Here is a 115,343-nt window from a genome sequence, read left to right as displayed (position 1 = left end):
TCACCCGCAATTTTACATGGTATGTTTAATGTATTTTATTTAACAGATGTAGCGCAAAACAAATGGGATGCCAGCCTAATAGAATTAATTAAATTTACCTTACTAGCAATTGTGCTGGGCACGATGTATCTTATACTTCACAAAGTTAAAAAATAGTTAAACAGCTAAGAAAAAAGATGTTTCTTCTTTTAGTTGAAAGCAGCTTTAATAGATTAAAAAGTACTTCAACACCTTGCAATTATTTAATAATCGTATAGGTGTTGAAGTTTTATAGTCTTAGTTACAAAACTTTGTAATCACGACACTTTATTCTATCATGGAGAACAAAACAAGTTTAACTAAACCTTTCATTCTTATTTTGATAAAAATAACCATATTAATCTTTTAAATAAGGAAGTATGCACCCTTTAATTAGCTCCCATCTATCCCGTGCATTCGGTATAACCTCTGAAGCAATCACCACTAACAATTCTCTCTCTGGAATACAACAAATCATATTCCCACCATCACCCATTGCACAATACGAATAGACACCCTCTTCTTCTCGTAACCACCATAAATAACCATATTGATTTTGGTTCATTTCTGTCGATTCTTTTATCCATGATTTTGATAGTATTTGTTTTCCATTATGAATACCTTCATTCAAATACATCTGTGCAAACTTCGCCATATCTCTAACCGTTAACGTTAGTCCCCAGCCGCCCGTCGAAATACCATTTGGATCGTGAACCCATCCTTTCACATCTTTTCCGAATAAGTCATCAAATCCAAATGCTTTCATATTATAGTTTGGAATTTCTCTCATGCCGAGTGGCTGAAATAAGTATTCATTCGCAAATTCACGCGCATTTTTTCCTGTTGCGTTCGTTATGATCGCTGATAGTATATGAGCTCCTGCAGATGAATATTTAAAAGATCCAATTTCTCCGCCGTTTCCTATCCTATTTAACGTATATTGTATCCAATCTTGTTGTGTACATAGTTCTTCTAACGGTTCCTGCCAGTCTACGAATGGATGTGGAGCTGTCATCGTTAGAAGATGGCTTACTGTTACTTCAGATGAATTAACGTTATATTCCGGGAAAAATTCTATTACTCTTTGATCAACGCTTTTTATATAGCCCTTATCTATACATATCCCAATTAGCGCAGAGATTATCGTTTTTGTGACTGACGCTATGTGAAATGCATCATCTGGACCGTAACCGTTATAATATTTTTCAAAAATAACATTACCTTTCTGCACTACTAACATACCATTCATATTTTCATATTCTTCTTTTATAATCTGATCTAACTTTTCAGCAGTTTTCATTATTCCTTCCCCTTTAACCTATAATTAAAAAGGTTCGATAGGTACATATATATCAACTATATGTTTATGCTTTGGATGCTGCTTTGGATCATTTTTATATACTTCAAAAGGATACGAATCTCTCGGTTTATATCCGCTATTTGGAAGCCACTCACCGTATATAAAGTCCCATGCTCCTTTATATTCATTTTGAAATATTTCAAAATGTCCTACTACATACTTGCCTGAAGGTATTACCATTATTCCTATGTCGTTCGTTTCTATTGCGGACGCCTCCGGAATTGTTATACATAAACTTGTTCTTAAATGATAGTCCTCAGTAAATTCATGATGATCGTGGTAAATGGTTAATACTTTCGTATCATCAAATACATGATAGTTTTGCTTAGTTGCGTAATGAAATAGTTTCTCTATCATTTCTGGAAAAGCTATAGTTAACTCTTCATATGTACCTATATGTCTTATGTATGCGACGTTTATATCATCCACTGTTACAATTTCAACATTACCTCGAACCTTCTTACATTCATTGTATTGAGGAATTCCCCTTACGTCTTTGCAATTCTTGCTATTGTGATTTCGATATTGAGACGGACTTACTCCGTAATAATTTTTAAATGTACGGGAGAAAACTGCTGAATCTGTGAAACCAAAATGGTAAGCGATATCCGTAATCGTCATATCCAATCGATATGTAAGAAGGTTTGTTGCCCTTTCTAACTTCAATCGATTTACATATCGTGATAACGGCTCGTCTACTATTCCTTTAAAAATTCGATGAAAATGAAACTTTGAAAATCCTGCTATATCCGCTAGCTCTTCAATGGATAGTAAACTGTCTATGTTTGATTCTATATAATCTTGAACTGTATGTATGCGTCTTACATACTCATTTCTACTTTGTTTATTCTCCATACTTTTATCTCCTCATCACAAAAAGACTAACAACACGTTAGCCTCTCTTTACACATTTTTCAAAAATAACACTCTACTCCCGCCGTTCCCATCATAATTTGTATGTACCGATACACCCTCTATCTCATCATCCCCAGCCTCAATTTGAAAGCCAATCTCCCTATGAAACTGTATCGATTTTTTATTAACTGGTGACGTGATTGCTTTTACAACTTTACGGTTATTTGCACGTGCGACATCAAAGAAATACGAATACAATGTCGATGCAATTCCTCTTCTTCTATACTTCGGATTGACACCGATAAAATGAACGTACGCTTCCTCTTTATGCGTTTGTGAGAAGAATCCGCATAAGAAACCTAACGTTTCTCCCTCTTCTTCAATAATAAAACTCGTTTCTTGAAAGTGAATGAAGAACAATTTTGGCAACATGGCAGCCATGTCTCTCCCGCCCCACCAATCATTTAAAACAGAATGAATCTTTACATAATCTTCCCCTTGGATGTTTCTTACTCGCATATGTTTCTCCCTCTCACTCACTTCATTTTTTCATAAATTTTAATGACTGTTTCTACTAATAGGATGAATACCCATATCCCGCAAAATACGAGAACTGACTGAAATATAGAACCTAGCATAACAATACTTATTAAACCTAATTCTGATCCTGAAATGGACATTTCATCAAACCCCAGGTTATGTATAAATGGACCAGTTGAAAAAGCCATTAAAATAGATCCTATTAAATAAATCACACTCATTATTTTTAATATTTTTATAGAAAGATACGAAGTTTGTTTTTCTTCCACTTGTGATAATTCGATTTCTCCACTCGCAATTCCTTTTTGTAAACAGTCCTCACATAGAAATTCTTCCTTAATTTTTTTACCACCGTGCAATGTACCTGTAATTTCTTTACAGCGCGAACACTTTCGATTTATCATTTTGTTATCACTCCAATCTCGTAAGATTATACTTATACAACTCTATTTTTACCTTATTATTCCTTTTGTGTATTTTATAGAGAGGTGACGTGTTTTATGATATCTAAACTTATTTTTGGTTATAAAAAGCCTACTGAGCAATATGTATTACGGCCTAGTTGTTATGCAATTATTTTTAACTCAACTTCTTCAAACATTGCTATTATCCAAAAAGGAGACCGTTATTTTTTACCTGGTGGCGGTATGGAAGGTACCGAAACAAAAGATGAATGCTTACATCGTGAACTACTAGAGGAATTAGGATGGGCAATTGAAATTAATCAATATATCGGTAATGCAATGCGATATTTTTATGCGGAAAAAGAAGATACTTATTATTTAAACGATGGGTTCTTTTATATTGCGAACATGGTGCAGACACAAACTGAAAACTGTGAGGAAGATCATGTTTTGCGGTGGATGTCTCCTTTACTTGCTGTAGAGCTTCTCATTCATGATCATCAAAAATGGGCTGTTGAACAAGCGCTTTTATTACAAAAACCAAAAGGATCTCCTTCTATATGAAAGAGATCCTTTTTATTGTTAACTTACTTTTTTCAAATTGAGAGCTGGCTTTTGAATTCCACCCTTTTTTACAACATATAAGCCGATAAAGATTATAAGTCCGCCAACGAGTTGCATCATGTTGATTTGCTCTCCGATAGTTACTGCCGCGAAGATAACTGCGAACAATGGTACAAGATACATATAAACCATTACTTTCGTTGAGCCTATTTTACTAATACCGACATACCACATTGCAAGTCCGAAGATTGTCGCGAAGACGATTGAATATGCTAGAGACCCCCAGCTTGGCATGTCTACTGGCCACGTTAATGTATTTACGTTGAATAAACAATATACAACGAGAGGTACAATTCCAATTAAAGTTGACCAAGATGTGACTCTCATTGCGGAATATTTTGTTATAAGAGGTTGCGCTAATATTGGATACCATCCCCACGCAATCGCTGCGACTAATCCAATTATGTTTCCAAGCCACGCATATTCGTAAGTAGTTCCTTCTGTATGTCCTGTTAATAAAACGAATGCTGCACCAATAAACGCTACTATTGAACCAATTTGTACCTTCATCGAAAAACGTTCTTGTTTGTGCAATACTGCTAATATCCCTGTAAAAATAGGTGACATCGCAATTAATAATGAGGCGTTCGTTGCTGAAGTATATTTCACAGATAGCATAAACATCGTTTGATACATTGTCGTACCAACGATACCGACTGCTACTAATCGTAACCAATCTTTTCTTTCAATACGTAATGAGCGTTCCATTATAAAAGTAATAAGTAATAATACCGGTGATGCTACTAAAAATCGTAAACTATTAAATTGAATGGATGACATATATGCCACGCCATACTTTCCTATTGTATAATTTGCTCCCCATACTAATGCAACTGATACTAGGAGCCATTCCATTTGCCATCGTTTCATCCGAATCTCCCCTTCCCTATTTAGCATAGTAAAATTGGCTGGATATAACACCGTCCAATTGGCTGTTTTTTTACCCAGCCAATTTGCTATACTGGATGTATATAAGAGATACGGAGGCGTTTTTTATGGAATGGAAGCTAGATAGTGACAGTAAAATCCCTATTTATCAGCAAGTTGTTGACTTTATTGAAAAACGTATTACATATGGAGAACTTCCTCCAGGAAGCTTCCTCCCTTCAGAACGGAAATTAGCTACGCAGTTAAATGTAAACAGAAGTACAGTAACGACTGCTTATAATGAACTACGTGCTATGGGAATTGTAGAAAGTACGACTGGTAAAGGTACACGTGTGAGTACACATATGTGGGGCGTTTCTCCAACATTAACGCCGAACTGGAGAAATTTCGTAGAAGGTGGTACTTTTTTACCAAACTTACCACTACTTCGCCATATTCGGGCAGAAGTACAACAAAATGAAAATATTATAGATTTCGCTAATGGAGAACTCGGTTGTAATCTTTATCCTCATGATCAACTACAAGCGATTTTACGTGAACAACCGTTAACGCATTCATTAAGTTACGATCATCCGCAAGGCTATCTTCCGCTAAGACAAGCGGTCGTAAAATATATGAAGGAATATTTAAAAGTTGAGGCGACTGAACAATCCATTATGATTACATCTGGCGCACAGCAAGCACTTCACCTTATCGTGCAATGTTTATTAAATCCAGGTGATGCTGTTGCTTTCGAAAGTCCTTCACACTGTTATTCCTTGCCGTTATTCCAATCAGCAGGTATTCGTATTTTCCCGTTACCTGTCGATGAACATGGTATTAATCCAGACGATGTACAAGAGCTATACAGAAAGCACCGCATTAAAATGATTTTTTTAAATCCAAATTTCCAAAACCCGACGGGGACGATGCTTCATCCAAACCGTAGAAAAAAACTATTATCACTTTGCGCAGATTTACGAATTGCAATCGTTGAAGATGATCCATCTAGTTTGCTGACGCTAGAAAAGAAACAACCTTGTCCTACTTTGAAATCAATAGATGAAAACGGAACTGTCATTTATGTACATTCTTTATCAAAAATGATTGCGCCAGGATTACGAGTCGGTTGGCTTGTCGCCCCGCAGTCTGTCGTAGAGCGATTGTCAGACGCACGGCACCAAATGGAATTAGGAATGAGTATTTTCCCGCAGTGGCTTATGCAGCAATTTTTCGAAACCGTACCATTTCAGTCTCATATCGTACCGTTACGAAAACAATTAGCAGAAAAAAGAGACGTTATCGTTCGTGCCCTAAACGAGCAACTTCATGATAAAATCTCTTTTTCAAACCCTACTGGTGGTATATACATTTGGGGGAAATTAAAAGAACCTATAAACGAAAAACAACTCATTATGCAAAGTTTAAAACAAAAAATTGCTTTTATGCCAGGTAGTATTTTCGGTGCGAAAGATGGTTATATACGTTTATCTTATGGAAAAGTGGATATTGATCAAATTGCGGAAGGTATTTCTCGTTTACGCGAGGCTATTTTGGTATGTGAAAATAACTTTAAATAAAGCTTTCTCGTTTGACAAAACCTAAATCTACCATTATTATCAACTCGAACCTATTTATAGGAGTGATAAAATGAAGATTTACGTTGATGCAGATGCTTGTCCTGTAAAAGATGTGATTATTTTTGAGGCTACGAATGTGGAAATTCCTGTTACCCTCGTTACTAGTTTTTCACATTATTCTAATGCAGAACAGCCAAAAGGTGTCGAAACAATTTATGTTGATTCTGGAGCAGATGCTGCAGATTACCGAATTATGCAGTTAGCAAAAAAAGAAGATTTAATCGTAACACAAGATTACGGTCTTGCTTCGCTCGCTTTAGCAAAAGGCTGTATCGTTCTTCATCATAAAGGGTACAAGTATACGAATGATAACATTGAACAATTGTTACAAACACGATATTTAAGTGCAATGGTTCGAAAAAGTGGTAAACGTACAAAGGGACCGAAACCATTTACAGCAGAAGATAAAGAGAAATTTAGAGCACTCTTTAAAAGTATGATCTCACTTTAAAAATGAATCGTCTATTTGCTAGGAAAACTTCGCAAAACAAAGAAGAGAATATCGTAATGAACATTCTCTTCTTGAGGTTTACCCGTTTAAAATGAAGGTAAATTATCTAAGTTATTTTCCTTTATACCATCCGGTTCACTACGTATAATATCTCTGCCATACTTATGAAATACGTCCACATGAGCTAACTTCCCTGATTTTGCTTCATTAAGAGCAGTCATATAATCTAACTCTCTCCCGCTACTTGTTTTAAACGCTATTAAATCTCCATCATCATTTTTACGAACGGCAACAATTTGTTCTGCTCCTGAAGTAACTTCCTGAGCTATTTCAAATTGAGCTTGCTCTTCTCCTTGATGTAAATAATCATTATACACTTTTTCAAAGTCTTTTTTGTCCATTAAACTCACCTCCAACACATTTTATTAGTATGGTTGGGATGTAGTGGTTTTATGTACTTTTCTCTTAGAAAAACTTATTTTTAATACCTACGCAACCCCTTCAAAGTCTCCAATATATCATCTGTAAATGCTGTACTACCCTCTGTCTCTAAAACTCTAAAATATAAACTTCTTAAGAAAGCTCTAATATTTTGTACTAAAATAGCATGCTGCGGATGTCGGATGTCTTCAACAGTTGCTATACTATGTAACCAGTTGCTCCACTCTTCTTCAGTTAAAAGATTTTGGTTACGTAACGACATAATTGGCGCTACTAATCTCTCATCCTCAAAGTGAATGTATACGTAGTCATGTAAGCGTACCTTCTGACGAACGGCAGCTAGTATTGCATATGAGAACTCACGATTTTGGATTGTACGCGCTAAAGCATCAAGCGCATCTGCTGCATGTGCAGTAGAGTGTGCCCAGCCTTTTCCTTCTACGTAGCCTCTTACATCTTCTTCTAAATATACATATTCCAGCACTTGTTCTGCCACACTGTACAGTTGTTCTTCAGATAACAGTGGTTCTCTTTCATGAACAGATAATATAAGTGGCGGAATTAATACGGAGAACGCACGTTTAAATACAGAGTCTGTTCCCTTTTCACCAATTTTATAAAATAAATAATCAGGACTAATCGCTTGTAACATTAATCCTCGTAACTCTTTTTGTCTAAATACATCATTTGTAATCCATGTGTGAAGCGTACTATAAATTAAATCATCACGTAATTCAGCATCAGGTGATCCGATATAATCTAACATCCACTGCGCATATGGATATGCATCCACATCTTCTGGTACAGCATAATTATTATTTTTAATTTGTAGTAGTTCTTCTTTTAATTCTAGTACTTCATTCATTAAATTTCCTGTCCCCTTTTTGCGTTTTTTATTGTCTTATCCCCTTTTATTTGCTTCATAAAATTAATTTAATTATAACAATAAATAAAAGGCTATACATATATTTCTGATTATGTATTACGCTCTTTCATGAAATATAACTTCTGGATTTTCTAAATCACTATTCTGAAATACAACATCCGCACACTCTATCGGATTATGCTCATCTATATACATCTTACAGGCCGCATGATATCTGGTTAAAAACATTTTCTCTGCTTCTTCATAACTTCCAAAAGCCTCCGTCTCACGCTTTGCGCCACGTTTTCTCGCAATCTCAAAATCTGTATCTACAAAGATTTTGTAATCAAATAAATGCTCAACTTCTTTTTTCAATAGAAACGTTCCATCTACTATTAATATCATATTTTGCGTGGCCACTAGTGGCTCATTATGTACAGGCATATCCGTTTTTAAATTATGAGAACTCGTTTCATATTGTAAATTCCCGTTTGGTCCTAAAGGCTTTAATAACCTTTCTTTGAAAGCTGTATAATCGTGTGCATCTTCGTAATACCCTCTTGCAGATTCTTTACCTTGTGCATAGCGAATCACTCTTGAATTATGAAAATCGTCGATGCTAGCGCATGTTACTGGTAACCCTCGTTTTTTTATTTCTTCCGCTAGTTCATTTGCAATTGTTGTTTTTCCTGAAGCTGTAATACCACTTACTCCAACTCTTGTTGGATGAGTTAAGTTTAATTTTAAAATATGATCTACAATTTCTTTCATGCGTTGTATTCGGTTCATGATATTTCCTCCTACAATCAGTTTACATAACATAATTACAGGTAACATTTCATATCATTATTTGTCGGTAAGTCGATATCCTATTTCGAATCGTTGATATATCGAAAAAATCGTTGATATATTTTAAGTTACGATAGATATATTTGAAAAATCATTGATATATTATGATTGGCTTACTTCCCCTTAAACCCTCGATACAATGCAGTCCGTAACTCTTGTTTGTATTCCTCGATTTCGGGCATTTCTAGTTCTTCAGCTAACCGAATTGCCAATTCAATATCATACGGTACACGTACGAGTTGAATAGAAAAGCTCGCTGCTTCTTTTTCATTGTAAGTTCCTTCAAATATTAAATAGGACGCTTGTGTAATTTCAAGAGGATTACCTACACTACCAGCATTACATAACGTTTTCCCTCTGAAATTTTGAACGAACGCTTGGTGAACGTCACCGTAGCAAACGACATCGGGTTTTCTTTCCCCTTCTATATTCTCTGTGAGCTCACTATTTTCGAACATACTAATACGTTCTTCTCTTGAAGCGTGTGGTTGAATTCTTTCATATAAACTTCTCGGTGAGGCGTGGAACATACGAATGAGTTTGCCGCTCATAAAAAATTCGATTGAAAATGGTAAACTTCTTAAATAGTTGTTTTGTTCTTCTGATAATTGTTTTTGATGCCATTTTAACGCTTCAAATTCAGTCGGTTTTGTAATGAAATCATCCCAGTTCCCCATTACAACTCCTTCACATTCTTTACGAATGATTTCAATTGCTTCACTGGAATGAGGTCCTTTTCCTACTAAATCTCCAAGACAAATAATGCGCTCGATTCCTCTTAATTTAATATCATTCAACACGGATTCTAATGCTTGAATATTACCGTGAATATCTGAAATTACTGCTATTTTATCCATATAAATTACTCCTTTATTTATTAAATTCGCTTGATTGATACCATTTTGGAATATAGGATGAAAAATCATTATGATCTTCTAAAATTCCATTTAACCTTTCCTTCATATCATCTAATAAATATGGTGTGCTTCGGTTTGTCCATACGATATCAGCCGGGAATATCATTGCTGCATATAATGAGTACAGTTTCCAAAAATGTAGATCAGGTTCTCCTCCGCAATAGCCGTGAACTTGTCCAACCGCAAATGGTTTGCTTATATTCGTTGTAAATAGTGCTACTTTATAAAAATCATGAATAGGATCACCAATATCGAATCTAGCAAAATCAATGACAGCCCGAAACTCATTTTGGTCAATCATTATATTAGCCGGATGAAAATCGTCATGTAAAAATACGATGGGACGATTTTTTAATAAATCTTTATGATTTCCTACAAAATCTATCACTGTATTTAAACGAAAAAAGTCTACTTCATATTCTTTCAACGCTTCTAAGTATCTCTCATATTTACTCCATATAGACATTTCCCATGAATTACTTTTATCTTCTTTTTCAATTAAATGAATCTTTTTTAGTACTTCTCCAGCCTTTTTTCCAGCCCTATACTGCTCTTCTGTAGACAACGTTCTTAATATATCTTCACCATCTAATCCATCAATCCATTCAAAAACTTGTACACATTTATTGAATTTAGTAAGACTAATAAAATGAATTAATTTTGGCATAGGAATATGTAAAGAATCTAGCTGCTGCATATATTCATATTCTTCCTGCTTCCGTTCAAAATATGATGAATCGCATACTTTAATAAAATACGAGGCCCCACTCTCTAATTCAATTTTATATTTCTCATCGAATGAAAAGCCTTTTGAAATAACAGTCGCTTTTAACATACGAGGCCATTCTAGTTTTCTCTCTATCTCTCTAAGGATTTCTTCCACAACATTCACCTCTATTAATATATGTACAAACTACCTAGCACTTCATGCTCTCGTTTATTTCCACCTGTAAACTCTACTGCAAATGGATTTTCGCCATTCTTATTCAAATGTTCTAGCACTAGCCCTTCTTCAATCGGTTCACAAAACTGTACATGAATATCTCCAAACACTACACTTTGACACTCAGCATTCCATTTTTCATTTTTCACAACTGAGCTTGTAGATAGTCCCATTACTTTTTTCCATTTCCGCACCGTTTCTCGAACGTTTTTCACTGCGTAATGGATCGTTTCAATTTGTTGTACTTTGTTTTTATGTTCCGTAATCGTTCCAATGTTACGTAAATCGTTTCTTCTTTCTTCGTCCGTTTCATTCCACTGTATAAAGAAAGGTAATTTCGGTCCGTTCTCTTCTTGCTTAACAAATAACATTTTCCATTCTAAAAGCCGGCCATCTTTTCTCATGCGTTTCCCTTCAAATGGCCCTATCGTATGTAAGCCGTGCTTCTTAAAGTTAACTGCTAGCTCCTCAATTGCATCTGTTAGGATCGCGATTTGTAGCATTCCTTCTCCATTTTGTAGTTTCACCACTGTTTCTTGTACTAATGGATTTTCTGCTTCTTTCGCTTTTTCTTCATGTTGAACTGCTAAAAATTCTATATATGATAAATCAAAATAACTTAAACTATTCCAAGTACCCCAATTCGTATGCTCTCCGCCTAATACAGTATGAAATCCAAGTTCCTGCATTTGTTTTGCCGCTTCCTCCGGTGTACCATGAACTGTGTGAACGAGATGATCAAATCGTAACATGTCTTTCTCCCCTTTCTCTCCATCCTTTTATTGTATATTTTATTTTTCTTTCATTCAATTCAAAAACTTTAAAACCTAGTTGATTTATACGATTAATATGTATTATAATGAAACAAATTTAATTATTGCTGATTGGAAAAACCAAAGGCACTTTTCTCATACGGGAAAAGTGTCTTTTTCATTTATTATTACAGGGGGATTATTTATGCAGAAATTAATTGTCTTTGCTATTATTGGATTTTTCGCTCAATTGATCGATGGAGCACTTGGAATGGCGTATGGGGTAACGTCTACTTCACTATTATTAATGTTTGGTATTGCACCGGCTGTAGCTTCCGCATCGGTTCATTTAGCTGAAGTGGTTACAACTGCAGCTTCTGGCGCATCTCATATCAAATTTGGAAACGTTGATAAATATACAGTTTCCAGGCTTACATTACCTGGGGCAATCGGCGCATTTGTTGGGGCATGTTTTTTAAGTAATTTGCCTGGCGATGTGATCAAACCGTACATTTCCATATTTTTATTCACTTTAGGGGTTTATATTTTATTACGATTCATCATTCAAAAACAAATTGTCACTTCAAATAAGCGTATGTCTGCAAAACAACTTGTGCCGCTTGGTTTATTCGCTGGATTCGTTGATTCAACTGGTGGCGGTGGTTGGGGGCCGATTACGACACCCGTTCTTCTAGCAAGAGGAAATGAAGCTAGAAAAGTTATTGGATCTGTAGATACGAGTGAATTTCCTGTTTCACTCGCTGCAACAATTGGCTTCTTCATCTCACTTGGCTGGGAACAAGTAAGCTGGGTTTGGGTATTTGCGTTAATGCTTGGCGGTATTGTCGCAGCTCCAATTGCTGCATGGTTAGTTCGTATCGTTCCAGCACATTTACTTGGGGTATTAGTTGGCGGTCTTATTATCTTTACGAATATACGTACACTGCTTACTACATTTAAAGTGGATCCAACTATTATTTCACTTTCTTATGTTACAGTTGGTCTTGTCGTTATTATTTCTATTTTCATTGCTGTTCGAAATCATTCCAATCGTCCTAACGCATCAACGGCTGAGTATCCAAATGATCAGAAGCAAATGCTACCATAACTATAAGAAATACCGCCCAATTTAGAGCGGTATTTTTTATTTTTCTATTTTCCAATTAATCATCGTTTCTGTAGCATTTACTCTCTTCATATGTAACTTTTCTAAAACACGAATCGAACTATAATTATCTAGAAGTGTCTCTGCAATTATTGTTTCTACCTCTCCTGTTTTGAAAGCCCAATCGATTAGTTCTTTTACAGCTTCTGTTGCATAGCCCTGATTCCAATATTTCTCAATGAATCCATAGCCAATTTCTACTGTTTGATCCTCGTTTGGTTTCCCTTTAAACCCAATATCACCTAAAACGGTATCATCTTCTTTCCGAAGAACATACCACGCCCCCCATGGTAATAAAGCCGCATCTTGTTTTACATTCTCTACATGCCCTACAATATGCGGACCGCTATTATATCCTTGCTCGTTAGCGACTTGAATACTCTCTTCTGTACACGGCACTATATAGAGCCTTTCTGTTTCTAATTTCATTTTGATTTCCCCTTTTTGCTTAAACGTTACTCTAATTATAACAAATAATAAAACTTTATCATAAATGTCGAATTATATTTTTCTGAATTTTCTTTTAATTTAGAGGGTTTTTCAATATTTTTTGCGAAACATTTGTATAACAATTTTTTCTTTGCTTATTGCTACATAATAGTAGGTTCGGGTGGAGTTTTGCAAGCGTTTCCTATACAATAACCGATATTTTTTGACTTTTCCTAACAAAATATCTTGCAATATATTCAGAAAGTCATTACAATTGCCATATATTAAAAATCTTAGCAATATATAAATCCTCATCAATCCGATGAGGTAGAGGTTGCGACTTTTAATAGTAAAACGGACGAGACACAGAGAATGTCAGCTGACTCCGTTTGAAAGGAAAAGTTGCCGAAGTTTATATTTCTTCTCTGGAAATATGAGCTGGGGCTGTCTCCGAAAGGAACAGAACTGTCACGTTTACAAAATTACCGTGTAAACGTGGGGTGCTATCTTAACGGAAGGGTATGATGGGGTGGTTATTTGTGAAACGTTCCGCCAAATTCCTTTGGCGGTTTTTTGTATTTTTCTCCCCCGCTCCTTCCTAACCTACAAGAAAAGGAGTGTTGAACATGAATAGCGCAACAAATCAATCTACCTCTAAAACGCAAACTACACAAGGACAAGGTGAATTAAAACGCGGATTAAAATCTCGTCACCTTACGATGATTTCTCTCGGTGGTACAATTGGTACCGGACTATTTCTTGCCAGCGGTGGTGTCATCCATACAGCTGGACCTGGTGGCGCATTAATTGCATACGCCGCAATTGGAATTATGGTTTATTTTTTAATGACAAGTTTAGCTGAACTTGCAGCTTACATGCCTGTTACTGGATCTTTTAGCACGTATGCAACAAAATTTGTTGATCCATCACTTGGCTTTGCACTTGGATGGAACTATTGGTATAACTGGGCAATTACGATTGCTGCTGAACTTGCAGCCGTAACATTAATTATGAAATTTTGGTTCCCAGATACCCCTTCTCTTATTTGGAGCGGATTATGTTTAGCTATTATTTTCCTTTTAAACTATTTATCTGTTAAAGGGTTTGGTGAATCTGAATATTGGTTCGCACTTATTAAAGTAGTTACGATTATTATCTTTTTAATTGTTGGTTTCATGATGATTTTCGGCATTATGGGCGGTGAAACGGTTGGATTTAAAAACTTCACTGTTGCAGATGCACCATTTAACGGCGGTATCATGGCAATTATCGGTGTGTTTATGGCAGCTGGTTTCTCATTCCAAGGTACTGAACTATTAGGAGTAGCTGCTGGTGAAACGTCTGATCCAGAACGTAATATCCCAAAAGCAATTCGTTCAATCTTTTGGCGTATTCTTTTATTCTATATCCTTGCGATTCTCGTTATCGGTTTATTAATTCCTTATACAACTGAAAGCCTTGCTGCAAGTGATGTTACAGTAAGTCCGTTTACACTTATTTTTGAAAAAGCGGGCGTTGCCTTTGCTGCTTCTGTTATGAACGCTGTTATTTTAACTGCTGTACTATCTGCTGGTAACTCTGGTATGTATGCATCAACTCGTATGCTTTGGGATTTAGCACGCCAAGGAAAAGCACCAAAGTTTCTTGGTAAATTAGATAGCCGCGGTGTACCTGTTAACGCGTTAATCGTAACGTCAATTGTTGGTAGTATTGCTTTCATTGCTTCTTTATTCGGTGACGGTGTTGTATACATTTGGTTATTAAACGCATCTGGAATGTCTGGTTTTATCGCATGGGTTGGAATTGCAATTAGTCATTACCGTTTCCGTAAAGCATATATCGCACAAGGAAAAGATTTAAATGACTTACCATATAGAGCAAAATGGTTCCCATTCGGTCCAATCTTCGCATTTACACTTTGTATCATCGTAATTTTAGGACAAAACTACGGCGCATTTATGGGTGAAGCAATTGATTGGAACGGTGTACTCGTTTCTTACATCGGTTTACCACTCTTCTTAGTACTATGGTTAGGTTATAAATTTACGAAAAAAACAAAAGTGATTCCACTTGATAAATGTGAACTAAAATAAAGTGAAACGAGCAAACAAATTTGTTTGCTCGTTTTTTGTTGCAAACCTCTTTACTTCCCTATTGCTCCTGTTTTTGCAATAATAAAGGAAATATAAATAAAGGTTGGGATACAATGAACATTCGCATTACTGATGAAGCGAAAGCAGCTATACATAGATTAGAACTTGAAGATAAAAAGATCGTTCGCATTAGAGGAACAATGACGAACTCTTGTAGTATTTTCGTTGATGTCGATTTAATTTGGGATACATATAACGCAGATGATGTTGTATATGAAGATGCAGAGCTTATCGTACAAATGGATTCATTCACGAAAGACTACACTGGTGATACGGTGAAACTTGATTATAAGACGACAGGTTTTAGTATTACGACTCCGAGTGAGACTTTGGTTTATGGATTGTCGATTAAAAAATAAAAATTGTTTTCATTTGACCACCGAGGTGAAAAAATGGGTAAATATGTTCCGTTAAAATTTTTATTTAATGAAGAATTAGCAGAAAAAATAGCTGATTCTATTTGTAAACACGATCCTTGTTTCTCTAAAAGCATCTTTGTAGATTCTGTAGCTTGTAAAGTTGAAAATTTAGAGTTAAAACAGCGTATTGAAGTAATTGCAGATGAATTACACAATGCTTTACAAAAAGATTTTAATGCCGCAATACATATATTACTGAAAACATTAGGACCAGAAAATACAACAGAAGTAGGCACATTTACAAATGGATATATGTACATGCCTGTTGCAAAATACGTTGAAAAATATGGGCTTAACGATTTTAAAATCTCGTTTAATGCAATGTATGAAATAACGAAAAGGAATACTGCTGAATATGCCATTCGGCCCTTTCTTGAAACATACCATGAAGATACACTAAACATATTACAACAGTGGATTCATGACGAAAACAGCCACATTAGGAGATTAGTTTCTGAAGGTACAAGACCAAGGCTTCCTTGGGCTAAAAAAATAGGAGCTCTAAAAGGTGATTTTAAGTACAATTTACAACTTCTTGAACCATTAATGAATGACCCTTCTAAATATGTTCAAAAATCTGTAGCCAATCATATTAACGATATTACGAAAAAAGATAAAGAACTCGTTTTCCAATGGTTACAACTATTACGCGATAAACAGCATCCTGTTAACCTTTGGATTATAAAACATGGGTTAAGAACGATGATTAAAAATGGTACTTTACCAAAAGATTTTTGTTTTTAGTAATTTAAATAAAAACCCTTCTACTTCAAAAATGAAGCAAAAGGGCTTTTTTTCTTTCAAACATTATCCTTGCCTTAAAATATTTTGAAACATTTCCGGCTTATTTCGTTCAAAACTTTCTATTAGTCCTTTTCCAAATATCGTTATACTCTTCTCCCAAGGATGACCTAAATAACCCCACTTAAAGTCCTTCTGAATAAAAAAGTAGTAATCTCCATTCGGAAATATTGGTATAATCCACTCATCAAATTCATTTCTTTCAAACTCTAAGTGAGGATTCACCCAATAACACTCATGTTGCCAATCTAGTGCCATTATATATTCATTCGATGCTGTATTTTCCTTAAACACTTGTAACGCTTTATCTTCCAAATCGTCATACACATCTAAATCTACCGATTCTCCAAAGTAATGAGAAATATTATATGTAATAAAAGGACTTGGCACCTTAAATGATGGAAATGTAGAAACACTTGGCGAAAACTCAAGTTCACTATATAACTTGTTCCAAATTCGATCATCCTCTTTGTCTGTAAACTCCATCCAGTTCTTCATTAAACAACACCTTCCCATGTAAGTTCAAAGGATTTTCACTCTATAATGCCGAATATATAAATAACCATTCTCACAAGGAGCGAATCTATATGAATCTATTCGAACACGAAACGTAAAACTGCCTCTCTTTCATAAGAGGTCCTCCCTTTTTCTTTTCTCATCATATCATTCATTTACGAAATAGGAGGACATAATTATGAAACGTGATCCATTATTTTTAACTTTATTAGAACGTGCAAATACACATTTTAGCGGCTGGGATTTTTCTTTCATTTCAGAAACGGGTCGAATGAAGAGTGAGCCTTTATCGTGGTCGTACGGCAGTACTGCTTTTCAGCTTATGCAACATGCAGAATCAATGCTCGATATGGGTACTGGCGGCGGAGAGTTTTTATCTATGTTACAACCGTTCCCGTCAACTATTTATGCTACTGAGGGCTACGCTCCAAACGTGCCAATTGCTCGAAAGAAATTAGAGCCTTTAGGGGTTACTGTTGTAGAGGTGAACGATGATACTGCATTGCCATTTCAAGATGGTCAGTTTAATCTAATCCTAAACCAACATGAATCATATGCTGCTTCTGAAGTAAAAAGAATCCTTTCTCCAAATGGAACATTTCTTACACAACAAGTTGGCGGTCTTGATTGCGCGGAACTTAATGACCAATTTAACACACCACTAAATAGTGAATTTGCAAGTTGGTCGCTTGAAGCGGCATGTAATGAACTACAGGAAAACGGATTTACTATCTTAGAAACAAAAGAAGAATTCCCTTTCCAACGCTTTTATGATATTGGCGCTATCGTCTATTATTTAAAAGCAATTCCGTGGCAAATTCCTGATTTCACTGTCGAAAGGTATTATGAGGAGTTATATCGTATACATGAGATTATCTTGCAAAAAGGATATTTTGATGTGAAGCAACATCGATTTATGATTAAGGCGATTCGTGACTAACGGAAAAGAGGTGGCAAAGCCACCTCCTTTTTTGTTCCGTTTACGTATGTTCTCTACTCTTTCACCATAAGAAAAGTTATATCATACATATTACAATTATGACCAATGAATTGTATTTCTGAAACTTATAATCACCTCGCATATATAACGAGAGCAAAAACGTGATTTTTCACTTTCCTCTTCTATTGAGAAACAAGTTGTTTTTCATATCGCTTGTTCGCATCATCTTCTTTCAAACATGCAGTTGTGTAATTAATAATATTCCGGTTATCGTACGTGAATATATGTTTTAACTTATTTTCTTCTGTTAATACTGTCGGTAAGTATTTTGGTAAATTGCTAACTACTCCTCTATTATCACCATCTAATATCCAATCAATTTCTTTCCATTCTAATAAGCCTTCAGCCGTACGTAATGGTGTATTCATTTGCATTCCATCTGGCAAATCAGCAACGAACACATACATTCCTTCACTAGCCTGGGGCTCATCTTTACCTTTAAAACCAACAGTCCCTTTATACGTTACACTTGAAAGTTCTATGCCCGTTTCCTCAAACGTTTCTCTAATTATTCCTTCGTATGGCGTTTCATTCTCTTCTATTTTTCCTCCAACACCATTCCACATCCCCATATTCGGCTTTTTATTTCTATTTAATAGCAGTATTTTATCGCTTTTTCTAATAAAGCAAATTGTGTATTTGTACATACGATCATTTCCTTTCATTTTCCACATGAGTTATTTGGCTTATTTTTAAGTAAAAACACTCGCCTTACAATTCCTTACTACATAATATATAGTACAACTTTCATGCGTAAACACTTTACGTCAAACGAGAGAAGCCTTTTTAGAAAGGAGAATTTAAAATCGATACTATAAGCAATGAATTTCTAAAACAATATTACGACAGCCTTGTGTGGTTAAAAGATACACATTGGTTTGGAGTTCCAATCTGTAAACTTCCCTCTGATCTCTTTTTGTATCAAGAAATCATTTATGAATTAAAGCCCGATTTAATTATTGAATGCGGGACTTTTCACGGTGGTAGTGCACTGTATTTAGCTTCTATGTTAGATTTAATTGGAAAAGGTCACGTACTTACTATCGATATAACTCCGCAGCCAAATCGGCCATCACATAATCGGATTACGTATTTAACAGCATCTTCTGTTTCTGTGCAGGCCATCCAAACAATAGTAAGTATGCGCAAACCTGATGATGTGATTTTAGTTATTTTAGATTCTGATCATAGTAAAGAGCATGTTTCCAAAGAACTCTTGCTATATAAATCTATCGTCACTACTGGCAGTTATATAATTGTAGAAGATACCTCCATTAACGGAAATCCGCTTCTTCCCGATTGGGGTCCTGGCCCAATGGAAGCTGTGGAAGAGTTTTTAACTAAAAACAATAACTTCATAATCGACGAGTCTAAACATAAATTTTTCATATCATTTAATCCAAAAGGTTTTTTAAAGAAAATAAAGTGAAACTTTAATAAGTGGGGTTTTGCTCATCCCCCACTTATTCTATCATTTTCATTTTTGAAAAAGGATAATATACAAATTCCACCTTGCCAATTATGTTATCTTCTTTAATATATCCTAAGCCATTGCGACTATCTCTACTTACTTCGCGGTTATCTCCCATTACAAATAACTTATTTGGCGGAATTTTTGTCTTTTGAAAGTTATAAAACACTTGTGTGTTGTTAAATAAATCTTTGTTCGTATATGGTTCTTCTTGCTTTTTATCGTTCACATATACCTTTCCGTTCGTTATGTTAATTACATCACCAGGAAGCCCTATTACACGTTTCACATAATATTTCGATTCATCCTCTTCTTTTATAATGACAATTTCTCCGTGTTGTAAATTAGAAAGACGTACTACCGCTTTATTTACAAATACGTAGTCTTCTTCATATAAAGTCGGCTGCATCGATTCCCCTTCCACCTTACATAAAGTAAAAGAATGGTAGCCTATGACTATCACCACTATAAATAGTATGTACTTTCCCCAGCCTCTCTTAATCTCCTTTTTCATATCCATTCCCACCTTATAAAGCGCTTTTTAACTCAAAAAATATATCACTGCACAATATGTTTCCATGCAGTGATACTATTTTTACTGTGCCTTGTTCGGTTGTTCTACTGGAATTGAATTTGTATTTGATCTATTTGTTTTTAATTCAAAATACGCATCCAAAATCTCTTTACCAATCGCAGAATTAATTCCTGATTTATCATCATTCACCCATGGTACAACAACTGAAAAAGCTACTTCCGGATCCGCATCATATGGTGCATAACCGGCAAGAGTTAAATTATAACATTTTTTTCGGTTGTTGTTCTCATCTCTTCCAATATCACTTTCTCCACCATATACTGTCTCAGCTGTTCCTGTTTTTCCCGCTGGTTTATATGGTAGACCTTTAAATGTTCCGGTTCCGGTTCCGTCAGCTTCTTGAAAAACTCTTCTAAATCCTTCTTTTACATGATTAATGTACGAAGTTTCCATATCCACTCTATTTAATACAACTGGTTCAATCGACCGAACGACTTTTCCTGCATCCTCTGGTCTATTCGGTTGCTCTCTAACTTCTTGTACAATTTGTGGTTTCATTCGGTAACCGCCATTTGCAATGGTTGAAATATATTGCGCAAGCTGAAGCGGCGTATATGTATCATACTGTCCAATCGCGTAATCAAGTAAAAATCCGGGTATGTTATCAGTTCTACCTATTTGACCGATCGATTCATTTGGCAGGTCAATACCAGTCGAAACACCTAGGCCAAATTGTCTAAAATAGTAGCGCATTTTATTAAATGTTTCTTGTTTAATATCTAATGGATTGTTTGGAACATAATTAATGCCTGCCATTTTTAAAGCTGTATTAAACATATAAACGTTCGATGACACTTGCAAAGCTCTTAAATCATCAATATCCCCAAATTCTTTCCACGATTTCTTCGGCTTAGAACTTCCTTTAAAATACATTGGCGCATCAAAGAAGTGTGTATACGGCTTAATCGCTTCTGTTTGATATCCAGTTAATAAAGTAGCCCCTTTTACAGTTGACCCTAACTCATAAGAACTTGTCATCGTTCCTAATGCATAATCTTCTATTTGCATACCGCCATCTTTATTTACAATTTTCTTTCCTGCCATTGATAAAATTTGACCGTTTTTCGGATTCATCATTACTACGAACGCACGATCCATCATCGGCTCTGCAGCATGAAAGGCTCGTAAATTCTTTTCAAGGCTTCCCTCTACTCTTTTCTGTAAATCCATATCGACTGTTAACATCAAGTTATTTCCACTTTTTCCTTCAGTCACTTTTTCTGTTCGAACAATCTTCCCTGCTTTATCCATAATATTTTTAGACTGTTCTTTCGTTCCATGTAGTGCATCTTCGTATTGTTTTTCGATGTAACTTTTACCAATACGGTCGTTTCGATTATAATCACGAACTAAATAATAATCTAATTGTTCTCTTGGCAACCCTTCATTTTCATTAGAAACGCTACCTAGTATAGAGCGCAGTATTTTATCATTTGGGTATTCACGTTCCCAATCTACTGTTGTATCCACTCCCGGTAAACTTGCCAACCTTTCACTAACGACAGCATATTCATTTTCACTTACGTCTTTTTTAACGATTTGCGGAGTCATTTTATATCCCGCATTCATTTTGCTTTTAATTACTAATACTTCTATATCTTCCTTTGAAAGCTCATTTAATTCTTCTTGTGTAATTCTTTCCCGGCGCAGTTCTTCTACTTTTTTATCTAACTCTTTTCCTTCTATTTCTTGCTTTCTAAATTTACTCTCATCTTCTTTCGTTACTTTCGCTGCTGCCCGCTTTTCATTTAACTGCATCCAAAAATCTTTTTTATCTGTCTCTGTTAACTTATCCATGTCCTCTTGCGACATTTCAATTAGCTTAGCTAAATCTCTTGCTACTTGTAAAACTTCTTTCGAGTCCACTCCTCTCATTTTCGTATATGTAACGGTTCGTAATGGTTTATTATTTACAATAACGTGACCTTGTCGATCAAACATTTTCCCTCTAGGAACGGGAGTACTTACCGTTACATCTTCCTTTTTATTTACTTCATTTCTATACGTTTCTCCATCAATGATTTGTACTTTACCTAATTGAATTATAATAGCTGAAAATAAAAGAAAGACAATAAAAAATAGTACATTTAACCGAAATGGAATATGAGTCTTTTTCTTTTTCGATTGTTTTTTCTGCTCCTTTTTCTGTCTCATTTCGCTCCCTCGCTTCATTCTATTAACATTTCTACGCAAAATCATTATGTATCAAATTTATTTATATGATATATATAGAATTTTATATTAATTACTAAAGAAATAAAAGATTTAATTTTCAGTTTTTTAATTTTATAACCTATTTATTACCATTCCCCTTCATACGTCATAACATGAATTTTATTCAAACAAAAAACTGAGGTGTTCTCTATACACCTCAGTTTTTCATAAAAATAATAACTTATTTAACCGACGATAACCCTTCAACAAACTCACCAATCTTATTTTGAAAAACAAAATCAAAGTTATATTCCTGTCCTGTTAACTCTTCATTTACTAAAATAGTTGTTGCTCCTACTTCCCTCTTTGCAATTTGCGGGAATGAAGCGACAGGCTGTACTTTTAGTGACGTTCCCATAACGATAAGGACATCTGTTTCATATAAACGTTTGATTGCATTTTGATATTGCGGCAATGTATCTCCGTATAAAACAACGTCTGGATTTAAAATGAAATTACACTTCTGACAGCGCGGCACTTCATGATTAATCATATACTGTAAATCATAGCCTGATTTACATTTTGGACAATGTGCTGTTTGAAGTGTTCCATGTAAATCGATGACATGCTTACTGCCACCTAATTGATGTAAACCGTCAATATTTTGCGTTAAAATCGTAATATCTTTCCCTTGTTCTTCTAGCTCAGCTAAAAAGCGATGGCCACGATTTGGTTTATATTGATGGAACGTATTAATTTGAAAGATTTCTTTATAATGCTTCCAAAACTCTTTCGGACTCCGGTTATAGTACCCTCTTGATAAGTACATCTCCACATTCGCATCAGCATACAACCCATTTGCTGAACGAAAATCTGGAATACCACTTTCCGTACTTGCACCAGCGCCTGTTAATACTGTAATTTTCTTCGCTTTTTCTAAAATTGAACGTACTTCTTCAAATTGTTGCACAAAAATCACCTCTATGTATTTTCCTATTCTTATTATACCAGTTGTTTACAGGAGGTGTTGTACAATTCATTTTACTTAATGCGTTGCGCCCCCAACCTCTACAATATCTACTTCAACTGTCGTCGTTACTTCGATTGCCAATTCTATCCCCTTACGAATAGTAGAAAGTGACATACTCGGTTGCCCTGGATAATTACTCGCTTGTTCCGGTAAGAACGGAATGTGAATGAATCCACCTTTTATTTTCTTATCATGTTTCTCTAGTTCATGCATAAGTCCATAGAATAAGTGATTACAAACGAATGTGCCTGCCGTCTGTGAAACAGATGACGGTATGCCCTCTTCGCGAAGTTTTTTTACGATTGCTTTCATCGGAAGTGTAGACCAATATGCAATCACTCCTTCTTCTACAACTGGTACATCTACCGGCTGATTCCCTTCATTATCAGCAATTCTTGCATCATCAATATTAATTGCGACACGTTCTATCGTAATATCTGGTCTGCCCCCAGCTTGTCCGATACATATAATAATTTCCGGCGCTAGTTCTTCTATATACTCTTTTAATATGCTTATTGATTTATGAAATACAGTTGGTACTTGTTTGCTTATTATCTTGTATTCTCCAATTGTTTTTTCATGCAAACCTTTTGCTACTTCCCAAGCTGGATTGATATTTTCTCCGCCAAACGGATCAAACCCTGTTAATAATACTGTTTTCATAGTTTTATCCTCCTAATTAGAAACGATATACAAGGCCGTACATAATAAACATATTTATGATAAAAATTGAAAGAGCAATTGGTACTTGTGCTTTAATAACCGCATTTTTATCCTTTAGCTCTAAAAGCATCGCAGGTACGATATTAAAGTTTGCTGCCATTGGAGTAAGCAGCGTTCCGCAATATCCAGCAAACATACCGAGTGCTGCCATAATTGCTGGGTTTCCGCCGTGCATTTGAACTATTAAAGGTAAGCCAATTCCGCCAGTAATAACAGCAAACGCTGCGAATGCATTTCCCATTACGACTGTAAATAGCATCATGCCTAAACAGTACGCCATAACAGCAACGAACGGATACTCTGTCGGTAGCACTTGTCCAACTAAGTCTGAAACAACTTGTCCAACGCCAGACTTCGCGAATATACCGCCAAGTGCTGCTAACATTTGTGGCAAAATAACAGCCCAGCCGACAGCTTGTAATAGTCTGCTTCCTTCTTGTACAGGCGTTGTTATTTTTGATTTTGTAATACGCATCGCCGCAACGAATGCGAGTAATGCACCAAGCGCTAATGCAACTAATGTTACTTTATCTGGATCAACAAGAGAGACATTTCCCCATTTAATTTTCCCTAACGTCAACGTACCGATAATTGTAAAAATAGGAATTAATAGTGCAGGCATAAAAATTTTATTTTTTAATTTCTCAGCATGTTTCACACGTTCTTGTACTGGAACTTCTTTTTCCTCTGATTTTGTTACTTTATTTAGTGAAGCTAAAACGACCATAGCGAGCACTATACAGCCAACGTAAAACGAAGGAATTACATTTCCGAATAAAAATGTAACTGCAAACAATGCCCAAAATAAACTAGAACCGAATCTGTTTGGATGTTCACGATCGAATGCGATACGAACAGCGATAAAAGCAACGATTATCCCTAATACATAATAGATTGTATCCATTGTGATGATGTTCATATTAAATTGCCTCCTTCTCTTCTTTTCCTTCTGCCTTCATTGTTTTCTCTATATATTTATCAAACCTTCTAAATCTAATCCAGCTTACAATAAGTGCAGATATTGCTGTCGGAATGCCCCAAAGTGCCATATCCCATACTCCGACATGCATACCTACTGAATCGAAGAATCCTTTCATTAATAAAATAGCTCCAGTTGCGATGAAAATATCTTCTCCGAAAAACCAAGCTGTATTTTCAGCAGCTGCTGCGTTTGCTTTAATCTTTTCTCTTAATTTTTCAGGAAGTTTACCGTATTTACCTTGCGCGGCCCCTTCTGCCATCGGTGCAACGAGCGGCCTTACTGTTTGCGCATGCCCACCAATATTAAGCCCTAGTGCTGCTGATGATTCTCTTATCGTAAAATATGACATTAATACTCTTCCAGTTGTTGCTCCTTTTGATTTCGTTATAAGTGCTTCTGCTCTTTCTTTTAAACCGTAACGCTCTAAAATTCCGATTACCGGTAAAGTTAATATAATTGGCATAGACATATATCTATTTTCTATGAAAAATTTACCGAACATGCTGATCACATCATAAAAACTTAATCCTGAAACCATACCAGTAACAATACCTGCAACCATAACTACTAAAAGTGTATTTAGTCTAAATAAAAAGCCCACTGCAACAAGTAGTATTCCGATTAATTTAATCATCCCAGCACTTCCCCCTATTTTTTATTTCGGTGCACAAATAGAAATATCATTAAGTTTGAATGTTCTGTATATTCTTTCTGCAAATTGCACTGCTTTTTCCCCATCACCGTGTAAACAAATTGTTTGCGCCTGAACTGCTACTTTCTCTCCATTGACCGCATTTACATGGCCTTCTTTCACCATTTGAAGTACTTGCTTTATCGCTTCGTCTTCATCTTTTATAAGCGCATTTTCTTCTGTACGGCTCGTTAATGTACCATCTTGCTTATATGTACGATCCGCAAAAGCCTCTTGTACAAGAGTTACTTTGTATTTTTCTGCAGCCTGTATAAACGCCTCGCTATTTGCTAATCCATAAAGTAATAGACTTGGATTTATATGATAAATTGCCTTTGCAATTGCATCTGCAATTTCCGGATTAGACGCCGCCATATTATATAAGGCACCGTGCGGCTTTACATGCTGCATTTTCCCGCCTGCCGCTTTCACAAATGCGTCTAATGCGCCTGTTTGATATAAAACATAATCGTATACTTCACTTGCTGAAACATTCATGTTTCTTCTACCAAATCCAATTAAATCAGGAAATCCAGGATGCGCCCCTACTGCTACGTTATGCTCCAAAGCTTTTTCAACAGTTTGACGCATAATAGACGGATCACCCGCATGAAAACCGCAAGCAACGTTTATAGAGGAAACGAACGGAAGAATTTCATCATCATTCCCCATTTTATAAGCGCCAAAACTTTCTCCTAAATCACAGTTTAAATCGATTGTAGTCATAATGTATTCCTCCTAATTTCAGCTTCGTAAAGCGATGAATTTCTTTAATAGATTCATATTTACTTCTTGTTCTATGTACAATTGTTCCGCTTCTTCAAGCGTAATTTTCTCAAAAGAAACATAGTCCCCCGGCTTTAGCTGGGCAAGAAGAGGTAAATCTACTGAAATGATATTTCCCATTCTCGGATAGCCACCTGTCGTTTGCCTATCTGCCATTAATATAATCGGCTGTCCACCATTAGGAACTTGAATGGTTCCAAATGTAACAGGACTCGATAAAATCTCTTTTTCTTCAATCCTATTTAAAACTTCTCCCTCAACCCTATAGCCCATACGGTCAGCATAATTAGATACCTTATACTCTTTCGTAAAAAATGCCTTTCTACTTTCTTCTGTAAATTGATTATATTCAAAGTCAGCTATGACACGAAGCTTAGGATGTTTCTTATACTTTGGTAGTACGCTGTTGCTAATTGCCCACTTCGTTTTTATACACTCATCTTTTTGTAAGTCTTGAATGAAACGATTCGCCATTTCTGGTTGTGCACCAATTTGGAAGTAGTCACCCTTTTTCAGCATTCTTCCTTCTATACCACCAATCGCAGCAAGTATGTACGTACTTTTGCTTCCCATTGTACGCTCAATATGTATACCACCCGCAAAAGTTACATACGCTCTGCAACCACTTTTCACTTTTCCAAAACAAAGCATACTACCTTCTTCCGCTAAAATGGGACGCCATAACGGGATACGTTCTCCATTCAATAACGGTTCCATATCTGCTCCGCCAATCGCAAGTAAAGTCGTTTTCTTTATTAACAATTTAGGTCCCATAATCGTCATTTCGAGTCCCGCTTCATTCTCCTCATTACCAACTAACATATTGATCATCCGAAGTGCACTTTGATCCATAGTCCCGCCAACTGGTACACCGTATTGTTGATAATGAGATCGCCCTAAATCTTGGACTGTTGTAAACATTCCTGCATGCAAAACCTCTACATCCATTCTTTAGCCCCCTCAAGTGATACGTACTCTTCCTTCGTTATTGGGATAAATCGTAAATACATACCGCTTTGAATAAAGGTTGGTGTTTCTTCTTCCGGATTAAATAAGGAGATTGGTGTTCGACCAATAATATTCCATCCGCCCGGTGTTTCAAGTGGATAAATACCTGTTTGATTTCCGCCGATTCCTACCGAACCAGGTGAGATTTGTAACCGCGGTATTTCTTTTCTAGGTGTTTCTAATTCTTTTGATAGTCCTCCTAAATACGGGAACCCTGGTGTAAAACCTAACATATATACAAAATATGTAGTTTCACTATGTATTCGAATCACATCTTCTACTTGTAAACCTTTATAATGTGCAACCTCTTCTAAATCAGGTCCATATTCTCCCCCGTAGCACACTGGTATAGAAATATGTTTCACATCCTGTTTTACTTCTTCTTTATAAGAATCACACAGCTCCTTTATATACTGGCGAACGTAATCATATGACCTTTCACTTCTCTCATTTCTCTTCCATACTTCGTATACATTGTAGTAAACAGCTAATGAAGTAAACGACGGAACGCACTCAATCATTCCTGCAAACGGATGTTGCTGCAGTGCTTGAAATAACCGCTGTACTTTCTCATATATATCCATCTTAATTTCTTCACCAAATGTAACAATAATTGCTTGATCCCCTAACGCAGAAAATTTCATCCTACTCCCTCTTTCTATGCCAAAAAGCCGAGTTCTTTCGAAATGCGATGTGCTGTTTCTTTCACCTTAGCGATAAAATATGAAATGTTACTTTCGCTGTACTCAATTGCTAATCCCGAAATACTCATACCTGCTACAACCGTTCCATCACTTGCGTAAATAGGCGCTGCTATTGCGGCTGTATGATTTTCTAACTCAGAATAACTAATTGTGTAGCCTTCCTTTTTTGCCATTTGCAACACTTCTAGCAATTGTTCCTTATCCACAATTGTTCCATCTGCAAACTGTTTTAAATCCACTTCCTCTATGTATCTCCGTTTCTCGTCCTCAGAAAAATACGATAGTAAAATTCTCGGACATGCACCAGCATAAAGCGGTGCTCTTCTTCCAACCGCCGTATACACGCGTACTGGCTGAACACCTTCCATCTTTTCAACATAAATTGCGTCATTACCATCTTGAATTATTAAATTAACTGCCTGTCCTAAACTATCTCTAAGTTCTTTCATATAAGGAATTGCTATATTCCTTACTGATAATCGTTGTGAAACAAGTTGACCGAACCGTAAAAATACGACCCCTAAACGATATTTCCCCTTTTCGTTTTTTTGTAAAAACTCCATCTCTTCTAACGAGCCAATTAAACGATAAACAGATGTTTTCGGCATATTTGTAAGCTGAACCATCTCAGTTAAACTTAACTCTTCATGCGCATAAAACAACTCTAAAATATCCATTGTCTTAACTGCCGTTTTATTTATACTCATTCTATCTCCCTTTCGTTCCGAATTACGGAACTTAAATTCCGTTTTTCGAAACAAACATATAATTTAAAATTATAAAATATTCTTTCAATTCAATCAATAGATTTTAAGCAAATAAAAAAGTATGGAAGAATATCTCTCCCATACTTCACCACACTTTATAACGCTCTTACTTGTTCCAACGGCCAGAAAACAGCTTGTCCTTTTCCGACAATTTCATCTTCTGAAATAAAGCCAAACATGCGACCATCCTTAGAAACTTCACGATTATCCCCTAAAACAAATACTTGGCCTTCTGGCACTTTCGTTTTCCCAGTGATTTGTTCTAACGTAAAGTCTGGAGTTAATACACGGCCTACTGCTTTTTCTTTAAACTTTTTTAAATATGGTTCTTCCATCGCTTTTCCGTTTACATATAAAACATCATTTTTATACTCAACTGTATCGCCTGGCAAACCAATTACTCGTTTTACTAAATCGTATCCTTCTTTTCCGTGGAAGACGATAATATCAAAGCGATCTAATCCACTTATACTATAACCAATCTTATTCACTAGAACTCGTTCGTTATTTTTTAAAGTGGGCATCATTGATTCACCTTGCACTAAAGAAGGTGTAAATAAAACACCGCGAATAATAGCAATTAATACAAGGGTAAAACCTATCGTTTTAGCCCAAGAGAATAATTCTTTCTTCGTATTTTCCTTCATCGTTTCTCCTCTTTCTTAAGCACTTATTTTATTATTTCAACTAATTCTTGTACTAAATTAGGATCTATTTCAGAAAAACATGATTTTCCTTCTCTTACCGCTGTACCGACATGAGCTTGCGAAATTCCAGTTTTATCTAGCAATCGCTTTATATTTTCTTTCGTCACGCCAGCTCCAGCTACAAGCTGAATTTGACCATCGCTTACCTTTTGCATTTCTGTAAGCACCGGAATATTCTCTACTATATTTCCTTGTCCACCTGAAGTTAGAACGTGAGTCACTTTATGAAACTTCTTTAAAGTGTTCATTGCTTCTACTGGATTTTCTATATCATCTATCGCACGGTGGTACGTTACATTTATTCCATCTACAGCAGATAGTAAGTCCGCTAATTTCTCTTCATCCACTTCATTTCGTTCGTTTAATACGCCTAATACTACACCAGCTGCTCCTAACTTCTGCGCAACTATAATATCTTCTTTCATCATTTCAATTTCTTCTTCCGTATATGTAAAAGACTTCGCATGCGGACGAATCATAACATGAATTGGTATACTTACCGCTTCTACCGCTTTTTTTATAAAAGCATAACTCGGTGTTAAACCACCTTCTGTATAAGATGAAATTAATTCAATCCGCTTCCCGCCAGCGCTTTCAATTCGTTTTACATCTTCTAAACATGTTGCAATAACCTCTAGCATGAGATGACCTCTTTTCGTGCTTTTTTCTTATTATAACATTAGTAAAAATAAGAAGCCTAGCTTTCTCCTTTAAAACTTAAAAAAGAAGAATAAAAAGAAAGATTTTTTATTGGCAACGATTATTGGTAACATCCTATTATTCATGTACACTCCTACCATAATGAAAAAAGCCCTTCATTTTGACGGACTTTTCTAATTTCAAGCTTTTCTTTCCTCAGTTTTCATATCAATGCCTAATTGATCTTCCAATAAATTTACACCTTTCTTTGTAAGATGGACAGCTCGGTTCTTATCCGTTTTCGTAATCCATCCCTGTTCAAAGAGCAGTTTTGCAATTGCAGACCCTAACCAACCAGAAATATGGTAACGCCGTTCACTCCAATCAAGGCAAGGTTTTGCAAATACCCTCCTTTTTGTATCTGCCTCATCAACATTTATTCCAAAATTCAGAAACCATTCCTTACCTTGTTCCGTTACAATGTATTCTCCATCCTCTAAAATTATAAATTTCCTATCTAGTAATTTTTCAGTTATCTCTACACCGAGTTTGCCTGCAAGATGATCATAACAAGTTCGAGCATAACGAATTTGTTTTAGTTGGCTTGATTGTTTTAAAGAGCGAACTTGAACTGTTGGTGCAATTGTCCCTAACTTTTCAAGCACTTCTGCAACTTCTTGATTAGCAAGTCGATAGTAACGATGTCTACCATGTTGTTCAACTGTAAGTAAATTCCCTTCTACTAATTTAGAAAGATGCGAACTAATTGTTGGATGTGACACTTTTGCCATATAAGCCAATTCACTAGCAGGTAGTGCCTGATTATTCATTAGACAATCTAAGATGATTGCTCTTGTAGGTTCAGCAATTAGTTTAGCTATATATGAGATATTCGGATATACATTCATATTTCGATGATACCCTAACTATTAAATTGATACAATTATTTTAAGTTTAATAGTAAAGGAGAATGTATTATGAATGCAATTGATCTTAGTATATTAAATTTAAAAGAAACGAGAAGGCGCTCAGAAAAATTATGGAATTCTCTTCCCGATAATTTTCTTAATTGGAAGCCTGATCCTGAGGCTATGTCCTTTGGTGAAATGATTCGTCACGTATGGAGCTCAACTTTTTACTATCATATGATTATAAAAAACAACGGTTCAATAAACGACATACGTACCCCGTATGATGACGAGCCAATTACTTGTGTAAAAAAAGAAATTGAATTGGCACAATCACACTTTACTGACTTCATAGAATATGTTCAATCAATAAGCATAGCCGAGCTAGATTCAAGACTTATTGATAGAAGTGATGTTGGCTATCAACGATATTTAGGTGATATGCTATTACGAATTGCCTATCATGATGCGGTCCATGCGGGTCAATTTTTACAATATTTGCGAATGGTTAACTTGGAAAGACCTTTAATTTGGGATTAAATACAAAAAATGTTTATACAGCCTCCAAACTGGCATTACAATAAGAATTTTTCAACAAGAAACAATCACAACACCATGATAATCATTTATATTAAAAACTTACATCTCAACCAAGTACTTTATACATATAAAAAGCACGGGTTTGATTACTAATCAAACCCGTGCTTTCAAAACAACTATATTATCCATAAACAATAAAATGTAAGCTTTAAAAACTACGACCGAAACGCCGCATCTGCCAGCATAGACAATGTTGCATCATCCATCGGCGGATTATGCAGTCCTGCTCTGACGTTTAAATAGTAACGATGGAGCGGATTTTTTTCTGATAAACTTTTTGCTCCTACGATGCGCATCGATTTATCCACTATGGATATCGCCGCATTTGTTACAGCATATTTCACGGCTGCTAATTCTTCTTGCAGTGATAGTTTATCTTCTGCCTCATCGTACTTTTTCGCAATTTGATATAAAAAGACACGAGCTTGCATAAGCTCAAGTTCTAATTCTCCAACTAATCTTCTAACATTCGGCAATAAACTAATAGAATGATTTAAACTATTTGGCTTGTATGATCCCGCAAATTGAACTGCATAATTTCTTGCTGATTGTGCAATTCCTAAATAACATGCTGGTATATGTAGCAACCAGCCAATACCCTTTTGTTTTACTTTTCCGCCCTTCACATCCGTAAAAAAGCGGCTTTCTATCTCTACATTTTGTAAGACAAGGTCGTGGCTAGCAGTCCCTCTCATTGCAACGCTATCCCACGTTTCTTCAATAGATACACCGAGTGTATTTCTTGGAATGACAAACTCACCAACATCTTCTTGGCCTTCAATACTCGCTGAAATAATAAAATAATCAAGTACTGGCGCCATCGTTGTAAAAGTTTTTCTTCCATTTATAACCCACTTCTCGCCTTGTTGAACCGCTATTGTTTCTGGTTTGCCGCCACGCGTCGGACTCCCTGTTTTCGGTTCTGTTGCTGCCCTGTTAAAGAGCGCACCATTGCTTACTTCTTCGCAAAACCATTTGAACATCTCATCATTCCAAGAGCGATTTTCCACTAGCTCTTTCACAATGCCAAGATGCCAGCCAATCGATAATGCAGTAGCTCCGCAGCCTTCCGCGATTTTTTCTTGAAATAAAACGAAGTCATATAAAGAAATCGCACTACCACCAAATTCCTTCGGTAACGTTAATTTCGTATATCCGATATCTTTCAAATCATTTATATTTTCATACGGAAATGATCCTAATTCACTTAGTTGATGCTCCCTTTCCATGAACTTGGGAATCAATTTATTTATTTTCTCAATAATTAAAGACTGTTCTTCTGTTTCAACAAATGAGAGTGCCATACTATAATCTCCTTTATGCTCGATTCATAAACCGTTCATTTTGTCATTATGATTATATGAAGCTACCTCTCTATTGTTTCACTATTCCGATAAAAATACAATGTTTTTGACTAATAAGAAAAGTTCCTATTTAAGGATAGATCCTTTTCTTATATTAGTCCCCCTTCAATGCTTTTAACGGCAAAGAGGTTACATATCCAATATACGAGAATAATTCTTTAAAGAAGAATGGTATTTCTGTATCTAACGTTTTATATGCTGATGTCGGCGTTGGTGAAGCATACGCTTCAATATTAATATGTTTTGCGATTCTCATTGCGCGTTTCATATGAAGTGGATCACTTACAATCGTGTATGTTTGTATGCCGTTCTCTATTCCAACTTGCTTCGCATTTTTTAAATTTTCTTCAGTGAAAAGGGATTTAGTTTCAATTAAAATATCTTCCTCTTTTACACCTTGTTTCATTGCATATACTCTTGCAGTACGTGCTTCCTCAAGTTCTGCCTCGAACTTTGTACCACCTGTAAAAATAATCTTTTTAATATTTCCGTTCTTATATAAAGAAATCGCATGATTAATTCTTTCTTTAAATACAGGAGATGGTTTTCCGTTCCATGAAGCTGCTCCTAGTACGATACCAGCATCCGTTTTCACGTCATCATTTGCTTTAAAACGATAACTCCAAATATCGTAAGCTGCATAACTTACATATAAAATAGCAGAACAAATCATTAGTAAAAATACTTGAAAGATTCGTCTTTTCTTACTCTTCTTATTTTCTTTCATTTGTAATTGCCTCCGTACATCATCCATACTTCTATAAAAAACATTTATATCAAATCGTTTTGTTTGAGTTTATTTAAAAGAAGGAACTTTACTTGTTATTTATGTATAAAAGGGTTTTCATTTAAAATTGAGGATTATCAATTCATTTTCATTTGCGGTTTTCATTACATTTTTTAAATTCATAAGTTTATTACCATACAACTACATTGTAACGAATTTTTTCTCAGAAGGGAACGATGAAACAAAAGGAATTAAAATAAAGTAGCATTTTGTAAGAAAAAAGGTATATTTTTCATGTCTCACGAACAATATACCTTTCAAAACACGAATTATAACTTTTCTTTATACAACTCTAATTTTTCTAACAATTGTTCTTTTACGCCTGGCCATTCACTCGAGATAATACTGTACACCACCGCATCTCTCACATAACCATTCGGTAATTTTCTTTCATTTCGAAGCACACCCTCTTTTACTGCGCCTAACCTTTCAATTGCTCGTTGTGCTTTTTCATTTCTTGCATCCGTCTTAATTTGCACTCTCAGCATATGCAATTTTTCAAAAGCATACTGAAGAAGCATATACTTACACTCTGTATTTATACTCGTACGTTGCACACTCGGATGATACCACGTTTGCCCTAATTCAACCGTCTTATCTTCTACTGAAATATTATATAAACGTGTACTTCCTACAATCTTATTCGTCTGTTGATCTACGACTATGAAAGGTATTTGAGTACCTCTTCCGTAACCCTTTATCGCTTTTTGAACGTATTGTTGCATATCTTGCACACTATCCATTTTAGAGATTAAATACGCCCAAATATCCCGATTTCCTTCTACAATCGAAAACAAAGTTTCGACATCAGTATTATCCATTAACCGCAACTTTGCTCTTTCGTGAATAATTTCCATTTTTAAGCCCCCTTTGTTGTTACTATAACATATCATTAAAATCATTTTATTAATATATACATAAAAATAAATTCATACCATAAACATATAGTACATCTAAAAATAAAAAATGCGATGCCTTTATTCAAGCATCGCACTTATAATTTTGCGCTACCTACGATTTTACGATAAATATTCATTTACACAATTTAGTAAACGCCATATATTTAGAACTTACATTATAGTTCAAAGCAACAAATAAGCAATCGGCGTAATGATAAGCAACGTTAAAATCGTTCTCTGCACATACAGAATAATAAGTTCAGATACTTTTAACGGAATATCTGTTGATAATATACAAGGAATGGAAGCGGAGAAAAACAGTATAGATGATACGGAAACAACTGCAATGACAAACTTTGTCACAAGTGGTGCACTTACTACTAATAATGACGGTAAAAACATTTCTGCAATACCAACTGATGCAGCTTTAGCAGCTAAGTCTGCTTCCGGTAATTGTAATAGCCATGTAAACGGATAGAAAATATAACTGATCCAATCAAATATTGGCGTGAACTTCGCTAAGACGATACCAATTAATCCTACTGACATAATAGATGGTAAAATTCCCATCGTCATAATAAATCCGTCTTTTAAATTCACTGCAATATTTTTCATAATGCTCGGTGCAGATTTTGATACTTCTAACGCATCTTCCCAAGCACGTTCCAACATTTTCTCTTTATAAACAGGCTCTGGGAACCCTTCTTCTGTTACATATGTATCTGGTTTTCTACTAAGGGGCGGGATTCTTACGGTGATAGCAGTCACGATGAATGTTACAACAAGTGTAGTCCAAAAATAAACATTCCATAAATACATAATATCTAATGTTTTTGCGATGATGATCATAAATGTAGCGGATACTGTAGAAAATCCTGTAGCGATAATCGCCGCTTCTTTTGTCGTATACTTTCCTTCTTTATACACGCGGTTCGTAATAAGAAGGGCAAGAGAATAACTTCCAACGAAGGACGCAACTGCATCAATCGCCGATCTCCCCGGCGTATTCCATAATGGCCTCATAATCGGACGACAAAATGTACCGATAAATTCAAGCAATCCATATCCGACTAATAACGCTAAAAACGCCGAGCCAATTGGAACGAGCAAACTTACTGATATGACTAGCTTCTCATACAAAAACGGTCCAACATCTGGCGCAAAGAACCAAGCTGGTCCTACTTTTAAACAATATAATATGCCAAAAACAACGCCAACTACTTTTAAAATAGAAAAACAAATGTCTACGATAGATGCATTCCATTTCTTCGTATAAAATGGATAAATCGCACCAATCGCCATAACAAATAATGCATAATAAGGTACTACGCCAGGAACCGAAGCCCTAATCCACGATACGATATGATCAATCATAATAGACGATGCACCGTTTATCGTAACAGGAACGAAAAACATAAACACTCCAACGAGACTAGCAAGTATAAACCGAAGAATAATCCCCTTCTCTCGCCCTGTCTTAATTACATTACTCTTTAATTCAATTTCACTCAAAATTCGACACCTCCTATTATCTAAATTTTCTGTATAATCATGTTATATTCCTTCTTTCTATTTCTACTATTTAATTATATGAAAAAGCCTATTTTAAAATAGGCTTTTCTATTACCTCTCATAATCATCCACAATCACTTGCATGATACGATACGATTCTTCTGCCACTTTTTCATTACTATCCCTATTCGCATCATATGTAATTAACGCCTTCCAAAGTGCCCATCCTCTCGCTCTATTCCACGTTTCTTCATCCATGCGTAATACTTCTTTAAATATATTTCTACTATTTTCATCAAAAAACGTCCAAGCCATCGCTGCATCACAAGCAGGATCTCCTACGCCTAAAATACCAAAATCAATTACAGCACAAAGTTTTCCATCTTTAACGAGTAAATTCCCTGGTGCTACATCTCCATGAATCCAAACTGGCTTACGATCCCATGTTGAACTAAGTGCTAAATTCCAAAGGTGCTTTAATAATGCCTCGTCAAAAACATCCTTATTATTTTCAATAGCAACTCTCGCCTCTTCATCATATACAGATATAAGTCCGCCTCGGTAAAAATTATGTGTTCCAGCTAAAGGTCCGTTACTCGCATTTATAGATTGCAATTCTACTAAAAAAGACCCTAAGTCCGCTGCAAATTCATTTAAATCACGAACGTTTTGTTTCGTAACTGTTTCTCCCTCTATCCACTTATTAATAGACCAAGGCAATGGATACGCTTCAGACGGATTTCCTTTCGCAAGTGGGGTAGAAATCAGTAAAGAAAGCCCCTTACTTAATAGTGGTAACCACTTATTTTCTTTCTCTACTTGCGGTGCATATGCCGCGTCACTTGGCAATCTTACACTCATCTCATCCCCTAGATGAAATGTTCTATTATCATGACCACTAAACTTTACAGGTTTCACTTCTAAATGGGCCCATTTAGGAAACTGTTGTCGTATTAACTTTTCAACTAAACTTACGTTAATTGGATGCATTCACATTCTCCTTTTCTTTTGAAACTTACTAAGTCCATCCGTACTCCCAACATATTCAAAACTATTTTTCTTATAAAAATCATTCAACGTACAATTATGCCCCACGCAATCTAACTTCAAATACTCTTTGTCATGTTGTACATTCTCTTCTACCCACCGTAAAATCCATTCTCCTATTCCATTTCCCTTATACTTCCGTTTCACCGCAAATCGATGAATGTATAAAGAATTAGAAACTTCCTCCTTACCAAAAATACGCTCATCCCATTCATTTTGTTTAGGAGAAACTGTAACCGTACCAACTATTTCATCTTCTTTCAGAACAACATATGTATATTTTTCTCTTATACATTCTAGTATTCCAGCCGTAGCTTCCTCTCCTAAAAGATACTGCCACTGATCCACTTCTTTATATTGTAGCCATTGTGCTACTTCTTTTAATAAAATGATAATACTATCACTTTCATTTTCAGTAGCAATTCGAATTGCATATTCTTTACTTATATTTCTCTCCATATTGCCGTTCCCCTTTCAAATTGCTACCATACTGACAAACGAGTCCTTCCATCATTTTCATCTGTAATATATTCTACATAAAATCCTTGATTCACTGCGTTTTCATACATCATTTCAATCTCTTCTTGGTTTTTCGCATAAATTTGTATATACTCGCCATCCGCTACTAATACGACTACTTCACACTTACTCTCCTTAAATTCTTCAAATGTTGCAATTTCTCCTATTACCTCTCCTTTTGGACATGCTTTTAGATCTAAAAATAAAAGATAATATATGTTATCTTTTATTAGCTTTTTTAATTCTGATCCTTCCATGATCTCGTTATCTTCTGAAAATAATTCTGGACCTAATTCATTCCCTATTATTATATAAGCTTCCTCCCTTCCCATGACTTGCCAATCAAATACAGTAATATCAATTGGCTTTAATACTTTCCAAAGTAAATTATCATATCCATCTAGAATATCTACTGTAATCCCTCTTTTCATATGCTTGCTCCTAACTTATTCATTTTCGTTTCATACATTATATATGAAATGTAATTACTATATTTTGTCGATACATATGTACATCAAAAAAAACCGCTCCACTACTAGCGAAACGGTTTCCTTCTGCTTACATTTAAATATTTCATTCAATTGTTGCACTACGTTTTAAAATATTTTTTAATATATGCACCACATCATTCATTCTTAATGCTCACTTCGACTTCACGAAGTAATATAAAAACCATACTGCATGATTTTGTTCATCCGCAGCTATTCTCCGTAACAACTCTTTCAAATATACATCCGATGTCTCATCTGAAATTTCCAAATAAAAATCTACTGTTTTTTGTTCATCTTGTATAGCGAACTCTAATCCTTGTAAATACGTATTTGGGCAGTCTTCAGTAATTTGTGGTTTTGGCTGCCTACCAGTTAAGTTCGTATAAATTTGTACAAAGTTGTGGAAATGCTTTATTTCATCATTACGAATTTCAAGAATTTGTTTTTGTTCTACTTGATTTGGAGCCATATTCGCTAATTTTGCATAGCAGCTTATAGCGCTATACTCTCCGTTTATAGCTTTTTCAATATCACTAATCAACTTATCATTTTGTCTATACCAATCATAATAATTCGAATTATACATCGTATCCCTCCATACTTTCGCTTAACATTTTATGCATTTAGAAATAGTAGGAGCCTGTGTATATAACGGGACGACTTTAGATTGAAAGTAAAGTTTGAGAAAAGGGTCTATTTTACAAAGGAATTGCTTATTCATAAAGTGAAACTATATTCAGTGGAGAATTTACTACACGACAAATAGCGGATAAAATATCACTATTTTTTTGTACGCTGTGGCTTAAAATTCGCGAATGAATCAGGTTTCCAACCAGATGTGGTGTTGAGATGCGAAGCTATTATGAATCCAATCATATAACTAGGAGGTACCACTATGCCATCTTTATTTAAACCTATGGCCTTCCAGCTGAAAACCGAAAGACTTGAGCTTAGTATGTGGGAGGAATCCGATTCCGTTTGGCTGAGCAAATTAATTAGCGAACGTGGTGTGGACATTCCAGCCGTTGATTCCGTTCGTAACCGGCTCATTGAGATGCGCAAGAAGACAAAGGAAAATGGCATTTCCCTTCTCACTATTCGAAGGCGCAATGAAGGTGATTTCATCGGATACTGTGGCTTAATTATTGGACGTTCCACACTTGAAGAGCCAGAGATTGCATACGAGTTGTTCCGCAGCGCTCATGGTAAAGGTTATGCGACTGAGGCGGCATCTGTTGTGCTGGACGCGGCGATTGCTACTGGACGCCAAAGACTTTGGTCGACTGTAGGCGCTTGGAATATCGCTTCCCTCCGGGTACTAGAAAAGATAGGATTTAAGCGGCATCACAGTACGTGGGATGACGAACGTGGTGAAATTGTTTGGAACGTACGCGACCTCTAAAAATCTCGACTTAATTCTAAACACTACACTTTTCAACAATCAGGCATTTACATTGAGAAAAAATCAAAAACAAGCCGTTTCACTAATTAGTGAAACGGCTTGTTTTTAAGCGTTCAATTCTGTTTTATACCCTTTTACTGCACTACGTTTGAATGCAGTTGCTAATATAGTAACCATACCTACTATACCAATCCAAACGAGTACAGTAACAGGGATATTCCAGCTTAACCCTTTTCCGAAGAAGAAGATTTCTCTTAGGCCTTCAATCATAAATTTCATTGGTAACCATGGGTAAACCCAGTCTTGATAAAACGGAGACAACATCTCAGGTGCTAATGATAATAACGGCGCCCCGAAGAATAGTAATAAAGCGAATAAACCGATTCCTTTTAGCCCAACTAATGAAAATACCGCGGATATCATTAAGAAGAAACTAAAAGAAGTAATGGATAAGAATAGAGCTGTATCCGTGAAGTTCGAAATATTTAACCCTACCATCCCATCTGCAATCCATGTAAGACCAAACCCAATTACAAGTGTCGCAATAGCTCCTGTTACGATTTGTTTTACTTTCAATATAAAGTTTTCTTTTCTTGAACTTACCGGTATTTTACTAATCGCAATAAAAATAATCGCTGCGCTCGCTAAACTTGCAATCCATAACGGCTGGAACAATGATATTGGTGAATTACCGTTCGCACTATTTTTGCCGACCTCATTCACATTTTTCACGTTCTTTACAATAGGTGTTACTAATTTCTCAGCTTGATCTGTTGTTACAGTAGCTCCTTTTGCTTTCAACCCTTCTAATATTTGTGTACGAACAGTATTGTTCATATTATCAACCACGCCATTTAATATTTGTCCTGCCATAGTTGATGCCGCCGTATTCATTCCTTGATTAATATATATTTCTATCTCAGGTGAAGATGGCTGTGGTGTGCGTAACGATGCTTGTTTTGCACTAAATTCTTTCGAAATGACTAACGCTGCATAATACTCTTTATTATTTAACCCTTTTTGAACTGCTTCCTTATTCTTCACTTCTACCCACTTTACCGCAGGTTCTCCATCTGATTCCGATGATTTTTTCACCATACCAACAATTGTTTGCCCCATATTCATTTTCGGTTGATTTGGAATTTCTACACCTTGATCCTCATTTACAATTGCAATTGGCAAGTTTTTCGGCTGCGGTTGAACAGTTGGAAATAACGTTAATGAAAAAATAAAAACAACAAGTAGTGCAATAACTGGCGATAACAATAAAAGTTTATTTTTAAACATCTTCTTTTCTCCTCCTTTAATTTGATTTATAATAATCAACAACGTGTTGTTTATTTATATTTTGAATTATATGTTCGAGTTGAACCTTATACAATAATCAAAAATCGTGAATGTGTCGGTTATAAGACACATTTTCTAAATGTGTTGAGTAAAATTAAGGAGGGACATGCTTTGCGCGATAGTAATTTAGATCTGCGTGTTGTTCGTACGAAAACTGCCATACGAAATGCATTGGTGGAGCTAATTGAAGAAAAGGGTTTTGACGCCATTACAGTGAAAGATATCACAACGAAAGCAAACATTAATCGCGGTACTTTCTATGCGCACTATCAAGATAAATTTGATTTAATGACAAAATGCCAAGAAGACATTATGTACGAGTTTTCTAACATTGCTAAACAGAAATTCCCGGAAGTTATTGCTGACCTTGGAACAAATCCTTCTCCAACAATGCCATTTATACTTATCACTTCTATTCTTCAATTTCTAAATGAAAATAGTGATTTTATGAGAGCTGTACTAAGTCCGAAAGGAGATTTATCTTTCCAAACAAAACTGAAAGACTTTATGTGGAAAACATTATTTGAAGATACGAATGGTCCTCTCATTAATAAGGAGAATTTACTTGTTCCAAGCGAATACTTAACTTCTTATATGGCATCTGCACATATAGGTGTCATCCAGCAATGGTTAAATAATGGACAAAAAGAAACACCTGAGGAGATTGCTCGCTTTTTATCAACTATTGCAGTTCATGGACCTTTTTATGCAGCTGGCTTAAAGAAATAAGCCAGCTGTATACAAAAGAACACCCACTATAATAGTGGATGTTCTTTTACTTAATTACAACACTTCAATATACCCTTCTGTTCCGTGTACCCGAATTCGTTGCCCATCTTTTATTCGTTTCGTAGCATTTTCCACTCCAACGACTGCTGGTAATCCATACTCACGTGCGATAACTGCTCCGTGCGTCATAAGCCCGCCAACTTCGGTAACCAATCCTTTTATAGACACAAACAACGGTGTCCAGCCAGGATCGGTAAATGCCGTAACTAATATATCTTCATCTTCTAAATTCGCATCTTCCATATTTAAAATAACGCGAGCTCTTCCCTCAATTACTCCCGAAGAAACAGGCAAACCTACAATTGCTTCGGCCGGGAGATTTTCTCGTTTATATTTACCTGTAATGATTTCTCCATCAGACGTCATAACTCGCGGCGGCGTTAGTTTTTCATATAATTTGTACTCATTTTTTTGTTGATGAATAAGCTCGTAATCTAGTTTATTTGTGCGGACGACTTCGTGAAGTTCTTCAAAGGTTAAGTAGTATATATCATCGACTTCATGAATGACCCCGCTCTGCACAAGTTGCTCAGCTTCTTTCAATAACGCCTGCTTATATATAAAATAACGATTAATCATGCCGTATTTTGGATATTCACGATAACCGATACAATTACGGATGTTGCGAATCATTCGCTTCGTTTCTTCTACTTTTTGTTTTCCATCCGGCAAGTCTTGTAATCGATCTACTAACTCTTCTTCTTTTTTCAAAGCTTCCTGCAGTCCTTCTTCAAACTTTCGCTTACTAGCGCCAGCTTCAAAGTCTCTTATATTATTTAAAATCATCGGGATAATGATTGTTGGCTTTTCACTCCAGCGCGTTTTCGTAATGTCGATTTCTCCGCTGCATCTCATTCCATATTTGCTTAGAAACGCCTCGATTGCATCCCGAACTTTTTCTCCGCCGTTATACTGAACAAGTTCATCTAAAAAGTTATCCTCTTCTACATGTTGTAAATACGCAATAACTTCTGGATACGGCCGAATCACATCAGCAACATCCATTAATGCTAGCCCCATTTCTGACGTAATATTATTTTGTACCGATTGAGAAAGCGCGTCTGCTCCATTCTTTTCGCCTAGCCATTGCTCCATTTTTTCATTGATCCAAGCCGAAGCATTCATACCTGCCATAATGATCGCTATACTTTGCGGGTTAAATAATACTTTCTTTAATTGCTGAATGTCTTCTAAAATAAAATCAAGTACATCCACCCCTGATTTCGTTTGCATGTTTCGTTTTAACTCTTCGATTGATGCTTCACTATTCTTTATTAAATCTGTAACGATTGCTGGATCAATTTCGATTTCTAGTTGCGAACTTACTGGTGGCTTACTTTTACTAGCACTCTTTTCTTTTTCTTCATCCGGTAATAATTTAATAAAATGATCTCGCTCGATTATAGTCGTTAATGCATCTCTTACGAGTGGATCCGATTTTCCTAAAGTGTTTACTAAATAAGCTCTGCTAGCAGGTAAAGCTAATTGTTGCGTAGCATCAACAAATAGCCTTCCTCCGGCTTTACACATAGGTGCACTAGTCGTTAACAGGAAAAAAGATAAACCTAATGGTTTCATCGCATCGGTCATCATTTGTTGGTGACCAACTGATATATAAACGTGATTTTCCCCATCATTTACTTCTGGAATTGGATATAAAGTCGTAATCGGTCTGCTTTGGACTATATAAATTGTATCATCAACTAAACACCATTCAATATCTTGCGGACAACCAAAATAAGCTTCGATTTGTCTTCCAATGCGTGCTAGTTGTAAAATTTGTTGTTCAGTAAGTGTTTGAACTTTTTGCTGATTAGGAGCAATTTTCTTTCTCTCTGTTCCGCCTTCTTTTCGTCCATAGATGGCTAATTTTTTCGTTGCGATGACCTTTTCGACGATTTCGTCTTCTTTTACCTTATAATTATCTGCAGAAACCAATCCAGATACTAGCGCTTCGCCAAGTCCAAAGCTGGCATCGATTGACAACACCTTCCTATTCGAAGTAATCGGATCCGCAGTAAATAAAATCCCTGAAGCCACAGGGAAAACCATTTTTTGAATGACAACACATATAGAAACTTGATTATGATTAAAACCGTTTTGCATTCGGTATATAACCGCTCGATCTGTAAATAAAGAAGCCCAGCATTTTTTAATATGCTGCAAAATGTTTTCTTTTCCAATAATATTTAAATACGTATCTTGTTGACCAGCAAACGAGGCATACGGTAAATCTTCAGCAGTAGCACTCGAACGCACTGCATACCCATGTTCATCGCCAAAGTGCGAGAGATAATGAGCTACTGATTCCACTACATCAACTGGAATTTCCACCGCCATAATGACTTCTCTAATCTTCTTACTAATTTCACCAATTTGATCTCGTTCCTCAATTTTTAGCATTTTTAATTGATTCAACAAAGTTTGAAATGCTTCATTTTTTCCGATGGCCTGTTCATACCCTACCGTTGTAACACAAAAACCTTCTGGCACTTGTATCCCTTGAATATTGGATAACTCCCCTAAATTCAATCCTTTTCCACCAACGAGAAAAAGCTGCGTTTTTTCTATTTCCTGAAAACCGAGAACGAAAGAACTCATTTGGCACCTCTCCTTACTATTCATGTGTTCTTGATTGTAACAGTAGTAAATGAGAAGAAACAGTCTATTTCGAACTTGATTTACATGATATAATTAAGTTAGGAAGAGATTAAAAAATGCCCCAGTTGCATAATGAAGTAACTGGGGCTCCTTATTTCCGCTCAATTTTAAATTGTAATTTATTCACAACTAACTTCAATGTACTTCTGTTTTTCCCCTTTTTTATAAAACGCCATTAATTATCACACACAATTCTTACCTCGACAAATAGTATATAACCCGAAATACGCTTTAGTTTAACCTCCTGTGAGCCTTTTCACAGGAGGTTTTATACATACATATATTATTTATAATGAATTAGTTCTCCTATTTTCCAAAAAAAGGATGATTGTATTAGAAATGAAAAAACTTCAAGGAATTTATGATGATGTTATTAGTTTAGGGGAAAATTGTTATACCGCTATTCATCTGAAAAAATATAGGCTGCGGAAATATTCAGGTCCTCTAGATTGGTTTGAATCACCGAATCTTTCTTCTATCAACACATTATTGAAAAATAATTTTATAGACTTTATGGATTTAAAAAACATGCACGCAATGCAGGAACAAAATATTGTGTTTAATGATGGTGTGATACAACCTGTTTTTTCTCATATTATAAAAGACACAAAATATAACGTAACATCTTATCATGATTTCCCTGTTATTCCAAATGAAGATTGGTTCATCACATACCATGATTTTAAACAAAAATTAGATCGAAGAATTGATAACTTTTACGAAAAAATTCATCATTCACAATCCATTTTATTTGTTAGATGGGGCGGAAACTTGACTGAAGCACTAGAATTACAAACCGTTTTATCAAATATTGTTAAAAATAATTTTAAGATTCTTTTACTCTATCCAACAGGACTTGAAAATGAAATAAACGAATTAGAATGGGGGCTTGATCATGTTTTCCCTATTCAAGTTTCAAGTAATTATCAAAATAAAAGAACTTGGTATATCCTCTTAAAAGATATACACTTAAACTCAAAATAATAGTAGAAACTACGACTTTACAATCAATATTTTTTGTTTGCACTTTATATAAATTGATATGTCTCCATCTTAATTCTAGGAGTAAATTATTGTTTTTTTAATCCCCCCCACTCATTCTTTTCTCAAATCCTCCAAAATGGATTTGAGAAATTAGGGAACTATAATGTCGTATTAACATATATTAAGGGGGATAAAAAGTGGACAATGAGATGAATTATGGAAGTGATTATAAGTTTATTCCAGCAACTTCAATTGAAAGTGGTCATGGCATCGAAGTATTGCCTGATTTATTTTGTTACACGATTCAAATCGTCAATATATGCTTTGTCGGAAATCCTGAGACCAATGATTTTGTTTTAGTTGATGCTGGAATGCCTAAATGTGCAAATGAAATTATCTCTGTCGCTGAGAATCGATTTGGTACAAACAGCCGCCCAAAAGCAATTATTTTAACTCACGGGCATTTTGATCATGTTGGTTGAATAATTGAACTAATCAAGTATTGGGGTGTTCCCGTCTATGCCCATCAAATGGAGATGCCTTTCCTGACCGGACAACAAAGCTATCCTGAACCAGATCCAACAGTTGAAGGTGGTATGGTAGCGAAAATGTCCCCTCTGTTCCCTAACGAACCGATTGATTTAGGAAGTCGCATAAAAGTACTTCCTACAGATGGAACTGTTCCCCATATGCCAGAGTTTAGATGGATTCATACACCAGGACACACTCCAGGTCATATTTCATTATTCCGAGAAAAAGACCGAACATTAATTGCTGGGGACGCTTTTGTTACGGTGAAGCAGGAATATCTATATAAGGTAATTACTCAGGAACAGGAAATAAGCGGTCCGCCTCGTTATTTAACAACAGACTGGAAAGCCGCTAAAGAGTCAGTTATTAAGCTAAAGAAGTTAAAGCCTCTAACCGCTGTTACTGGACATGGGATACCGATGTCGGGTGAATTGCTATCAACAAGCCTCAATACACTCGCTCAAGAATTTGATAAAATTGCTACACCTGATTATGGAAAATATGTAGATAAAAACATAAATTAAACAAAAAACTAAAATGTATCACAAAATCAAAACGTCAAAGAATGTTAAAATATGTGAAAACAATAACCTTAGGCGACCTCTCTATTTTAAGAATGGAACTATCCTTATTGAATAAAACTCGATATTCCGCAAACACTACCTGTAGTGTAGCCTGCTTCTTACCCAGGTTGTACTTCTTACCATAAAAAAGAGCAGTCATAATAAATAACTGCTCTTTTTACTTTTAACATACTTTTTTAAATTTTGTTCATACCATACTTAATCCATAATACAGTTTAACTAAATTTCATTTCAAAGTTTTTAGTTTCAAAAAATCCGATACATCCCATGACCTTACTACATTATTAACTTTTGTTCTCTGTCTGCTACCCCTAGACCATTGCAAACAAAGTATAAAAATAAGAACAATATCAACGAAATCCCCGCCATAATACATCAGCACGCCCCCAATTTCTGCTTGTTCAGTAACTACACCAGCAGGCGGATGAGCATATATGTATTTTGATAATATCCCATGACCAGCTGATGCAATTATTAAAATAATTGATCGGTACATATAGCTATACCTATGGGATATTAAATCAACATAAATCATTGATGTGGTAAACAAATATCCTGCAATAAAAACGTGGAAATGTATGAACAAATGAAGCAGTATACTTTCGTGCATCATCGAGTATAAGCTAGTCGTATAGAGAATCCATAGTCCTCCTAAATTAAGCAAGGTTGCGATAATTGGATGAGTAAGAAGTTGTAGAGGCCTACTCTTTAGTATCCTTGAAAGACGTCGTGCTGCTTTCACATTGAGCGTTCGTAAAAAAAGAGTCATTGGAGCGGCTAATGCTATAAAAATTGGAGCAAGCATCCCAAGGAGTAAATGCACAAGCATATGCACTGTGAAATCATTATGAGCACGATGAGCTAAGGGCCCAACAACTGCTATTGCCACACAAATAAGTCCTAAAATCCAGAAGACACTTCGATATAACGGCCATCGTTTGTAATGGCGATTTGATAAAATCGTGGCTACTATATAAATTATTAACATAATTAAAATGAATACGAATAGTAAAATATCCAGTGCATTCCATATTTCATGATGAAGATGGTTATTGTTCATTTAAGCTTTTACCTCTCAATAATCTTTCATCAGTTCTTGTCTGAAAAACTAGCAGAATGCCAATTAAGAGCATTACAGTCGCAATTATATTCCATATTACGTCGTAGATAAGAACATTATCTACGTATCGAATCTGATGTATTTTCATTAGTTTATGTTGAATTATACCGTCATATAATTGAAATCCACCACTACCAAGCATTAATCCGCTCCACCATCTTTTCAACCAAAATGCATTTCTACGGCGAAGATCAGCAACCATAAACAAAGAACCAATCGTTGCAAACCAACTAAAAGCATGAAAAAGACCATCTGAAATGAGTCCAATATCTGTTGTAGATTTATCATAGAAATGGTGCCAATGTAGCAGTTGATGAAAAATAGTTTCATCTATAAAAGCTACTAACCCTAGCCCAAACAAGATACCTGACCATAGATTACGGGTCAAATAAACAGAAGAGGTTAAATAGCTTGTATTATCGGTTTTGGTAACCATTAAATCCTATCCTTTCCACTAATGTATATTCTTATTTTTCCCAAAAGAAAAACGTGCTAAACATACTTAGTGCCAAAGGAAAATAACATTCAATTAGATGTATCATATAAATACTCATTCTCAAGCGTATTTAATATTTGATTAAAACTCACTAAAAAACTTGAAGTGGTTCACCATTCTAAAATAGCGCTAGTATAATTTCTTTAACATTTTAGAATGAATCTATATTTTTAGCTTTTAATCAATTTATTAACAATGGAAATTACCATTTAGTCTTAACTATTTGATCCTCTATAAATAAACTATAGTTTTTCTCTAATGATAATTTCCAAATCTTCATTTTAATATTGCATTTGTATTGCCTTTTGCACATTTTGAACATCATTTTTTAATAGTTGCTTTAAATCATAAGCTGGATAGTAACCACGTTCATACATAAAGTTAAAAACCTGTGCATGTAATTGTATAGCACCATTTATTTGACGGGTTAAAACTTCTCTAAGTCGCGGCGTTGCAGTTTCGGTAATAGCTATTGCATAGTTTCGAACAGATGTCTTTGCTAATCCAAGTAAATCTCCAGCGTAAAATCCAGTGTCATCACGATGCTGCGATTGAAATCCAGGAGCATAAGGATAAAATTGTACTAACTCTTGTAGATTGTTTTGGATGGCATTTATAGCTTTAATATATAACGATTGAAGTGCTTGATCAGGTACATTCCTAACTGATTTTTTTAATTTGATTAAACCGTTTGTTTGAAATGCTACTAATTCATGTAACTCCAATGTTTCATGCCAAGCTAGCTGATTAGGATAAGACATAGACGTTCCCCCTTAATATTCATTCATGCTACACTATGCAAAAAAATTCAAAAAGGGCCTATACTACATGAATTCATTTCAATCTAATTCATGATTGCTTATTATCCTTCTATGTTAATCACAATAAAGTATCCTTAATTCCTCTTCCCTATTTTTTTATATCCTTAATTTTGATTTTCAAAATGACTTCTTCGCCTTTACAATCTATAAATTTAATTTTTTCTTCCTTAAAAATCCCCATCATAATACATCCCTTCTTGTTTCGTTATAAACCATATTAGTTAGAAAATATAAATTTGAACATTGTACCTATATATTCCTTATATATTTTTTAAATGTTATAGCTACTTAAATTTATACATGATTAAAAATTAACTATTAAAGTAACTACATTGAAGGGGATTCTTCATTAAATCCTTTTATTTTTATAGATTGAAAAATAATTATTTTAGTCGTGTTAGTCACCCATTCCTAAATAATTAATAGGCTATATATTATGACTTAGGAGGGATAAAAAGATGACTATACTTTATGATAAAGACTCTTTACAAAAAAATATTATTACCCTTCCACATTGGCAACAAGAAGCTTTCCGTTCTTTTAAATTAAAAATGACAGATAAAGATAAACTGTTTCCTTGTATACCGGCTCAACACGGCTTTACAGCAAATCACCTCAGGTACGGGTTCATTGGTGATCCTAGAGATACAAATACTAGCGAGGGTTTTGCTGCATTACTTAAAGAATATACTGAATGTTCTAGAGACACAGGTCAATACGCCTCACTTATTGTTTTTATTCATACACCAATAGATTTACTGCGAGAAACTACAGTTGAAGATTTTGAACATATTTATTGGTCTCTACTTAATACAACTAGTCGTTTGGACGAGATGGAATGGCCTACGTACATTCCAAATGACCCTATGGAGAATACTTGGGAATTTTGCTTTCATAATGAATCATATTTCGTTTACTGCGCTACACCTGCCCATGTCAATAGACAAAGTAGACATTTTTCATGTATGATGCTCGCTTTAACACCTAGATGGGTTTTACAGGGGGTTATGAATTCTGAGAAACGTAGTAGAAAACTAAAAAACTTAATACGTCAACGTCTAGCAGCTTATGACAAAGCTCCTATTCATCCCTCTCTGAAAGACTATGGTGAAAAAGATAATTATGAATGGCAGCAATATTTTTTACGTGATGATGAAACCGTCCCATCCAAGTGTCCATTTTCTCGAATCATAAAATACTTTCATAAAAATAAGTAATTCACTCCATTTTTTATTATTTAGTTGTACAAACTTTAACCACTGAATAGATTTAATATAGATCAAATTTAGTGGGAGGAGCATATTATACGTGGGCATATTTTTAAGCTATGTTTTCTTAGGTTTATCATTATCTGCTCCAATGGGACCTATAAATGCTGCGCAGCTAGAAAAAGGTATTAGGAGTGGGTTTTTTCACGCTTGGATTCTTGGCATAGGAGCCTTACTTGCAGATGTTATCTACATGGCACTTATTTATTTAGGTGTAATTCATTTCCTCGAAAAAGATATTATAAAACTTTTCTTATGGTCTTTCGGAGCTTTTGTTTTAATCTATACAGGCATTGAAAGTTTAAAAAATGCGAATCAAATTAGTATTAGTAATACTAGAAATGATGATTCAATTATTAAAAGCTTTTTTTCTGGTTTTTTTATGTCTTTATCGAATCCATTGACAATTCTATTTTGGCTTGGAATTTTCGGCTCTATATTAGCAAAAGCCGCTTCTTCCTATAATAAAGAGCAGCTTTTGTTATATAGCTTTGGTACTATTTTAGGTATTTTTATTTGGGATATTACGATGGCAAGTACTTCTAGTATATTTCGTAAAATTTTAAATACGCGTATATTGTCTCTTATAACAGTAATATCTGGAATATCACTTATTATTTATGGATTATATTTTGGTTTTCAAACTTACCAAATCATTTTTCAATAGCTTCTATTATTTAGTTTTCACATACTATTCATGTTGTGTAAAGATCGATTCTTCATATAGCGGTATTCCTTTTTCTTGAGACAAAATGAACAATTATAGTAACAATAATAACTATTCCTAAAAACAACAAGCTCACTAAGAAACCAAAACGCGTTGTTTTTTGCAATAATGTCCCACTAACAGCTAGTGCAATCATTATAAGACCAATAATACTTTTTATCTGCATCCACCCTTTTGGATTCATTAATCTCCAAAATGAAAGAAGAATGAGACTCCATGTATATAACAACATTAATCCAGCTGCAGTTGTTACATATTCATATATATTTTTGGGCAGTAATAAAGCACTAAGGATAGAAGCACCAAGTCCAATTATAATAAGAATTAGAGCTGGAAAAGAGATATTTTTTTTGTTTTTTTTAGCAAACATGGCAGGTGCATCACCCTCTTCAGCTAAGTTCATTAGTACACTTGTCACTGCAAATAATGAACCAACTAATGTTGAAAAACCCGCTAAAATTAATACTACATTTAAAATAAATGGCACATACGGCAAATTATAGTCTTGTAATGCTATTACAAAAGGGCTTTCTTTCGTATTAAACTGGTTTAATGGAACCATCATAATTGCCAACCCTAAAGAGACTACATAAATAATCGTTAAAATCATTAACATTACTCTTCCTGATTTTTGTGCATCTTTAGGGTCTTTCAGTCTTATTGTCATTAACCCCATAATTTCGATTCCTCCAAATGCATAAAATGCATAAATTAGAGAGGACCAAGTGCCTTTTAATCCATTTGGGAACCAGTCTTTAAAATTCCGCGGAATTTGTGCTTTATATAAACCACCCTTTATAAATCCTAAAATAACTAAAATAGCAATTACAATAAACCCCATAATAGCAGCGATTTTTATAATAGCCATCCATTTCTCTAAACGTTCGAATATCTTTACCCCTATAAAAATAATTAATATAGCCGCTACTCCATATATAGCAGCAAATATCCATAAGGGTATTTTAGGAAACCAGTAGCGTGAAAAGATTCCTAACGCACTTAACTGGCTGCCCATAATAAGCAGTTCAGAACACCAATATGTCCATCCATGACTAAAACCTGCCCAATTTCCAAAAGCTTTTTTTGAGTAAATGCGAAAAGATCCTTTTTGCGGATCTTCTACAGCCATTTTTGCCAATGCTTCAAATACAATATAAGTAGTAAATCCAGTTAAAATAAGAATAAGAATAATTGACGAACCGCCTATTTTAATTCCTATACTGGATCCTAAAAAGAAGCCGGTCCCTATTGTACAACCAATCCCAATAAGTGCGAGTTGCCACCATTTTAAATCTTTTTTTTCTTTCGTTTCGTTCTTAACATCATGACAGGTCATATTACTATTCTCCTTTATTCATTTTGAGAATGCCCCTCATGGTCACTTAAGTACTTCTCAGCAAGCTTTTCAACAACATCAACGACATCATGAGCCTTTATTTTATGGTTTGCTACTCTTTCACTTCCTACAGAAATCTCAACTGTAAATAACGCTTCATATTTCATTTTTTCTACCCCTTTCGCATCAAATATAACCTCTCATCTTTTATCCCTTTATTTCACAAAAATTAATTATGTATTTAAGACCTCGAGAGTCTAAAAGTTAAACAAATAAAATCGAAAAAAATTGTAACGCTACTAAGCTTATTTATTAAAAAATGTATGAGAAAGGAGAGACGGCATGCCTCTCCTCTATATCCATTTCATATATAAAATTAACGAGTAACGCCACCGCCAAGTTGTTGCTCAGCTAATGATACAAGACGTTTCGTAATTTCACCACCAACAGATCCGTTTGCACGAGCTGTTGCATCTGCACCAAGTTGTACGCCAAATTCTTGAGCAATTTCATATTTCATTTGATCAAGAGCTTGTTCAGCGCCACGTACTAATAATTGATTGCTGCTTCCACTGTTTTTGTTTGACATGTTCATTCACCTCCTTCTTTCTTTAATATGTTAAATTACATGCTAAAATATATAGCTAATTAATTGGTAATTACGACCGTGAATTCAAAGGTATAGTTGATTCTCTTTAAACCAAGAATAATAATGTATAGGAGAACGAAATAAACCTTATGTGCCATGGGATATCATAAATAAGCCTCCATTACAACATAAAACGGGTTACGCTATTTAAAAGCATAACCCGTTTTTAATGAAATATTTTATTCCATATACTTTTAAACAATGGAGGAAAATGATGAAACATATTGTTGCTTTATTAATTAAATATACAGCGATAACTGCAGTATTACTAATCATACTTAGTATCTTTAAAGGCATTTCAATTCCTAAAGTATTACTAATTTCTCTTTTCCTTACAGGAGCTGCCTATTTAATTGGAGATTTCTTCATTTTACCTAAATACGGAAATATGATTGCTACAATAGCAGATTTAGGCTTAAGCTTCTTTGGAATTTGGTTACTAATATCCTTGTTTACTGATTTAGATGCTACTCGTAATATTGGAGTTTCTTCATTTATAGCTGCTTTAATTATTGGTGGAACAGAAGTTTTCTTCCACATTTATATGAAGAGGCTAGTACTGCATAACGATGATAATTTAAAAAATCACAATCATATTCACCATGATAAATACGCTATGGAGATATCAGATGAATATATGGATTCTTCCACAATAAATAAATCCAAGCTTAAGGATACATCTAAAAAATAAAAAAGTGGCCAACGCCACTTTTTTATTTTTGTTTATTACGCTTGGTCAGAATTTCTTACATGTAATGGAGGTGGAACTACCCATCCCTTTTTCTTACTTAAACGTAGCAGAGTTACACCTGCCTGCGCTTTTTTCATATGAAATTGTCCAAACAACATGCCTACATCTTCTCGAAGGCATTTTCCCATTACTTGACTACATGTCACAAGTCCAGCTGCTAATCCTGTAGAAACAGCTGCAGCAATTTCAACATCATTAATACGTGCTCCAGGAGGAATGTCTTCGATCGATGCAACTGGTCGTTCTGGAGGAGCAGGCGGTAAAGCTACGCCATTCACCTTTAAAAGAGTTTTTAACTCTTCTATTTCCGAATTCATATCATTTTCAATTAAGCTTTCTAAAAACTTCTTCAAATCTTCGTCACCTGTGTGATTCATAAATACTTGATGGCTGGCAATTGCACCCTGTGCAGCAAGAAGATAGCTCCAAATGTCAAATACTTCACCGTAATGTAAAGGTTCATTTTGAGGATTTCCACTTAATATACCCATTTTTAAATTCCTACCTTTCGAAAATATGATAATAAATATTGATTTCAATATTGAAATCAAATTTTTAAGTATGCTTTTTCCTGCAAAAGATTTTCTACTATGCATGGAAAACACCTTTCCAACACCGCGTGTTTATTGTTTAGGAAAGTAGTTTACAAATTAAATACTCAAAGATTATGAAAGAAGATTATCAATAATCTTTGAGTGAGAATCTGTTTAATATAAGGGTTTTTATTTTTATGAATACACAAAAGAAATTGATTTACATATTTGCTATATTTTATGCCAATTTACTTAGCGGTTAGCTCTACCACCAAGTTGTTGTTCTGCCATTGCTACTAAACGTTTTGTAATTTCACCACCAACAGATCCGTTTGAACGAGCTGTTGTATCTGCACCAAGTTGTACACCAAACTCTTGTGCAATTTCATATTTCATTTGATCAAGAGCTTGTTCAGCGCCTCGAACTAATAATTCATTACGACTTCCACTATTATTGTTTGCCATATTGTTTCACCTCCGATGTTATTAATATGCTACAAATTATGAAAAAACAATTATCCTTTTTATGGTAATTAGGTTATGGATAAAAATTGATTTTTTTCTTAAAGTAGGGCAAAACATATAAGAAAGAATAACTGATATAACATACTTTCATAACAACACTATGTATACTTCCTAATTCCCTTCAGTAAACAAAAGAAAGATTTCTATTTAACCAAGAGATTAAATAAAATTATGTTTTGAGACATAATCCAAAAGGAGATATGAGATGAAAGCTGTAACTTATCAAGGACCAAATCAAGTACAAGTTAAACAAGTTGATGATGCAAAGTTAGAGAAAAAAGATGATATTATTGTAAGAATTACTTCAACCGCTATTTGCGGTTCTGATTTACATCTATATCAAGGCAACATGCCCTTACCTCAAGGATACATTATCGGCCATGAACCAATGGGAATCGTTGAAGAAGTCGGGCCAGATGTCACTAAAGTGAAAAAAGGCGATCGTGTTGTCATCCCCTTCAACGTTTCTTGTGGACATTGTTTCTATTGCCAACATGAAATGGAAAGTCAATGTGATAACTCAAACCCTCATTACGATTCTGGTGGATACTTTGGTTATACAGAGAAATTTGGTAATCATCCGGGCGGACAAGCAGAATATTTAAAAGTTCCTTTTGGAAATTTCACTCCATTTGTTATACCGGAATCATGCGAACTTGAAGATGAATCCCTACTATTTCTATCAGATGTTTTACCAACAGCCTATTGGAGTGTAATAAACGCAGGCGTTAAGCCAGGTGATACTGTTATCGTCCTTGGTTGTGGACCTGTTGGATTAATGACACAAAAATTCGCTTGGATGCAAGGTGCTAAACGTGTAATTGCAGTGGATTACTTAGATTATCGGATGAATTATGCAAAAAAGATTAACAATGTTGAGGTATTTGAGTTTACAAAATTCCCCGATATGGGAGAACATTTAAAGGAAATTACACATGGCGGTGCTGATGTAGTTATTGATTGTGTGGGGATGGATGGAAAAAAATCGCCTCTAGAATTTCTGGAACAAAAATTAAAATTACAAGGTGGAACTCTCGGTCCTATTCAAATCGCTACGAAAGCCGTAAGAAAATATGGAACGGTTCAAATGACCGGCGTTTATGGTGGCAATTATAACGCCTTTCCACTCGGTGCATTTTGGGTTAGAAATATTAATCTTAAAATGGGACAAGCACCTGTCATTCATTTTATGCCGGAACTATTTGAAAAAATAACAAATAAAGAATTTGATCCAAAAGAGATTATTACACACAAAATTCCCCTTGAAGAAGCGAGTTATGGTTATCAGATTTTTAATAATCGTGAAGACGACTGTATAAAAGTCATTCTGAAGCCTTAAAGCTACAATTCATGATTCTTAATGAAAAGATAAGATTACATTTCGTAATCTTATCTTTTTTTATTAATTGCTAAGTATCTATCCCCCATTTTCATCTTACATCGAAAATAGTTATTTCCAAAAAACTTTGTATTTTGAGGTAATACTTTATTGGTAAAAAAATGAATTACAGTATTAAGTAACCAACTAACGGACACGATAACAATGTTAACTAACTTAAAAGAGGTGTACTTCATGTTTTATTATAAAGAAGAACTGATTAATATTATCAAGCCGGACAAGCCAGATCCAGCTGCCGCAAAAGTTTTACAAGAAATATTAGGTGGGCATTATGGCGAAATGCGTACAATGATGCAATACTTCTTCCAAAGCTCAAATTTTAGAGGTAAAGAGAAGCAATATCGTGATTTACTTCGAGGTGTTTTTTTAGAGGAAATCAGCCATGTAGAACTTGTACAACATACAATTAATCAACTATTAACTGGATCTGGTGAACCTACGCCAGGAAATGCTGGTGTTGACAACGCACCACTTGATGAAGCGGTTAAACATGCAAATCCTCACCACTTTATTGTAGGTGCTCAAAGTTCATTGCCTGTTGATGCAGCTGGCAACCCATGGAATGGATCTTGGGTATATAGTCATGGGAATTTAATTAGCGATTTATTAGATAACGTAGTACTTGAATCTACAGGTGTACTTCAAAAAACTAGAATTTATGAAATGAGTTCCAATCAAACTTTTAGAGAAACACTTGCATTCTTAATTGTACGTGATAATGCACATCAAAATGCTTTCGCAAAAGCTTTAGAGACATTGGGTGTTGAATGGGGGAAACTCTTCCCTGTGCCGAACTATGATATTAATAAATACCCAGAGTGCAGAAAGTATGTAGACATGGGATTCCATAACGCACAATTTAATTTTAGCTTAGATCCAACAAGAATCGGAGAAATATTCCAAGGTGAATCACCAAGTAGAAACAAAGGAACATTAGCAGTAACTGACCCGCCAAAAGGTTTTCCTGTACCAGAACTTCCTGAAATGCCAAATGAGCATAGTCCTGGATTAAAAGATATGGGTCTTTGAGGTAATTGTAACCCACTATTTATTAATAGTTGGTTACAAACCTTTACATAGATTCAAGTAAATTTGATTTTAAGAGGAGGATATTCATTTGAGTACAATAAATGATAAACTATCTATTTTTGCTTTAGGTGGTGTTAATGAAATTGGTAAAAATATGTATGTCATACAATATTCAGATGACATTGTAATCATTGATTGTGGTTCTAAGTTTCCCGACGAGAGTTTATTAGGCATAGATTTAATAATACCTGATGTTACATATTTACAAGAAAATAAAGATAAAATTCGAGGTTTAATTGTTACACATGGACACGAAGATCACATTGGAGGTATTCCGTATTTTTTAAAACAATTGAATGTACCAATTTACGCAACAAAATTAACCTTAGGCTTAATCGGCATTAAATTAAAAGAACATAAACTTCAAGATTCGACACAGTTAATTGTTATTGACTCTGAGTCTTTAATTGAGTTTGGACAGATCAACCTATCTTTTTTCAAAACAAATCATAGTATTCCCGATTGCCTCGGGATTGCTTTTCATACACCAGAAGGTACAGTAGTCCATACAGGTGATTTTAAATTTGATTTGACTCCCATAAACAATCAATATCCAGACATTCACAAAATGGCTAATATCGGAAGTAACGGGGTTTTAGCTCTCCTCTCAGAAAGTACGAATGCCGAACGTTCTGGATTTACTCCATCAGAACGGTTAGTAGGCGAAAAAATTGAAGAAGCCTTTGTAAAGGCTCACAGAAAAGTTATTATATCTACCTTTGCTTCTAATGTGAATCGTGTACAGCAAATAGTAGATGCCGCTTTAAAAACAAATAGAAAGCTTGCCCTCCTCGGAAGAAGTATGGTGAACGTAGTTTCTGTCGCTTTAGAACAAGGCTATTTGAATATACCTGAAGGAATGTTAATCGAAGCGAATGAGATTAATCAAATGGAACCCGAAAAAGTCGCTATACTTTGCACTGGTAGTCAAGGTGAACCTATGGCTGCCCTGTCTCGATTGTCTAGTGGCAACTATCGACAAGTTGATATTTTACCAGGTGACACAGTCATTTTGTCTGCATCCCCCATACCAGGAAATGAGCGTAATGTTTCACGTATTATAGATAACTTATTTCTATTAGGAGCAAATGTTATTTATGGATCTGGAAGTTCAACAGGAATGCACGTTTCTGGACATGCATATCAAGAGGAATTAAAATTGATGCTTACTTTAATGAAGCCTAAATACTTCATTCCCATACACGGTGAATTTAGAATGTTACATCATCACCGTCAATTGGCAGAGTCTGTTGGTGTCAAGAAAGATAATATTTATGTTATCGGCAATGGAGATGTTGTTGATATTAAAAATCAAACTGCTATTCAAACAAGACGTATAACTGCGGGTAATATATATGTAGATGGGTTAGGTATTGGAGATGTTGGAAACGCCTTATTGCGCGATCGCAAACAACTTTCTGAAGATGGTATGCTTGTAATAGTTATAACCTTGAGTAAAACAGAAGAGAAAATAATTTCTGGCCCTGATACAATTTCTCGTGGGTTTGTATATGTTCGGGACTCTGAAGATTTCTTAAATAAAATTAATCAATTAGTTGTAGAAACTGTCAACAGATTACAAAAAGCACATATTAATCAATGGAATGTTCTAAAAAGAGAAATACGAGAATCACTTGGTCACTTTATATACTCACATACAAAAAGAAAACCAATGATCCTCCCTATTATAATTGAAGTGTAAAATGCTTATTTTCTTTAGTCATTAAGTCTTGTCTTACTTATATCTATTAGTATCTAAAACGGCTTTTTCTAAATAAATATCGCACCATCTAACAACTGATATTCATAATTTTAAGAAACCCTATAACTGCTGTTAATGCTAATTCTATTGTTAACGGGGGTGTTTCCCCACATTCTTTCATCTGAAATGCAACTATCGTCAATGGTAATAAAGAGTATCTTATTTTTAGTATAAGCATAATACTATAACTGACCTTTCTATGCAGTAGGCTAAAAAAATACGTCTGCTGCATAGAAACATACTTTAATCAATCTCAATTACATCAAAAAACTTAAAAGTACGCTTATTACAACAAGCATCCGTACAAGTAATCGTCTCCATTAATGGATTAATATCCACTACTGTTATGTAATTTTTATATAAATAACCATCTTTATAATATGTAAGTAAAACCTCTTCCTCACCTAAAAATGAAGTTAATAGCTTATTTTCAATCATTTCTTTTGCATCTTGCGTTACAATTGGACGCGAGGCTTTCGTTTGCTCCTTTATCATTTCTTTAATAACTGCGAACTGCTCCGGCATACTGGCAAACGGTTGCCACTTTACCATACCTCTTCCTTTTGGCATATTAGCATTCTTCACGATTTGTGCCCTCCTAATAATGTGTTTCTATATCTTGCTGTTGCGACGCTTGTGTAAGAAATCCCACGTAAAATACTGTTCTTACCAAATCGTGTTCGAATTTCGTCCATAACTTTCGTTAATCTTATTTCTTTTTCTCTTTGTATAATGTTATCGAAAAGCGAAATTTGCTCTTCCCCTTCATTAATAAGGTTTGTTAATGAAACACTTACTGATCGAATCGGCTCTCCTGTATGGCGCTCATATAAAAAATATGTACAAACATTATAAATATCCATCGTTAAGTTTGTTGCTCTATTTAACGTATGTGCCTTTTTTATTCCCCCACCGTATTCCTTGCTATATCCAACTGAAAAATGAATTGTTTGCGCGCATTTCTTTTCTCGTCTCAGCCTATAACAAACCTCTTCTATATGCTCTAATAAAATAACTATGAACTCTTCTACCGAATAATCACGCAATAATATTTGGCTTTTCGCTATAGATGTTGTCGCTGGAACGTATTTTTCTGCTATTCTACTAAAATCAATTCCGTTACTATGTAGATGTAATTCTTCTCCTATTACACCGAATGATTGCTTTAAATATTTCAAAGGATACTGAGCTAATTCTCCAATGGTATGTATACCTTTTCGATTCAATTTCATTTCTGTTTTATACGATATACCCCAAAATTTACTGAGCGGTCTAATACTCCATAACTTCTCGGGTATATCGTCATACGTCCACTGCGCTATTCCATCCCTATTCTTTTTCGCTTCCACATCCATCGCTACTTTACTTAATAATAAATTCGGCCCAATACCAATCGTACTTTCAATCCTTGTACGTTCATATATTTCTCGCTTAAACTTTAATGCGAATTCGCGCGGATTACTGGCAAACAAATGAATACTTGCAGTCATATCCATAAAAAATTCATCGATACTATATTGATGAAAATCTTCCGGCGCGACATATTGCAAAGCCAAACCCGTTATGAAAGTTGAACACTTCATATACGTATGCATAATTGGATTCACAATAATAATATCTGGTCGCTTCGGTATTTCGTACAAACGAGCCATCTTCTTTATTCCTAACGCTTTTAATGGCGGTGTTGCTGCTAATACAATTGATCCGCTCTGATTCACATCCCCTACGACAGCCAATTTTGTATATCTTGGATCAAGTCCTTTTTTAATACATGATACGCTTGCATAAAAGCTACGAAGGTCTACACAAAGAATAATCCGATTCGGTAAAAGAGAATAATCATACAAGGTTATCACTCCTAACAAAAGAACATTTGTTCTTATTATATCCGAACTAACGTTCTTTTTAAAGGTATTTCTATGAAAATTTTGGTTAAAATGACCGGGCTTTAAAAATCTAAAAACATTTAAGAGCCCTACAATATTCAAATACTGTTTTCACCATTAGGAGATGACACTGTATTTAGTTCTAAAAAATCTCACTCAATGCATACTCAGTAACATGAATATATATATACACTATCAATCACGGCTGGAAAAACTCTGTATATAAAACAGCTAGAATTTCAAGTAACTGATGAACATAAAAACTACTAAAATTCACTTCAGCTTTCATGTCTCTAATTCATATATTCTTCTAAATTTATTTTCAGCAAAATCTCCTACATAGCGCCTGTGCCAAGATTCATCTGCATAACTAGTTACATTCTCCTTTTTGCTATTATTAATAGCTTAGTAATAAAAGCTGTTAAACAGCAAAGGTGCGAAGTCTTAAATTAGACTTCGCATCTTATACAAATTTATAATCATTGACTATACAAACACGACTACAATAATATATACATAATAATCACTCATTATATCTGTTACTTCTTTAATCGGCTGGAGAGAATACAATATATAAACCAATCCTTTTACTTAGCCATCTCTCATTATCGGATTGATTGTTTCTAGATACTTAATTCCCTCTATACTAATTTTAATCGGTAATCTATTCCGATTAAAATTACAAATGATAAATGTATCCAGTTTTCCTTTTTGCCTACTTGCTAAATTCAGCAATTAAAACGTTTTTAAAAGACTCTGGATTATTAATGTTAAAACTGTTCGAATTGACGGCCAATGTATGTTTGCCTCCAAGTGTTCCACCAGCAAAAGTGGAAAACCCTAGAACGCCACCTCTGTGTCCCCATACCGAGACACCATTCGGAAGCTTAATTTCAAGGATTCCAAGACCATATCCGGTTCCCTCTCTATTTGTAGGAACTGTAGTAAGCATTTGTTTTAACTGCTGTTCCTTCAGTAATTTACCACCTAGTAAGTAAGAGAAGAATTTGTTTAAATCGTCAGCAGTAGAAATCATATCTCCATCCGAACTACCTGGGTTAATATAAGTAACGTCTTTTAGCTCACTCGCTCCGTCTAGTTGCAAATAGCCACGGGCATGCTTGGTGCCTGGAATCACGCTTGAATTACCAGGTAGAAATGTATTTGACAAATCAAGCGGTTCAATAATTCGGTTTTCAACCTCTTCCGCATAACTGTTGCCAGTTACTTTTTCAATAAGAATCCCCAGTAATACGTAACCTGTGTTTGAATAAGACCAACCCTTTCCTGGTGCAAAATCTGGGGGAAGAGAAATCCCCATTTTGACGAATTCTTCAGCCGTATACGATTTTTTTGTATCCATAATATCGAAGTCTTTTGAATTTATATAATCAGCAATACCACTTGTATGATTCAATATTTGACGGATAGTAATCTGGTTACCATCATATCCGTTTCCTTGAATAACGCCAGGTAACCATTTTTCAATGGAGTCGTCTAGATTCAAACGGTTCTCTCCAGATAATTGAAGTAGAACTGTTGCAATGAACGTTTTCGTCACACTGCCAATGCGAAAGCGAAAATCTGCTTTCATTGGTTTCTTAGTTCTCAGATCCGCTATCCCAGCCGTATAACTCCAAGTTTTACCACCCTTAGAAATTTGAGCGAGTATTCCCGGGTATCCAAGTTGCAGTTCATCTCGTATTGCTTTCTTAACGGAAGTACGATCGCTTTGCGTACTTGTTTGTAACGAACTAGATACATTTTGCGTAGGTTCTGCTTTTACAACTGATGTTGGTGTTATGTATAACAGGGAACTTCCACCTATTAAAAGTGCTAGACTTGCACATGTAATTTTACTGCGTGTTTTCATAAAGAATTCCTCTCTTCTATTAAAATTGTATAGATAGTTGATAGAAGTGTCATATACGAACCACACAGCTATCCATTCTCCAAATGATGAAAAGGCAACAATGCATTTGCAATCATTGTACTCATTATTTTCACAAAACACTCTTGTTACTGATTGTTTGTTTTATATGTAGGCCGTAATTGTTCCCCCCTTCACGCCTCCTTATATTTTTATCCTACACAATGAAAATCTCTTTTTTCTTACCTATTCCTTACAAATTCCTTACATTCAAAATCACTTGTACACTAGGGTTGAAGTAGCATCTGTGCCCGAAAGCGCAAAAAACACCGATGCTTTTCGCTTCAGTGTTTTTTGCGCTTTACATATTGAAGATTCATTTTACTCTTAACAGGTTAAATTGCTGATTTTTTCTAATACGATTATTCTTCTTACTATATAAAACAAATTTCATAGTATTATATGAAACACTTCTCAAGTTGTCATTAAGGCACATTATTCTAAATTTATTAATGTAGTTGAGATGGACTCACTTTTTGAATTTGAACGAGTATATCAAACGCTTTACCTAATGATATATCAATAGTTTTTGGTATATCAGGCCCTTCGGTAGTTATTCCAGCGAAAATTGGATGTTGTTCGTTTAACCAAGTTTTTGTCACGCCGTTCGCCTTACGTAAATCAATAAAAAATTGATCTTTTTTCACCTGTCCAAAAATGTAGTTATAACTGTTTGGATCATCCGATTTTAATGTTCCGTATGGGCCGAATTCACCATTGCTATTCTTGACATTGTATTGTCCTTCATAAACTGACGTTCCAATAGATACGTACCGTTTTCCGTAATATTCTGCTAAATGCTGCCCAGCTACTTTAGGGTATATAAAAGAAAGCATATTTGTTTTCGAAACGTGTCCATTATGTCCCCATACAATGGTTTTTCCTAAATGTTCTTCGGTCCACTTCGCATTTTCATACATTGCAATATCATGTTTCAAATAAAAATCCGATGGTTTATCAGGAGGTGACGCTAACATTGTAGTAAACTGTTCAATAATACGAGCATTTTGTTTTATCCATGCAAACTCTTTAGATTTTCCATTTAAATAACTTTTATTTTCTTCTAATAAAGCACTAATTTGTTTAGCATCTGAAATATACTTTTCTTTTTCTTCTTTCGTAAGGCTTTCAAAAGCATTCATATCCTTTGTTACAGGAATAAGACCTTTTATCTGCTCTTCTACTCTAGGCAATAGTTTTGAATTGTTCGCTTTAATATATTCTATTATATTATTATAAACATTCTCGTTTACTGATTGAATGTCCATCCCGATGATACGTACTTTAGATTTATGTTTTGGATTAGCATTATATTGCCGAATCCAATCAAGTAAATCTAGCATTTCTTTCGTCTTAAATACAGGTGTTAGATGTTGGCTTGGGTTTCCCTTACCAGTAAGAACATATCGATCAAGTTCCAAGGCCCTGTCCCATCCCTCTTCTAAAACTAGATTGGTAAAGCCCTTTTCAGATACTAAATACTTAACAATGCGATGTTTCATTGTAAAAATCTCATGAGCCCCATGCGTAGCTTCACCTAAACCTACAATTGAAGCTGAACCTACCATATTCTTAAGTGGTTTCAAATCATTAAGAGATGCAGTTGGATTAGTTGTTTTTAAAGGCTTTGCATGTGCCTCTAACCATTTTGCTATTTGATTTGTATTGTAGGGAGCTGTAACAGAAACCTTTATTTTCGAATCTGCATAAGTATTTCCTACAAAATGAGTCATTGTTATAGCAGAAGCAACAATTGCAATAATTATTTTCTTTTTCATAAAAAACCTCCTGAAATATTTACTTATAGCTTTTTGACATACTCTGCCAACTTCCATTTAAAACATTCATTTTCTTATTACTGTTCAGATACATTTATTCTAGTTCCTAAAACTCACTTATTTCTTAATAGGTTCTTAAGAAATTCTTAATTCACTTATACGAATATAAAACTACATAAACTTCAATCCATTGTAGTGTAAACTCCTCATTGCATAACATCATAATGTATAGATATTCTTTATAAATGATGTTATCTAAAGTATTCAATTTCAGTATGTATTATTAACGTAGTTAATATATGGTTAATATGAAGTTCCAAATTTTGATTGTTTGTAGTCTCTTTATCATAGAGTTAATTTAGGGGTTATTTTTTGTTCACTTCATTTTTTTCGGCACTCTGCATCTAGACAGTATACGCATTGGCCACGGTTAGACTATTTCAAATCAAAAAAATAGATTACCTGTACACTAAAAAGTATAGCGCACAGATAATCTAGTTGTTTTTGAGATTAATAAAAGACTAATTTATTTTTTGAATTCTTCCATCAATAATAGACTGAATTGGTTCTTTTGATTTTTTTATATAATCTACTAATGCTTCAAAATCAGTTGGTCCTGTTTCAGCATCTTTACCGTTTTTAAAGGATACAAATCCATCTCCACCTGAAGCTAGAAATGCGTTAGCAACGACGCTGTAAGTTTTAGATGGAGTAATTTCTTCTCCATTTGTTAAGCGAATACTTGTTACTTTTTCTCCATTAGGCTTGTTCGCATCCCAAGTGTATTGGATCCCTGAAATTTGAAGCATTCTTGTTATATCTTTTTGCCATTGTTGATTTAAAATATCACGAATGTCTTGACCTGTTAAATTTACTTTTATTAATTGATTTCCGAATGGTTGAATACCATATATCTCTCCCCATGTAATATCACCAGCATCTAAGTCATTACGAATACCACCAGGATTCATAAGTGCAATTTGGGATTGCATTGTTGCACGCTGGGCATCAGCAACCAAATTTCCCAGAGTAGATTCACCAGCCGTATTGAGTTTGCGATCTAGTGGAGCAATAGACTTACCTACAACTTCATTAACAAGAGGTGCGATTTTTGCTTGATATTTCTCCATCTTCTTCTTTATTTTTTTATCAGGCTCCATGCCTTCATGGTAAGTTGTAACAATTTCTGCTTTTTTCTCAACAATATCTTGTGTCTTACGATCAATCTTTACATCAACATCAGCAAAAGCCATACCATATGAATTTGCTTGTACGACAAGTTTATTATTAACAGTTCCATTTACATAAGTGTGGCTATGCCCACCAAAAATAACATCGACTTCCGGATCAGTCTCATTTGCTAATCGGACGATATCACCATTTGTTACTCCGTTCCCATCTGTTGTACCTCCGTTATGTGCAAGAACAACGATAGATTTAACGCCTAGTTTTTTTAATTGCTTTACGGATTTGTTAATAGCTTCAACTTCATCTGTAATTTCTACATTCTTTAGCATAGTAGGCATAACAAGGTTAGGAACATCCGTTGTTACGACTCCAATAAAGCCAACCGGAACTCCTTGTACCTTTTTTATAGTGAATGGTGGTAAAAATAGACGCCCGGTGGATTTATTATAGAAATTTGCAGCAACATATGGGAATTTTGCTCCTTTAAAATTACCTGTTTTCTCATGGTATCCACCATAAATAAGGCGATGCATTTCCTCAACACCTTCATCAAATTCATGATTTCCTATCGTTCCAACATCGAATTTCAAATCATTTAGAAATTCAATTGTAGGTTCGTCTTGTAATAATGCTGAAACAGGAGTACTTGCTCCAACAACATCTCCAGCATGTACCTTTAATGTATTTGGATTTTGTTTTTCACGATCACGTAAATAAGCCCCTAAGTACTCAATTCCCCCTGCATCTTTATTGTTAATTTTTTTTACAGTGTCTAGTTGCCCATGAAAATCGTTAATACCGAGCATTTGTACATCTATGTAGCGGTTTTGTTCTGTACTCGCTTGGATTGAAGGCGCAGCAAATACACTAGTAAAAGTAACTGTACTTAATGCTAAAGCAACTGGAATGATTTTTTTCAACATAAAATTTCTCTCCCCTAATTAAAATCTGACATAATACGATGTTATTTTAATATATTAAGAGAATTATTTCCATAAAAATTCTACCAATTATAAAAATTAATAAGATTTTATTGTTTTCTGACAAGATATTTCTTCCTCAAAAAAATGTACATTTCTTTGTTTTGAGGATTATTCAAAATATTATCTTGATAGTAATATAACAATACTTCTAAGAAATCTAAAAAACTCTAATCAATACATTTTAGCTGTTAAGAAGAATATTCAATCCAAAATTAATGGAGATTTATCAACCTAACATCTCAATATTACCATTTAAAAAGATGCTCCTGGATTTATCCAAGAGCATCTTTTATAAAGCTTTATTTTTTACTTGTTTATAATTTATCAATTAACAATTATATAGTTGTAATCAGTCCTTTAAAAATAATAGGAGTGCTTCATTAAATTCTTTAGCATGAGTTGCGTTTAACCCATGAGGACCGCCCTGTATTAAAGCGAGTTTACTACCAGGAATGGCATCATATGTACGTTTTCCACTTAATTCAAAAGGTACAGTTGCATCAGAGTCACCATGAATAATAAGAGTAGGTATATTAAACTTCTCCAAATCTTTTCTAAAATCTGTCTTACTAAAGGCGGTAATACAATCAAGCGTTCCTTTAGGTGATGCACCGGCTGCAATATCCCAATTATATAAACGGAATGGTTCACTAACTAAATCTGTTCGATTACCAACCGCGAAAAATCCCTTAGTAAATTCATCAAGAAATGCAAGGCGGTCATTTATCACACCACTTTTGAATGCTTCAATTGTAGCATCATCTAATGCCCCTTCAGGATGTTCCTCTGATTTGTATAAATATGGAGGAACTGCTCCAGCAAAAACAGCCTTTTCAATACGATCTGTTCCATACGTACTAATGTACCGGGCTACCTCGCCTCCACCCATAGAAAAACCAACAAGTGTGACATTTTGAAGCTCTAAATGTTCTAATAGTTGATGTAAATCAGAAGTAAAGGTATCATATTCATACCCTTCCCACGGCTGAGATGATTTTCCAAACCCTCGACGATCATACGTTATAACTCTGTATCCAGCCTCAACAAGAGCTGGAACTTGGTATTCCCAAGATCGACCACTTAACGGCCAACCATGAATTAGTACAACTGGTTTTCCTGTGCCATGATCCTCATAATATATCTCAATTGGTGCTTGATTTTCGGTTCCCACAGTAATTTTAGCCATGCTTCTACCTCCAAAAAGTATTCTAATATGTATCCTTTTCTTCAATAATCCGGATGAATCTCACAATCTATTTATGCACGTTTATGTTGTGAACTCTAAGTATGAAACTCTATTGTTCCAATGCATTCATTTTCTCCTTTTGGAACAATCCCCCCTCTAATACCTTTTTCATCATAAAATAATTACTGAACATTACTTATATTCAATTGTAATAACAAAAATAGGTGACTATCAATATTGTTCTATCTATAGGATGTATAGGTAAAACCAATCTATTTTATAGTGAAAACAACTATAGTTACGACCTATACAAATTATAGATAATTTAGAATTGATTAATGAATCAGTTTTCAAATACTATAAATTTGTATAGCACTTCATGTTCTGTGAATGCTGCTATGACCAATATTATTGGTCAGCTTAGTTATAAACGAAGAAACTTATGATAGTATTCGACTATTTAAACTTTCTTCGATTACTTAATTTTTAGGAGGAATACATAATGACTGATCTCTATTCTCGTATTAACAAAGATGATGCTGTCGTTCTTTTAGTAGATCATCAAACTGGTCTTATGTCCGGACTAGTACGTGACTATGGTGTTGATGAATTCAAGAACAATGTTTTAGCTCTTGCTCATACTGCTAAGTTTTTTGATTTACCAGTTATTTTAACAACAAGTTTTGAAAACGGACCTAACGGACCTTTAATGCAAGAATTGGTTGATCTCTTTCCTCATGCACCAAAAATAGCTCGACCTGGACAAATTAACGCATGGGATAATGATGATTTCGTAAAAGCAATCGAAGAAACTGGAAAAAAGCAACTTATCATCGCGGGCGTAGTTACGGACGTTTGTGTTGCTTTCCCTGCACTTTCCGCTATAAAAGCTGGATATGAAGTATTTGCTGTTACTGATGCTTCAGGAACTTTCAGTAAACAAGTTGCAGATGCTGCAAATACTCGTATGGCACATAGTGGTGTGCAACTTATGAACTGGTTTAGCGTAGCTTGCGAATTACAACGCGATTGGCGCAACGATGTCGAAGGTTTTGGCAATTTGCTTGCTAGCAATCTTCCAGGCTATCAAAATATAATTGGAAGCTATATGGGCGCGCAGCGAGATCTTAGTAAACAAAATGCATAATAGCTTTTCTTTCAAAAAACTAGATAGTATACATTTAGTGCTGATTAAATCAGCACTCTCTTTTAAATTAAAAGGTATAGCAAATATTTTATTTTTACGATTACAGGTTTAATTAACAGAAAATATATTTTTTCAATAATATTAATTTTAAACAATTACAAAAGGAGCTGTTTATTATGAGTAATTTAGAATTGTTAAATCCGGAGAACAGTGCATTAATTTTAATTGATTTTCAACCTCAAATGACTTTTGGAGTTGCAAGTATTGATAGACAAACATTGATTAATAACGTTATGCTGCTTGCTAAATCAGCAAAAACTTTTAACGTACCTACTATTCTTACTACAGTTGAAACACGCAGCTTTTCTGGTTATTTTTGGCCACAAATTCTTGATATATTCCCAAACCATGAAATTATAGAACGTAGTTCAATGAATTCTTGGGAAGATCCGAAATTTGTTGAGGCAGTTAAAGCAACCGGTAGAAAGAAATTAATATTTGCAGCACTTTGGACTGAAGTTTGCCTTGCATTCCCTGTGCTTGAAGCAATTAAAGCTGGCTATGAGGTGTATGCAGTTGATGATGCTTCAGGTGGTACTAGTTTGACAGCACATAACGCTGCTATGCGTCGTGTAGAACAAGCTGGTGCAATTCCAGTGACAGCAATTCAAGTTTTACTTGAATACCAACGTGACTGGGCACACAAAGACACTTATGATGCTGTAATGGAGATTGTAAAGGAACACACTGGTGCTTATGGTCAAGGTGTAGAATACGCATATACTATGGTGCATGGCGCGCTTCCAAGCAGGAAAATATGAAACAAGAAGGAGTAGCTGTCGAAGAGACTTATACAGGGAACACGATGGATGCTGGCAATCCAGTAACAACGATTGTTACATGGGAAATTCAAGAAGGTAGAGAAAAACAGTTTGAAACATGGAGACATGAAATTGAGGCTGCGGCTACTAAATTTCCAGGACATTTAGGTGTAAATCTAATAGTCCCAAGTAACGAATCCAGAGAGTATACTGTTATTTTTCGCTTTGATACGTATGAGCATCTACGTGCTTGGCAAGAATCAGATGTTCGCCGGGATTTGTTAAAAACGGCCGAGCAATTTCAAGCCAATAATCCAACTTACAAAACTGAAAGCAGTTTGGCTTATTGGTTTGTTACTCCGAAAACGCCAGTTCCACCTCCAAAATGGAAAATGTCTATCGTTACCCTTCTGGGTGTATGGCCTCTTAGCATGTTAGTTCCTAAAGTGATAGGACCTATTATAAAACATATGAATCCTATTATGTCAGCTTTTTTTGTTTCTGTATGTATAGTGTCCTTGCTATCATGGGTAGTCATGCCGATTTTCGGTAAATTATTTCATCCATGGTTACAAAATAATAGAAAGTAGACGAGGTGTGAACATGAATTTACCGGATATGATCTTATATAACGGAAAAATTACTACCCTTGACCCTTCTCAGCCTGAGGTATCTGCTATCGCCATAACTGATGGTTTAGTCACTGCAGTAGGTGGAGATGAGATTCTTAATAGTGCCACGGAAAAAACAAAAAAATAGACCTAAAAAGAAAGAGAGCTATTCCAGGCCTGAATGACTCTCATATACACGTTATTCGTGGTGGTCTGCATTATAATATGGAATTACGTTGGGAAGGCGTGCCATCACTTTTTATTGCTCTAGAAATGCTCAAAGAACAGGCAAGGCGTACACCTGCTCCTCAGTGGGTAAGAGTAGTTGGAGGTTGGTCTGAATTTCAATTTAAAGAGAGACGGATGCCAACATTAGAAGAGATTAATGCTGTTTCTGAAGACACGCCTGTCTTTGTGCTACATCTTTACGATAGAGCACTTGTAAATCGTGCAGGGCTACGTGCACTGGGATACACGAAAGATACCCCAGACCCTCCAGGCTGTTTAATTCAGCGGGATAAAAGAGGTAATCCAACGGGCCTTTTAATTGCTAACCCTAACGCTTCTATTCTTTATTCAAGTTTGGGTAAAGCTCCAGTACTTAATCTTGACGACCAGATTAACTCCACTCGCCATTTTATGCGTGAATTAAATAGATTAGGTATTACAAGCGCCATCGACGCAGGTGGTGGTTTCCAAAATTACCCTGATGACTACAAAGTTGTTGAACATTTAGCCGAGAAGGAACAATTAACTTTGCGTATTGCTTATAATCTATTTACGCAAAATCCTAATCATGAATATGAAGACTTTGCTTCATGGGCAAAAATTGTTTCTCCTGGTCAAGGAAATGATAAGTATAAAATGAATGGTGCCGGAGAAATGTTAGTATTCTCGGCAGCCGATTTTGAAAAATTTCAAATGCCACGGCCCGAACTAGCTACAGTAATGGAAGCCGACTTAAAGAAAGTAATTTCTCTATTGGTGGAAAACCGTTGGCCATTCCGTTTACATGCAACTTATGACGAGTCAATCACACGTTTCTTAAATGTATTTGAGGAAGTTAACAGAGAAATTCCTTTTAATGGGCTACGCTGGTGGTTTGATCATGCAGAAACAATCTCAGATCGTAGTATGGAACGTGTTAAGGCTTTAAATGGCGGTATTGCCATCCAAGACCGCATGGCTTTTCAAGGTGAATACTTTGTTGACTTATACGGAAAGGAAGCTGCAAAGCATACTCCTCCGATTTATCGTATGTTAGATCTTGGTATACCTGTTGGCGCCGGTAGTGATGCAACAAGGGTTTCCAGCTATAACCCTTGGGTCGCTCTTTACTGGATGGTTGCCGGAAAAACCATTGGTGGTCTTTCCATATACGATGAAAAAAATAAACTTGATAGAAAAGTAGCCCTGGAATTATATTCAAAAGGAAGTGCGTGGTTCTCTGGTGATGAAGGTAAAAAGGGAACCCTTGCAGTAGGTCAGTTTGCTGATATTGCTGTATTGTCTGCTGACTACTTTACTGTGCCAGAAGAAGAAATCAAAGACCTTGAATCATTACTTACCATTATGGGTGGGCAGGTTGTTTATGGAAATGATGAATTTAAAAATTTATCACCTGAATTGCCGCCAGCATCACCTGATTGGTCACCGACGGGCGTTTATGGTTATGGTGGTGCTAACCTAGCAAACACTATACTTTCTCACGATTCCCATGATAACAAGTTACATAGTTGTAGTAACCCTCTCCATCAACACACTCATACCGTAATAGGAAAAGATGGAACTAAATGGGGGATTGGTTGTACTTGCTTTGCTTTCTAAATCAAAACCACCGGTATAATGCCGGTGGTTTTCTTTCTACAATAAGGATATGTAGATTCAAAATAGCAGTGTATATCCCCATATGGAATCTGTTACTATGCGATAAGACCAAAGAATTGATTGATTAACTTAACTTGTTTTTGATAGCCTTCTCTCCTTGCAAAGTCTGTCCTTTTTTCCTTAATTAAAAGTCAATGGTATCCCCCTTTTTGATCGACTACACCACACATATAACCCCACTGTCCTTTGACTTTAATATAGATTTTAATTTTTTCAATTGTTACACTAGAATCATTATTATTTCTATTACACTGATACTTTTTGAGAATCATTTAACTTCTGCATAAAGATGCGTGCTGCAAAACTTAAAAATTTATCATCAAAGTGTATAAGATTAATATCTTGACTTGGTGTTGGATCAGTAATACGAACTATGCTCAAAGTATCATTATTAACAAAGTTAACCAGTGAAAGAGGTATTATGGCAACCCCATGTCCATTGTATACAAGGCTCAATAGAGAAATAGAAGATTTTGTTTCTATATTTGCTTCAGATAAAGATAACCCTAAACTCTCACAATATATCTTAATAGATTCACGACAACTACATGAAACCATTACTCTACTGATCCCTACTAATTCTCGAAAAGAAACAAATGATTTTTCATTCAAAGGATGATTTTTTGGAATGACAAGGACGAGCTCTTCACTATACAAAAGGGTGTTTGTTAATGTGTCTGGAATTTGAGCACTACGTGTAATCCCGAAATCAATATTTTTGTCAACGATTTGATTTACAGCAACTTCGGATTCTATAATCTTTACTACAATGTTAGGATAATGTTGTTGAAACTTCATAATATAAGGTGTTAAATAAGTGAGATCCTCTAATAGACCTCCTATAGTAATCACACCTCTTTTTACACCCTTTAATTCAAAAATTTCATTATAAACGTCATCAAATTGTTGCATGATAAATTTTCCTTTATCAAATAGCAGCTTACCCGCTTCTGTCATTTTGATACCTCTTCCAACTCGATGAAACAAGGGTGTATCAAGTTCACCTTCTAAAACTCGTATTTGTTGACTTAAAGTCGGCTGTGAAATACCTAGAACTTCCGCAGCTTTAGTGAAACTATTATTATTACAAACTTGAATAAAATACTCTAAATGACGTAATTCCATTCTTGATACCCACTCTCCGCTTTATGAAAGATTTATAATTTAAAGGACGATATGTATACGTTAACATAACAACTTTATTTCATATTATACCGATTGAAATTACACGTTTTATTCATTTTGTATTATAATAAATTTACTACCATTTATTAATTTTTCCTCCTATTTATTTAAATTATATTTAATTAGGACATTACTAATTCGAGATATATTTCTAAAGATTTATAGTTCTAGTGCATAATACCCTAATTTTTTCAACTTTTCGATTATCATTTTTTTCTCAATATAGTCCAAACCACCAAATATTTGCTGAATCGTCTCTTTATGCTGAGGAAAAATATTATCCATTAGTTCAATACCTTCTGAAGTAATTGACGCATACGTGACACGGCGGTCTTTAGGACATGGTTTTCGTATTAAGAACCTCTTCTTTTCCAACTTATCCACTACATACGTGATACTACTACTTGCAAGTAATATTTTGTCTCCAATTTTTTGTATAGGCTGATCGCCTTTACTATACAGTAGCTCAAGCACTGCAAATTCAGTTGGATTAAGTCCATAACTTTTTATATCCTCTTCAATACGCTTAGTAATTGACTGTACTGCCCTTGATAATATAACAAATAACTTTAAAGATAAGCTCTCATCGTTAATCACGCTCATAATTACCAATCCTTTACAAGTTATCTTGAATTCGAGATTCATTATATTATCGTCAAAATATTATGTCAATCATTCATTTTAGCTTTATCAATCCATTTATAATTTATTTCTCAACATATGACATATGGAATTAGAAGAAAACAATTGTTAATATATAAGTATCTCAATTACGTTATTTCTTTTAAAGAGAGCTTGTTTTTAATCGCAAGTTCTCTTTTGACATATTCTAAATTGAATCCGGACAATTTTCAGACGATGAGTCTGCCCCCATGTATATGATATAGTTTTTAAACAAAGATTAGAGCCCTCCTACAAGAAGGAGAGCTCTAATCTTTCATATAAATATTCACCATTTTTATCATTGCGGGGACATCAAAACTTTAACTTGATGAGGATATGGCACTACCTCAATTAATAAATATTACAAACCATATATCTAGATTAATATCTATCATATTTTTTATAAACAGGATTAATTAGATTTAAAAAACGATTTCTTTTTCTTTACTCGTAATAAGTCACCTGTCCATCCTTTGAATCGCATATACATATACATCCCCCCTGTTGTGAAAATAATAAATAAGAGAGCAATTAAATAGCTATATTTCCATTCTAGTTCAGGCATATATTTAAAATTCATACCCCATAATGCTCCTAAGGCTGTCAAAGGCGTACTCACAGCAGTTAATACAGTAAGAGCTTTCATAATTTCATTCCCACGATGAGAAGAAACAACTTCTTGTAAATGAATCATCGTGTCTAATTCTTCTTGGTACTCTTTAACAAGTTGTAATCCACGCTCTAATTTTACGTGTGTTTGTTTATAACAAAGTGTGTTTGTTAGTTTTTCTAACCAAGCTTCTTTTAGGCCTTGTAACACTTCCTGTATTAAGCGAAACACATGTGTGTTCATAAATAATTCATGACGAATATGATAAATCCTTTCTAAAACTGCTATGTTATTATGATGATAAAAATCCCATAATACATTTCTGAAATTGTTTTCAAAGTAGTCAACCTTTCGCAAATAGTGAGATATAAACATTGATAAGATAGCACATAATCCTTCAGCGGAACTGTTACAATTTTTTGTACCCATAGGGAAATTATGTGTTAATTTTTGGAAATCCTCTTCCTCTTTTTCCTGAACTGTTATCAGTATTCCATGAGCTACGAAATAATGAAGAAATTTTTGAATTTTGGCATCCTTTTTATCTTGATCATATAAAAACGAACCATATACACAAGTTTGACTTGGTGATAACGTATAAACATATAATCCATTTTCACAAGGAGAACTTATCTTTTTTACAAATTGAGAGAAATAAGATGTTACATCACGAGGGATTATAGAAGAAAGTTTTTCAAGCTCACTAGTTTTCACATGATACCAACTCCATTTCGTCATTTCTATGCATTCCATATTATTCTTCCTTTCTAAATAGTTTTATGTTTGATCGAATCATATCCGTAATATGAAATTTGTATGTAGGTATTCATGTATTGGAGGAAAAGTTTTTAAATCATCTAAATTACAAAATAAATGACATAGGAGGTCTTATTCTTTTAAAAGTAAGACCCCCTATATATTAGTTATTTTTATTCTCAATTTTAAACATTTCCTCTATACAAGCACTTTTTATCTTTTCTTATAAAGAATTTATTATATGTGGAAAAGAAGCTACATAATTTGGCACGTCTATTAAACGAACTCCATTTCAGTCGTTATTATAATTTGGATTCATATGCAGATTGATTGGTGATGTCCTCAAATACTTGACTCCCAATAATGTAGTATCCATGAAGTGCAGCCTCTTTCGAAGCGTCTACCATACGGAAAGAAGAAATTTCACCTTGCATTTTTTCAATTCTTTTTTTGTGGAGATCTACTATTCCTCCTGTCCAAATAATAGTATCATACTGTTCTAACTTAAATTGTTCTTGTAATACACGCATGACGTCTTGGAAGTGTGCATCCAACTCTTTTTGAATCAAAGTATGAACCTGACTTGTCTCATGATTTTCTTCTCGACATTCATATCCTTTTTCTAATATGTTTGGCATGTCGTTAATATGCAATTGATTACTTTCACCCTCATGATTCTGCACGATATTCTTAATATTTTTCAAAGGCTTGCTACATCCTAGTTCCGTCTCATAATGATTTAAAATGAGATTCTGTTTCATATCTGTCATTTCTAATGTACGAAATCCACCATCAATAATTAAGATGCGATCTCGTTCCTGAATGATTCCCTCTTTTAAGAAATAGGCATGTAAAGCGACCGGTTGCTGAAGAATCAAAGCATTTTCCACCGTAATATTAATAAATTTTCCATCAATTTGCACGGAAGTTTCTTTTTTTAGTGCACGTTGTAATTGCTCATGCTGACTACCAAAACAAGTGATGGGAAGCCCGGTAACAACTAGAGGTAACACGACATTTTCTTTATAATCCTTTGCAATGCAACCAAATATTTGTTGTTTAAATCGTTCGCTTTCATAATAATTTTCTATTTCTTCGTCAAATGGAGGAAGAAATGAAGCGTCAGATTGATGTGCTTCATTTCCCATGTAGTATGCAAAGTCTAAGTCTATAAAACTTACCTTTGTTAAATCTTCACTTTCAGCATGATTAGGTACAGGGGCTAGTGTGGAAGCTTCACTCTTGACCGTCATCTCAGAATCTACATCCTGTCGATATGCCCTTTTGGTAAAGCCAATTCCTACATCAATTGCATACAGAGATTTCATACTTTTTTCCCCACTTTCTATTTTTAGAGTTAAATCTAGGCACTCTCTTCTTTCCCTTCTTTCACATATTTCTTTTCATTTTTCGTTTTTTCCCCGTCTAAGTTCTTACTATTTTCATTTATTTCGTAATCCTTTTCACCTGTTTTCTTTTTATTATTTTCGTTTTCTGTTAAGTCTTTAATGGTAGAAATGACAACTGGTGTGGCTGTAAGCAGTTGTGGTAATGTTTGTTTTGCAACATTAGCTGCAGTTACAGAAAATTGTTTACTTGTCTCAGTTACCTTCTCCAATGTTTCCTTTATGTTTCCTTCTTGTAGTTTTTCTTTTACGCTTTTTCCTTTTGTTTGTATAGCTTTCCGATTTTCTTTTTTTAATAGGGAGACTATGACTCCGGTCGTAATTCCAATCACAGCATATTTAAATATTGTATGTTTCATTTTTCTCATCCTTTTCTATTTTTATTTTCTTCAATGCTACAACCTAAAATAATTACCTTACCTATTTATCAGATGTTGCAATCTATTACAGAGAATGATAGTTTTGCGGCTGCCTATCATTCGCCATTGGTACTTCAGCTGTTACTAGGAGTAAAATCTTCCCTTGATCTAGTTTTTCTTCATATAAGTTAGCTTCCTCCTTCGACAACCCCATTTCTTCCATTTGATTTCGAAGTTCGTCCCCTTTTTTGGAGAAAAAGTTGATAATACTTGTTCCCAATCCTTGTTCTTTTACTCCAATCGTATTTGTGTTTGTATCATCCGCAATCTTTTTTGTTAGATGTTTTTCATGTGTTAAGACGTAAATGTCATCTTGGCGAATCCCTTGCAATTCTAGCTCTTTTACTTTTATAACTACTTCCTGTTCATTTTGATATTCATAAACCACCGGTTTTCTTTCGTTCGTATGCATGGTATCTTTCCTCCTTTAGATTTTTTATTTTTTATTTAGTTGTTATGTAATATGTAATACACCTATTTTAAAGATGTTAAACCTAAATTTTCGAAAAATTTCACACAATAGGTTATTCATGTTTTTAATATCAAAGAAATGTCACTAGAACTTTGCTTTGATAAAAGCGCTACAAATAACGATTTGTTTGGAAGGCAAGCCCATTGTTTTATAGAAATCATAGAAAAATAAAAAAGCACTCCTTTTCAAAGAGTGCTTTTAAAAAACATATAACCTAATAAAAATATTTCTATTTTGATTACGGAAAGAAAGTCTTTATTAAAACATATGGTTGCTAATTTAATTGCGATTTGCCTTGCACCCAAGTAACAATATCATTTAAAACATACTCAGGGATATTAGCAGGACTATAATATTCATCTGGCTTACTTATTCCCCCATCCCCCTCTGTAAAGAAATGATTTAACTTTGGATATAGTCGATAATCTACATTATCTCGTTCTTTTAATTGTTCTTTCCAAAGAGGAATTTCAATTTTTGATTGAACTTGATAGTCTCGTTCTCCTTGAATAATAAAAAGCGGTGTCTTTTGTTCTTTTGACATTTCGGCCGCTTTAATTTTCCGTATAGAATCCCAAAATACTGCTGATCCTAAGTGAAAATCTTTTGGGGGATTCTGACCAGAGAAATTTGGATCATTTAATAATTCAAATTGTGATTTGTAGAATTTATATTCATCTAGTTTCATTGCTCCAATTGAAAAAAGGTACTCAAATTGATCTAAAACAACGTCTTGGATCGTACGAGCTGGCCCTCCCATTACAATTGCCCCAGCAATATTTTTATTTTGGTCTTTTTCAATCATTTTCGGAAGCATCATTCCACCTTGACTATGACCAAGAATATATATTTGATTCTTATTTATTAGAGGCTCATTTTTAAGAAATTGAGTTACAAGAAGAGCATCATCTGTTGTCTCTTTATCAACTATATAAAAGGGACTGAATTGTGTTTTCAACCCATGTTCATAAGTTCTTTTATTATAGCGAAGGACAGCAATTCCCTTCGATGCAAGACCTTCAGCTAAATCGCGAAATGGTTTTAAAGCAAACGCTGTTTCATCCTAATCAGTTGCTCCTGATCCTTGAACAAGAATAACCGCTGGAAAAGGACCCTTTCCTTTTGGAACCGACAATGTTCCTGGTAATGGAAATGCACCACTTCCAACTACTACTTCTTTATCAACAAATGACTCAGGCTTACTATATGATGGACGCTCTGCAACAGGACTAAACGACATGCTGAGTTGAAAATCGTCTATTTTTCCAGATGGATCTAGTTTAATTAGTAAAGGTACAGTCATTTTTTCAAAAACTAATTGAATCTCCACATTTGTATGAACAGGATTTGTCTCTTTTTGTGTAACCTCTCCAATTTCTATAAAAGAACCTGCTTGTAATTGTACTGGGAGTCCCTCCCAATAGCTCTTCAGCCATTCTTCGGATATTATTTTCTGTAATGACCTTGAGGTTAAATCAAATGCAGATTTATAATCTTCACTATTCATATGGCGAATAAATGAAAGAGTAGTAGATTTAATAGGATTTTCATCATCACTGTTGTCTACTTTTTTTATAGTTGTGTTTGCTTCCTTTAATTTCGAAATAAATTGGTAGTTAAACGGATAATTATATGTATAAGGGTATAAGCTTGTTTTCAATACTTCCGTATTCCGTCCCTCATACAAACTTGAAGAACTCGTAAAATTTTCAGGTGAAATTACTTCCTCCGCATATGAGACTGAGGGAATTGCTATTGTAAAAATTGCACTGACAAGTAATAACTTATTACTTATTCTTCTTTTCTTACCCATAATTATTGATTCTCCTTTCAAAATTTAAAATTTCTAATACAATATGCCAACTATAAGGAAAATAAAAATTATCAAAGAGATTAATAATCTATTTTACGATCCCCCCCTAACTAGTTAAAAATCTATCATTAACAAACTTCAATAAAAAATGCCTTCCCCCTCTTTTTTTATCATTGGATTTTTCAGTGACATAGAAGCACAGCGCTGCATTACATGTAACTGACTCATGTGATTCTCTATTCCAAAAGAAAAAAGCAACCCACAAGATACTTTCTTTAATTGTTCTCACTCTAATTTATTTAGATAATTCTCTTATTACTGTAAGATACATTTATTCTAAATCCTAAAACTCACTTATTTCTTGATAGGTTCTTAAGAAATATCAAAAAATAAAGAAAAAAAGTTATTTGGTTATTCATTCCGTAAGCTTAATGCTCAAGTTAGTTTTTTTCACACGGTTAAACTTTATTAAGAAAACTTTAAGGAATTTCCCTCTATATTTATAAGAATTTTTTTCTATACTGAATCCTGTAAATGAACAAGAGGAGAAATGACCATGAAGAAATTTGTAATTTGCATATTAGGAATAGGCCTTCCTATATACTTACTACCTTTCATATTGCGCGGGGATTTAGACAGATTTAATCCGATTGCTGAAGAAAAAAATGTATATGCCGTTGCGAAAGGATATGGTGTTCCGGATTATCATCAAAAAGGAAAAGCTATGTACTCACTAAAAGCTGTTGATGAATTAAGCAATGAAAAAGAATATAAAGTTGGAACGAACACGCCTAATGATTTTATAAGAAAAACTTACTTAAAAATTCATGTGAAAGGAAAGTATGTGTATTCTTACGATATTATTTCTAAAGAGGATATTCCGGAGAAAATAAGGGGACAATTGGAGATAGCAAATAAATAAAAGAGCCAATTCATACGAGTTGGCTCTTTATTCTCTCTTTCATCTACCGCTGGGAGAATTCTTTCGGTAGATTTATTAAATTCGTTATCATTGTTTCAATAACCATTCTTCAATTACTTTCACTGTTTCATCTCGTTGTGCTTTTGGCGTAATTAAACTCGCATTATCACCTTTTTGCTCACCATACATACCAAAATGAGCATGATTGCCCCCTTTTATCATGTGCATAGTTGTATTCTTTGACATGAACTTTTTATTGTTCTCTATTTTTTTTACAGTTGCTAAAGCATCTACTTCCCCGTAAATTGATAACATCGGGATCAATTTTGTAGAGAAGTCATCTGCAGGATAAGAACCTAAGAAAATGATTCCGTCTACCTTGTCTTTATGCTGAGAGGCATACTTAGAAATCATAGCTCCGCCCATTGAATGCCCCGCAACATACCATTTTTGAACTTCAGGATACTGTTCAATTACACTATCTACCTCATTTATTCCAAATATCGCTAAGTTTAATGGTAATTTAGGCATTACTACAAAATGTCCATCTTTTGCAAGAGCTTCTCCTAAATAACTATAAGCCTCGGCTTCTACTTTAGCTCCTTGATAAAAAATAACCCCTACTTTAGCATCTTTCTCTCCAAAAGCTATATAATCTTCATCTTTTTTATCATCCACTAACGACAAAGCCTCTTTCGTCGGTTTATAAGTAAACTGAGACCAAGTTAAAAAAGTAATACTTCCGATAATTAAAATACCTAATACAGAGTACAGAACAATTTTCATCCATTTCTTCACACATATGACCTCCCTAAGATGTGTATATTCTATACTTTAGATTATCATTAATAAATATAAAAACTCGAGCATTGTTATTATGCTCAAGTTTTTATTTACGTCTTTAATTTATACTATAAATTGTCCAAGATAAATATGTAGCAAATACAGACCATAAAAAATATGGGATTAGCAACCATGCCGATACTTTAGATAAATGATAGGAAAGCATAATGAGAAGTAACGTAGTAATAGCGACTAGTAAACAATCTACTGTTGCTAAAAACAAATTCTTTTGGCTAAATTGAAAATAGCTGAATGCCTGATTGAATATATAATTTAAAAGGAATAAAAACCAAAATGTTTTTGGCTTGAATCCATAGTTGTTGTAAATAATTGCAACTGATAATGCAATAAGTCCAAATAATACAGCCCATATCATTCCGATTGTCATACCAGATGGTGTCCAAGACGGCTTTTCTAACGCATCATACCAAGTACGATCAATAGGGAATAAAACACTAGAAACATAAAACAAACCATATGTTAGTAAAAATACTATAATACTAGATTTTTTCATAAACATTCTCCTTTTTACTAGAAGATTATAGAAACTTTATATGATTAGTATGTCCTTGTAATGGATAAAATTCTAATATTAAAATTCAAAATATATATTGTTTAACCTATTTCATACAAATTCTTTCATACTTTTATATGCACAAAGTGCTCTCTCCCGCGCTGCCTTATGATCAACAATCGGATAAGGATATGTATCCTCAAGTTTTATATTGGATTTTTGTAAAATATGCTCAGGTGCTTCCCAAGGTTTATGTATATATTTGTTTGGGATATCTTTTAATTCTGGTACCCATCTTCTTATATACTCTCCATTTTTATCAAACTTTTCTCCTTGTGTGATGGGGTTAAAAATACGAAAGTACGGTGATGCATCTGCTCCACTTCCAGCAACCCATTGCCATCCCATTGTATTATTTGCAATATCAGCATCTAGTAGTGTATCCATAAACCATTTTGCTCCTTCTTGCCACGGAATTAACAAATGCTTTACAAGAAAAGAGGCTACAGCCATTCTTGCCCGGTTATGCATAAAACCTGTTTGCCAAAGCTCCCGCATTCCCGCATCAATGAACGGATAACCAGTTTCACCTTTCTGCCATACTCTTAATAACTCCTCTTCCTTATCCCACGGGAAATTTTCAAAGCTCTTATTAAGAGGTCTATATACTGTAAATGGATAATGATATAGTAAATAATAAGAAAATTCTCGCCAAATTAATTGACGTATAAAGCTATTAACTTGTTTTTCAAAAAGACTACATTGTCTTTCGGTACTTTTATTTATTAAGTAATGAAACATTAGCTTTACTGATATTTGACCAAATGAAAGATACGGTGCCAACATCGAATGGACATTTTGATCTGGAAAATCTCTTCCTTCACTATAAGAGACTAATTTGCTAGAGAAAAATTTCTTGAATGTTTTATATGCCCCTTCTTCTGTCGGATCCCATATTGCTTCCATATGAGATGTCCACGGTATAGTCGGCAACAAGTGTAATTCTGAAACAGATAAGCTTGCTGGTAAAGAGCTTCCCCACTTTATACTCTGCACTTTTCTAATAGGCTCAGGTATTACCTGCTTTTGAAATGCATTATAAAAAGGCGTAAAAACCTTATATTCAGTGTTATCCTTCTTTTTTATAATCCACGGTTCTAATAATAAATGCGAATTAAATTCTTTACAGATAATACCTTTATCCTCTAACATCATTTTCATTTTTTGATTAGTTTGTAATCTGTCCGGATCGTAACAAATATTCCAATATACAGCCGTTATATCTAATTGCTCTATGAGAGAAAGTATTTCTTCCTCCGTACGTCCTTTACGAATTATTAAAGTAGAGCCCAATGCCTCAAGTTGCTTCTTTATATCTATTACAGCATGGTGCAACCACCACTTTGACGCACTTCCTATTGAAAAAGTTTCATCTTGTATATATACAGGAAGAACCTCACCAGACTGAACAGCCTCAAATAGAGCTGGGTTATCATATAAACGAAAATCTTTTTGAAACATAACAATAATTTTATTTTGCATGGCTATCCCTTCTGATTTTTAAAACATAATAAATTTTATTATACAACAGCAATTTTTACATAAGAATTTATTTGTCTTTAATAAATTAGTTAACTTTTTCAACTATTTTTTTAGTAGGAATTTTAACGACCGTTTCTTTTCCCCTTGTTCTATCAATCTTGAAACCATAAACTTTAACATCAGACGGTACTAGTGGATGATGACAAATCATATCTATACTCTTCTCAATATTTTCACTAACATTTTCTTTTCCACTTAGCCATTCATCAAGGCTACCACTTGAAAATTCAGGCATGCAATTTTCAAAGAGATAGTCTAGTTCCCTGTTATTTTTTATGGAATCACGTTGAATTTGTAGATTAACTACATCAGTTTCTTTATCCTCTATTCCTACAACAAAAATTTCTTCAACATTTTCTTGATAAATAGCAATAATAATAGATCTCATTATATCTCCATAAGGATGTACAATTACAGAATCGTAGCTGTGTATAGTCAATATGTTTTCTTGTTGAATGTTAGTTACTTGTTGGATAATAGGCTCTATTCCATGTTTAATGTCTGTTAACAATAAAACTTTTTTATTCTTTGAATTCATATGGAGCACTCCTTCTTCATTATTGTATTTATGAAACTTTTAAGCTAGTAACAATAGTTGATAATTCATTACATGTTTGTTACCAGCTTTTCCAGCGTCCCTCTGGATCAACACTTGCAAGTCTAACCCATCCATTTTGAACTTTTTCTCGAAATGTGAAATCATTATTTAGCAAACGTTCTATATATTGACTAGGCGCTTGAATTACAATTAGTAAACGAAGTGGTGAATGATACGTCTCACTATCTGACTGCATAACGGATTGCCAAGGTAAGCCTGGCAACAAATCACTTGCATTTCCCTGCATAACACCAAGACCAGCCGTTACGGTTTGGGTTGTTTTGTTTCCACTACCATAATAATGAGGAGCTACAGTTGAAGCGTAGTATTGTAGATTTATCCACTGAGCTACTGTTCCTGGTCCTGCAATAATGTTAGCTAATATATCGCCACTTTCATCCTGTTTCCAATCATAATTATGGAGGAAAGCCCTACCTTCTAAGTCACAATCCTGAGTTAATTCTCGTTGCCCGATAATAAAAGATGCATTACGAGCTAATCCCCATTCTGGACGTATTTCACTCCAATCTTCTGCAAATCGATGTGCCTCTTTACTCGCATTTTTTATTTTCGTTTTAAAATTTGGTAATTGCGTTAAACGCTCTCTATTTGCATGTTGGCTCACATTTGGCATAATCGACTCGATACAATCAAATGCTTCTTGCGCAGTTTCCGAAAGTTCTGGGACGTAAATCCATTCCAATTCATCCACTGTTGTTTTATGTTCAGCTGCTGCAAAAATGGTGTCCTTAGGAATTTTAATACCTTCAGCAGACAACGCCTCTCTCACTTCTGGAAGATTACATAAAGTAGCGAAAACTCTTGCATTAAACCCTCCCGCTGCTCCGCCACACGCACCACACTCAAGCGCTGCAGCATAAGGATTGTTCGTACTTTGACTACTGTGGCCGCACATGACAACTAAAGGAGCGAAACCTTCTGTTAATCCCACCATTTTTAAAGCTTGACGCACATAGTTCACTTTTTCTTCTTTAGTAAAACCGATAGGTATCTCACCCTTTGTGTCATGAACATGATTAAGCGAAAATGTTGTATCAGGTTTTTGTAACATAGTTTTACGAAGGTTACGAATGAAACCACCAACTCCTCTTGGGACAAAACTTCTTGTCACCATCTGTAGACCAAGTAAAGAACCACTTAACTCAGGTAGCGCCATACTTGTCAGTACGTTCTGTTTCATCGTTTTAAATGTATAACGTACCGAGCTGCCTACCCTCTTACGTTGCTCATAAGATTTAAGTTCATTTTCATTTGTGAGCTCTTTTATTTGATGTTTCGGTTTGAGTATAACTGGCAAAGAAGGATGGTTGTTATTACTACCTAGTTCACTAGTTGCAATTGGTAATCCAAAGAAACCAGCTATCCCAAATGTTTCAAACGGACCTAATTTTTCAAGATGGCGACGAAACGGTTCTGAACGTACATCGATACAGAATGCTAATTGAGCTAATACACGCTTTTTATCATCGGTTGCACGTTGTTTAGAAGCAATCTTCTCCCTTAATTGCTCTGCATGCGTTTGTTCCCAAGCTTCCAGCCAAAGTTTTCTGCGAATATTTTCATCAAAACGATAAGCGAATACTAATAATTCACTTTGTTCAGCAGCAGGCATTTGTAACCATTCCCGTGTTGAAATATTCCCCCAATAGATCCAAGAAGCTATAAGTGGGACGATCGAAACTTTTTTCTCAACCTTTTGATTTTTTAAAGGTAAATAAGGTTTTGCAATAGCCAGCTCCATAGAAATTCGAACTGCTAAATATTCTATGAGAAGTTCCTGTTCCTGAATTGATTGTTGTGAGCGCCATCGTATCATTCCTGCCCACCCAGGCAAAGAAAGCAAGTGCCCTTCAAGGTAAGATTGTATGTTAGATTCAGAAATTCCTAGTTCAGATAATGCTCTCGCTAAAGCTACTTCGGCATCTTGTGGCCAATCTTTTAAAACTTTACGCTCATTTTTACTGAGCGCTGGATCAAATTTAATAAGGTGTTGCCATGCACGATAAAAACCTTTCTCTCGATTTGGCATCGTCCAACTTGATCCGGAGTCATCAAGATATAATTTACACCATTTAATGATATGATAATTAAGAACATCAGATAGGTTTTCACTATTTTGATTCTCTATAAGCGAACTTATTGGCTGCATAACAGAGGCTTTCATACTTGCTGTATTTATATAACTCATTTCTTCTGCCAATTTATTTACTTCTGGCGATGCTAATAGACCAGAAGGTAATTTTTCTAACTTTAAAGCTGCTTGACAAAATCGCTCTGCTTTCTCTCGCGGAATATGAAAAGATTGTGAATCCAGCCAACGAGACAAACTCATTTGTAAAAATGATTCCTCAATCTCACCTTTCGCTTTTGCCGAATGAATCATGGAGGCACTAGGATAAATATCCACATTACGAGCTTCTTTTAACCAATTTGCGACTTGTTCAAATGATTGCTTTTCAAGTCCCATCCAAGGGTGATGAGCTGCAAACGTAGAGATAGGCCAAAGTGGTGCAATAACTCGGCTAGCAGATGCCACTAAATCATTTATATTATTTTCTTGCATATCAATGTTTGTATCTTTCTTTAATATTGACGGTATGCTCATCACGAATTACCTCCCTTTGATACATAATGTTTCAGATAGCTTGGGTGACTTTCTACTGACTTTCGTCTCGCCTCACCTACTCGAACTAACCAAAGATAAAGTACAGCGGATAAAGTAGAAGATTGATGACGAGTAACGAAAGTACTAATAACACTACTAAATAGTAAAATACATATAACAAAGATAACGGCTGGAGCTGAAGGTTGAACACTTTGATAAATATCAGTATGCAACCATTTATAAAGAGAATTATGAACAGTAAAGTAAATGAGAGAAAATCCAATCAAAACAATTAAGCCAGCAATTCGTCCCATTCTTCCCTCTCCAAAAACAACAAGCTGTTTCCATGAAAAGTATAGTGACCATCCTAAGATTAACGCACTAACTAGTTGATACCCCTCTCCAGAAGTCATAAACCAGAAAGTAATTGCTATAAATAATCCTAAAACACGCCCAACTATAATCCATAAATTGGACATCTTTTCATTAGACTGATTCACTACCCCAAAACGTTGCACTGAAGAACCAGCTTGTAAAAATAGTGTAGCTTTAAACAAACCATGTAAAATTAAATGAATAACAGCCGCTAAATAGGCGCCTAATGCACATTGAATAAGCATAAATCCCATTTGTGCAATAGTTGAACCTACTAGCTGACGTTTATAATCAACTTGGACTAAACTAATTCCTGTACCTATTAAGACAGAAATACTAGAGAAAATTAGTAAAATTATTTGTGCAATATCATCATGAAAAAGAGGTGAAAATCTAGTTAACATGATACCGCCAGCATTTACTAAACCCGCATGCATAATAGCAGAAACAGGAGTTGGAGCAACAGCAGACTCAATTAACCATCTCTGAAAAGGCCATTGTGCTGCCGGAATCATCACAGCTACTATAATTAATAAATTGATTACTGTTTTTTCCAATCTTCCATGTTGCACTAAATTTTCATTCGTTAAAACTGATGTTAACTGCCACTGTCCAGTTATTTGAAACAGCCAGATTATAGCTAATAGTAAGGCAATCCAACTTATTGCAAATAAATATCCAGAGATTTTTGTTGCTTCACTAACTACTTTCCACCCTTTATTTAGCCCTATAAGTAGAACCAATCCTATAAGCGTTGCTCCCCAACAAATAATCATTATACGAAGGTCATCACTCAACCATGCAACTGAAGATATACTTGTAGTAAATGTAAAAAGTGCAAAGTATTTTCGATATGAGCGATCCCCCATTAAGTAACGTACAGAAAATCGCTGAATAATTAAGCCAATTGTAAGAACAAAGAAAGACATGAGCCAAGCTAAAGTATCTAGATGCCAAGGCCCCACAACTCTATCTCCATTGTTATTAACAAGTGCAAGTAAAGAAACCAATGAAGGCAAAGCAGCGATACCAATATGGATATGAACAAAACGTAAAGGTATCCTTGCATGTAAAAACAATAATCCACTTAGCCAAGAGGCACTAAGTGCCATAAAAAATAAAGTTAACAGTGTTGATGAACTTAGCGAAATTAACATATTACATACTCCCTTCCAAACGAAAATAACCTATAAAAATTCCTTTTAATTTCAATTTTCATTCACTCTTTTTAGTGCATCGTTTTTTCCCATAAAAAAAACCGACAACTTCCATAATTCAATGATTTTATATCATCATTGAATTATGGAGATTGTCGGTTTCACTTCAACTAACTTCAATAAAGTTTTTTGAAGAGCTCCCATTTTATAGAGGATAGTAATGTATGTATTACTCCTATTAAAAATAACAGTATATCTCTGATCTCCTAGATTATGCAATCAATATATCAATTTATGTTATGCGCTATCTTTCAATTAAGAAACTTTTTCATTTAGTCAATATTACATATTAAAAAAATGCTAAAGCCTTAATTATAGCAAACAGTTAAAATAAGCATCTATTAATTTTTTAAAACAATTATAAGATAAACTATATTAAGCAGTTTGTCAATTTATTTATCAGTTTTTTTTGAGCGTTATTCCAATTAAAATTCAGTATACGTAAATAATTTCAAGTTTTTAATTATTATCATGTTAATAAATTTAAATAAAGTGCAAAACTTTTAGGCTTCTTAATTATCTCCCACTAACCCTACGGTGATTTTAATTTTTAAAATTTTTCCTCAAGATTATGAAACAATTTAAAAATCATTACTCGTTCACCAGTACGGGAGCTTATATCCGTATGAAAGCTTTTCACTTTTTCTCCAGTTAATTCTAGAATAATCTCTTTCAAATCTTCAATTCCAGATTCAACTAGCTCCGAACGATTTTTCTTTATCGTTAGCATACCGTCTTTCGTTTCGCAAACCGTATATTCAGCCGGCGTTAAAATACCTTGTAAATTTACGATAATCATATCCCGTAATATATCTGTCTTAACGGATATAGACCCGCGTCCTAGGTAGTCCTTTTCCCAGTGAGTAATTGCTTTGCTTATCTCTGATTCAATAGAGCCTTTTGAGTTTTTCATCTTTGTATCCTCCTTCAATAAAATGTAATTACATTTATAATTACAATAACAATATAATAATCTGGATTGATTTTATTTTCAATTATTGAGAAGGATTTATAGGAATCGTTGTCATGTATCCTTTAGTATTAAAGTGAATTTTTATATTGTAATATACGTTTTTTGACTATCCCAAACAAAATACTCTTACTATAAAGACTCTGTTGCATACATTTCTAAAAAGGACATTCCGGAGAAAATAAGGAAACTCTTGTAACGTAATATACAAACGAAAAGCCGATTTCTTTATAAAATAAGAAATCGACTTTTGGCTTAGTTATTGATTTAGTAATGGAAAACACCTTTTTAAAATAATTATGTTTATACTATAGACGTTGATCTTTCTGGAAGTTTAGTTGAAAATGATCCGCTTCATTGTATACCCCCAATTCATATCCTTTTTCCTTATAAAATTTAATAATTTCAGGAAGAGCTTGTAATGTTTGTGCCTTTTCATGCATTAAAACAACTTCTACTTCTTCTGTTGTCTGTTTCTTTACATTTTCGATAATCTGAGTGGGATTACCTTTTAATTTCCAATCATTTGAATCTATCGTCCAATCCCAAACTTTTATTCCTGCTTCTACAATTTTGTTACGAATGTCCTGCCCCTTTAATCCTGGTGCAGATCCGTATGGGGGACGGACTAGTTTAGGAGTTGTACCTGTAATATTATGAATAAGAGCTAACGTTTCTTTCATCTCCGTTACAAATTGTCCTTTTTTGTATAGCTTATCACTATTATGTGTCATACTATGTGCACCAATATAATGTCCTTCTTTTACTGCTCGTTTTACATTTTCCTGAAAACCTGTATTCTGTAAATTGCTACCTTGCATAAAAAATGTCGAAGCAACATGTTGCTCTTTTAGTACATCTAAAAATTTCCCAGTTAATTCGCTAGGACCGTCATCAAATGTTAAATAAACAACCTTTCCTACTGGTTTTCCATCAGGTTTTTTCTGTTTTGCCGGTGGTGTTTCTTTTTTCTTTTCTTGTTGTTGTGTATTAACTGGGTTACTACTTTCATTCGCTACCCCTTTCGCTGGGATAGCGTTCCATTTTCCTATTAAAAAGAACGTGAATAAGGTCGTTGCTAAAACAACTCCTAGAGATAGTATTGCCTTAGTTACTACACTTGTTTTTTTCTTATTTTGTAATTCTTTCATTATGTTTCAATCCTTTCCCTACTCATTTTCATATTCATTATTTATGCAGCTAAACATTAACTTCAGCTAATATTTACAATAAATAGATTAATAGAGGAAGGTGAAGATAAAATGCAGATAATGTCGAAATTAGTTAAAGAATAGCGTATTGCATCCACTCTTTAAAAAAATATTTTTTCTCTATTACAGTTAAATTTGAAAACTGGATATACATCCAAAATAAAAAATACTACTCTTTCTAAATAACATTTTCCTATCAAGATGATAGCATATTGATACAAAGATAGCCTTACCATTGAAACTCTATTATAATTTTATAATTGGAATTCATTTGAACCAAATAAAGAATCAGAAGAAATATTATGTGGAGGTGCCCCGATGAACCTTGTAATTAGAGAGTTAGAAACAAATGATTTAGATAATCTCCCGGAGATTGATGACAGTTTTATAGTGAATGCTCGGTTAATTCTTTCTCTTTCCAAAGTAAATAGACGCATAGAATATACAGTAGAAGACGTTCCGAGTTATGAAAAAAGTTATTTACAAAATCAATATGATAATGAAGAACTGGCGTACAATGAGTATATAAATAAACCTAATCAAATAATTTACATAGCATTGTTACATAACCAAATCATCGGATTAATAATATTGAAAAAGAATTGGAACCACTATGCTTACATAGAAGATATAACGGTGGATAAAAAATATCGTACACTCGGCGTTGGTAAAAGATTAGTTGATCAAGCAAAGCAGTGGGCAAAAAAAGGCAATATGCCCGGTATCATGCTTGAAACGCAAAACAATAATGTCGCAGCATGTAAATTTTATGAAAAATGTGGATTTGTAATTGGTGGGTTTGATTTTCTTGTTTATAAAGGTTTGGATATTGAAAATGATGAAGTTGCAATTTATTGGTATTTGCATTTCAAATAAAACTGTTTTTAGCATTAAACAAAATCAAAACCCCAATCTCTCTATATTAAAATTGAGAAACTGGGGTTAAGTTACTTAACAATATTTTTCATTTAAAACAAATAACTAATTAATAATCCTGCTGATAATAAGAAGCCGAAAATCGTATTTGTCATCGCTGTTGATTTCATTGCGATGCGCATATACCCAGGATCCTTTGCCCCTTTTTGGAAACTTTGAATCGCAGAAATTGGTTTTCTCAAACCTAGGAACATAACTAATGCCCAAGGGCTTATATAACCCATTAATACAATTACGGCAATCCATAAATACGCAATGAAAAAGGCTACCGCTAGTGTTACTACAGCTTTCTCTCTCCCAAGGAGGATTACTAATGTCTTTCTTCCACCTTTAATATCTTCTTCGATATCTCGGATGTTATTCGACATATTGATTGCACCTACTAAAATTCCAATTGGAATGGAAATCAATACACTTTCAATCGTTACAGTATTCGTTTGAATAAAGAAAGCAATGAGTACAAAACATGTCCCCATTAACAATCCAGAAACTAATTCTCCAAACGGGGTGTACGCAATTGGTAGTGGACCACCTGTATATAAATAGCCAACTGCCATCCCAATTAAACCAATAATCACTAACCACCAACTACTATTCATACAAATATAAATGCCAATAAAAGCTGCTACGACATATAATAAAAGCGCAACTGTTAACACATTTTTTGGCTTCAATCCATGACGGACAATTCCGCCACCGATGCCAACGGATTCAGCGGTATCTAATCCACGTTTGAAATCATAGTACTCATTAAATAAGTTCGTTGCTATTTGCAGCGCTAAACATGCAAGCATCATCGCAATAAATAAAAGCCAATCAATTTTGGCAACATAAAGTGATGCCACTGTCCCTAAAATTACAGGAGAAAACGTCGCCGTTAATGTATGCGGGCGCGTCATCTTCCATATTAATTTAGCGGAACTAATTTCCTTTTCATTCCCCATAACTCTGTTCAATCTCCCTACATTTGAAGTATAAATTACTAGCAGTATCTTTCTATCTATTTCCTGCCACGCATCCATTCATTATAGCAATAAATGATTATCCTTTCTAACAAATCAACTTTTAATAAAGTAAAATTTATAAAATGAAACTTTAATCAGTAGGAGTTTTGTCATCCCCACTGATTATTAGTACATATGGATTGGGCTTTTATGGGCAACCCTCCCATTTAAAATAGGCTAAAAAAGAAATTAAATTACTTCCAAACAACACCTCGCCTCTCATATTCCATTCTGTATTCAACAGCAGCTGCAATTTTAGGACTTGCGAATCTTTCCGTGATCCAAAGTCCCAAATCAACTCCTGAAGTGACCCCTCTTGCAGTGATAACATCGCCTTGATCTACAATTCGGTAATGAAGAAGCTCTGCCCCGTATTCACTCATTTCATCCTGTGCCAAATAGTGCATCGTTGCCTTTCGACCGTTCAATATACCAGAGGCAGCTAATAGCATACCTCCTGTACACACACCAGCAACGATTGTTCCTGCATTGTGCATCTCGCTAATCATTTTAGTCAAAGTTCCAAGCTCTGCTTGCTTTCGTGCCCCATGCTCTGCTTTATGATTCCAGCCACCACCAGGTACAATTAACAAATCTGGACGGTTATCCATTCGTAAAAAATCATGTAATTTAACCGTAACTCCAAACGAAGTAGTGACTTCTTGTTTTTGTTCACTTGAAACGAATTCAATCGTAAATGGAGCCCCTCCTTCTATCGCTCTGTTTAATACTTCAAAAGGTGCAAAGGAGACAAGCTCTCCAAAGCCATCAAACAATACAATTTGTATTTTCATTTTTAGAACACATCCTATGGTTTCTTATTTGAATCCCAAACTAGGAGAATACATGTTATGTACAAATTAATAATGAAGATAGTCTTTCTCCCCTCAATCTATAAACTTCTAAATGTTCTTCTAATTCCCTCTCATCACTTATTACACTTAGCGTTTTCTTCACAAAATTCCAATTCAAACTACCCGATAACCATAACAAGGAAGAAAGTCTCTTATAATCATTTGGTGTTAAAATATTATGGGCCTTATACCCTACTAAAAATGCACTAGCAACACTTGAACATACTTCATGAGACTGTATTCCTTCTGTTTGAGAATACCATTTTATTAAAAAGGCTAGTCCTTCAATGCGGTCTACATATCCAATTGATTCAAAATCTACAATTCCTTTTACCTGTTGATTTGAGTCCCATAAAACATTCAAAGGATTTAAGTCTGTTTGTACGATAAACTCTAATTCACTCGTATATGCGCACTCTATATGATATTTAGCTAGATTTATATATTCCCGTACGTCTTTACATGCGCTAGCCTTACTTTCTAACATATTAATAAACTCAACATACCCATCTAAATGAGATTTCTTTTGAAAAATTGAACTTTGAAATGTACTAGAAATATCATGTATCTTTCTTGCCTTCTTTCCAAACAATTCTGCGATAGATTCTGTGCAGTGTGTAAGATGCTCTCCTTCAATCCAATTAGACAATATAAATCGGTACTGTTCATCATTCCAAGTGACTAATGTAAATGACTCCCCTGACTTATTCTTGTTAATTTGCATAAAAGGCATTCCATGCTCACGTAAATAATACGTAAAGCGTACTTGCTCTTTCAATTGTTCATTTGATAACGCTCCAAAAGCTGGATTGATTATTCGCTTGCTATTCATAAACCGTGCGGAATATCGCTTTCCATTTACCATAATTTTATAGTGTAAATCTGTATGCCAGCTATTTTTATGTAATTCTTCTTCTACCATTAGTGTATGGATTTCTTTAAAATAACTTATTAATACGTCTCTTATTATTTGTTTCATCCTTTTTCCTTTCATCTGAAAAATTTTTATTACACACTACTTTTATGATTACTATCTCGATTACTCTAAAGACCAAAATTTTATTCATTGTTAATGACCAATATTGTTCTATACATATTTAATAGAGGCATACTACTATTCTAACTATATCATTCTCACATAATATTCTGTATTCGTTGAGATAGTTGTTATAAGCCAATGCAATAGTGACTATATATAGAAAAAAGAGCCAATCCCCTATCCAATAGAAGATTGACTCTTTCCTTTATTTACTCCCCTGTTTCAGAAAATCGCTTTATACGTTCTCCAATTTCATCGCGAACACGTTGAAATTCAGACCATTCTTTTCCTGCTGGATCATCAAATCCCCAGTGAATACGATTCACATGCGGCGGAGTAGATGGGCATACAGCATCCGCATGACTACAAAGCGTAACGACTAAATCAGCACTATTTAAAATGTTTGCATCAATTATATCTGATGTTTGATTTGTTATGTCGATATTTACTTCGTTCATTGCTTTAATTGCGTTTGGATTCACTCCGTGTGCTTCGATTCCTGCAGAATATACATTCCACTTATCTCCTAAATATTGTTTGCCCCATGCTTCTGCCATTTGGCTTCTGCATGAATTTCCTGTACATAAGAAATAGATTGTCTTTTTATTTTCCATGTTGTTTTCCGCCTTTGTTTTTAAATTATACTGGTTGGTCATTAAAATATTTACGCTTAAACCAAAAAGCGACGTTTACAAGTGCAATCATGACTGGGACTTCAACTAACGGTCCGATAACAGCTGCGAATGCTGCGCCTGAATGAATACCAAACACACCAACTGCTACAGCAATCGCTAATTCAAAGTTATTACTACCTGCTGTAAATGCTAGCGTTGTTGTTACCGGATAGTTTGCACCAATTTTTCTTCCCATAAAGAAAGAAACAAAAAACATTACAATAAAATAGATTAATAACGGAATCGCTATTCTTACTACATCTAGTGGCACGCTAACAATCATCTCCCCTTTTAAAGAGAACATAATGATGATCGTAAATAGCAATGCAAGTAATGTAAGTGGACTAATTTTCGGTATAAACACCTTTTCGTACCACTGTCTTCCTTTTAACTTAACGAGTACAAAGCGTGTCAACATACCTGCTATAAAAGGAATTCCCAAATAGATAAATACTGATTTTGCTACTTCTATCATTGTAATATCGACAATAGCACCTTCAATCCCTAACCATTCTGGAATTATAGTTACAAATACGTATGCATAAACTGAGAAAAAGAGCATTTGGAATACCGAATTAAAAGCAACTAAACCTGCCGCATACTCTTTATCTCCATCGGCAAGATCGTTCCAAACAATGACCATTGCAATACAACGTGCTAATCCAATCATAATGAGACCAACCATGTATTCTGGTTTATCAGGAAGAAAAATAATTGCTAAAACAAACATAAGTACCGGACCAATAATCCAATTTTGTACTAAAGATAGAACTAACACTTTTACATCTTTAAATACTCGGCCCATTTCCTCATAGCGAACTTTCGCTAACGGTGGATACATCATTATAATTAATCCAACAGCAAGCGGAATAGACGTCGTTCCAACCTGCAATGTATTCAGTCCGTCTACTACACTAGGAAACACAAACCCTAAACCAATCCCAACAGCCATCGCTAGAAAGATCCATAGTGTTAAATATCGGTCTAGAAAAGATAAACGTTTCATTTTATTTCCCATCTCCTATTAACAACAAGAATTTTTAGCTACCTCATTTGAAGTGGTGCAACAAGATGACTCTTCTATTTTGTGAACATCACTATCTGCTTTTGTATAAAAGAACTCCCACTCATTACCATCGGGATCCGTTACCCAAAACTTATCTTGTACTGCATAGCAACAAGTCGTATCCATCTCATCACGCGCAAAGAAACCTTCTTTTTCTAATCGTTCTTTATGTAATATAATTTCTTCAGCTGTATCCACTTGGAAACCAAAGTGATTTACCTGATTTCCCTTCACTTCATCTCGCACGTTCAGCGTGAAATTAAGTCCTGGCGTCTCTAATAAAAATTTTGCATAATCTGTTTTCACTTTAACTGGTGATACACCAAATACCTTTTCATAAAATTCAATAGACTTCTCTAAATTCGTAACGTTTATACCGATGTGAACATATCTCATACCTTATTCCTCCTCTTTATATATCATTAATCAATTTTTTTTGATTAATAAATTAAAATTTTAACAGCAGCTACCTTTTCCTGTTTTTCTAAAGATACAACATAATTCTTCTGATAATAAATTATTTACTTCCGCATCATTTAAATCATAATAACTCCACGTACCTTTTGTTTCTTTTACAATTAAACCTGCATCTAATAAAATCTTTAAATGATAGGACAACTTAGATTGCGTCATTTCAAAAATCTCTGTTAAATCACATACACAAGTCTGGCCTCGCTGGCAAAGTTCATACATAATCTCTAAACGCTTTTGATCCGCTAATGCTTTGAATTTTTTCTCATAGAGCTGAAAATCTTGTGCCATTTTAGTTCCCTCTCCCTTCATCAACTTTTTTTGATATTTATAGTATATACGCTGATTAATTTATTATGCAACTAATTAATCAATTTTTTTGATTTATAAAAACTTCCTCACATCATATCTTTGCTACAACTAAAAAGGGCCATAGCCTTTTCAAAAATAAAAAACTATGGTTCTTTTTACAACTTAATAGTTACAATATTTCCGAGGAATGGAGTCTCTATAACTGTTTTCAATTTTAATTTGACCATTATAGAGTAGTGCCCCATCACCATCAAGCTAAGAAAAACAAATACCCCCAAATGAAAAAAATTGATATAACTCTTCGGCAAATAAAGATAACTCTTGTTTTTGGTGCATATTCATAAAAAGCACGTCACCCTTTCTCATTAACATAAGAGAATAGTAATGTGCTTTTAATTTCAAAAATAGTCTAAATCCTTAAGTTGATGGTTGTGGGGCGGGACCCCAATAAGAACGGTATCTAAGGCTGTATGAGAGGTGTTAGTTCCATTCCAAAGGCCTCAGCCAACGATTAACTCAAGTACCGATTTCGGATGACCCCCATGTGATGAAGTTCGTGTCCTGCTATGCCGTACGCGAGGGCGCGCGCCGTAATGCTTAGGTTGTTGGCTGTGCCCTTGCGGGTCCACGCCTCCGCCGGTAGCCCGCGCAGCAATGTGATCGTTGATTGCCGTACGGCCCGGTAGTCTTCGGCCAATTGCGCGGTTGTCCAACTTCCGAAAGGAGGTATGAACAAGTCCTGATCGAAACCAGTCAGAGGCGTCTGATCCCCTCTTGCGAACCGGAGCAGGCGGTAGGTCATGACGCGTTCTGAGTCTGCAATGTGGCCCACGACTTCTTTCAGCGTCCATTTTCCTTCCGCATACCGATACGCGTACTGGCTTTCGGTCAACGATGCCAGGAGCTCGGTCATTTGCTTTTCCTGGGCGAGCAGAATATCGATGATTTCACCGTCCGGTACCAAACGGATATATTCGCCGGAGTTCCCGGCGTATTCTTCTTCTGACGGTCTTTGATTCATGCGTAGTCACCTCTTTATGTAGATATAGAAAATTATAGCACTCGTCTATGTCTAATAAATTCGCGAAATGATAGAACTTCCCTTCTAATAATTGAGGAGAAGCAACTATTTAGTTGGTCGGTCGCCACACTATCCTGATTCGTTAGCACAATAATCAATGCTAATCAATAATGCATAAAAATTATCTGTTATACAATATTTCGAAGGTATTAATATATAAAGGTAACACCTTCTTTTTTTAATTTAAAGATGAATTTTCAATTATATTTTGAAATGAACCGGAGTAAAATACACTAGTCTAACTACTTTTTTTATACTCTATTAACAAGGCAGTTATAGCATCCTGGTTTAGCGTTAAGAATGTGAATATATTCTACTTCTTTATTATCAAAAATTTCATCTATATTTTCTCTTAAATTTACACCTTCTGTAACCCTTGCTTCTACAATCATTGAGTCAGCATTGTAGCCGCGTACAGATAGATACCTATGATGTAACATATGCGGAATTTCATTTACATCTAGCTTAGCAGTAGTTGCTCCCTTTCGTATAAATATAGGACCACTTGCTTTATAAGGCGAATTAACACTATGATATTGGTAATTCAGTAAAATTACCTCTTCTCCTACCTCTGCATCCTTCAAACTTATCCTGCAAGGATATCCAGGATTTTTATTTGCTATTATTTTGACTGCCCCGATACTTTTTAATACTTCTTCATTCATTAGAAATAGGTTATTAAACTCCTTCTCTTGTAACGCAATGATTTGAAAGTTATTTCTCATATTCTATCCCTCCTTAATTAGTTGTTATAAAGCATTTCACTAATGATGCTACCACTAAAGTTCATAAAACTTGTTCAATAATCCTGCCCGTTTGTTGAGGAGTGAATTAAAAAGCTTACAATTCTATAACAGAGAAAAATGGCTTATTATTGTTCAATACAAAGTTGTTTACTTTTAATCAATCAGTAATGATTTATCGAAAAATACGATGAGTACAAAGCACTCTTGTTAATTCATGCTATCTTTTGTTAAAGAACGTGAATTCAGTCAAGTTCTTGGTTTACGGTATTTCCACTATGGAAAGCACGGAATTGACTCGGTGAAAATCCTGTATTTCTTTTAAATGCATTATAAAAGCTAGATACACTTTGATAGCCTGTTTGATAACCAATCTCTGTACTATTAAAGACCGTTGTCAAGAGCAGTTCCTTTGCTTTCTTAACTCTGATCCTTTCTAGATATATTCGAGGAGTATACCCTGTTCTTTCTTTGAAAATCCGATTTAAATGAAAACGACTAACTCCTACCCTTGATGCAATTTCATTTAAAGACATGTTTTGAACATAATTATTTTTTATCAATCGCATAGTATCTTCCAAAACGCATTCGAACGGGTCGTATATTTTTATATTTAGATCTGATCGGCATCTTTTGCATGGGCGATAGCCTGCCCTTTGAGCTTCGTGCACATTTGAAAAAAAGGATACATTTTCATAATTAGGAACCTTAGACTTGCAAGAAGGCTGGCAGAAAATTCCAGTTGTCTTTACTGCGTAAAAGAATATCCCGTCATACGCTAAATCACATGATACTGTTGCTTTCCACATGGTATCTCTAGAAAGATTATTTTGATCCTTCATTAGATTTTAATCCTCCCTTGTAGGCGAAAATCTTATTACTCAAAATCATATAAATCGCATATATAGCCACGACAATTAACGGAACAAATATATACAATTGAAAAAATGGAATCACCAGCAAACATAAAATGAAAGAGATTAACGATGCCCACCATGCCAGTGTGTTCTTCCTAAATAATTTAACGCCTGCTGCCATTGAAAGAACATAAACTATAATCCCAAGAGAAGTCGGTATAAACAAAATATCATCAAACGTTAGTGACAAAGCTTTTGTCACTAACACACCTGCTACCGAATTGCGTTAGGCTGGCTACAAAAGCATTCGCTGTCCCTGTACAAATAATTAAAGCTAAAACAGCTGTAACGACTTTGGCACCTCCGCCTACTGTATCTCCCATTATAACACCAATAGGAGACAGGTTGCTTTCTTGACTGCCATACGTGGCCGTTCCAATAGTGACAAGGCTTAGCGCTAAAAATAATAATCCAATGACAACTGCACTAATAACTGCTCCTTTGACAATATCTTTTTCTGGCCTTTTAAAGTGCTCAGCCAGATTACAAATCGCCTCCCAACCGAAAAATGCCCAAAAGATAACCGTTATAGCGTTCCCGACAGAAAACCATCCATTTGGAACAAAGGGAGTAAAATTCCCCCATTGTATTCTTGGAAACGCCACAAATACAGCTGACGCTAAAAGGATCAGTAATAAGGAACTTAAAAACACTGCAACTTTACCACTAACATTTACGCCGTAATAATTGGAAACACCTGCAATTACCAAAATAAAGACGGCAATTATAATTGTTTCAAAATGCGAAAATCCAAATGCCTGACTGACGTAAAAAGCACCAGTTAAAGATACAATCGTTTGACCAACTGCTGCTGTTACAAAGTAAAACCACCCAACGATATTGCCAAGATGATATCCAAAAGAATTTCTAACAAAGGTTGCTGCTCCACCGGAATCAGGATATATCCGTGCCAAACTAGCAAAGGAATAAGCAAGCGGAAAACTAATTATAATAACGATAAACCAGGATACAATAGATGCAGGGCCCGCTATTGAGGCCGTTACCCCCGATAAAAAAAGGACACCTGATCCTAGAATAGCTGAAATGTATAACGCAATTCCTTGAAATAATCCAATGGCTTTATTGTTCATAATCTCCCTCCTTTTTATAGCATTTAGTGTACTAGTAAAGGGGGGGAATTCTTCTTGTTTTTTGCGGTTTAATTCGTTTAATAAAACAATCAAAAGCATTTTTATTATATTTCTTCTTCAACAATCTAGCCCAATTGTTGAAGAAAGTAGCCTGTTCCAATAAAGAACTTTATTGTTCAGTAAACAACTTGTCATGAAACCATAAAACGAACCGAAATTTTTCTTAAGAGTAGAAAATTCGGCTCGCTTTATGTTGGAATTTGCTTAGCGTATATTTTCGTTAAAATGTGAGCGGGATCCCATGCCCATCAAGCTAACATTTTATAGTACCCCCAGAACGAAATTTTGTACTATCTTGTAACAAAATGCTCATTTTTTCGTTTTGAGGTATTGGCGTTTCTTAGTCTGATGATGATAGGGGGACCCAAAACAGTACGATTTTCTTTCAAAGACACAACGATCTTACTACACACTTTTTATTTATCCCACACTCTCATCTGCTAGTATTACTATTTTTTATTACTAATGTTGCCGTTTCACTCGGATGGCTAAGAGGAAAATGATGGCCATATGGAACAAAATCAACCTTACCAAGATGTGATGGAGCAGAATAGGCTCTGTCATAATCCCCCCAAATAATGTGAAGATTATACTTTGTTACTTCATTGAAATCACCTTGATCGTTTTTCAGTAGTAAACTGTTAAGCTGAACCGTAGTATTTAAAATTCTAGGAGAAGTAAAACTGTTAATTATTTTTTCAATATAATGTTCAGGGATGCTCTCCATACTTTCAAACAAACCATTACTTAATAAATATCGCCCTATCAAATTAGTAGTTGCCAGTTTTAATGTCCATTTGTTCATAAATTGAGGAACATTTAGCGATTTAGCATTTTTTTTAACAACAGGTGGCTGAAGTAAAGTGATTGAATACTTCTTATCTATGTACTCTTGTACCAACGCTTCCAGAAGAATAAACGCACCGAATGAATGGCCAATTAAATGTGCACCATTAGTAGCTTTCTCCAATAACTTTTTCACTACATTCAAATAGATATCTAGAAGATTTTTCTCTCGTTTAAAAGGAGAACGTCCCAAACCTGGAAGATCCAGGATCCATACAGGTTGACCAGTTTTTTCATGAAGCTCTTGTGCTAAAGGAAATAAGTCCTCTCCATCACTCAATAAACCATGTAATAATATAAACGGTTTACCCTCTCCTTTTAATTGGTAAAGGGTAGTGTTATCGCATAATGTTCGTTTAAATAATTGATTATGTTGGCCATTTTGATACATCATTCGATAATCCAGATCAGCTACTACGGCAGGGAAAAATTTCATTACATTCGTCTCCTTAAACCAATCTCCTCCCATAATTTTTTTCGCTGAAACATTTGAAAATTTTCGTTTTGTAATAAAATTCAGTCCATCAGAAGGAATTTTTGTTATTTTACTTACTCCACTATTCATAATTGCTTTCATAAGTGGCATTGGGACAGAGATTTTTGGTGCCCTCATATTCATACTTTCCGACATAATACTTAATAATTCAGCAATGTTCTGATCGTACTGTTTGTCTTCAACAAGTGTATATGTTTGAATAGTCGGTTGCTCCAATCTGAAAACCTGCACAATAAACTTCGCAAGCTCATCGTTTGAAATAAGTGGTAACCTATATCCCTTACCTCCAGGAATCACTGGCATGAGCCCTCTTCGCATACTCATCACAAGCAAACCTAATCCCGCTATCTGCTCTGTACTCCCTGTTTTACTACTACCGACTACAGTTGGCGGATTAATTACAGAAAGCGGATAACCTACTGCTGCTGCCTGGTGACGGATATAAAGATCTGCTAAAAATTTTGTTCTCTCATATGGATTTTTTATTTTCAAATAATTGTTTCCTTCTTGAAACACATCAATTGCAATCTTGCTATTTTTATCATCAAAGGGACTCATATAACCTACAACATGAATAAATTGTTGCAAGCCCTTCAATTGATGAATACTTTTAGCTAATTCACTAATATGTTTGGCACCATTTAAAAATACGGAAGCTGCCTCTTTACTTGTCGCTTGAATATCCATGGGGCCTCCTGCGTGAATAATCACATCCGTTTTCAATACCCTCTCCTTATCTTCAGCACTTAGACCTAAATCTATTTTCGTCAAATCACCTTCAATAAAGTGCATAACTTCCTTTTTTAAGATGCCTCTTTCTTGAAAAAGGCGTATTGCTTTACTTTTCGACCTCACTAAAAGAAGAATTTTAACATCCTCTTTGGCTAATTCTTTCACTACTTGCTTTCCAATAAAGCCTGTTCCACCAATTAAAAATACTGTTCTCATATAAGATCTCCTTTTTAGTACTAATCAGTACTAATTTGATGTAAAAAAAATGCTTCTTTTATCGAAGCAATTTTAAAAAATGATCTGCTGTTTTCGTGATTACAGTTGCATCCTTCAATGTTTCTGAAATAAATAACGCTCCTTCAAGATTTGTAATAAAAAGTGATGCAACCTCATCAATATTAATCGTATTTCTGAATTCTCCATTCTCTACCCCTTGTTTAAGTAATAGAGAAACTTTCTTTTGTAATCCTGTAAAAAAAAGACCTATTTTTTCTTTTATTTGCGTGGCCTGTTTAGGACTTTGAATATAAAGAGTAATAAATGGACAGCTCCCCTTATACTCTCTCGACTGAACTCCTTGTGATAATTGCTTTAAAAACAGTTGGATACGATCTTCAACTAAAAATTGGTTCTGAGAAAGTATGTCATCAATTGCAGATTGATACATTTCAATCCAATAATCAACGACTCCTTCTAATAATACTTCCTTATTAGAAAAGTGATAATACACATTAGACTTTGAAACTTTGCTTACACGTACTAATTCATCCATACTTGTATAAGCAAACCCTTTTTCTAAAAATAATGTTGCAGCTACTTCAATCACACGTTTTTGATTCATTAATTTTACCTTTGTCATAACTAGAACTATATAGTACTAATTTAAATATTGCAAGTATTTATGTTAATTTTCAAAAAAGTTTGATTAAAAAAGTTCCACTAACATTGATTTTACTGCAAAAAAATCTTATTTTAAATAAAGTTGAACTGAACCCCGAAATCGTTAATTTACTACCGTCTAATAGGGGGTCACCATACATGCCCATCAACTTAAGAAAAAGAAATGCTCCCAAAATGAAAAAATGAGCAGCTTCTCAGAATAACTATCTGTAGAGAAAGAAAATTTTAATTTAGGGAGATATGAAAATATTAGTTTGATGGTGATGCGGCGGTACCCCATATAAAGAAATTTTAAACATCTTAATCTGCCTTTCTTTTATATAAATATGGGAATAACGAAATTACCCCAAGGATAGCTAAACAAGCTCCAATCCATAGCGGAGATACAAAACCATATCCTTTACTGATCCCAAGACCACCTAGTGACGAACCAATAACAATACCTAGCGTAATAAAAGAACTATGAACGGTATTTATCATTATGCCATTACTAGCTGTCTTCATCACCCTCGCAACCATAGCTGGATTCAATGCTACACCAGTTAAACCAATAAAAATCGTAGAAATCACTGCAATGTATTTATTCTCTGCACTTAAAGCAAATAAAGACAACGCTATGATTAATATAATTAGTCCACCCATAAGTATTTTCATTGTAAATTTATCAGCGAACTTGCCAATTATTATATTCCCAATTACCGTCGCACTACCATAGAGAGCAAGTAAATATGGAATACTTGCACTTGAAAACCCTGTAACATTTGTAAAGATAGGAGTGAAATAACTAAATGCTGCAAACGTACCACCAATAATGAACATACTTGTTACGTACGCTGCCCAAAGATGAATATTCTTAAATCGCAGAAGTTCGTCTTTCCAATTTAATTGCTCTTTATTTGAAGATGATGGTAACAACCGTTGAATCATAATCCCTGATACTAACACAAGAATAGAAACAGCCCCAAAACTAATACGCCAGCCAAAATATTGCGAAATAACGGTTGTTATAGGTAAGCCTAATACAGTTGCGAACATTAAACCTGCAAGTACAATTGATGCAGCTTTTCCCCTTGAATCAGAGTGAACCAATGTTGCAGAAAAGGAAATCGCAACTCCAAAAGCTGAAGCTGAAGCAATACCAGTTATAATACGTGAAATCATCATAATATCATAGTTCCAAGCAATAGCTCCGAGCGATTGACCAATTAAAAATACGAACATTAAAAACAATAATGCTTGTTTGCTGCGCATTCGTAAGAGGATTGCAGTTAAAATGGGGCCTCCTATTACCATTGCTCCTGCATAAGCTGAAATTAAATACCCAATAGATGCTACAGAAACCTGGAATGAAAGAGCAAGTTCATTCATCATACCTGCAACCATAAATTCTGATGTAGTCATACAAAAGATTGCTAAAGCTAATAAATAAATAATCGATGGCATAAAAACACTCCTTATTCATTATTGTAATGATCGGTACAGAAATAGTGCAAAAAAAGAGCGCACTAAGCGCCACAAATAGACTCTATTGTTCCTTTGATAACTTGTTCAGACAACATCCGATTTTGCATCGATACATTAAGAACACGGAATCCGTAATAACTGCTTAAAAGCAGACTAGCTAATTCCTCAGCTGATTGCTTCTTTGAAATTTCACCTGTTTGCAATCCTTCCTCCATCACTGTTTCAATAGCTTGTTTAAGAAGTTCAACATGCTTCGAGAAAATTTCTTGTACCATTAAATCGTTGTTAGCACGTTCTATACTGGCATTAATCAATAAACATCCTTTTTGATCCATATTCTCAAAGTCTTCTTTCAATGCCCATTCAAAAAAATTACTTAATCGTTCTTTAACTGGAATTGGAGTATGTAACAATTTCTTTTGTTCCCTAATCCCAATTTCATGGTAGCGTTCTAATACTTGTTTATACAGTTCATGTTTACTACCGAAAGTATTGTATAAACTTCCTTTTCCAAGTCCTGTATCACTGCATAAATCTTGTGTAGAACATCCTTCATATCCTCTTAACCAAAATGTTTTCATTGCAACATCTACAATTGAGGAATAATCAAACTCTCGGGGTCTGCCGCGTTTATTCAATCGTATCCTCCTCTCATTTTAAAGATAACATGAATAGAATACCCCTTTTTGTACCACTCAGTCAATAATTTTGTTTTATTGTTACTGTAAAATTAAATTTGATTATTTTAGATTACGAATAATTAAAAATAGCCCCCTTATTCAATTTGCCTAGCGAAAAAATCACGTTTTAATAGACTTCTTTAGTATGCCTATCTTTCTATAAATTACTAGTTATGAAACAAGGGTCGTTTCATAACTAGTAATTTACTTAATTAGCTTGATGAGTATGGAGTAGTGCCCCTATAAGCAAAACCCTCCAGAAACATCTAAAATCTGTCCAGTTACCCAGCGGCTATCAGAAGAAGCAAGGAATGCTACTGCATCTGCAATATCTTCAACTTGCCCTATTCGTCCGAACACAGATGAATTCATAGCAAAATTTCGTATTTCCGGATCATCTAGCAATTTTACATTGATATCTGTCTTCGTATATCCAGGCATAATTGTATTCACTGTTATACCTCTTTCTCCAAGATGTTTAGCTAGAGGCAGTGTCATCGTATTTAATGCACCTTTACTTAAGCCGTATGCAATGGACCCTGTAAAACCAAGTCGTACTTCAGCTGATGAAATGTTAATCACACGGCCCTCTGCTCGTATTAATGGTAATGTTTGCTGAATTAAAAAGAATGGTGCTTTAATATTCACAGACATAATTTCATCAAAAACTTCTTCTGTCGTATTTTCAATCGTTCCTTGTGTACCTATCCCTGCATTGTTTACTAAAATATCAATCTCTGATGTACCAACTTTTATTTGTAATTCATTCTTTAACTGTTTTACTAGCTTTTTGACACCATCAATTGAATTGAGTTCAGCTTCAATTAAGAACGCTTTTCCTCCATTAGATTCAATCTCACTAATCGTTTCATCTGCAGCTGTTTTATTTCGGCCGTAGTGAATCGCAACTAATGCTCCATCTTTCGCCAATCTCATCGCAATCGCACGGCCAATTCCGCGACTCGCTCCTGTTACTAACGCTACTTTTCCATCAAGATTCTTCATTTTTTCCATCCTTCCTAAATTTCCGTTTGATAAAAACCTATACTTATATTTTCATGTAAACACCAATCATTTTAAATATAGATTTATAGGTAATTTAGTTCGTTCGCTTATGATATTATAGTTACAATTCGTAATTTACTTTAGAAAACAAAAATAAGGAGGCTACACAATGCAAAACGCCGTAAAACTGGATGAAATCGATCATAAAATTATGAACTTGTTGTATGAAAATGCGAGAATTTCTGTTTCAGAAATAGGAAGAATTATATCCATGACGCAACCTGCTGTAAAAGAACGTATTAACAAGCTTGAAGATCAAGGAGTTATAGCGGCTTATCGAACGAAATTTGAGCCTGCAAAAATTAATAAAAACATTCAAGCATTCATCATGTTTAAAACGAGCCAATGCTCTGATTTTATCCAATATTGTAATGCAGCTCCTGAAGTAACAGATTTATTTCGAATTAGTGGGGAATTTAATTATATGATGAAGGTCATGAGCGATTCGATGGATTCCCTCGCTGCATTTTTAGACTCCTTAATGCAGTTTGGCTTATCATCTCCTTTAATAGTATTAAAGAGTGAGTTTGAGGAGAAATTGTCGTTTTGATAAAGGGATACGTATTATCCTCACTAACAGTAAAAGTTTCTCTTTCTTGAGAAAAACCAACAAAATCAATGATTAGTAACCAAAAAAAGAACATTGATTTTCAATGTTCTTTTTTATATCTCTACTTATTAATTAGATTGCTATTCGAAAAAAGCACCTTAATCCCCTTACCCTTGATTCCTCTGCGCCTCTCTAAACTCCTCCTTGACCTTCTCTAACAACCCTTCTTCCGTAATTAATCGATACGCCGTATTTGCTAATGCTTTTGCCGATGTAATTAATGCTTTATCTCCAAGTTCTGAACGTGCTGCTTCTCTAAATTCATTCGTATGTGCAATTAAATCATCTGGTCCGATTTTAATGTACGGATGAATTGTCGGTACAACTTGACTTACGTTTCCTGCGTCGGTTGAACCGATCCCTACTCTTTCTTTACGATTTACATCTTCACCTAATAGTTCTAGTTCTTCCGCTACAATATCGTTATATGTTTTTGTTACGAGTAATTCATCGATTTCATTTTGGAATTGATGGATTTTTACTTTTGCACCTGTTGCTAACGCTGCTCCCTCAGCAATGTTTCTTACTTTTTCTGTTACTTCCGCGCATCTTTTTCGCGTTGCTGCACGGATGAAGAACCTAGCCGCGGCATAGTCAGGAATAATGTTAGGTGCTTTTCCGCCTTCTGTAATGACGCCATGAATTCTCACGTCTGACGGAAGTTGTTGGCGAAGTGCGTTTATACCGTTATAGAGCTGAATAACCGCATCTAATGCATTAATCCCTTCTTCCGGCGAAGCTGCAGCATGAGCTGTTTTTCCGTAAAAATGAAAATCAAGTGGATCGACTGCTAGTGAAGGACTCGTTGTCGCTGTTTTTCCGCTCGGATGAATCATAAGCGCCGCATCAATGTCTTTAAATAAACCTGCCTTTACATAACTTGATTTCGCGCTACCATTTGGCCCGCCTTCTTCTGCTGGTGTACCAAACACAACAACTTCCCCGCCAATTTCTTCAAGCGTTTCTGATAATGCGATTGCTGCTGCAACGCTAATTGTGCCAATTAAATTGTGGCCACACGCATGGCCTAATCCTGGTAAAGCGTCGTACTCCGCTAAAAATGCAATTGCCGGTCCTTGTTTTCCAGAACTTTTTCGCGCGATAAATCCCGTTTCATGTCCAGCTATATTGTGCTGCAACTGAAATCCTGCACTGCCTAGCAATAAACTTAACGTTCTAGATGCATAAAACTCTTGGTTACCAATCTCTGGATTCGCATGAATATCATGACTTGTTTCTATGTACTTTTCCTTATTTCTTTCGATACTCTCTTCAATTGTTTTTCTTTGTGACGTTACTCCTGTCGCTCCCATTGTTCTTCCTCCTTTTATTTTCACATAAAAAAGCCTCTTTCTAAAAGATAGAAAGAGGCTTTTTTATATACAATCAAAATGAGCTTCTTTCTTATCTTTCAAGTTACCTTGCTGGAATTGGCACAGTATTCATAACGAATCCGCTGCCGAGGTATCATAGGGCCAGTCCCTCCACCTCTCGTGATAAGAATTTTCATAAAATTATATTAAATTATTTTTTATTCTAAGTTCATTCCAAGTAAAAGTCAAGGAATTCCTATCCGAATTTACCGAATATCTAAAAATCCTTTTAATACACCAATTGTCTCAGGTGCTTGCAGTCTTGCACATACGTACGGAAATTCCGTACTACCTTCAAACATCATTTGAGATGTAAGCGGTGCGCCTGCCCAGAAGATTTCATCATCAATTACGATAAACGGGAAAGCTTTATTTTGTCTTTGTAACTTTACATTTTTCAGTGGAACTGGTCCGTCACTATAAACTGTTATCTGTGCATTTGTGCGCATTAACGCTTGCCATACTCGCTTATCCACTTGTTTTGTACTTGGAAGTGAAATAATAATTTTTCGTTTTGCGGCTAAAATATCTTTCAATAACCCTTTCGGCTCTTCAAGATTCATTTCCATAAACCAGCGTAATCGTTTCGATATTTTTCGTTCCCACAATTGTCTTGATGTCGTGCGATCATACACATCTCCGTGACGTTCTATATGAGCTGTTAATTGTGACAACGCTTGTTTTCTTGAAAGATTTTTACGCATATAATGGCAATCTGATAATTGAATGAACTTCCCTCTCGCTCTTGTCACTGCTACATTGACGAGGCGATGGTTTTTATGGTCAAAGAATAATACGCCAGGTCGTTCTTGCGGATAACTGTCAACCGTATCAAAGATCATCATATCTCTTTCAGAACCTTGGAACTTATGAACTGTCGCCGCTAAAACTGGTATGTGTTGATATTTCGTTCTCTGCAACATTTCTCTAATACACGTCGATAAAAAGCGTGACTGCGCCCTGTAAGGTGTCACAACACCAATCGACTGAACACCGTCTAACAATCCGATTAACATCATTTGCATCGCTACTAAACCAGACATAATGTTAAAACGTGAACCAGAAGCAGCATCTTTTAACGAAAAAGCTCCCATTTGGCTCGTATCAAATAAAACACTCGCTTCATTTGCGAACGGTTGCAATTGCGCAAGTTCTTTACGCTCTGAAACAGACGGATGATCGTATACTCTATTTTTATAAATAAACGAATTCGTAAACTTCGATATATCCGCATGCATACGTCTTTGTTCCTGCAACATAAATAGGTTTAGGTGTGCTTCTGATTTATTAACAGACTCAACAATCCCAGCATGGTAAAACATATCTTCCCCAAGCCATTTGCGAACGAGTTCATGATTTGCCATCGCAATTGGAGGTAATTGTAAAAAATCACCGCAAACGACGATACGTTTTCCAAGTGAAGCAGCTAATGCGATTTGCGGAACGAACGCCATACTCACTTCATCTACGACAACTAAATCAAATGTACGCTCATAAATTAGCGCATCAATTGCACATTTTGATAGAGTTGCACCAATTACTTTCGCATTTTCAATATACTCTTTTTCTACTTCTTTAATTTTTGCTTTTTGTTTTCGAAGATCACTTTCAATCTCCTGCATACGCTTCTTATCAGAGGCCGTTGCCTTATACGATAAGATTTTTTCACGAAGCTCTTGGCGTGTTTCTTCTAAGTAGAGTCTTTCCTCACCCCATGATCCGTTCGTCGTTTCAACTAACTTAGATGCAAGTAACGTTTCATGATTTCGTATATGTTCATGTTGACTATAACCGTAACGAACAATTTCGCCAGGCGTCCATTTCTTTTTCTTTTCAATTTGCTTCGTTACTTCACTCATTAATACGTCTACTGCCGCGTTACTATGAGCTAACACAAGTACCGATTTTCCTTTTTGATAATGAGCCGAAATAATACGTGATAAATTGTAAGACTTCCCTGTTCCAGGTGGTCCCCATACGTACGTTGTCGGATTGTAAAACGCGCGATATGCCAGTTCATTTTTCGGATTTTTCATCTTCTCAATATGTTTCGGACTGCTCGTCCCATCAACGAGACGCTTTATACGATTACGTTTTAGCTTGTCTTTACGTGCTTCTTTCAATCGCTCTTGCAGTTGCTCTAACAATTGCCACGGTTCACTGTATAAAACCGCTTCTCTTATTTCACCTTGTATATAATCATTTAATTTCAGTTCTATTTCTAATCCATGTACAGATAATACTTCTCCTGTCGCTTCCTCACCATCGAACTCAATTCGAATTGGTGAACCTTCAGGTAAGCTTACTTCCGAAATAAGCTGAAATACATACACTGTATTCTCATAATCTGTATATAAAAAACGACCGTTCATGATAGAAATTTTACTACCACCTATCGTTTTCCAATGTTTAATTTCATATGCTAATGCATAATGCCACTCTTTCATCGTTTCTGATAATGAAGGAGTTTGAGTAGTTGTGTTCATCGTATAATCTCCTTCCTTCTCCCCAAACATACTTTCTCACTATACCATATAACACGCTAAAATTTGTAAGGTTTTTATCTTGCTTATTTTCTTAATTTTCAATAATATATTGTATATAATTTTCAGAAAGAAGGAATCTACATGCCAGTTAGAAGAATTGAACACGTAGGACTTATGGTTGCAAACTTAGAAGCATCTATCTCATTTTATGAAGAAGTAGTCGGCTTACAGCTCCTTAAACGTATGGGGCACCCGAACCCAGACTTAAAACTCGCTTTTTTAGGTGTGGAAGAATCGAAGGAAACGATACTCGAACTCATTGAAGGTTATAACTCTTCTCTTCCGGCAGAAGGAAAAGTACATCACATTTGCTTTAAGGTAGATTCATTAGAGGATGAAATTGAAAGAATACAAAAACACGGCGTAACCTTTTTACTAGGAGAAGAAATCGAAACATTACCAGATGGAACACGTTACATATTCTTCGCTGGTCCTGATGGGGAGTGGATTGAGTTTTTTGAGACGGAGAGATAAAGGGAAACTTTAATCATTTAGGGGTTCTTCATCCCCAAATGATTATCAGCCCTCACCAATCGGGAATTTACGGGCAGTTGATCCCCGCCTAACTTCTTTTCTTTCGCTGAATTTTGAAGTGGGATCTTACTGCCCGGCAAATAGCGGGGTAAAGTGAAACTTTAGTCAGCCCACAATAAACGGGATAATAACTTTATGATTCACATAAGGAGTAGAAACTGATGAATACAGTTTTTATTATCGTTTTTTGGGTACTTATACTATCTCCACTTCTTAATATAATCCTGATAAAGAAGTAGAATATAATTCCCATTTAATTCCATTCTATATATATATGGTTTTGATGTCTGTAGTAAAAAATTCAAATCATACTTACTGTCATAATACCCCATCATCAAAGTCATTACAGCTCCATGAGTGCCTAATACTACTTCCTGTCCTCGATAGGTGTTTAATAATTCTTTTAAGACTTTTATAGCACGTTTCTGACAGTCGACATTAGACTCTCCTCACGTTAAAGCAAATTCGGGGTCTAAGTTAGGGTTTTTACTTCCAAAAATATCTTAGCGTATAAGGGGATAGGAAACGATTCCCGGTATTAGGGGCCACTCTGGGATGTGATTACAAATAAAAAAGAACTTTATTCAAGTCCCTTTAATCTACGATAAAGATCGACCTAACTTACACATGTAATTTGTCATATTTGTTTAAAAATCAAATATATATTCTCTACACTACCCAGTTATCAGTAGTTCATGTATTTAAAAATCTCAAAAGGTCCTTTTAGATTTTCTGAAGAGACTTTTTACTTAAATAAAGTATAATAAAAGCCGTAGGAGTTTAATGCCTACAACTTTGTAAAAGGATCTTGATTCACTATAAAATATCCTCTATAGGTTTATTCTTAAAATTTACTTTTAACTTGATGTTGATGTGACGTAACCTTAAATATTTAGAAATTTAAAAAGCCCCCTAATATTGTTAAAGGGGCTTTACTCATACGAATGATAATTTTTATAAATAATTGCTAAATCGTGAATTTACATAAATGCTTTTAGAAGCTCTTGAACTAATGGGATTGCTCCACCTATAAATTTTAAAACTGCCATTGCGATTTCCATATTATTTCCTCCTCTTTTGTTAGTACTGGGATGTGATTAAACTTTATACCCTCATTATAGTAAACGCTTACATTTTTAACAATACATTTCTGTATGCAATATTGCATATTTATACGTTTTGACAATATTTGACCTCTATTAGCCATTCTTTAATGGTACCATAACGAAGTGAGAGTCTTTAAGGGTTCTCCTTAACAGGAGGAAATATGGAAAAAGTTCAAGATATTTACAGCAATATAAAATTTAAGAGTTGGTTTAAACAAGTATTAGCTGTAGGAGGAATATTAGGATTCTGCTACTTGGTGTTATATGGTTTCTGTTTTTTAGTTGATATGTAAATATTATACAGCTATACTAGTGGAGTCTTGCCTAAAGAGGTAAGACTCTTTTATTGTACTTGAGATGAACAAACTACATACAATAGTTTTCAGGTTCTTCAGATTTCTCTATATGGTTCCTTGTTCCTCTATGTTCTAGACCCACTATTTCCTATCATTGAAAATAAATAAACTTCCGTTTATATTGAAAATACAATTTTATTGATGAAAAATGTCTTTTTACTAGATACATATTAAAAAGAAAAGTATAAGTTGTATTCCATTTCGGTACAATCTTTTTATCTTTGAAAAGGACTTAAATCTTATTAATAGATTTGAGTCTTTTTTTGTATACGTCCATTTCTATATAAGCATATAAATATAATATATTAAAAATAATTTAAATGCAAGAATGCTTGTAGAGGAACCGCCAGCACTTCGAAAAAAAACAAGCTAAACCAAAAAATACAATAAGCTGCCCATATGGACAGCTTAAATAATTCCCGTTTATCAATGTTTCCAATAATTCTTTAATATCTTCATAGAATATAGGCCAGCCTTGCATTAAGATATTATATATATTTCTTACTACAAATATGAACGGTATTATCCTTGTTGCAGTTTTAATTTTAATCAAGTCTATTGTAATTACACAGATTGAAATATCTATTCAATTTCAAAAATAGTAAAGGAAATGTATATAAAAAGATCACTTGTCTTAGAAACAAGTGATCTTTTCATTAGATAAACTACAACTTGCTAACAGCAGGTAATTGTTATCCTATTCATATGTTCAATAGATATTATAATACATTTTTTAGTTATATAGACGGAATTGTTTCTAATGAAATGAGACCAAAAATATTTCAAAAGGTAGCATTAATTATTTAGTGCTTTAAAAATGCAATTTTGAACCTTTCGAAGCACTAAATCAGGTAGATTTTAATAAACTTCAAACTTTGTCTGCATCTGGATCTCACAATTGAGTCTCAGTAATTAATGCTGTCAACATAACAAAAGAGTCCTGATTGAAACAAACTCTTTTATGAGTTTTTACAAGAGTAAATTTTTAAGCACATAATTACATTTCTATTATTTATTTTACCACTTGTACAGATGCTGGTTTCCACCCCTGATTCTCTACCCAATCAATATTAACCTTATATTTTTTATTACTTTGTTTATCTCGTACATTACCGTAGGCTTTATTATTACCATTATTTCCAATAAAATCAAAAATCAATTGGCTCTCTGGAACATCAACAGCATAAGAGATTGCTTTTTTCATCTCACTCCAATCTACTGTTCCTTCTTTAAATTTCATATCAGGTTTTGCTCCTTGCTCTGTACCAATTGGCTTCCATGAAGGATTAGTTTGAGGATCCTTTTCTTGAGATACCGTTTTTTCTTCCTCTTTATTTTCATTTCCGTTCGTTTTTACCGATTTTTCTACTTTTTGTTTCCCTTCTAACTGTGCTGCTTCTTTATTTTCACTTTTCTTTTCTTCTATCTTTGTTGCTTCTTTATCTTCAGTTTTCTTCTCTTCTATCTTTGCTGTTTCTTTATCTTCAGTTTTCTTCTCTTCTATCTTTGCTGTTTCTTTATCTTCAGTTTTCTTCTCTTCTATCTTTGCTGTTTCTTTATCTTCAGTTTTCTTCTCTTCTATCTTTGCTGTTTCTTTATCT

Annotated in this window: 111 protein-coding genes, 7 pseudogenes and 2 riboswitches (1 of these 120 running past the window's edge); of the genes and pseudogenes, 31 read left to right on the top strand and 87 right to left on the bottom strand. The window is 34.8% G+C overall.

Annotated features, from left to right (window positions below; all coding sequences use genetic code 11):
- A protein-coding gene (locus tag ACO6VI_RS16435) for a CPBP family intramembrane glutamic endopeptidase (RefSeq protein WP_088020643.1) crosses the window boundary here: on the top strand, positions 1 to 156 show its 3' end. It extends 600 nt beyond the left edge of the window; 156 of the gene's 756 nt are visible here — the last part of the coding sequence; the start codon falls outside the window, past its left edge; it ends in the stop codon at positions 154 to 156.
- Between the two features lie 220 nt (positions 157 to 376).
- On the opposite strand, the gene ACO6VI_RS16430 is transcribed toward ACO6VI_RS16435, so the two are convergent.
- Genes ACO6VI_RS16430 through ACO6VI_RS16415 form a run of 4 tightly spaced genes read right to left on the bottom strand, consistent with a single transcriptional unit; the run spans position 377 to position 3,177 of the window.
- Positions 377 to 1,318: a serine hydrolase domain-containing protein gene (locus ACO6VI_RS16430; RefSeq protein ID WP_063547758.1), complete on the bottom strand. Its 942-nt coding sequence runs from the start codon at positions 1,316 to 1,318 to the stop codon at positions 377 to 379.
- 24 nt (positions 1,319 to 1,342) lie between these two features.
- Positions 1,343 to 2,233, bottom strand: coding sequence for an AraC family transcriptional regulator (locus ACO6VI_RS16425; protein WP_422423665.1), 891 nt, complete (start codon positions 2,231 to 2,233; stop codon positions 1,343 to 1,345).
- A gap of 48 nt (positions 2,234 to 2,281) precedes the next feature.
- A complete protein-coding gene (locus ACO6VI_RS16420) occupies positions 2,282 to 2,752 on the bottom strand; it encodes a GNAT family N-acetyltransferase (RefSeq protein WP_001266040.1) in 471 nt (156 codons plus the stop codon).
- A gap of 17 nt (positions 2,753 to 2,769) precedes the next feature.
- The gene (locus ACO6VI_RS16415; protein ID WP_000610492.1) at positions 2,770 to 3,177 is read right to left on the bottom strand and encodes a DUF3980 domain-containing protein; all 408 of its coding nucleotides are present in this window, start codon (positions 3,175 to 3,177) and stop codon (positions 2,770 to 2,772) included.
- Positions 3,178 to 3,273: 96 nt separating this feature from the next.
- On the opposite strand from ACO6VI_RS16415, the gene ACO6VI_RS16410 reads away from it, so the two are divergent.
- On the top strand, positions 3,274 to 3,741 hold the full coding sequence (locus ACO6VI_RS16410; protein WP_000623966.1) for an NUDIX hydrolase: 468 nt from the start codon (positions 3,274 to 3,276) through the stop codon (positions 3,739 to 3,741).
- Positions 3,742 to 3,759: 18 nt separating this feature from the next.
- On the opposite strand, the gene ACO6VI_RS16405 is transcribed toward ACO6VI_RS16410, so the two are convergent.
- Complete coding sequence (locus ACO6VI_RS16405) at positions 3,760 to 4,671, bottom strand: DMT family transporter (RefSeq protein ID WP_063547762.1); 912 nt, start codon at positions 4,669 to 4,671, stop codon at positions 3,760 to 3,762.
- A 125-nt stretch (positions 4,672 to 4,796) separates the two neighbouring features.
- Here ACO6VI_RS16405 and ACO6VI_RS16400 point away from each other — a divergent pair, with 125 nt between their 5' ends.
- Both ACO6VI_RS16400 and ACO6VI_RS16395 read left to right on the top strand, forming a co-directional pair.
- Positions 4,797 to 6,248, top strand: coding sequence for a PLP-dependent aminotransferase family protein (locus tag ACO6VI_RS16400; RefSeq protein ID WP_023522332.1), 1,452 nt, complete (start codon positions 4,797 to 4,799; stop codon positions 6,246 to 6,248).
- Positions 6,249 to 6,318: 70 nt separating this feature from the next.
- Entirely contained in the window at positions 6,319 to 6,759 is a 441-nt protein-coding gene (locus ACO6VI_RS16395) for a YaiI/YqxD family protein (protein ID WP_000708772.1), read from the top strand.
- A gap of 86 nt (positions 6,760 to 6,845) precedes the next feature.
- On the opposite strand, the gene ACO6VI_RS16390 is transcribed toward ACO6VI_RS16395, so the two are convergent.
- From ACO6VI_RS16390 to ACO6VI_RS16365, 6 genes are all read right to left on the bottom strand, one after another.
- On the bottom strand, positions 6,846 to 7,160 hold the full coding sequence (locus ACO6VI_RS16390; RefSeq protein ID WP_000358159.1) for a DUF3892 domain-containing protein: 315 nt from the start codon (positions 7,158 to 7,160) through the stop codon (positions 6,846 to 6,848).
- Positions 7,161 to 7,240: 80 nt separating this feature from the next.
- Positions 7,241 to 8,065 (bottom strand): DUF2785 domain-containing protein, encoded by an 825-nt coding sequence (locus tag ACO6VI_RS16385; protein WP_063547764.1) that lies wholly within the window; start codon positions 8,063 to 8,065, stop codon positions 7,241 to 7,243.
- Between the two features lie 117 nt (positions 8,066 to 8,182).
- Entirely contained in the window at positions 8,183 to 8,854 is a 672-nt protein-coding gene (locus ACO6VI_RS16380; RefSeq protein WP_063547766.1) for an AAA family ATPase, read from the bottom strand.
- A gap of 173 nt (positions 8,855 to 9,027) precedes the next feature.
- Entirely contained in the window at positions 9,028 to 9,771 is a 744-nt protein-coding gene (locus ACO6VI_RS16375; RefSeq protein ID WP_023522336.1) for a metallophosphoesterase family protein, read from the bottom strand.
- 13 nt (positions 9,772 to 9,784) lie between these two features.
- The gene (locus tag ACO6VI_RS16370) at positions 9,785 to 10,714 is read right to left on the bottom strand and encodes an aminoglycoside phosphotransferase family protein (protein WP_023522337.1); all 930 of its coding nucleotides are present in this window, start codon (positions 10,712 to 10,714) and stop codon (positions 9,785 to 9,787) included.
- Positions 10,715 to 10,728: 14 nt separating this feature from the next.
- Positions 10,729 to 11,526 (bottom strand): VOC family protein, encoded by a 798-nt coding sequence (locus ACO6VI_RS16365; RefSeq protein WP_063547768.1) that lies wholly within the window; start codon positions 11,524 to 11,526, stop codon positions 10,729 to 10,731.
- 205 nt (positions 11,527 to 11,731) lie between these two features.
- On the opposite strand from ACO6VI_RS16365, the gene ACO6VI_RS16360 reads away from it, so the two are divergent.
- The gene (locus tag ACO6VI_RS16360; RefSeq protein WP_023522339.1) at positions 11,732 to 12,634 is read left to right on the top strand and encodes a sulfite exporter TauE/SafE family protein; all 903 of its coding nucleotides are present in this window, start codon (positions 11,732 to 11,734) and stop codon (positions 12,632 to 12,634) included.
- 36 nt (positions 12,635 to 12,670) lie between these two features.
- Here the strand turns inward: ACO6VI_RS16360 and ACO6VI_RS16355 are convergent, their stop codons facing one another.
- Positions 12,671 to 13,120, bottom strand: a complete 450-nt coding sequence (locus ACO6VI_RS16355) for a GNAT family N-acetyltransferase (RefSeq protein WP_088020641.1) — start codon at positions 13,118 to 13,120, stop codon at positions 12,671 to 12,673.
- A gap of 320 nt (positions 13,121 to 13,440) precedes the next feature.
- Positions 13,441 to 13,634, top strand: a riboswitch (Lysine riboswitch).
- A gap of 112 nt (positions 13,635 to 13,746) precedes the next feature.
- Here ACO6VI_RS16355 and ACO6VI_RS16350 point away from each other — a divergent pair.
- From ACO6VI_RS16350 to ACO6VI_RS16340, 3 genes are all read left to right on the top strand, one after another.
- The gene (locus ACO6VI_RS16350; RefSeq protein ID WP_001083396.1) at positions 13,747 to 15,213 is read left to right on the top strand and encodes an amino acid permease; all 1,467 of its coding nucleotides are present in this window, start codon (positions 13,747 to 13,749) and stop codon (positions 15,211 to 15,213) included.
- 113 nt (positions 15,214 to 15,326) lie between these two features.
- Positions 15,327 to 15,632, top strand: coding sequence for an iron-sulfur cluster biosynthesis family protein (locus ACO6VI_RS16345; RefSeq protein ID WP_001026167.1), 306 nt, complete (start codon positions 15,327 to 15,329; stop codon positions 15,630 to 15,632).
- Between the two features lie 33 nt (positions 15,633 to 15,665).
- Positions 15,666 to 16,436, top strand: coding sequence for a DNA alkylation repair protein (locus tag ACO6VI_RS16340; protein ID WP_422423660.1), 771 nt, complete (start codon positions 15,666 to 15,668; stop codon positions 16,434 to 16,436).
- Positions 16,437 to 16,499: 63 nt separating this feature from the next.
- Here the strand turns inward: ACO6VI_RS16340 and ACO6VI_RS16335 are convergent, their stop codons facing one another.
- Positions 16,500 to 16,991, bottom strand: coding sequence for a DUF2716 domain-containing protein (locus ACO6VI_RS16335; protein ID WP_000800539.1), 492 nt, complete (start codon positions 16,989 to 16,991; stop codon positions 16,500 to 16,502).
- 196 nt (positions 16,992 to 17,187) lie between these two features.
- Here ACO6VI_RS16335 and ACO6VI_RS16330 point away from each other — a divergent pair, with 196 nt between their 5' ends.
- Positions 17,188 to 17,949 carry a class I SAM-dependent methyltransferase gene (locus ACO6VI_RS16330; RefSeq protein WP_088020639.1) on the top strand — a complete coding sequence of 254 codons (762 nt, stop codon included), beginning with the start codon at positions 17,188 to 17,190 and terminating at the stop codon, positions 17,947 to 17,949.
- A gap of 182 nt (positions 17,950 to 18,131) precedes the next feature.
- Here ACO6VI_RS16330 and ACO6VI_RS16325 read toward each other — a convergent pair whose 3' ends face one another.
- Positions 18,132 to 18,656, bottom strand: a complete 525-nt coding sequence (locus ACO6VI_RS16325) for an NUDIX hydrolase (protein WP_016512636.1) — start codon at positions 18,654 to 18,656, stop codon at positions 18,132 to 18,134.
- 158 nt (positions 18,657 to 18,814) lie between these two features.
- Between ACO6VI_RS16325 and ACO6VI_RS16320 the strand changes: the two genes are divergently transcribed.
- The gene (locus tag ACO6VI_RS16320) at positions 18,815 to 19,438 is read left to right on the top strand and encodes a cephalosporin hydroxylase family protein (RefSeq protein ID WP_265736938.1); all 624 of its coding nucleotides are present in this window, start codon (positions 18,815 to 18,817) and stop codon (positions 19,436 to 19,438) included.
- Between the two features lie 34 nt (positions 19,439 to 19,472).
- Here ACO6VI_RS16320 and lepB (ACO6VI_RS16315) read toward each other — a convergent pair whose 3' ends face one another.
- The 13 genes from lepB (ACO6VI_RS16315) to ACO6VI_RS16255 form a co-directional block, all read right to left on the bottom strand.
- Positions 19,473 to 19,994: a signal peptidase I gene (gene lepB, locus ACO6VI_RS16315; protein ID WP_422423658.1), complete on the bottom strand. Its 522-nt coding sequence runs from the start codon at positions 19,992 to 19,994 to the stop codon at positions 19,473 to 19,475.
- An 81-nt stretch (positions 19,995 to 20,075) separates the two neighbouring features.
- On the bottom strand, positions 20,076 to 22,229 hold the full coding sequence (locus tag ACO6VI_RS16310; RefSeq protein WP_023522349.1) for a peptidoglycan D,D-transpeptidase FtsI family protein: 2,154 nt from the start codon (positions 22,227 to 22,229) through the stop codon (positions 20,076 to 20,078).
- Between the two features lie 241 nt (positions 22,230 to 22,470).
- Positions 22,471 to 23,199 (bottom strand): NAD-dependent protein deacylase, encoded by a 729-nt coding sequence (locus tag ACO6VI_RS16305; RefSeq protein WP_063547776.1) that lies wholly within the window; start codon positions 23,197 to 23,199, stop codon positions 22,471 to 22,473.
- A 75-nt stretch (positions 23,200 to 23,274) separates the two neighbouring features.
- A complete protein-coding gene (pcp, locus tag ACO6VI_RS16300; protein WP_063547778.1) occupies positions 23,275 to 23,922 on the bottom strand; it encodes a pyroglutamyl-peptidase I in 648 nt (215 codons plus the stop codon).
- Between the two features lie 16 nt (positions 23,923 to 23,938).
- Positions 23,939 to 24,901 (bottom strand): DUF979 domain-containing protein, encoded by a 963-nt coding sequence (locus ACO6VI_RS16295; protein WP_001021658.1) that lies wholly within the window; start codon positions 24,899 to 24,901, stop codon positions 23,939 to 23,941.
- 1 nt (position 24,902) lies between these two features.
- Entirely contained in the window at positions 24,903 to 25,598 is a 696-nt protein-coding gene (locus ACO6VI_RS16290) for a DUF969 domain-containing protein (protein ID WP_000593392.1), read from the bottom strand.
- Positions 25,599 to 25,619: 21 nt separating this feature from the next.
- On the bottom strand, positions 25,620 to 26,381 hold the full coding sequence (gene pxpA / locus ACO6VI_RS16285) for a 5-oxoprolinase subunit PxpA (protein ID WP_069355857.1): 762 nt from the start codon (positions 26,379 to 26,381) through the stop codon (positions 25,620 to 25,622).
- Positions 26,382 to 26,399: 18 nt separating this feature from the next.
- On the bottom strand, positions 26,400 to 27,389 hold the full coding sequence (locus ACO6VI_RS16280; RefSeq protein ID WP_023522354.1) for a biotin-dependent carboxyltransferase family protein: 990 nt from the start codon (positions 27,387 to 27,389) through the stop codon (positions 26,400 to 26,402).
- Positions 27,380 to 28,093 carry a 5-oxoprolinase subunit PxpB gene (pxpB, locus tag ACO6VI_RS16275; protein WP_000672267.1) on the bottom strand — a complete coding sequence of 238 codons (714 nt, stop codon included), beginning with the start codon at positions 28,091 to 28,093 and terminating at the stop codon, positions 27,380 to 27,382. Before pxpB ends, ACO6VI_RS16280 begins: the two co-directional genes overlap by 10 nt.
- A gap of 14 nt (positions 28,094 to 28,107) precedes the next feature.
- A complete protein-coding gene (locus ACO6VI_RS16270) occupies positions 28,108 to 28,860 on the bottom strand; it encodes an IclR family transcriptional regulator (RefSeq protein ID WP_023522355.1) in 753 nt (250 codons plus the stop codon).
- Positions 28,861 to 29,015: 155 nt separating this feature from the next.
- Entirely contained in the window at positions 29,016 to 29,567 is a 552-nt protein-coding gene (lepB, locus tag ACO6VI_RS16265; RefSeq protein ID WP_000662498.1) for a signal peptidase I, read from the bottom strand.
- 23 nt (positions 29,568 to 29,590) lie between these two features.
- Positions 29,591 to 30,268, bottom strand: a complete 678-nt coding sequence (locus tag ACO6VI_RS16260; protein WP_422423653.1) for a copper homeostasis protein CutC — start codon at positions 30,266 to 30,268, stop codon at positions 29,591 to 29,593.
- Between the two features lie 198 nt (positions 30,269 to 30,466).
- Positions 30,467 to 31,174 carry an ArsR/SmtB family transcription factor gene (locus tag ACO6VI_RS16255; RefSeq protein WP_065484251.1) on the bottom strand — a complete coding sequence of 236 codons (708 nt, stop codon included), beginning with the start codon at positions 31,172 to 31,174 and terminating at the stop codon, positions 30,467 to 30,469.
- Between the two features lie 69 nt (positions 31,175 to 31,243).
- Between ACO6VI_RS16255 and ACO6VI_RS16250 the strand changes: the two genes are divergently transcribed.
- Entirely contained in the window at positions 31,244 to 31,714 is a 471-nt protein-coding gene (locus ACO6VI_RS16250; RefSeq protein WP_000991272.1) for a DinB family protein, read from the top strand.
- Positions 31,715 to 31,929: 215 nt separating this feature from the next.
- Here the strand turns inward: ACO6VI_RS16250 and ACO6VI_RS16245 are convergent, their stop codons facing one another.
- From ACO6VI_RS16245 to ACO6VI_RS16210, 8 genes are all read right to left on the bottom strand, one after another.
- Positions 31,930 to 33,078 carry an acyl-CoA dehydrogenase family protein gene (locus ACO6VI_RS16245; protein WP_098033033.1) on the bottom strand — a complete coding sequence of 383 codons (1,149 nt, stop codon included), beginning with the start codon at positions 33,076 to 33,078 and terminating at the stop codon, positions 31,930 to 31,932.
- 154 nt (positions 33,079 to 33,232) lie between these two features.
- The gene (locus ACO6VI_RS16240) at positions 33,233 to 33,865 is read right to left on the bottom strand and encodes a YdcF family protein (RefSeq protein ID WP_000662215.1); all 633 of its coding nucleotides are present in this window, start codon (positions 33,863 to 33,865) and stop codon (positions 33,233 to 33,235) included.
- A 329-nt stretch (positions 33,866 to 34,194) separates the two neighbouring features.
- Positions 34,195 to 34,782 (bottom strand): GNAT family N-acetyltransferase, encoded by a 588-nt coding sequence (locus ACO6VI_RS16235; protein ID WP_098033032.1) that lies wholly within the window; start codon positions 34,780 to 34,782, stop codon positions 34,195 to 34,197.
- 225 nt (positions 34,783 to 35,007) lie between these two features.
- Positions 35,008 to 36,336, bottom strand: a complete 1,329-nt coding sequence (locus ACO6VI_RS16230) for a YjiH family protein (RefSeq protein ID WP_065484253.1) — start codon at positions 36,334 to 36,336, stop codon at positions 35,008 to 35,010.
- A 111-nt stretch (positions 36,337 to 36,447) separates the two neighbouring features.
- A complete protein-coding gene (locus ACO6VI_RS16225; protein ID WP_097960944.1) occupies positions 36,448 to 37,326 on the bottom strand; it encodes an aminoglycoside phosphotransferase family protein in 879 nt (292 codons plus the stop codon).
- Entirely contained in the window at positions 37,327 to 37,842 is a 516-nt protein-coding gene (locus ACO6VI_RS16220; protein ID WP_097960945.1) for a GNAT family N-acetyltransferase, read from the bottom strand.
- A 23-nt stretch (positions 37,843 to 37,865) separates the two neighbouring features.
- Positions 37,866 to 38,333: a DUF2691 family protein gene (locus ACO6VI_RS16215; protein WP_033695840.1), complete on the bottom strand. Its 468-nt coding sequence runs from the start codon at positions 38,331 to 38,333 to the stop codon at positions 37,866 to 37,868.
- Between the two features lie 211 nt (positions 38,334 to 38,544).
- Entirely contained in the window at positions 38,545 to 38,979 is a 435-nt protein-coding gene (locus ACO6VI_RS16210) for a ferritin-like domain-containing protein (RefSeq protein WP_023522362.1), read from the bottom strand.
- Positions 38,980 to 39,288: 309 nt separating this feature from the next.
- Between ACO6VI_RS16210 and ACO6VI_RS16205 the strand changes: the two genes are divergently transcribed.
- Positions 39,289 to 39,795 (top strand): GNAT family N-acetyltransferase, encoded by a 507-nt coding sequence (locus ACO6VI_RS16205; protein ID WP_098033030.1) that lies wholly within the window; start codon positions 39,289 to 39,291, stop codon positions 39,793 to 39,795.
- 105 nt (positions 39,796 to 39,900) lie between these two features.
- Here the strand turns inward: ACO6VI_RS16205 and ACO6VI_RS16200 are convergent, their stop codons facing one another.
- Entirely contained in the window at positions 39,901 to 41,082 is a 1,182-nt protein-coding gene (locus ACO6VI_RS16200) for a YhgE/Pip domain-containing protein (RefSeq protein WP_161519820.1), read from the bottom strand.
- A 171-nt stretch (positions 41,083 to 41,253) separates the two neighbouring features.
- On the opposite strand from ACO6VI_RS16200, the gene ACO6VI_RS16195 reads away from it, so the two are divergent.
- The gene (locus ACO6VI_RS16195) at positions 41,254 to 41,871 is read left to right on the top strand and encodes a TetR/AcrR family transcriptional regulator (protein WP_338326346.1); all 618 of its coding nucleotides are present in this window, start codon (positions 41,254 to 41,256) and stop codon (positions 41,869 to 41,871) included.
- A 54-nt stretch (positions 41,872 to 41,925) separates the two neighbouring features.
- Here ACO6VI_RS16195 and ppsA read toward each other — a convergent pair whose 3' ends face one another.
- Complete coding sequence (gene ppsA, locus ACO6VI_RS16190) at positions 41,926 to 44,532, bottom strand: phosphoenolpyruvate synthase (RefSeq protein WP_161519818.1); 2,607 nt, start codon at positions 44,530 to 44,532, stop codon at positions 41,926 to 41,928.
- A 384-nt stretch (positions 44,533 to 44,916) separates the two neighbouring features.
- Between ppsA and ACO6VI_RS16185 the strand changes: the two genes are divergently transcribed.
- Positions 44,917 to 45,576: a DUF1796 family putative cysteine peptidase gene (locus ACO6VI_RS16185; protein WP_003301681.1), complete on the top strand. Its 660-nt coding sequence runs from the start codon at positions 44,917 to 44,919 to the stop codon at positions 45,574 to 45,576.
- Positions 45,577 to 45,773: 197 nt separating this feature from the next.
- Positions 45,774 to 46,631, top strand: a pseudogene (locus ACO6VI_RS16180) (MBL fold metallo-hydrolase).
- Between the two features lie 286 nt (positions 46,632 to 46,917).
- Here ACO6VI_RS16180 and ACO6VI_RS16175 read toward each other — a convergent pair.
- The 3 genes from ACO6VI_RS16175 to cotF all read right to left on the bottom strand — a co-directional run bounded on the left by ACO6VI_RS16175 (position 46,918) and on the right by cotF (position 49,068).
- Positions 46,918 to 47,751, bottom strand: a complete 834-nt coding sequence (locus tag ACO6VI_RS16175) for a cytochrome c oxidase assembly protein (RefSeq protein WP_161519816.1) — start codon at positions 47,749 to 47,751, stop codon at positions 46,918 to 46,920.
- Positions 47,741 to 48,247: a DUF2243 domain-containing protein gene (locus ACO6VI_RS16170; protein ID WP_000256787.1), complete on the bottom strand. Its 507-nt coding sequence runs from the start codon at positions 48,245 to 48,247 to the stop codon at positions 47,741 to 47,743. The genes ACO6VI_RS16175 and ACO6VI_RS16170 overlap by 11 nt, the downstream gene beginning before the upstream one ends.
- A 341-nt stretch (positions 48,248 to 48,588) precedes the next feature.
- Positions 48,589 to 49,068, bottom strand: a complete 480-nt coding sequence (cotF, locus tag ACO6VI_RS16165; RefSeq protein WP_078439851.1) for a spore coat protein CotF — start codon at positions 49,066 to 49,068, stop codon at positions 48,589 to 48,591.
- 518 nt (positions 49,069 to 49,586) lie between these two features.
- On the opposite strand from cotF, the gene ACO6VI_RS16160 reads away from it, so the two are divergent.
- Both ACO6VI_RS16160 and ACO6VI_RS16155 read left to right on the top strand, forming a co-directional pair.
- Positions 49,587 to 50,345, top strand: a complete 759-nt coding sequence (locus ACO6VI_RS16160; RefSeq protein ID WP_161519815.1) for a YqcI/YcgG family protein — start codon at positions 49,587 to 49,589, stop codon at positions 50,343 to 50,345.
- Between the two features lie 91 nt (positions 50,346 to 50,436).
- Positions 50,437 to 51,063, top strand: coding sequence for a LysE family transporter (locus ACO6VI_RS16155; protein WP_000510848.1), 627 nt, complete (start codon positions 50,437 to 50,439; stop codon positions 51,061 to 51,063).
- Between the two features lie 52 nt (positions 51,064 to 51,115).
- Here the strand turns inward: ACO6VI_RS16155 and ACO6VI_RS16150 are convergent, their stop codons facing one another.
- The 3 genes from ACO6VI_RS16150 to ACO6VI_RS16140 all read right to left on the bottom strand — a co-directional run bounded on the left by ACO6VI_RS16150 (position 51,116) and on the right by ACO6VI_RS16140 (position 53,048).
- Complete coding sequence (locus ACO6VI_RS16150; RefSeq protein WP_161519814.1) at positions 51,116 to 52,459, bottom strand: amino acid permease; 1,344 nt, start codon at positions 52,457 to 52,459, stop codon at positions 51,116 to 51,118.
- A 14-nt stretch (positions 52,460 to 52,473) separates the two neighbouring features.
- Positions 52,474 to 52,626 (bottom strand): hypothetical protein, encoded by a 153-nt coding sequence (locus ACO6VI_RS16145; protein ID WP_000872953.1) that lies wholly within the window; start codon positions 52,624 to 52,626, stop codon positions 52,474 to 52,476.
- Positions 52,627 to 52,835: 209 nt separating this feature from the next.
- A complete protein-coding gene (locus ACO6VI_RS16140; protein WP_161519813.1) occupies positions 52,836 to 53,048 on the bottom strand; it encodes an alpha/beta-type small acid-soluble spore protein in 213 nt (70 codons plus the stop codon).
- A gap of 274 nt (positions 53,049 to 53,322) precedes the next feature.
- Here ACO6VI_RS16140 and ACO6VI_RS16135 point away from each other — a divergent pair, with 274 nt between their 5' ends.
- Positions 53,323 to 53,799, top strand: coding sequence for a YndM family protein (locus ACO6VI_RS16135; protein ID WP_161519881.1), 477 nt, complete (start codon positions 53,323 to 53,325; stop codon positions 53,797 to 53,799).
- A gap of 35 nt (positions 53,800 to 53,834) precedes the next feature.
- Here the strand turns inward: ACO6VI_RS16135 and ACO6VI_RS16130 are convergent, their stop codons facing one another.
- A complete protein-coding gene (locus tag ACO6VI_RS16130; RefSeq protein ID WP_000512134.1) occupies positions 53,835 to 54,350 on the bottom strand; it encodes a DUF3231 family protein in 516 nt (171 codons plus the stop codon).
- Positions 54,351 to 54,644: 294 nt separating this feature from the next.
- Positions 54,645 to 54,857, bottom strand: a complete 213-nt coding sequence (gene sasP / locus ACO6VI_RS16125) for a small acid-soluble spore protein, SasP family (protein WP_000002841.1) — start codon at positions 54,855 to 54,857, stop codon at positions 54,645 to 54,647.
- Between the two features lie 265 nt (positions 54,858 to 55,122).
- Here sasP and ACO6VI_RS16120 point away from each other — a divergent pair, with 265 nt between their 5' ends.
- The 3 genes from ACO6VI_RS16120 (at position 55,123) to ACO6VI_RS16110 (ending at position 59,107) form a co-directional block, all read left to right on the top strand.
- The gene (locus ACO6VI_RS16120) at positions 55,123 to 56,256 is read left to right on the top strand and encodes a zinc-dependent alcohol dehydrogenase (RefSeq protein WP_000649092.1); all 1,134 of its coding nucleotides are present in this window, start codon (positions 55,123 to 55,125) and stop codon (positions 56,254 to 56,256) included.
- A 234-nt stretch (positions 56,257 to 56,490) separates the two neighbouring features.
- Entirely contained in the window at positions 56,491 to 57,345 is an 855-nt protein-coding gene (locus ACO6VI_RS16115; RefSeq protein WP_000500355.1) for a manganese catalase family protein, read from the top strand.
- 88 nt (positions 57,346 to 57,433) lie between these two features.
- Positions 57,434 to 59,107 carry a ribonuclease J gene (locus ACO6VI_RS16110; protein WP_063547820.1) on the top strand — a complete coding sequence of 558 codons (1,674 nt, stop codon included), beginning with the start codon at positions 57,434 to 57,436 and terminating at the stop codon, positions 59,105 to 59,107.
- 303 nt (positions 59,108 to 59,410) lie between these two features.
- Here the strand turns inward: ACO6VI_RS16110 and ACO6VI_RS16105 are convergent, their stop codons facing one another.
- From ACO6VI_RS16105 to ACO6VI_RS16080, 6 genes are all read right to left on the bottom strand, one after another.
- Positions 59,411 to 59,752 (bottom strand): YolD-like family protein, encoded by a 342-nt coding sequence (locus ACO6VI_RS16105; protein WP_053564081.1) that lies wholly within the window; start codon positions 59,750 to 59,752, stop codon positions 59,411 to 59,413.
- Positions 59,749 to 61,014: a Y-family DNA polymerase gene (locus ACO6VI_RS16100; protein ID WP_063547822.1), complete on the bottom strand. Its 1,266-nt coding sequence runs from the start codon at positions 61,012 to 61,014 to the stop codon at positions 59,749 to 59,751. Before ACO6VI_RS16100 ends, ACO6VI_RS16105 begins: the two co-directional genes overlap by 4 nt.
- 754 nt (positions 61,015 to 61,768) lie before the next feature.
- Positions 61,769 to 62,926, bottom strand: coding sequence for a serine hydrolase domain-containing protein (locus tag ACO6VI_RS16095; RefSeq protein WP_063547824.1), 1,158 nt, complete (start codon positions 62,924 to 62,926; stop codon positions 61,769 to 61,771).
- Positions 62,927 to 63,432: 506 nt separating this feature from the next.
- The gene (locus ACO6VI_RS16090; RefSeq protein ID WP_063547826.1) at positions 63,433 to 64,761 is read right to left on the bottom strand and encodes an erythromycin esterase family protein; all 1,329 of its coding nucleotides are present in this window, start codon (positions 64,759 to 64,761) and stop codon (positions 63,433 to 63,435) included.
- Between the two features lie 521 nt (positions 64,762 to 65,282).
- Positions 65,283 to 66,872 (bottom strand): bifunctional metallophosphatase/5'-nucleotidase, encoded by a 1,590-nt coding sequence (locus tag ACO6VI_RS16085; protein WP_063547828.1) that lies wholly within the window; start codon positions 66,870 to 66,872, stop codon positions 65,283 to 65,285.
- A gap of 409 nt (positions 66,873 to 67,281) precedes the next feature.
- On the bottom strand, positions 67,282 to 68,118 hold the full coding sequence (locus ACO6VI_RS16080) for a bromoperoxidase (protein WP_063547830.1): 837 nt from the start codon (positions 68,116 to 68,118) through the stop codon (positions 67,282 to 67,284).
- A 502-nt stretch (positions 68,119 to 68,620) separates the two neighbouring features.
- Between ACO6VI_RS16080 and ycaC the strand changes: the two genes are divergently transcribed.
- The 4 genes and pseudogenes from ycaC (at position 68,621) to ACO6VI_RS16060 (ending at position 72,524) form a co-directional block, all read left to right on the top strand.
- Positions 68,621 to 69,265, top strand: coding sequence for an isochorismate family cysteine hydrolase YcaC (gene ycaC / locus ACO6VI_RS16075; protein WP_000131213.1), 645 nt, complete (start codon positions 68,621 to 68,623; stop codon positions 69,263 to 69,265).
- A gap of 176 nt (positions 69,266 to 69,441) precedes the next feature.
- Complete coding sequence (locus ACO6VI_RS16070) at positions 69,442 to 70,086, top strand: hydrolase (RefSeq protein WP_000067162.1); 645 nt, start codon at positions 69,442 to 69,444, stop codon at positions 70,084 to 70,086.
- Entirely contained in the window at positions 70,083 to 70,676 is a 594-nt protein-coding gene (locus ACO6VI_RS16065; protein ID WP_023522383.1) for an antibiotic biosynthesis monooxygenase, read from the top strand. The genes ACO6VI_RS16070 and ACO6VI_RS16065 overlap by 4 nt, the downstream gene beginning before the upstream one ends.
- 13 nt (positions 70,677 to 70,689) lie before the next feature.
- Positions 70,690 to 72,524: pseudogene (locus ACO6VI_RS16060) on the top strand (amidohydrolase).
- 306 nt (positions 72,525 to 72,830) lie between these two features.
- Here the strand turns inward: ACO6VI_RS16060 and ACO6VI_RS16055 are convergent.
- The 6 genes from ACO6VI_RS16055 to ACO6VI_RS16030 form a co-directional block, all read right to left on the bottom strand.
- Positions 72,831 to 73,709, bottom strand: coding sequence for a LysR family transcriptional regulator (locus tag ACO6VI_RS16055; protein ID WP_023522386.1), 879 nt, complete (start codon positions 73,707 to 73,709; stop codon positions 72,831 to 72,833).
- Between the two features lie 219 nt (positions 73,710 to 73,928).
- Positions 73,929 to 74,372 (bottom strand): MarR family winged helix-turn-helix transcriptional regulator, encoded by a 444-nt coding sequence (locus ACO6VI_RS16050; RefSeq protein ID WP_422423637.1) that lies wholly within the window; start codon positions 74,370 to 74,372, stop codon positions 73,929 to 73,931.
- 472 nt (positions 74,373 to 74,844) lie between these two features.
- Positions 74,845 to 75,795: a magnesium transporter CorA family protein gene (locus tag ACO6VI_RS16045; RefSeq protein ID WP_063547834.1), complete on the bottom strand. Its 951-nt coding sequence runs from the start codon at positions 75,793 to 75,795 to the stop codon at positions 74,845 to 74,847.
- A 305-nt stretch (positions 75,796 to 76,100) separates the two neighbouring features.
- Positions 76,101 to 77,126, bottom strand: coding sequence for a ParM/StbA family protein (locus tag ACO6VI_RS16040; protein WP_063547836.1), 1,026 nt, complete (start codon positions 77,124 to 77,126; stop codon positions 76,101 to 76,103).
- 35 nt (positions 77,127 to 77,161) lie between these two features.
- Entirely contained in the window at positions 77,162 to 77,563 is a 402-nt protein-coding gene (locus ACO6VI_RS16035) for a hypothetical protein (protein ID WP_000683216.1), read from the bottom strand.
- A gap of 85 nt (positions 77,564 to 77,648) precedes the next feature.
- A complete protein-coding gene (locus ACO6VI_RS16030; protein WP_063547838.1) occupies positions 77,649 to 78,035 on the bottom strand; it encodes a general stress protein in 387 nt (128 codons plus the stop codon).
- Between the two features lie 138 nt (positions 78,036 to 78,173).
- Between ACO6VI_RS16030 and ACO6VI_RS16025 the strand changes: the two are divergent.
- Positions 78,174 to 78,251: pseudogene (locus tag ACO6VI_RS16025) on the top strand (acyl dehydratase); the annotation flags it as partial.
- A 118-nt stretch (positions 78,252 to 78,369) separates the two neighbouring features.
- On the opposite strand, the pseudogene ACO6VI_RS16020 reads toward ACO6VI_RS16025, so the two are convergent.
- Positions 78,370 to 79,908: pseudogene (locus ACO6VI_RS16020) on the bottom strand (DUF3887 domain-containing protein).
- Between the two features lie 556 nt (positions 79,909 to 80,464).
- Between ACO6VI_RS16020 and ACO6VI_RS16015 the strand changes: the two are divergent.
- The gene (locus tag ACO6VI_RS16015) at positions 80,465 to 80,830 is read left to right on the top strand and encodes a YxeA family protein (RefSeq protein ID WP_088020634.1); all 366 of its coding nucleotides are present in this window, start codon (positions 80,465 to 80,467) and stop codon (positions 80,828 to 80,830) included.
- A gap of 87 nt (positions 80,831 to 80,917) precedes the next feature.
- Here ACO6VI_RS16015 and ACO6VI_RS16010 read toward each other — a convergent pair whose 3' ends face one another.
- From ACO6VI_RS16010 to ACO6VI_RS15975, 8 genes are all read right to left on the bottom strand, one after another.
- On the bottom strand, positions 80,918 to 81,628 hold the full coding sequence (locus tag ACO6VI_RS16010; protein WP_088020633.1) for an alpha/beta hydrolase: 711 nt from the start codon (positions 81,626 to 81,628) through the stop codon (positions 80,918 to 80,920).
- Positions 81,629 to 81,731: 103 nt separating this feature from the next.
- Complete coding sequence (locus ACO6VI_RS16005; RefSeq protein WP_140157127.1) at positions 81,732 to 82,187, bottom strand: TspO/MBR family protein; 456 nt, start codon at positions 82,185 to 82,187, stop codon at positions 81,732 to 81,734.
- A gap of 111 nt (positions 82,188 to 82,298) precedes the next feature.
- Entirely contained in the window at positions 82,299 to 83,729 is a 1,431-nt protein-coding gene (locus ACO6VI_RS16000) for a cryptochrome/photolyase family protein (RefSeq protein ID WP_088020631.1), read from the bottom strand.
- An 85-nt stretch (positions 83,730 to 83,814) separates the two neighbouring features.
- On the bottom strand, positions 83,815 to 84,327 hold the full coding sequence (locus ACO6VI_RS15995; protein ID WP_161519811.1) for a carbonic anhydrase: 513 nt from the start codon (positions 84,325 to 84,327) through the stop codon (positions 83,815 to 83,817).
- A gap of 79 nt (positions 84,328 to 84,406) precedes the next feature.
- Entirely contained in the window at positions 84,407 to 87,013 is a 2,607-nt protein-coding gene (locus ACO6VI_RS15990; protein WP_063547852.1) for a DUF2309 domain-containing protein, read from the bottom strand.
- Positions 87,013 to 88,545: an NADH dehydrogenase subunit 5 gene (locus ACO6VI_RS15985; protein WP_063547854.1), complete on the bottom strand. Its 1,533-nt coding sequence runs from the start codon at positions 88,543 to 88,545 to the stop codon at positions 87,013 to 87,015. Before ACO6VI_RS15985 ends, ACO6VI_RS15990 begins: the two co-directional genes overlap by 1 nt.
- A gap of 610 nt (positions 88,546 to 89,155) precedes the next feature.
- Positions 89,156 to 89,518, bottom strand: coding sequence for a DUF2294 domain-containing protein (locus ACO6VI_RS15980; RefSeq protein ID WP_000798162.1), 363 nt, complete (start codon positions 89,516 to 89,518; stop codon positions 89,156 to 89,158).
- Between the two features lie 365 nt (positions 89,519 to 89,883).
- Positions 89,884 to 90,726, bottom strand: coding sequence for a polysaccharide deacetylase family protein (locus tag ACO6VI_RS15975; protein ID WP_088020627.1), 843 nt, complete (start codon positions 90,724 to 90,726; stop codon positions 89,884 to 89,886).
- Positions 90,727 to 91,104: 378 nt separating this feature from the next.
- On the opposite strand from ACO6VI_RS15975, the gene satA reads away from it, so the two are divergent.
- Positions 91,105 to 91,662 carry a streptothricin N-acetyltransferase SatA gene (gene satA / locus ACO6VI_RS15970; protein ID WP_088020626.1) on the top strand — a complete coding sequence of 186 codons (558 nt, stop codon included), beginning with the start codon at positions 91,105 to 91,107 and terminating at the stop codon, positions 91,660 to 91,662.
- Between the two features lie 92 nt (positions 91,663 to 91,754).
- Here the strand turns inward: satA and menA are convergent, their stop codons facing one another.
- The 16 genes and pseudogenes from menA to ACO6VI_RS15890 all read right to left on the bottom strand — a co-directional run bounded on the left by menA (position 91,755) and on the right by ACO6VI_RS15890 (position 107,157).
- Positions 91,755 to 92,666: a 1,4-dihydroxy-2-naphthoate polyprenyltransferase gene (gene menA / locus ACO6VI_RS15965; RefSeq protein ID WP_088020625.1), complete on the bottom strand. Its 912-nt coding sequence runs from the start codon at positions 92,664 to 92,666 to the stop codon at positions 91,755 to 91,757.
- Between the two features lie 254 nt (positions 92,667 to 92,920).
- Positions 92,921 to 93,520, bottom strand: coding sequence for a DJ-1/PfpI family protein (locus ACO6VI_RS15960; protein ID WP_063547858.1), 600 nt, complete (start codon positions 93,518 to 93,520; stop codon positions 92,921 to 92,923).
- 55 nt (positions 93,521 to 93,575) lie between these two features.
- A complete protein-coding gene (locus ACO6VI_RS15955) occupies positions 93,576 to 94,559 on the bottom strand; it encodes a phosphotransferase (RefSeq protein ID WP_063547859.1) in 984 nt (327 codons plus the stop codon).
- A 269-nt stretch (positions 94,560 to 94,828) separates the two neighbouring features.
- Entirely contained in the window at positions 94,829 to 95,233 is a 405-nt protein-coding gene (arsC, locus tag ACO6VI_RS15950) for an arsenate reductase (thioredoxin) (protein WP_023522410.1), read from the bottom strand.
- A 25-nt stretch (positions 95,234 to 95,258) separates the two neighbouring features.
- Entirely contained in the window at positions 95,259 to 96,299 is a 1,041-nt protein-coding gene (gene arsB / locus ACO6VI_RS15945; protein ID WP_023522411.1) for an ACR3 family arsenite efflux transporter, read from the bottom strand.
- Between the two features lie 18 nt (positions 96,300 to 96,317).
- On the bottom strand, positions 96,318 to 96,755 hold the full coding sequence (locus ACO6VI_RS15940; RefSeq protein WP_023522412.1) for an ArsI/CadI family heavy metal resistance metalloenzyme: 438 nt from the start codon (positions 96,753 to 96,755) through the stop codon (positions 96,318 to 96,320).
- 60 nt (positions 96,756 to 96,815) lie between these two features.
- Positions 96,816 to 97,121 carry an arsenical resistance operon transcriptional regulator ArsR gene (gene arsR / locus ACO6VI_RS15935; RefSeq protein ID WP_000046014.1) on the bottom strand — a complete coding sequence of 102 codons (306 nt, stop codon included), beginning with the start codon at positions 97,119 to 97,121 and terminating at the stop codon, positions 96,816 to 96,818.
- Between the two features lie 532 nt (positions 97,122 to 97,653).
- Entirely contained in the window at positions 97,654 to 98,163 is a 510-nt protein-coding gene (locus ACO6VI_RS15930) for a DinB family protein (RefSeq protein WP_063547861.1), read from the bottom strand.
- A 311-nt stretch (positions 98,164 to 98,474) separates the two neighbouring features.
- On the bottom strand, positions 98,475 to 98,948 hold the full coding sequence (locus ACO6VI_RS15925; RefSeq protein WP_063547862.1) for a DUF1203 domain-containing protein: 474 nt from the start codon (positions 98,946 to 98,948) through the stop codon (positions 98,475 to 98,477).
- 263 nt (positions 98,949 to 99,211) lie between these two features.
- Complete coding sequence (locus tag ACO6VI_RS15920) at positions 99,212 to 99,808, bottom strand: bifunctional transcriptional activator/DNA repair enzyme AdaA (RefSeq protein ID WP_063547863.1); 597 nt, start codon at positions 99,806 to 99,808, stop codon at positions 99,212 to 99,214.
- Positions 99,792 to 100,974: pseudogene (locus tag ACO6VI_RS15915) on the bottom strand (APC family permease). The gene ACO6VI_RS15920 and the pseudogene ACO6VI_RS15915 overlap by 17 nt, the downstream one beginning before the upstream one ends.
- Positions 100,975 to 101,467: 493 nt before the next feature.
- Positions 101,468 to 103,324, bottom strand: a complete 1,857-nt coding sequence (locus ACO6VI_RS15910; protein WP_088020624.1) for an alpha/beta fold hydrolase — start codon at positions 103,322 to 103,324, stop codon at positions 101,468 to 101,470.
- Positions 103,325 to 103,382: 58 nt separating this feature from the next.
- Complete coding sequence (locus ACO6VI_RS15905; protein WP_001072312.1) at positions 103,383 to 103,949, bottom strand: TetR/AcrR family transcriptional regulator; 567 nt, start codon at positions 103,947 to 103,949, stop codon at positions 103,383 to 103,385.
- Positions 103,950 to 104,308: 359 nt separating this feature from the next.
- The gene (locus ACO6VI_RS15900) at positions 104,309 to 105,451 is read right to left on the bottom strand and encodes an MFS transporter (protein WP_088020623.1); all 1,143 of its coding nucleotides are present in this window, start codon (positions 105,449 to 105,451) and stop codon (positions 104,309 to 104,311) included.
- Positions 105,452 to 105,513: 62 nt separating this feature from the next.
- On the bottom strand, positions 105,514 to 106,110 hold the full coding sequence (locus ACO6VI_RS15895; RefSeq protein ID WP_063547868.1) for a TetR/AcrR family transcriptional regulator: 597 nt from the start codon (positions 106,108 to 106,110) through the stop codon (positions 105,514 to 105,516).
- Positions 106,111 to 106,392: 282 nt separating this feature from the next.
- Positions 106,393 to 107,157 (bottom strand): SDR family oxidoreductase, encoded by a 765-nt coding sequence (locus tag ACO6VI_RS15890; RefSeq protein WP_063547870.1) that lies wholly within the window; start codon positions 107,155 to 107,157, stop codon positions 106,393 to 106,395.
- A 169-nt stretch (positions 107,158 to 107,326) separates the two neighbouring features.
- Between ACO6VI_RS15890 and ACO6VI_RS15885 the strand changes: the two genes are divergently transcribed.
- Positions 107,327 to 107,767: an Lrp/AsnC family transcriptional regulator gene (locus ACO6VI_RS15885; protein ID WP_001178563.1), complete on the top strand. Its 441-nt coding sequence runs from the start codon at positions 107,327 to 107,329 to the stop codon at positions 107,765 to 107,767.
- 167 nt (positions 107,768 to 107,934) lie between these two features.
- Here the strand turns inward: ACO6VI_RS15885 and ACO6VI_RS15880 are convergent, their stop codons facing one another.
- Together ACO6VI_RS15880 and ACO6VI_RS15875 are read right to left on the bottom strand one after the other, a co-directional pair.
- On the bottom strand, positions 107,935 to 109,140 hold the full coding sequence (locus ACO6VI_RS15880) for a M20 family metallopeptidase (RefSeq protein ID WP_000501367.1): 1,206 nt from the start codon (positions 109,138 to 109,140) through the stop codon (positions 107,935 to 107,937).
- An 88-nt stretch (positions 109,141 to 109,228) separates the two neighbouring features.
- Positions 109,229 to 109,330: riboswitch (SAM riboswitch) on the bottom strand.
- A 76-nt stretch (positions 109,331 to 109,406) separates the two neighbouring features.
- Positions 109,407 to 111,716 carry an AAA domain-containing protein gene (locus ACO6VI_RS15875; RefSeq protein ID WP_063547874.1) on the bottom strand — a complete coding sequence of 770 codons (2,310 nt, stop codon included), beginning with the start codon at positions 111,714 to 111,716 and terminating at the stop codon, positions 109,407 to 109,409.
- Between the two features lie 111 nt (positions 111,717 to 111,827).
- Here ACO6VI_RS15875 and ACO6VI_RS15870 point away from each other — a divergent pair, with 111 nt between their 5' ends.
- Positions 111,828 to 112,220 (top strand): VOC family protein, encoded by a 393-nt coding sequence (locus ACO6VI_RS15870; protein WP_001145268.1) that lies wholly within the window; start codon positions 111,828 to 111,830, stop codon positions 112,218 to 112,220.
- Between the two features lie 260 nt (positions 112,221 to 112,480).
- On the opposite strand, the pseudogene ACO6VI_RS15865 reads toward ACO6VI_RS15870, so the two are convergent.
- Both ACO6VI_RS15865 and ACO6VI_RS15860 read right to left on the bottom strand, forming a co-directional pair.
- A pseudogene (locus tag ACO6VI_RS15865) lies at positions 112,481 to 112,768 on the bottom strand (histidine phosphatase family protein); the annotation flags it as partial.
- 492 nt (positions 112,769 to 113,260) lie between these two features.
- Positions 113,261 to 113,448: pseudogene (locus ACO6VI_RS15860) on the bottom strand (hypothetical protein).
- Between the two features lie 99 nt (positions 113,449 to 113,547).
- Here ACO6VI_RS15860 and ACO6VI_RS15855 point away from each other — a divergent pair.
- Positions 113,548 to 113,679, top strand: coding sequence for a hypothetical protein (locus ACO6VI_RS15855; RefSeq protein WP_000416932.1), 132 nt, complete (start codon positions 113,548 to 113,550; stop codon positions 113,677 to 113,679).
- Positions 113,680 to 114,754: 1,075 nt separating this feature from the next.
- On the opposite strand, the gene ACO6VI_RS15850 is transcribed toward ACO6VI_RS15855, so the two are convergent.
- Positions 114,755 to 115,343, bottom strand: a 589-nt coding sequence (locus ACO6VI_RS15850) for a DUF1510 family protein (protein WP_422423626.1), incomplete at its 5' end; no start/stop codon positions are given.

The organism is Bacillus sp. PSXD-155 (assembly GCF_049310765.1).
GTDB lineage: Bacteria > Bacillota > Bacilli > Bacillales > Bacillaceae_G > Bacillus_A > Bacillus_A cereus.
Note: the sequence above shows the minus strand (reverse complement) of the source record. Positions and strands in the feature narration are given on the sequence as shown.

Coding starts and splice junctions, on each gene's coding strand:
- ACO6VI_RS15870 (WP_001145268.1), top strand. CDS start 111,828: ATGCCAGTTAGAAGAATTGAACACGTAGGACTTATGGTTGCAAACTTA.
- ACO6VI_RS16410 (WP_000623966.1), top strand. CDS start 3,274: ATGATATCTAAACTTATTTTTGGTTATAAAAAGCCTACTGAGCAATAT.
- ACO6VI_RS16240 (WP_000662215.1), bottom strand. CDS start 33,865: ATGAAAGAAAATAAGAAGAGTAAGAAAAGACGAATCTTTCAAGTATTT.
- ACO6VI_RS16055 (WP_023522386.1), bottom strand. CDS start 73,709: ATGGAATTACGTCATTTAGAGTATTTTATTCAAGTTTGTAATAATAAT.
- ACO6VI_RS16015 (WP_088020634.1), top strand. CDS start 80,465: ATGAAGAAATTTGTAATTTGCATATTAGGAATAGGCCTTCCTATATAC.
- cotF (WP_078439851.1), bottom strand. CDS start 49,068: ATGTCTTATCCTAATCAGCTAGCTTGGCATGAAACATTGGAGTTACAT.
- ACO6VI_RS16070 (WP_000067162.1), top strand. CDS start 69,442: ATGAGTAATTTAGAATTGTTAAATCCGGAGAACAGTGCATTAATTTTA.
- arsB (WP_023522411.1), bottom strand. CDS start 96,299: ATGAAACGTTTATCTTTTCTAGACCGATATTTAACACTATGGATCTTT.
- ACO6VI_RS16080 (WP_063547830.1), bottom strand. CDS start 68,118: ATGGCTAAAATTACTGTGGGAACCGAAAATCAAGCACCAATTGAGATA.
- ACO6VI_RS15955 (WP_063547859.1), bottom strand. CDS start 94,559: ATGAAACAAATAATAAGAGACGTATTAATAAGTTATTTTAAAGAAATC.
- ACO6VI_RS15940 (WP_023522412.1), bottom strand. CDS start 96,755: ATGAGATATGTTCACATCGGTATAAACGTTACGAATTTAGAGAAGTCT.
- ACO6VI_RS16220 (WP_097960945.1), bottom strand. CDS start 37,842: ATGGAGAGAAATATAAGTAAAGAATATGCAATTCGAATTGCTACTGAA.
- ACO6VI_RS16270 (WP_023522355.1), bottom strand. CDS start 28,860: ATGAGTATAAATAAAACGGCAGTTAAGACAATGGATATTTTAGAGTTG.
- ACO6VI_RS15890 (WP_063547870.1), bottom strand. CDS start 107,157: ATGAAGAATCTTGATGGAAAAGTAGCGTTAGTAACAGGAGCGAGTCGC.
- ACO6VI_RS15905 (WP_001072312.1), bottom strand. CDS start 103,949: ATGAATCAAAAACGTGTGATTGAAGTAGCTGCAACATTATTTTTAGAA.
- ACO6VI_RS15985 (WP_063547854.1), bottom strand. CDS start 88,545: ATGTTAATTTCGCTAAGTTCATCAACACTGTTAACTTTATTTTTTATG.
- ACO6VI_RS16205 (WP_098033030.1), top strand. CDS start 39,289: ATGCCATCTTTATTTAAACCTATGGCCTTCCAGCTGAAAACCGAAAGA.
- ACO6VI_RS15995 (WP_161519811.1), bottom strand. CDS start 84,327: ATGAATTCAAAGAATAAAAAAGTTTTATTGTTAACAGACATTAAACAT.
- ACO6VI_RS16235 (WP_098033032.1), bottom strand. CDS start 34,782: ATGGAAATTATTCACGAAAGAGCAAAGTTGCGGTTAATGGATAATACT.
- lepB (WP_000662498.1), bottom strand. CDS start 29,567: ATGAAGGAAAATACGAAGAAAGAATTATTCTCTTGGGCTAAAACGATA.
- ACO6VI_RS16130 (WP_000512134.1), bottom strand. CDS start 54,350: ATGGGTATATTAAGTGGAAATCCTCAAAATGAACCTTTACATTACGGT.
- ACO6VI_RS15880 (WP_000501367.1), bottom strand. CDS start 109,140: ATGGGAGCGACAGGAGTAACGTCACAAAGAAAAACAATTGAAGAGAGT.
- ACO6VI_RS16140 (WP_161519813.1), bottom strand. CDS start 53,048: ATGTCAAACAAAAACAGTGGAAGCAGCAATCAATTATTAGTACGTGGC.
- ACO6VI_RS16095 (WP_063547824.1), bottom strand. CDS start 62,926: ATGAAAACACGCAGTAAAATTACATGTGCAAGTCTAGCACTTTTAATA.
- ACO6VI_RS16310 (WP_023522349.1), bottom strand. CDS start 22,229: ATGAGACAGAAAAAGGAGCAGAAAAAACAATCGAAAAAGAAAAAGACT.
- ACO6VI_RS15910 (WP_088020624.1), bottom strand. CDS start 103,324: ATGAGAACAGTATTTTTAATTGGTGGAACAGGCTTTATTGGAAAGCAA.
- ACO6VI_RS15920 (WP_063547863.1), bottom strand. CDS start 99,808: ATGAAGGATCAAAATAATCTTTCTAGAGATACCATGTGGAAAGCAACA.
- ACO6VI_RS16245 (WP_098033033.1), bottom strand. CDS start 33,078: ATGGCACTCTCATTTGTTGAAACAGAAGAACAGTCTTTAATTATTGAG.
- ACO6VI_RS16295 (WP_001021658.1), bottom strand. CDS start 24,901: ATGAACATCATCACAATGGATACAATCTATTATGTATTAGGGATAATC.
- ACO6VI_RS16430 (WP_063547758.1), bottom strand. CDS start 1,318: ATGAAAACTGCTGAAAAGTTAGATCAGATTATAAAAGAAGAATATGAA.
- ppsA (WP_161519818.1), bottom strand. CDS start 44,532: ATGAGTTCTTTCGTTCTCGGTTTTCAGGAAATAGAAAAAACGCAGCTT.
- ACO6VI_RS16335 (WP_000800539.1), bottom strand. CDS start 16,991: ATGAAGAACTGGATGGAGTTTACAGACAAAGAGGATGATCGAATTTGG.
- ACO6VI_RS15875 (WP_063547874.1), bottom strand. CDS start 111,716: ATGTTTGGGGAGAAGGAAGGAGATTATACGATGAACACAACTACTCAA.
- ACO6VI_RS15925 (WP_063547862.1), bottom strand. CDS start 98,948: ATGAGAAATAACTTTCAAATCATTGCGTTACAAGAGAAGGAGTTTAAT.
- ACO6VI_RS16400 (WP_023522332.1), top strand. CDS start 4,797: ATGGAATGGAAGCTAGATAGTGACAGTAAAATCCCTATTTATCAGCAA.
- ACO6VI_RS16330 (WP_088020639.1), top strand. CDS start 17,188: ATGAAACGTGATCCATTATTTTTAACTTTATTAGAACGTGCAAATACA.
- ACO6VI_RS15900 (WP_088020623.1), bottom strand. CDS start 105,451: ATGCCATCGATTATTTATTTATTAGCTTTAGCAATCTTTTGTATGACT.
- ACO6VI_RS16365 (WP_063547768.1), bottom strand. CDS start 11,526: ATGTTACGATTTGATCATCTCGTTCACACAGTTCATGGTACACCGGAG.
- ACO6VI_RS15980 (WP_000798162.1), bottom strand. CDS start 89,518: ATGAAAAACTCAAAAGGCTCTATTGAATCAGAGATAAGCAAAGCAATT.
- ACO6VI_RS15930 (WP_063547861.1), bottom strand. CDS start 98,163: ATGAATCAAAGACCGTCAGAAGAAGAATACGCCGGGAACTCCGGCGAA.
- ACO6VI_RS16345 (WP_001026167.1), top strand. CDS start 15,327: ATGAACATTCGCATTACTGATGAAGCGAAAGCAGCTATACATAGATTA.
- ACO6VI_RS16210 (WP_023522362.1), bottom strand. CDS start 38,979: ATGTATAATTCGAATTATTATGATTGGTATAGACAAAATGATAAGTTG.
- ACO6VI_RS16415 (WP_000610492.1), bottom strand. CDS start 3,177: ATGATAAATCGAAAGTGTTCGCGCTGTAAAGAAATTACAGGTACATTG.
- ACO6VI_RS16395 (WP_000708772.1), top strand. CDS start 6,319: ATGAAGATTTACGTTGATGCAGATGCTTGTCCTGTAAAAGATGTGATT.
- ACO6VI_RS16385 (WP_063547764.1), bottom strand. CDS start 8,065: ATGAATGAAGTACTAGAATTAAAAGAAGAACTACTACAAATTAAAAAT.
- pxpA (WP_069355857.1), bottom strand. CDS start 26,381: ATGACTACAATCGATTTAAACTGTGATTTAGGAGAAAGTTTTGGCGCT.
- ACO6VI_RS15990 (WP_063547852.1), bottom strand. CDS start 87,013: ATGAGCATACCGTCAATATTAAAGAAAGATACAAACATTGATATGCAA.
- ACO6VI_RS16050 (WP_422423637.1), bottom strand. CDS start 74,372: ATGAGCGTGATTAACGATGAGAGCTTATCTTTAAAGTTATTTGTTATA.
- ACO6VI_RS16030 (WP_063547838.1), bottom strand. CDS start 78,035: ATGCATACGAACGAAAGAAAACCGGTGGTTTATGAATATCAAAATGAA.
- ACO6VI_RS16325 (WP_016512636.1), bottom strand. CDS start 18,656: ATGTACAAATACACAATTTGCTTTATTAGAAAAAGCGATAAAATACTG.
- ACO6VI_RS16000 (WP_088020631.1), bottom strand. CDS start 83,729: ATGCAAAATAAAATTATTGTTATGTTTCAAAAAGATTTTCGTTTATAT.
- ACO6VI_RS16145 (WP_000872953.1), bottom strand. CDS start 52,626: ATGAAATATGAAGCGTTATTTACAGTTGAGATTTCTGTAGGAAGTGAA.
- ACO6VI_RS16280 (WP_023522354.1), bottom strand. CDS start 27,389: ATGGATGTAGAGGTTTTGCATGCAGGAATGTTTACAACAGTCCAAGAT.
- ACO6VI_RS16350 (WP_001083396.1), top strand. CDS start 13,747: ATGAATAGCGCAACAAATCAATCTACCTCTAAAACGCAAACTACACAA.
- ACO6VI_RS15855 (WP_000416932.1), top strand. CDS start 113,548: ATGGAAAAAGTTCAAGATATTTACAGCAATATAAAATTTAAGAGTTGG.
- ACO6VI_RS15975 (WP_088020627.1), bottom strand. CDS start 90,726: ATGAAAGAATTACAAAATAAGAAAAAAACAAGTGTAGTAACTAAGGCA.
- ACO6VI_RS16065 (WP_023522383.1), top strand. CDS start 70,083: ATGAAACAAGAAGGAGTAGCTGTCGAAGAGACTTATACAGGGAACACG.
- ACO6VI_RS16120 (WP_000649092.1), top strand. CDS start 55,123: ATGAAAGCTGTAACTTATCAAGGACCAAATCAAGTACAAGTTAAACAA.
- ACO6VI_RS16340 (WP_422423660.1), top strand. CDS start 15,666: ATGGGTAAATATGTTCCGTTAAAATTTTTATTTAATGAAGAATTAGCA.
- arsC (WP_023522410.1), bottom strand. CDS start 95,233: ATGGAAAATAAAAAGACAATCTATTTCTTATGTACAGGAAATTCATGC.
- ACO6VI_RS16260 (WP_422423653.1), bottom strand. CDS start 30,268: ATGCTAGAGGTTATTGCAACATGTTTAGAAGATGTAAAACGAATTGAA.
- satA (WP_088020626.1), top strand. CDS start 91,105: ATGAACCTTGTAATTAGAGAGTTAGAAACAAATGATTTAGATAATCTC.
- ACO6VI_RS16090 (WP_063547826.1), bottom strand. CDS start 64,761: ATGAAAAAGAAAATAATTATTGCAATTGTTGCTTCTGCTATAACAATG.
- ACO6VI_RS16390 (WP_000358159.1), bottom strand. CDS start 7,160: ATGGACAAAAAAGACTTTGAAAAAGTGTATAATGATTATTTACATCAA.
- menA (WP_088020625.1), bottom strand. CDS start 92,666: ATGGGGAATGAAAAGGAAATTAGTTCCGCTAAATTAATATGGAAGATG.
- ACO6VI_RS16170 (WP_000256787.1), bottom strand. CDS start 48,247: ATGGTTACCAAAACCGATAATACAAGCTATTTAACCTCTTCTGTTTAT.
- ACO6VI_RS16175 (WP_161519816.1), bottom strand. CDS start 47,751: ATGAACAATAACCATCTTCATCATGAAATATGGAATGCACTGGATATT.
- ACO6VI_RS16135 (WP_161519881.1), top strand. CDS start 53,323: ATGAAACATATTGTTGCTTTATTAATTAAATATACAGCGATAACTGCA.
- ACO6VI_RS16160 (WP_161519815.1), top strand. CDS start 49,587: ATGACTATACTTTATGATAAAGACTCTTTACAAAAAAATATTATTACC.
- ACO6VI_RS16355 (WP_088020641.1), bottom strand. CDS start 13,120: ATGAAATTAGAAACAGAAAGGCTCTATATAGTGCCGTGTACAGAAGAG.
- ACO6VI_RS16225 (WP_097960944.1), bottom strand. CDS start 37,326: ATGCATCCAATTAACGTAAGTTTAGTTGAAAAGTTAATACGACAACAG.
- lepB (WP_422423658.1), bottom strand. CDS start 19,994: ATGAAAAAGGAGATTAAGAGAGGCTGGGGAAAGTACATACTATTTATA.
- ACO6VI_RS16255 (WP_065484251.1), bottom strand. CDS start 31,174: ATGAATGTATATCCGAATATCTCATATATAGCTAAACTAATTGCTGAA.
- ACO6VI_RS16045 (WP_063547834.1), bottom strand. CDS start 75,795: ATGGAATGCATAGAAATGACGAAATGGAGTTGGTATCATGTGAAAACT.
- ACO6VI_RS15960 (WP_063547858.1), bottom strand. CDS start 93,520: ATGAAAATACAAATTGTATTGTTTGATGGCTTTGGAGAGCTTGTCTCC.
- pxpB (WP_000672267.1), bottom strand. CDS start 28,093: ATGAAATTTTCTGCGTTAGGGGATCAAGCAATTATTGTTACATTTGGT.
- ACO6VI_RS16035 (WP_000683216.1), bottom strand. CDS start 77,563: ATGAAACATACAATATTTAAATATGCTGTGATTGGAATTACGACCGGA.
- ACO6VI_RS16005 (WP_140157127.1), bottom strand. CDS start 82,187: ATGAAAAAATCTAGTATTATAGTATTTTTACTAACATATGGTTTGTTT.
- ACO6VI_RS16420 (WP_001266040.1), bottom strand. CDS start 2,752: ATGCGAGTAAGAAACATCCAAGGGGAAGATTATGTAAAGATTCATTCT.
- pcp (WP_063547778.1), bottom strand. CDS start 23,922: ATGAAAACAGTATTATTAACAGGGTTTGATCCGTTTGGCGGAGAAAAT.
- ACO6VI_RS16115 (WP_000500355.1), top strand. CDS start 56,491: ATGTTTTATTATAAAGAAGAACTGATTAATATTATCAAGCCGGACAAG.
- ACO6VI_RS16040 (WP_063547836.1), bottom strand. CDS start 77,126: ATGAAATCTCTGTATGCAATTGATGTAGGAATTGGCTTTACCAAAAGG.
- ACO6VI_RS16380 (WP_063547766.1), bottom strand. CDS start 8,854: ATGAACCGAATACAACGCATGAAAGAAATTGTAGATCATATTTTAAAA.
- ACO6VI_RS16150 (WP_161519814.1), bottom strand. CDS start 52,459: ATGACCTGTCATGATGTTAAGAACGAAACGAAAGAAAAAAAAGATTTA.
- ACO6VI_RS16250 (WP_000991272.1), top strand. CDS start 31,244: ATGAATGCAATTGATCTTAGTATATTAAATTTAAAAGAAACGAGAAGG.
- ACO6VI_RS16085 (WP_063547828.1), bottom strand. CDS start 66,872: ATGTTGAAAAAAATCATTCCAGTTGCTTTAGCATTAAGTACAGTTACT.
- ACO6VI_RS16185 (WP_003301681.1), top strand. CDS start 44,917: ATGATTGTATTAGAAATGAAAAAACTTCAAGGAATTTATGATGATGTT.
- arsR (WP_000046014.1), bottom strand. CDS start 97,121: ATGGCACAAGATTTTCAGCTCTATGAGAAAAAATTCAAAGCATTAGCG.
- sasP (WP_000002841.1), bottom strand. CDS start 54,857: ATGGCAAACAATAATAGTGGAAGTCGTAATGAATTATTAGTTCGAGGC.
- ACO6VI_RS16290 (WP_000593392.1), bottom strand. CDS start 25,598: ATGATTAAATTAATCGGAATACTACTTGTTGCAGTGGGCTTTTTATTT.
- ACO6VI_RS16200 (WP_161519820.1), bottom strand. CDS start 41,082: ATGTTTAAAAATAAACTTTTATTGTTATCGCCAGTTATTGCACTACTT.
- ACO6VI_RS16425 (WP_422423665.1), bottom strand. CDS start 2,233: ATGGAGAATAAACAAAGTAGAAATGAGTATGTAAGACGCATACATACA.
- ACO6VI_RS16215 (WP_033695840.1), bottom strand. CDS start 38,333: ATGAAAAGAGGGATTACAGTAGATATTCTAGATGGATATGATAATTTA.
- ACO6VI_RS15885 (WP_001178563.1), top strand. CDS start 107,327: ATGCAAAACGCCGTAAAACTGGATGAAATCGATCATAAAATTATGAAC.
- ACO6VI_RS16405 (WP_063547762.1), bottom strand. CDS start 4,671: ATGAAACGATGGCAAATGGAATGGCTCCTAGTATCAGTTGCATTAGTA.
- ACO6VI_RS16375 (WP_023522336.1), bottom strand. CDS start 9,771: ATGGATAAAATAGCAGTAATTTCAGATATTCACGGTAATATTCAAGCA.
- ycaC (WP_000131213.1), top strand. CDS start 68,621: ATGACTGATCTCTATTCTCGTATTAACAAAGATGATGCTGTCGTTCTT.
- ACO6VI_RS16360 (WP_023522339.1), top strand. CDS start 11,732: ATGCAGAAATTAATTGTCTTTGCTATTATTGGATTTTTCGCTCAATTG.